Annotated in this window: 103 protein-coding genes (2 of these 103 only partly in view); 46 read left to right on the top strand and 57 right to left on the bottom strand. The window is 59.2% G+C overall.

The features are described from left to right. The 4 genes in view from JJD74_RS06970 to JJD74_RS06955 are tightly spaced (at most 43 nt apart) and all read left to right on the top strand, a layout consistent with a single transcriptional unit that may run on beyond the window. Positions 1-1075, top strand: partial view of an FAD-binding oxidoreductase gene (locus tag JJD74_RS06970; protein WP_200612470.1) — the 3' portion only. 242 nt of this gene lie to the left of the window's left edge; the window shows 1075 of its 1317 coding nt (coding positions 243-1317); the start codon falls outside the window, past its left edge; its stop codon occupies positions 1073-1075. Further along, on the top strand, positions 1072-1812 hold the full coding sequence (locus JJD74_RS06965) for an SDR family oxidoreductase (protein WP_200612467.1): 741 nt from the start codon (positions 1072-1074) through the stop codon (positions 1810-1812). Before JJD74_RS06970 ends, JJD74_RS06965 begins: the two co-directional genes overlap by 4 nt. Beyond that, positions 1809-2750 (top strand): lysylphosphatidylglycerol synthase transmembrane domain-containing protein, encoded by a 942-nt coding sequence (locus JJD74_RS06960; RefSeq protein WP_200612465.1) that lies wholly within the window; start codon positions 1809-1811, stop codon positions 2748-2750. The genes JJD74_RS06965 and JJD74_RS06960 overlap by 4 nt, the downstream gene beginning before the upstream one ends. 43 nt (positions 2751-2793) lie before the next feature. Beyond that, entirely contained in the window at positions 2794-4212 is a 1419-nt protein-coding gene (locus JJD74_RS06955; RefSeq protein ID WP_200612462.1) for a glycosyltransferase family 39 protein, read from the top strand. A gap of 62 nt (positions 4213-4274) precedes the next feature. Here the strand turns inward: JJD74_RS06955 and JJD74_RS06950 are convergent, their stop codons facing one another. Next, complete coding sequence (locus JJD74_RS06950; protein ID WP_042560769.1) at positions 4275-5894, bottom strand: FMN-binding glutamate synthase family protein; 1620 nt, start codon at positions 5892-5894, stop codon at positions 4275-4277. 284 nt (positions 5895-6178) lie between these two features. On the opposite strand from JJD74_RS06950, the gene JJD74_RS06945 reads away from it, so the two are divergent. Genes JJD74_RS06945 through JJD74_RS06935 form a run of 3 tightly spaced genes read left to right on the top strand, consistent with a single transcriptional unit; the run spans position 6179 to position 7782 of the window. Beyond that, positions 6179-6613 (top strand): NUDIX hydrolase, encoded by a 435-nt coding sequence (locus JJD74_RS06945; RefSeq protein WP_200612458.1) that lies wholly within the window; start codon positions 6179-6181, stop codon positions 6611-6613. 24 nt (positions 6614-6637) lie between these two features. Beyond that, the gene (locus tag JJD74_RS06940) at positions 6638-7276 is read left to right on the top strand and encodes a LysE family translocator (RefSeq protein ID WP_200612455.1); all 639 of its coding nucleotides are present in this window, start codon (positions 6638-6640) and stop codon (positions 7274-7276) included. Further along, complete coding sequence (locus tag JJD74_RS06935) at positions 7276-7782, top strand: GNAT family N-acetyltransferase (protein WP_047302918.1); 507 nt, start codon at positions 7276-7278, stop codon at positions 7780-7782. The genes JJD74_RS06940 and JJD74_RS06935 overlap by 1 nt, the downstream gene beginning before the upstream one ends. Before the next feature lie 107 nt (positions 7783-7889). Here JJD74_RS06935 and metR read toward each other — a convergent pair whose 3' ends face one another. After that, complete coding sequence (gene metR, locus JJD74_RS06930; RefSeq protein WP_200612452.1) at positions 7890-8807, bottom strand: transcriptional regulator MetR; 918 nt, start codon at positions 8805-8807, stop codon at positions 7890-7892. Between the two features lie 112 nt (positions 8808-8919). Between metR and metE the strand changes: the two genes are divergently transcribed. Together metE and JJD74_RS06920 are read left to right on the top strand one after the other, a co-directional pair. Continuing rightward, complete coding sequence (gene metE / locus JJD74_RS06925; protein WP_200612505.1) at positions 8920-11232, top strand: 5-methyltetrahydropteroyltriglutamate--homocysteine S-methyltransferase; 2313 nt, start codon at positions 8920-8922, stop codon at positions 11230-11232. Positions 11233-11388: 156 nt separating this feature from the next. Next, on the top strand, positions 11389-12423 hold the full coding sequence (locus JJD74_RS06920) for an alpha/beta fold hydrolase (RefSeq protein WP_047302916.1): 1035 nt from the start codon (positions 11389-11391) through the stop codon (positions 12421-12423). Positions 12424-12470: 47 nt separating this feature from the next. Here JJD74_RS06920 and JJD74_RS06915 read toward each other — a convergent pair whose 3' ends face one another. The 11 genes from JJD74_RS06915 to JJD74_RS06865 form a co-directional block, all read right to left on the bottom strand. After that, positions 12471-12800, bottom strand: a complete 330-nt coding sequence (locus tag JJD74_RS06915; protein WP_164488128.1) for a GlpM family protein — start codon at positions 12798-12800, stop codon at positions 12471-12473. 8 nt (positions 12801-12808) lie between these two features. Then, complete coding sequence (locus tag JJD74_RS06910) at positions 12809-14137, bottom strand: sigma-54-dependent transcriptional regulator (RefSeq protein WP_200612450.1); 1329 nt, start codon at positions 14135-14137, stop codon at positions 12809-12811. Further along, entirely contained in the window at positions 14134-16035 is a 1902-nt protein-coding gene (locus tag JJD74_RS06905; RefSeq protein WP_042560755.1) for a sensor histidine kinase, read from the bottom strand. The genes JJD74_RS06910 and JJD74_RS06905 overlap by 4 nt, the downstream gene beginning before the upstream one ends. A gap of 155 nt (positions 16036-16190) precedes the next feature. Beyond that, positions 16191-16925 carry an amino acid ABC transporter ATP-binding protein gene (locus tag JJD74_RS06900; RefSeq protein WP_042560754.1) on the bottom strand — a complete coding sequence of 245 codons (735 nt, stop codon included), beginning with the start codon at positions 16923-16925 and terminating at the stop codon, positions 16191-16193. After that, complete coding sequence (locus JJD74_RS06895) at positions 16922-17593, bottom strand: amino acid ABC transporter permease (RefSeq protein WP_042560753.1); 672 nt, start codon at positions 17591-17593, stop codon at positions 16922-16924. Before JJD74_RS06895 ends, JJD74_RS06900 begins: the two co-directional genes overlap by 4 nt. Beyond that, a complete protein-coding gene (locus JJD74_RS06890) occupies positions 17593-18339 on the bottom strand; it encodes an amino acid ABC transporter permease (RefSeq protein ID WP_042560752.1) in 747 nt (248 codons plus the stop codon). Before JJD74_RS06890 ends, JJD74_RS06895 begins: the two co-directional genes overlap by 1 nt. Positions 18340-18529: 190 nt before the next feature. Continuing rightward, on the bottom strand, positions 18530-19444 hold the full coding sequence (locus JJD74_RS06885) for a glutamate/aspartate ABC transporter substrate-binding protein (protein WP_042560751.1): 915 nt from the start codon (positions 19442-19444) through the stop codon (positions 18530-18532). Positions 19445-19838: 394 nt separating this feature from the next. Continuing rightward, complete coding sequence (gene glpD / locus JJD74_RS06880) at positions 19839-21374, bottom strand: glycerol-3-phosphate dehydrogenase (RefSeq protein WP_042560750.1); 1536 nt, start codon at positions 21372-21374, stop codon at positions 19839-19841. A gap of 295 nt (positions 21375-21669) precedes the next feature. Then, positions 21670-22425: a DeoR/GlpR family transcriptional regulator gene (locus JJD74_RS06875; RefSeq protein WP_007916700.1), complete on the bottom strand. Its 756-nt coding sequence runs from the start codon at positions 22423-22425 to the stop codon at positions 21670-21672. Between the two features lie 95 nt (positions 22426-22520). Beyond that, a complete protein-coding gene (gene glpK, locus JJD74_RS06870; protein WP_042560749.1) occupies positions 22521-24023 on the bottom strand; it encodes a glycerol kinase GlpK in 1503 nt (500 codons plus the stop codon). 77 nt (positions 24024-24100) lie between these two features. Further along, a complete protein-coding gene (locus JJD74_RS06865) occupies positions 24101-24952 on the bottom strand; it encodes an MIP/aquaporin family protein (protein WP_042560748.1) in 852 nt (283 codons plus the stop codon). A gap of 362 nt (positions 24953-25314) precedes the next feature. Here JJD74_RS06865 and ybaK point away from each other — a divergent pair, with 362 nt between their 5' ends. Both ybaK and JJD74_RS06855 read left to right on the top strand, forming a co-directional pair. Then, entirely contained in the window at positions 25315-25785 is a 471-nt protein-coding gene (gene ybaK, locus JJD74_RS06860) for a Cys-tRNA(Pro) deacylase (RefSeq protein WP_047302907.1), read from the top strand. 98 nt (positions 25786-25883) lie between these two features. Continuing rightward, positions 25884-26666: a PhzF family phenazine biosynthesis protein gene (locus JJD74_RS06855; protein ID WP_047302905.1), complete on the top strand. Its 783-nt coding sequence runs from the start codon at positions 25884-25886 to the stop codon at positions 26664-26666. Positions 26667-26745: 79 nt separating this feature from the next. On the opposite strand, the gene JJD74_RS06850 is transcribed toward JJD74_RS06855, so the two are convergent. Next, entirely contained in the window at positions 26746-27855 is a 1110-nt protein-coding gene (locus JJD74_RS06850) for an ABC transporter ATP-binding protein (RefSeq protein ID WP_200612448.1), read from the bottom strand. After that, the gene (gene argF / locus JJD74_RS06845; RefSeq protein WP_200612443.1) at positions 27852-28772 is read right to left on the bottom strand and encodes an ornithine carbamoyltransferase; all 921 of its coding nucleotides are present in this window, start codon (positions 28770-28772) and stop codon (positions 27852-27854) included. The genes JJD74_RS06850 and argF overlap by 4 nt, the downstream gene beginning before the upstream one ends. Before the next feature lie 404 nt (positions 28773-29176). On the opposite strand from argF, the gene JJD74_RS06840 reads away from it, so the two are divergent. The 3 genes from JJD74_RS06840 to grxD all read left to right on the top strand — a co-directional run bounded on the left by JJD74_RS06840 (position 29177) and on the right by grxD (position 32146). Continuing rightward, on the top strand, positions 29177-29467 hold the full coding sequence (locus JJD74_RS06840; protein ID WP_042560743.1) for a hypothetical protein: 291 nt from the start codon (positions 29177-29179) through the stop codon (positions 29465-29467). A gap of 134 nt (positions 29468-29601) precedes the next feature. Continuing rightward, positions 29602-31707, top strand: a complete 2106-nt coding sequence (locus JJD74_RS06835) for a molybdopterin oxidoreductase family protein (RefSeq protein WP_200612440.1) — start codon at positions 29602-29604, stop codon at positions 31705-31707. A 97-nt stretch (positions 31708-31804) separates the two neighbouring features. Beyond that, positions 31805-32146 (top strand): Grx4 family monothiol glutaredoxin, encoded by a 342-nt coding sequence (grxD, locus tag JJD74_RS06830; protein ID WP_042560740.1) that lies wholly within the window; start codon positions 31805-31807, stop codon positions 32144-32146. Between the two features lie 177 nt (positions 32147-32323). Here the strand turns inward: grxD and bfr are convergent, their stop codons facing one another. Together bfr and JJD74_RS06820 are read right to left on the bottom strand one after the other, a co-directional pair. Then, entirely contained in the window at positions 32324-32797 is a 474-nt protein-coding gene (gene bfr / locus JJD74_RS06825) for a bacterioferritin (protein WP_042560739.1), read from the bottom strand. Between the two features lie 200 nt (positions 32798-32997). Next, the gene (locus JJD74_RS06820; protein ID WP_003227725.1) at positions 32998-33216 is read right to left on the bottom strand and encodes a bacterioferritin-associated ferredoxin; all 219 of its coding nucleotides are present in this window, start codon (positions 33214-33216) and stop codon (positions 32998-33000) included. Positions 33217-33529: 313 nt separating this feature from the next. On the opposite strand from JJD74_RS06820, the gene JJD74_RS06815 reads away from it, so the two are divergent. Further along, entirely contained in the window at positions 33530-34132 is a 603-nt protein-coding gene (locus JJD74_RS06815; protein WP_003227723.1) for a peroxiredoxin, read from the top strand. Positions 34133-34205: 73 nt separating this feature from the next. Here the strand turns inward: JJD74_RS06815 and rnt are convergent, their stop codons facing one another. Together rnt and pyrC are read right to left on the bottom strand one after the other, a co-directional pair. After that, the gene (rnt, locus tag JJD74_RS06810) at positions 34206-34883 is read right to left on the bottom strand and encodes a ribonuclease T (RefSeq protein ID WP_042560738.1); all 678 of its coding nucleotides are present in this window, start codon (positions 34881-34883) and stop codon (positions 34206-34208) included. Continuing rightward, positions 34880-35926: a dihydroorotase gene (pyrC, locus tag JJD74_RS06805; protein ID WP_042560737.1), complete on the bottom strand. Its 1047-nt coding sequence runs from the start codon at positions 35924-35926 to the stop codon at positions 34880-34882. Before pyrC ends, rnt begins: the two co-directional genes overlap by 4 nt. 160 nt (positions 35927-36086) lie before the next feature. On the opposite strand from pyrC, the gene JJD74_RS06800 reads away from it, so the two are divergent. Both JJD74_RS06800 and JJD74_RS06795 read left to right on the top strand, forming a co-directional pair. Beyond that, complete coding sequence (locus JJD74_RS06800) at positions 36087-36995, top strand: flagellar protein MotY (protein WP_042560736.1); 909 nt, start codon at positions 36087-36089, stop codon at positions 36993-36995. Positions 36996-37124: 129 nt separating this feature from the next. After that, positions 37125-38342, top strand: coding sequence for an argininosuccinate synthase (locus JJD74_RS06795; RefSeq protein WP_042560735.1), 1218 nt, complete (start codon positions 37125-37127; stop codon positions 38340-38342). Between the two features lie 133 nt (positions 38343-38475). Here JJD74_RS06795 and JJD74_RS06790 read toward each other — a convergent pair whose 3' ends face one another. Continuing rightward, the gene (locus tag JJD74_RS06790) at positions 38476-39192 is read right to left on the bottom strand and encodes a hypothetical protein (RefSeq protein ID WP_200612433.1); all 717 of its coding nucleotides are present in this window, start codon (positions 39190-39192) and stop codon (positions 38476-38478) included. Between the two features lie 179 nt (positions 39193-39371). Between JJD74_RS06790 and JJD74_RS06785 the strand changes: the two genes are divergently transcribed. Beyond that, positions 39372-39530 carry a hypothetical protein gene (locus JJD74_RS06785; protein ID WP_200612431.1) on the top strand — a complete coding sequence of 53 codons (159 nt, stop codon included), beginning with the start codon at positions 39372-39374 and terminating at the stop codon, positions 39528-39530. A gap of 178 nt (positions 39531-39708) precedes the next feature. Next, complete coding sequence (locus JJD74_RS06780; protein WP_200612429.1) at positions 39709-40335, top strand: response regulator transcription factor; 627 nt, start codon at positions 39709-39711, stop codon at positions 40333-40335. A 90-nt stretch (positions 40336-40425) separates the two neighbouring features. Here the strand turns inward: JJD74_RS06780 and JJD74_RS06775 are convergent, their stop codons facing one another. From JJD74_RS06775 to metG, 8 genes are all read right to left on the bottom strand, one after another. Next, positions 40426-40593 carry a PA3496 family putative envelope integrity protein gene (locus tag JJD74_RS06775; RefSeq protein WP_200612427.1) on the bottom strand — a complete coding sequence of 56 codons (168 nt, stop codon included), beginning with the start codon at positions 40591-40593 and terminating at the stop codon, positions 40426-40428. Between the two features lie 107 nt (positions 40594-40700). Then, complete coding sequence (gene nth / locus JJD74_RS06770) at positions 40701-41339, bottom strand: endonuclease III (RefSeq protein ID WP_047302889.1); 639 nt, start codon at positions 41337-41339, stop codon at positions 40701-40703. Continuing rightward, entirely contained in the window at positions 41336-41917 is a 582-nt protein-coding gene (locus JJD74_RS06765) for an Rnf-Nqr domain containing protein (RefSeq protein WP_200612425.1), read from the bottom strand. The genes nth and JJD74_RS06765 overlap by 4 nt, the downstream gene beginning before the upstream one ends. After that, entirely contained in the window at positions 41914-42519 is a 606-nt protein-coding gene (locus tag JJD74_RS06760; RefSeq protein WP_200612422.1) for an RnfABCDGE type electron transport complex subunit G, read from the bottom strand. The genes JJD74_RS06765 and JJD74_RS06760 overlap by 4 nt, the downstream gene beginning before the upstream one ends. After that, a complete protein-coding gene (locus JJD74_RS06755) occupies positions 42516-43499 on the bottom strand; it encodes an RnfABCDGE type electron transport complex subunit D (RefSeq protein ID WP_200612420.1) in 984 nt (327 codons plus the stop codon). Before JJD74_RS06755 ends, JJD74_RS06760 begins: the two co-directional genes overlap by 4 nt. After that, positions 43486-44694, bottom strand: coding sequence for an electron transport complex subunit RsxB (gene rsxB / locus JJD74_RS06750; RefSeq protein ID WP_200612417.1), 1209 nt, complete (start codon positions 44692-44694; stop codon positions 43486-43488). Before rsxB ends, JJD74_RS06755 begins: the two co-directional genes overlap by 14 nt. Beyond that, complete coding sequence (locus JJD74_RS06745) at positions 44691-45260, bottom strand: electron transport complex protein RnfA (RefSeq protein WP_047302879.1); 570 nt, start codon at positions 45258-45260, stop codon at positions 44691-44693. Before JJD74_RS06745 ends, rsxB begins: the two co-directional genes overlap by 4 nt. A 130-nt stretch (positions 45261-45390) precedes the next feature. Next, positions 45391-47442: a methionine--tRNA ligase gene (gene metG, locus JJD74_RS06740; RefSeq protein ID WP_042560724.1), complete on the bottom strand. Its 2052-nt coding sequence runs from the start codon at positions 47440-47442 to the stop codon at positions 45391-45393. 133 nt (positions 47443-47575) lie between these two features. On the opposite strand from metG, the gene apbC reads away from it, so the two are divergent. Beyond that, the gene (gene apbC / locus JJD74_RS06735; protein ID WP_042560723.1) at positions 47576-48670 is read left to right on the top strand and encodes an iron-sulfur cluster carrier protein ApbC; all 1095 of its coding nucleotides are present in this window, start codon (positions 47576-47578) and stop codon (positions 48668-48670) included. A gap of 131 nt (positions 48671-48801) precedes the next feature. On the opposite strand, the gene JJD74_RS06730 is transcribed toward apbC, so the two are convergent. Then, positions 48802-49560, bottom strand: coding sequence for an SDR family oxidoreductase (locus JJD74_RS06730; protein ID WP_042560722.1), 759 nt, complete (start codon positions 49558-49560; stop codon positions 48802-48804). A gap of 161 nt (positions 49561-49721) precedes the next feature. Here JJD74_RS06730 and JJD74_RS06725 point away from each other — a divergent pair, with 161 nt between their 5' ends. The 4 genes from JJD74_RS06725 to groL all read left to right on the top strand — a co-directional run bounded on the left by JJD74_RS06725 (position 49722) and on the right by groL (position 53241). Further along, the gene (locus JJD74_RS06725; protein WP_042560721.1) at positions 49722-50453 is read left to right on the top strand and encodes a HugZ family pyridoxamine 5'-phosphate oxidase; all 732 of its coding nucleotides are present in this window, start codon (positions 49722-49724) and stop codon (positions 50451-50453) included. A 65-nt stretch (positions 50454-50518) separates the two neighbouring features. Next, positions 50519-50995 (top strand): FxsA family protein, encoded by a 477-nt coding sequence (locus JJD74_RS06720; protein ID WP_042560720.1) that lies wholly within the window; start codon positions 50519-50521, stop codon positions 50993-50995. 258 nt (positions 50996-51253) lie between these two features. After that, complete coding sequence (locus JJD74_RS06715) at positions 51254-51547, top strand: co-chaperone GroES (protein WP_007916610.1); 294 nt, start codon at positions 51254-51256, stop codon at positions 51545-51547. A gap of 50 nt (positions 51548-51597) precedes the next feature. Further along, positions 51598-53241 carry a chaperonin GroEL gene (gene groL / locus JJD74_RS06710; RefSeq protein ID WP_047302877.1) on the top strand — a complete coding sequence of 548 codons (1644 nt, stop codon included), beginning with the start codon at positions 51598-51600 and terminating at the stop codon, positions 53239-53241. 200 nt (positions 53242-53441) lie between these two features. Here groL and JJD74_RS06705 read toward each other — a convergent pair whose 3' ends face one another. Beyond that, positions 53442-54185: a phosphatase PAP2 family protein gene (locus tag JJD74_RS06705; RefSeq protein WP_200612414.1), complete on the bottom strand. Its 744-nt coding sequence runs from the start codon at positions 54183-54185 to the stop codon at positions 53442-53444. A 218-nt stretch (positions 54186-54403) separates the two neighbouring features. On the opposite strand from JJD74_RS06705, the gene colR reads away from it, so the two are divergent. The 5 genes from colR to JJD74_RS06680 all read left to right on the top strand — a co-directional run bounded on the left by colR (position 54404) and on the right by JJD74_RS06680 (position 58131). Continuing rightward, complete coding sequence (gene colR / locus JJD74_RS06700) at positions 54404-55087, top strand: two-component system response regulator ColR (RefSeq protein ID WP_042560717.1); 684 nt, start codon at positions 54404-54406, stop codon at positions 55085-55087. Continuing rightward, the gene (locus JJD74_RS06695) at positions 55077-56360 is read left to right on the top strand and encodes a sensor histidine kinase (RefSeq protein WP_042560716.1); all 1284 of its coding nucleotides are present in this window, start codon (positions 55077-55079) and stop codon (positions 56358-56360) included. The genes colR and JJD74_RS06695 overlap by 11 nt, the downstream gene beginning before the upstream one ends. Positions 56361-56512: 152 nt before the next feature. Further along, on the top strand, positions 56513-57181 hold the full coding sequence (locus tag JJD74_RS06690; RefSeq protein WP_047302860.1) for a class I SAM-dependent methyltransferase: 669 nt from the start codon (positions 56513-56515) through the stop codon (positions 57179-57181). A gap of 3 nt (positions 57182-57184) precedes the next feature. Beyond that, positions 57185-57901, top strand: a complete 717-nt coding sequence (locus tag JJD74_RS06685) for a lipopolysaccharide kinase InaA family protein (RefSeq protein ID WP_047302858.1) — start codon at positions 57185-57187, stop codon at positions 57899-57901. A 2-nt stretch (positions 57902-57903) separates the two neighbouring features. Beyond that, positions 57904-58131 carry a hypothetical protein gene (locus tag JJD74_RS06680; RefSeq protein ID WP_042560713.1) on the top strand — a complete coding sequence of 76 codons (228 nt, stop codon included), beginning with the start codon at positions 57904-57906 and terminating at the stop codon, positions 58129-58131. Between the two features lie 172 nt (positions 58132-58303). Here the strand turns inward: JJD74_RS06680 and JJD74_RS06675 are convergent, their stop codons facing one another. The 10 genes from JJD74_RS06675 to JJD74_RS06630 form a co-directional block, all read right to left on the bottom strand. Next, positions 58304-61339 (bottom strand): multidrug efflux RND transporter permease subunit, encoded by a 3036-nt coding sequence (locus JJD74_RS06675; protein WP_042560712.1) that lies wholly within the window; start codon positions 61337-61339, stop codon positions 58304-58306. 13 nt (positions 61340-61352) lie between these two features. Further along, a complete protein-coding gene (locus JJD74_RS06670; RefSeq protein ID WP_115147793.1) occupies positions 61353-62501 on the bottom strand; it encodes an efflux RND transporter periplasmic adaptor subunit in 1149 nt (382 codons plus the stop codon). A 179-nt stretch (positions 62502-62680) separates the two neighbouring features. After that, a complete protein-coding gene (locus tag JJD74_RS06665; RefSeq protein ID WP_200612411.1) occupies positions 62681-63781 on the bottom strand; it encodes a DUF1513 domain-containing protein in 1101 nt (366 codons plus the stop codon). Between the two features lie 14 nt (positions 63782-63795). Continuing rightward, a complete protein-coding gene (locus JJD74_RS06660; RefSeq protein WP_200612408.1) occupies positions 63796-64860 on the bottom strand; it encodes an imelysin family protein in 1065 nt (354 codons plus the stop codon). A 27-nt stretch (positions 64861-64887) separates the two neighbouring features. Continuing rightward, positions 64888-66315 carry a di-heme oxidoreductase family protein gene (locus JJD74_RS06655; protein WP_200612405.1) on the bottom strand — a complete coding sequence of 476 codons (1428 nt, stop codon included), beginning with the start codon at positions 66313-66315 and terminating at the stop codon, positions 64888-64890. 293 nt (positions 66316-66608) lie between these two features. Next, complete coding sequence (locus JJD74_RS06650; protein ID WP_047302845.1) at positions 66609-67961, bottom strand: imelysin family protein; 1353 nt, start codon at positions 67959-67961, stop codon at positions 66609-66611. Positions 67962-68195: 234 nt separating this feature from the next. Continuing rightward, the gene (locus JJD74_RS06645) at positions 68196-70247 is read right to left on the bottom strand and encodes a putative bifunctional diguanylate cyclase/phosphodiesterase (RefSeq protein ID WP_200612402.1); all 2052 of its coding nucleotides are present in this window, start codon (positions 70245-70247) and stop codon (positions 68196-68198) included. A 382-nt stretch (positions 70248-70629) separates the two neighbouring features. Then, entirely contained in the window at positions 70630-71226 is a 597-nt protein-coding gene (locus JJD74_RS06640; protein WP_042560704.1) for a superoxide dismutase, read from the bottom strand. A 175-nt stretch (positions 71227-71401) separates the two neighbouring features. Continuing rightward, positions 71402-72004, bottom strand: coding sequence for a LysE/ArgO family amino acid transporter (locus tag JJD74_RS06635; protein WP_200612399.1), 603 nt, complete (start codon positions 72002-72004; stop codon positions 71402-71404). Between the two features lie 5 nt (positions 72005-72009). Further along, complete coding sequence (locus JJD74_RS06630; protein WP_200612397.1) at positions 72010-72411, bottom strand: ACT domain-containing protein; 402 nt, start codon at positions 72409-72411, stop codon at positions 72010-72012. A 96-nt stretch (positions 72412-72507) separates the two neighbouring features. Here JJD74_RS06630 and JJD74_RS06625 point away from each other — a divergent pair, with 96 nt between their 5' ends. The 4 genes from JJD74_RS06625 to JJD74_RS06610 all read left to right on the top strand — a co-directional run bounded on the left by JJD74_RS06625 (position 72508) and on the right by JJD74_RS06610 (position 76477). Continuing rightward, complete coding sequence (locus tag JJD74_RS06625) at positions 72508-73407, top strand: LysR family transcriptional regulator ArgP (protein ID WP_047302841.1); 900 nt, start codon at positions 72508-72510, stop codon at positions 73405-73407. A 94-nt stretch (positions 73408-73501) separates the two neighbouring features. After that, positions 73502-74494, top strand: coding sequence for an NAD-dependent epimerase/dehydratase family protein (locus tag JJD74_RS06620; protein WP_042560700.1), 993 nt, complete (start codon positions 73502-73504; stop codon positions 74492-74494). Between the two features lie 125 nt (positions 74495-74619). Next, entirely contained in the window at positions 74620-75474 is an 855-nt protein-coding gene (locus JJD74_RS06615; RefSeq protein ID WP_200612394.1) for an ATPase, read from the top strand. 154 nt (positions 75475-75628) lie between these two features. Next, the gene (locus tag JJD74_RS06610) at positions 75629-76477 is read left to right on the top strand and encodes a cache domain-containing protein (RefSeq protein WP_047302835.1); all 849 of its coding nucleotides are present in this window, start codon (positions 75629-75631) and stop codon (positions 76475-76477) included. A 120-nt stretch (positions 76478-76597) separates the two neighbouring features. Here JJD74_RS06610 and JJD74_RS06605 read toward each other — a convergent pair whose 3' ends face one another. Together JJD74_RS06605 and pobA are read right to left on the bottom strand one after the other, a co-directional pair. After that, complete coding sequence (locus JJD74_RS06605) at positions 76598-78115, bottom strand: MDR family MFS transporter (RefSeq protein ID WP_042560697.1); 1518 nt, start codon at positions 78113-78115, stop codon at positions 76598-76600. 72 nt (positions 78116-78187) lie between these two features. Beyond that, a complete protein-coding gene (gene pobA, locus JJD74_RS06600) occupies positions 78188-79381 on the bottom strand; it encodes a 4-hydroxybenzoate 3-monooxygenase (RefSeq protein WP_200612391.1) in 1194 nt (397 codons plus the stop codon). 178 nt (positions 79382-79559) lie between these two features. Here pobA and JJD74_RS06595 point away from each other — a divergent pair, with 178 nt between their 5' ends. Then, positions 79560-80444 (top strand): helix-turn-helix domain-containing protein, encoded by an 885-nt coding sequence (locus JJD74_RS06595; protein ID WP_200612388.1) that lies wholly within the window; start codon positions 79560-79562, stop codon positions 80442-80444. Between the two features lie 135 nt (positions 80445-80579). Here JJD74_RS06595 and JJD74_RS06590 read toward each other — a convergent pair whose 3' ends face one another. Together JJD74_RS06590 and JJD74_RS06585 are read right to left on the bottom strand one after the other, a co-directional pair. Beyond that, complete coding sequence (locus tag JJD74_RS06590; protein WP_164488116.1) at positions 80580-80756, bottom strand: hypothetical protein; 177 nt, start codon at positions 80754-80756, stop codon at positions 80580-80582. 133 nt (positions 80757-80889) lie between these two features. Further along, positions 80890-81795, bottom strand: coding sequence for a LysR family transcriptional regulator (locus tag JJD74_RS06585; protein ID WP_220182553.1), 906 nt, complete (start codon positions 81793-81795; stop codon positions 80890-80892). Between the two features lie 115 nt (positions 81796-81910). Here JJD74_RS06585 and JJD74_RS06580 point away from each other — a divergent pair, with 115 nt between their 5' ends. Together JJD74_RS06580 and JJD74_RS06575 are read left to right on the top strand one after the other, a co-directional pair. After that, positions 81911-82789: an MBL fold metallo-hydrolase gene (locus tag JJD74_RS06580; protein WP_042560693.1), complete on the top strand. Its 879-nt coding sequence runs from the start codon at positions 81911-81913 to the stop codon at positions 82787-82789. Positions 82790-82834: 45 nt separating this feature from the next. Further along, the gene (locus tag JJD74_RS06575; protein ID WP_200612384.1) at positions 82835-83449 is read left to right on the top strand and encodes an NAD(P)-dependent oxidoreductase; all 615 of its coding nucleotides are present in this window, start codon (positions 82835-82837) and stop codon (positions 83447-83449) included. Positions 83450-83621: 172 nt separating this feature from the next. Here the strand turns inward: JJD74_RS06575 and JJD74_RS06570 are convergent, their stop codons facing one another. Beyond that, positions 83622-84503 carry a LysR substrate-binding domain-containing protein gene (locus tag JJD74_RS06570; protein ID WP_042560691.1) on the bottom strand — a complete coding sequence of 294 codons (882 nt, stop codon included), beginning with the start codon at positions 84501-84503 and terminating at the stop codon, positions 83622-83624. Between the two features lie 228 nt (positions 84504-84731). Between JJD74_RS06570 and JJD74_RS06565 the strand changes: the two genes are divergently transcribed. Together JJD74_RS06565 and JJD74_RS06560 are read left to right on the top strand one after the other, a co-directional pair. Next, the gene (locus tag JJD74_RS06565) at positions 84732-86369 is read left to right on the top strand and encodes a 5-guanidino-2-oxopentanoate decarboxylase (protein ID WP_200612381.1); all 1638 of its coding nucleotides are present in this window, start codon (positions 84732-84734) and stop codon (positions 86367-86369) included. Next, positions 86369-87817 carry an aldehyde dehydrogenase family protein gene (locus tag JJD74_RS06560; protein ID WP_200612379.1) on the top strand — a complete coding sequence of 483 codons (1449 nt, stop codon included), beginning with the start codon at positions 86369-86371 and terminating at the stop codon, positions 87815-87817. Before JJD74_RS06565 ends, JJD74_RS06560 begins: the two co-directional genes overlap by 1 nt. Before the next feature lie 150 nt (positions 87818-87967). On the opposite strand, the gene JJD74_RS06555 is transcribed toward JJD74_RS06560, so the two are convergent. Further along, positions 87968-88897, bottom strand: a complete 930-nt coding sequence (locus JJD74_RS06555) for an AraC family transcriptional regulator (protein WP_042560688.1) — start codon at positions 88895-88897, stop codon at positions 87968-87970. A 358-nt stretch (positions 88898-89255) separates the two neighbouring features. Between JJD74_RS06555 and JJD74_RS06550 the strand changes: the two genes are divergently transcribed. Then, positions 89256-89609, top strand: coding sequence for a putative quinol monooxygenase (locus JJD74_RS06550; protein ID WP_042560687.1), 354 nt, complete (start codon positions 89256-89258; stop codon positions 89607-89609). Between the two features lie 43 nt (positions 89610-89652). Next, complete coding sequence (locus tag JJD74_RS06545) at positions 89653-89895, top strand: hypothetical protein (RefSeq protein WP_042560686.1); 243 nt, start codon at positions 89653-89655, stop codon at positions 89893-89895. A 4-nt stretch (positions 89896-89899) separates the two neighbouring features. Here JJD74_RS06545 and JJD74_RS06540 read toward each other — a convergent pair whose 3' ends face one another. From JJD74_RS06540 to JJD74_RS06505, 8 genes are all read right to left on the bottom strand, one after another. After that, the gene (locus JJD74_RS06540) at positions 89900-90529 is read right to left on the bottom strand and encodes a flavin reductase family protein (protein WP_042560685.1); all 630 of its coding nucleotides are present in this window, start codon (positions 90527-90529) and stop codon (positions 89900-89902) included. A gap of 242 nt (positions 90530-90771) precedes the next feature. Continuing rightward, a complete protein-coding gene (locus JJD74_RS06535; RefSeq protein WP_200612376.1) occupies positions 90772-91182 on the bottom strand; it encodes a heme utilization protein in 411 nt (136 codons plus the stop codon). 314 nt (positions 91183-91496) lie between these two features. Next, positions 91497-92816, bottom strand: coding sequence for an MFS transporter (locus JJD74_RS06530; protein ID WP_042560683.1), 1320 nt, complete (start codon positions 92814-92816; stop codon positions 91497-91499). A gap of 272 nt (positions 92817-93088) precedes the next feature. Beyond that, the gene (locus tag JJD74_RS06525; RefSeq protein ID WP_042560682.1) at positions 93089-94417 is read right to left on the bottom strand and encodes a sigma-54-dependent transcriptional regulator; all 1329 of its coding nucleotides are present in this window, start codon (positions 94415-94417) and stop codon (positions 93089-93091) included. Further along, the gene (locus JJD74_RS06520; RefSeq protein WP_047302817.1) at positions 94417-96177 is read right to left on the bottom strand and encodes an ATP-binding protein; all 1761 of its coding nucleotides are present in this window, start codon (positions 96175-96177) and stop codon (positions 94417-94419) included. Before JJD74_RS06520 ends, JJD74_RS06525 begins: the two co-directional genes overlap by 1 nt. 86 nt (positions 96178-96263) lie before the next feature. Continuing rightward, positions 96264-98891, bottom strand: a complete 2628-nt coding sequence (locus tag JJD74_RS06515; protein WP_200612373.1) for an RHS repeat-associated core domain-containing protein — start codon at positions 98889-98891, stop codon at positions 96264-96266. Next, positions 98891-103384, bottom strand: coding sequence for a SpvB/TcaC N-terminal domain-containing protein (locus tag JJD74_RS06510; RefSeq protein ID WP_200612370.1), 4494 nt, complete (start codon positions 103382-103384; stop codon positions 98891-98893). Before JJD74_RS06510 ends, JJD74_RS06515 begins: the two co-directional genes overlap by 1 nt. A gap of 212 nt (positions 103385-103596) precedes the next feature. Then, positions 103597-105120: a fumarate hydratase gene (locus tag JJD74_RS06505; protein ID WP_042560679.1), complete on the bottom strand. Its 1524-nt coding sequence runs from the start codon at positions 105118-105120 to the stop codon at positions 103597-103599. Positions 105121-105710: 590 nt separating this feature from the next. On the opposite strand from JJD74_RS06505, the gene JJD74_RS06500 reads away from it, so the two are divergent. The 3 genes from JJD74_RS06500 to JJD74_RS06490 are packed head-to-tail and all read left to right on the top strand — an operon-like array spanning position 105711 to position 108522. Further along, positions 105711-106817 (top strand): GGDEF domain-containing protein, encoded by a 1107-nt coding sequence (locus JJD74_RS06500; protein WP_200612367.1) that lies wholly within the window; start codon positions 105711-105713, stop codon positions 106815-106817. Beyond that, positions 106810-107745 carry an iron-sulfur-binding ferredoxin reductase gene (locus tag JJD74_RS06495; protein WP_200612354.1) on the top strand — a complete coding sequence of 312 codons (936 nt, stop codon included), beginning with the start codon at positions 106810-106812 and terminating at the stop codon, positions 107743-107745. Before JJD74_RS06500 ends, JJD74_RS06495 begins: the two co-directional genes overlap by 8 nt. Before the next feature lie 27 nt (positions 107746-107772). Beyond that, complete coding sequence (locus tag JJD74_RS06490) at positions 107773-108522, top strand: enoyl-CoA hydratase-related protein (protein WP_047302809.1); 750 nt, start codon at positions 107773-107775, stop codon at positions 108520-108522. 168 nt (positions 108523-108690) lie between these two features. Here JJD74_RS06490 and JJD74_RS06485 read toward each other — a convergent pair whose 3' ends face one another. Together JJD74_RS06485 and pyk are read right to left on the bottom strand one after the other, a co-directional pair. Then, a complete protein-coding gene (locus tag JJD74_RS06485) occupies positions 108691-109989 on the bottom strand; it encodes a hypothetical protein (RefSeq protein ID WP_200612352.1) in 1299 nt (432 codons plus the stop codon). Positions 109990-110259: 270 nt separating this feature from the next. Then, positions 110260-111711 (bottom strand): pyruvate kinase, encoded by a 1452-nt coding sequence (gene pyk, locus JJD74_RS06480; protein ID WP_042560674.1) that lies wholly within the window; start codon positions 111709-111711, stop codon positions 110260-110262. A 172-nt stretch (positions 111712-111883) separates the two neighbouring features. Between pyk and JJD74_RS06475 the strand changes: the two genes are divergently transcribed. Both JJD74_RS06475 and JJD74_RS06470 read left to right on the top strand, forming a co-directional pair. Then, positions 111884-112270 (top strand): tetratricopeptide repeat protein, encoded by a 387-nt coding sequence (locus tag JJD74_RS06475; protein ID WP_042560673.1) that lies wholly within the window; start codon positions 111884-111886, stop codon positions 112268-112270. Positions 112271-112510: 240 nt separating this feature from the next. After that, positions 112511-112870 carry a PilZ domain-containing protein gene (locus tag JJD74_RS06470; protein WP_042562190.1) on the top strand — a complete coding sequence of 120 codons (360 nt, stop codon included), beginning with the start codon at positions 112511-112513 and terminating at the stop codon, positions 112868-112870. 94 nt (positions 112871-112964) lie between these two features. On the opposite strand, the gene JJD74_RS06465 is transcribed toward JJD74_RS06470, so the two are convergent. Next, the gene (locus tag JJD74_RS06465; RefSeq protein ID WP_200612350.1) at positions 112965-113342 is read right to left on the bottom strand and encodes a DUF6124 family protein; all 378 of its coding nucleotides are present in this window, start codon (positions 113340-113342) and stop codon (positions 112965-112967) included. Between the two features lie 468 nt (positions 113343-113810). Between JJD74_RS06465 and JJD74_RS06460 the strand changes: the two genes are divergently transcribed. Then, positions 113811-113984, top strand: the beginning of a protein-coding gene (locus JJD74_RS06460) for a hypothetical protein (protein WP_200612348.1). 2904 nt of this gene lie beyond the right edge of the window; 174 of the gene's 3078 nt are visible here — the first part of the coding sequence; the start codon lies at positions 113811-113813; the stop codon falls past the right edge of the window.

Raw genomic sequence — 113984 nt, 5'->3', positions numbered from 1 at the left:
CGCCGAGGCCGGAGTGACCTTGGGCGAGATTTTGCAACTGGCCATCCCGCAGGGCTGGTTTTTACAGGTCACGCCCGGGACGCGGCATGTCACGCTGGGCGGAGCCGTGGCCAATGACGTGCACGGCAAGAACCATCACCGGTGCGGTACGTTTGCCCATTCGGTGGTGAGCTTTGGGTTACACCGATCCATGCAACCGCCGATGGTCTGCTCCCCCACAGAGAATCCCCAGTGGTTTGCAGCTACCCTGGGTGGCTTGGGACTGACGGGCGTCATCACTTGGGTCGCCCTGCGCTTGCGCAAGATTCAGTCGAGTCTGATCGACACCACGCGGGTGCGCTTTGACGGACTGGATGATTTCTTTGCCCTGTCGGCCGAAATGGATGCCCGGCACGAATACAGCGTCGCGTGGATCGATTGTCTGGCCCGAGGCAGTGCGCAAGGGCGCGGAGTCTTCACCGCCGGGGATCATCGTGAAACGGGTGCGCTTCAGGCCGCAGTCCCGCGTTCGCTGCACATGCCGATTCGGCCGCCGGTATCGCTGATCAATCCGCTCACTTTGAAACTGTTCAATCGTCACTACTGGAAGCGGCAACCGGCGACCCGACAATGTCAGACGGTCGCCTACAGCCCGTTTTTCTATCCGCTGGATCGTATCGAGCACTGGAACCGGATTTACGGGCGCAAAGGCTTCCAGCAGTTTCAGTGTGTATTGCCAAGCGCGGTGGCGCAGGCGGCATTGGCCGAACTTCTCAACGCTATCGCCCGCAGCGGTACCGGCTCTTTTCTCGCGGTGCTCAAACGTTGTGGCGATATGGCTTCCCCCGGGTTGCTGTCCTTTCCAATGCCTGGCACCTCACTGGCACTGGATTTCCCGCAGAACAATGCTCTGACGGAAAAACTTCTGCCGCGTCTCGACTCCATCGTCCGCGAAGCGCATGGCCGTTTGTACCCGGCCAAGGATGCGCACATGAGCGGCAGGGATTTTCGCCAAGCCTATCCCGCTTGGGAACAAGTGGAAGCAATGCGCGACCCGGCCCTGATTTCCCGTTTCTGGCAGCGAGTTCTCCAATGAAAAAGATTCTGATTGTAGGCGCCACTTCAGCCATCGCCAGTGCATGCGCACGACTTTGGGCGGCTGAACGGAGCGAGTTTTTTCTCGTCGCCCGGGATGGTCAAAAGCTGCAGCAAACCTGCGCCGATCTGCAGGCCCGAGGTGCGAGAACGGTGACTTCGTATGAGATGGATGTCAGCCATACCGCCGGCCACGCCCTCATGTTCGAGAGCTGTATGGCGGCGTTGCAGACGGTGGACATCTGTTTGATCGCCTACGGCTCCTTGCCGAATCAAAGCGAGTGCGAACAAAGCGTTGAGATGGCCGAAAGGGAATTCGCCAACAATGGCAGTTCAACGATTGCCCTGTTGACCCTGTTGGCTAACCAGATGGCCGCCCAGCATCGCGGTACGTTAGCGGTCATTTCCTCGGTGGCCGGGGATCGCGGACGTCCTTCCAACTATCTGTACGGCGCAGCCAAAGCGGCGGTTACGGCTTTTTGCGAAGGCTTGCGCGCGCGCTTGTTCAAATCGGGTGTGCACGTAATCACCATCAAGCCCGGTTTTGTCGATACGCCGATGACTCGAGGGCTGGCGCTGCCGGCGCTGCTGGTGGCGCAACCGGATAGCGTTGCCCGACGAATCGTCTCAGGTGTCGAACGCAGGACAGCGGTACTTTATGTGCCCGGATTCTGGGCGTGGATCATGTGGTTGATTCGGGCCATACCGCAGCCGATTTTCAAAAGGCTGAATCTATGAAGCCGGCCTTGATGCTTTCCGGGTGGCGCTATCGGGTTCTGATCGGTTCAGTGGTCTGCTCCGCCCTCGCGTATCTGGCGATTTCCCTGTGGGGCGGGTGGCCGGCCGTGAGCGCGGCAGTCACTCGAGTGGGGTGGTGGACGGGTGGGCAAATCGTCGCGCTGGTGCTACTCGGCTACGGTCTGCGCTTTTTGCGTTGGCAGGTCTACCTCAATGCTCTGCGCCATCCATTGCCCTGGTGGCCGAGTCTGAAAATCTATCTGTCGGGATTTGCACTGACTACGACCCCCGGCAAGGCTGGCGAGGCGTTGCGCGGAGTTTTGCTCAAGCGCTGGGAGGTGCCTTATTCACACAGTTTTGCTGCGCTGTTCAGTGAGCGCCTGTCGGATTTTCTGGCGATGGTGGTATTGGCCTTGTTCGGCCTGAGCGCGCATCCCGAATGGCTGTCGATGATCATCTCCTGTCTGGTGCTATTGGCGTGCTGCATATTGCTGGTGTCCCGTCCAAGTCTTGTCAGTGCCCTTGATCGACGGATGGATCAACGCAGCGGCTGGCTCCCTCGCCTGTTGCGCCACGTCGTTCAAGTGTTGCACCAGTCCCACAGTTGCTACACCCCGCGCCGCCAGGTTGGCACTACGCTGTTGAGTCTTTTTGCCTGGGGGCTGGAAGCGCTGGCGTTTTACTCGATTCTCAATGCCATGGGCGCGGATATACCGCTGACATTCGCGGTATTCATTTATGCCGTTTCCATGTTGGCCGGTGCCTTGAGTTTCATGCCCGGTGGGTTGGGCAGTGCCGAGGCGGTGATGGTGGCGTTGCTGGTGTCGGGTGGTGTTGCGTTGCCGGATGCGATTGCGGCGACGGTTTTGCTGCGGTTGGTGACGTTGTGGTTGGCGGTGGGGTTGGGGAGCGTCGTTTTATTTCAAATAAAAGAATAATACCGGTCAAAGGCTACTTAATTTAGAACGTTGAGAGGGATTTATGCGTGATTTTATAAAAAGGGAATCGAGGGGTGTTTATATTTTATTAGGGGCTATCATCGTTTTGGGTGCGATGCTTAGAAGTTATCAGCTTTTCGAAAAAAGTTTGTGGATGGATGAACTGTTCAGCGCGTGGGCCAGTGATCCGGAGAATGATTTCAATACGGTTTTTCACAGAACCGTTGAGGATGTTCATCCTCCGCTATATCAAATATTGCTTTGGGGGATTTATAAGGTTTTTGGCTATGGCGAAATGGTGGGGCGAGTATTCTCAGTGGTCTTGGGGGTAGCAGTCATTCCGATGATGTATGTTTTGGGGCGTAAGTTATATTGTGTGGAAGTAGGGTTGTTGGCTGCACTTTTTTCAGCGATTAATTTCTTTCTGATAGTGTTTTCTCAAAATACTCGTTCTTACGAGCTTTTAGTGTTGTTGACGGTTGTTTCTTTTGTGCTGTTTTTTGATCTTGTAAAGAAGAGAAAGTTTTCAACTGCGCTATGGTACGCGGTGGCGTGCGCGGCGCTGGTGAATACTCATTATTTTGGTTTTTTGCCTGTTATGAGTCAGGCCATATTTTTAATCTATTTATCATGTTGGCCACGATTCGACAGGCGTCTATTCGTTCTTGGTGGAGGGGCAGGTCTTTTTATTCTGGTCTCTATCATTCCAATATTCATTTATATATTGAAAAATCTGAAGAAGACCGATACGTGGATTCCGGTGCCTGATGGCAGTTTTATATTGGATTCATTGTTGTGGCCCTTTGGCGATCCATCTGCGGCATTATTGAGTCTTGTGTTTTTATTTGTAGGGTTGGACTCGTTGATAAAAAATGACAGGGAGCGTATGTCATTATCCTTGCTGTTGAGTTGGTGGTTTGTTGGATATTCAATTGCTTATGTGAAGTCTTTGTTTTCTACTCCTGTACTGTCCATCAAGAATGTTATTGTATTTGTCCCTGCAATGCTGGTTATCGTGGCTTATGGCGTCGGACGGATAAAGGACTGTTTTGCAAAGGGGGTAGTGCTAGTTTTCATGGTAGTGGTCTCTATTGCTTGTTTTTTAACGAGATCTGACCTGGCTGAGTCTCTGAGACTTGAACATGATTTGAGGTCTCCGGCGCTTGAAATTATCAACAGTGGAAAAAATATTCCTGTGTATGCCAGGTGGGATACGTTGCATGCCACCTATTTTAAATTGTTAGGTGCCCCAATCGATGTGACAGGTCTTGATGCTATTGAGCGTGATTTGGCCACCGGTACGGCACCGACGTGCTTTTTCATGATTGCTGATCAATGGGACAGAGAACGTATCAATAACTATCCCAATGTGTTCGCAGTGGAGTTGAAAGATAAGGCCGAATTCAAGAATTCGGCCGTTCTGCAATATTGTGCAAGCGTCAATTCACCTGAGCGCCGGTAAAGTCGCTTTGCGAATTTACGCTCGAAGTACCAAACGGTTGAATATGGCACTCCGTCTGGACTCTAAGCCACTGCCACTTCCTGCGGCTCAAAACTGTCCGCCCGTGCCATCTGCCACATCCGCGAATAGAACTCGCCGTTCACTTCCCCGCTGAGCAATTCCCCGGGTTTCAGGAATACATGCAACTGCGAGAACAGCTTGATCTCGGTCGCCGACATGCGCCTTACCAGGTGCTTGGCCGACAGTTGCGAGGGGTGATCGAGGCCGGCGGCGGCGAGCATTTCTGCCAGCGCCTTGAGCGTGTTGCGATGGAAGTTGTAGACCCGCTGCGCCTTGTCGGGCACGACCAGCGCACGTTGGCGCAGAGCGTCCTGGGTGGCGACGCCAGTCGGGCATTTGTTGGTGTGGCAACTCTGCGACTGGATGCAGCCGATGGCGAACATGAAGCCGCGCGCCGAGTTGGCCCAATCGGCGCCGATGGCCAGCACGCTGGCGATGTCGAAGGCGCTGACGATTTTGCCGCTGGCGCCGAGTTTGATCTTGTCGCGCAGATTCAAACCGACCAGCGTGTTGTGCACGAACAGCAGCCCTTCGCGCATCGGCACGCCAATGTGGTCGGTGAATTCCACGGGAGCGGCGCCGGTGCCGCCTTCCTTGCCGTCGACGACGATGAAGTCGGGAAGGATGCCGGTTTCCAGCATGGCTTTGGCGATGCCCATGAACTCCCACGGATGGCCGAGGCAGAATTTGAAACCCACCGGTTTGCCGCCGGACAGTTCACGCAGTTGCTGGATGAAATGCATCATCTCCAGCGGCGTGGAAAACGCGCTGTGGCGTGACGGCGACACACAGTCTTCGCCCATCATGATGCCGCGGGTTTCAGCGATTTCCTTGGTCACTTTGTGCTTGGGCAGAATGCCGCCGTGGCCCGGTTTGGCGCCCTGGCTCATCTTGATTTCGATCATGCGTACTTGTGGGTTCTGCGCCTGTGTGGCGAAGCGTTCCGGGTCGAATCGACCGTCGCTGGTGCGGCAACCGAAATAGCCGCTGCCCAGCTCCCAAGTCAGGTCGCCGCCGTGTTCACGATGATACGGGCTGATGCTGCCTTCGCCGGTGTCGTGGGCAAAGTTGCCAAGCTTCGCTCCCTGGTTCAACGCGCGGATGGCGTTGGCGCTGAGTGAGCCGAAGCTCATCGCCGAGATGTTGAACACCGACGCCGAATAAGGCTGCGTGCACTGCGGACCACCGACGGTGACGCGGAAACTGCTCGGGTCGCTCAACGGCGCCGGACGCATCGAATGGCCGATGAATTCGAAACCGGATTGGTACACATCGATCAGCGTGCCGAATGGTTTGTCGGCGCTTTCATTTTTTGCCCGCGAGTAGACCAGTGAACGCTGGGCGCGCGAGAAGGGCAGGGCGTCGCTGTCGGACTCCAGCAAATACTGACGAATCTCCGGGCGGATGCCTTCGACCAGATAACGGATGTTGCCCAAAATCGGGTAGTTGCGGCGTACCGCGTGTGGGCTTTGCAATAGATCGAACAGACCGAGCAGGCTTAGCACGCCAGTGACGGCGGTGATCGGCCACAGCCAGTCATGTTCGAGAAAAGGCAGGCTGGCGAGGGTGAAAATCACGCAGACGGCAAAGAAGGCGTAGCGGCTCAGAAGGGACAGGCTCATACGGTTTCCTTGGTTCGGACTTTGTAGGGCAGGCAGGGATTCTGCGCCAACGTAGAAACCGTGAACAGGGAGACTTACTGACTATTTCGGCGTCAGGCAACAGACTGACGCAGCGGCAACAGCACACGGAACGTGGTGCCAGTCCCGAGTTCGCTGCGTACCGAAATATCCCCGTGGAGGAAGTAGAAGGGGCGCTACAGGAACAAGGGTGATGGCATGTGAGGTGACGTTGGCGGGGCAGGCATGGGATCCTTGCGGTTTTTCTCCAGGACCGTGGCTGACCCATGACGTGTGCATCCGCCGTTTCACCTCGCATCATCCACATTGCCGCCGCGCTGTTACTCAACGCCGACGGCCAGACCTTGCTGGTACGCAAACGCGCCACCAGGGCGTTCATGCAACCGGGCGGCAAGATCGAAGCCGATGAGTTGCCGGTGCAGGCACTGGCCCGTGAGCTGGAAGAAGAGTTGGGATTGGTCATCGATCCCACACAGGCAACGTTCCTTGGCCAGTTTTCAGCTCCTGCCGCCAATGAACCGGGATTTGTCGTACAGGCAGAAATCTTTCAACTGACCATCGATGCCGAAGTCTCCCCGGCGGCTGAAATCGAAGAGGTCGTCTGGGTCGATCCGGCCACTGATCCGGCGCTCGAACTGGCGCCATTGACACGCGACCTGATCCTGCCGTTTTATCGAGCCTCGCTGACCAGAATCGCCTGATCATTAACGCAAGGGACGCCCGCCATGATCCCGCTTCAAGACTTGCTGATTTTCGCTGCCGCCGCGTTGCTGATGGTCCTCACTCCGGGGCCGAACATGATCTATCTGATCTCGCGTTCGATCTGTCAGGGGCGCAAGGCGGGCGTCACGTCGTTGCTGGGTGTGGTCGCGGGTTTCTTTGTGCATATGTTTGCCGCTGCTGCCGGTCTTAGCGCTGTGTTTCTCGCGGTGCCAATGGCTTATGAAGTGTTGAAGTGGGCCGGTGCGCTGTACCTGCTGTGGCTGGCCTGGCAGGCGCTGAAACCCGGCGCGCGTTCGCCGTTCGAAGCCCGGCAGTTGCCGCCGGATTCGTCGCGCAAACTGATCACCATGGGCTTTCTCACCAGTGCCCTGAACCCGAAAATTGCGGTGTTCTATCTCTCGGTGTTTCCGCAATTCATCAGCCCTGAACACGGCTCGGTGTTCATCCAAAGCCTCATCCTCGGCCTGACCCAGATCAGCGTCAGTTTCACCGTCAATCTGCTGATTGCGCTGTTTGCGGCGGGCATTGCTTCGTGGTTCGTGCGCAACTCGACTTGGCTCGCGGTGCAGCGTTATTTCATGGGCCTGGTGCTGGGCGGTCTGGCCATTCGCTTGATGCTTGAGCAGCGGCGAGCCGAGTGATGTGGATCGAAAAGCTGGACGCCAGCCATGCCCTGGCCTATCGGGAACTGATGCTCGAAGCCTACGACCGTCATCCGCAGGCATTCACCTCAAGCGTGCGTGAACGCGCGGTGATGCCGTTGAGCTGGTGGGAGGCGCGCCTGACCAGCAAGCTCGATGTGGTGCTCGGCGCATTCGAGGGTGGCACGCTGGCTGGCATTGTCGGTTTGGCATTCGAGCCACGCGAGAAGGCCCGACACAAGGCCACACTGTTCGGCATGTATGTGTCGGCGGATTTTCGTCAGCACGGTTTGGGATTTGAACTGGTGCAAGCGGCACTGGCCGAGGCGCACAATCATCCCGAGCTGAAGCTTGTCCAGCTCACGGTGACCGCTGGCAACGACGCAGCGTTCACGTTGTATCAGCGCTGCGGCTTTATCCAGTTTGGACTTGAGCCGCTGGCGGTGCGGGTAGGCGAAGACTACTTCGACAAGATCCACATGTGGTGTGAGCTCTCCAGAAAATAAGATCAAAAGCTCGTCCGATCGCAGCCTTCGCAGCTCCTACACAGGACATGTATGCAACACAAATCCTGTAGGAGCTGCCGAAGGCTGCGATCTTTTGATTCAGCGTTTCAGCGCACGGCGCTCACCCCGTCCAGTGTCGAGAACGACGTGTCCTTGGCCGTCAGCAAAAAGTCGCGCATGTACGGCGCATCGAGCATGTCGGCGCGTATCCCTGCGTACAGCGTGGCAAACAAGCCTTTCTCGCCCAGCCGCTTGCCTTTCACGTAACCGCGCGAGCTGTACTCATGCAGCGCCCAGTGCGGCATGCCGCAGACGCCACGGCCGCTGGCGACCAGTTGCATCATCATCACCGTCAGTTCCGAGGTGCGCACTTGCGCCGGTTCGATGTCGGCCGGTTCGAGGAAGCGGGTGAAGATATCCAGTCGGTCGCGCTCTACCGGGTAGGTGATCAGCGTTTCAGTCAGCAAGTCTTCGGGCACGATGTACGGTTTGCTCGCCAGCGAATGCTGATTGGCCACCGCGAGCATGGCTTCGTAGGTGAACAGCGGCACATAGGTGATGCCGGCGATTTCCTGCGGGTCGGAGGTCACCACCAGATCCAGATCACCACGCGCCAGGGCCGGCAGCGGCGCGAAGGAGAAGCCTGATGCGAGGTCGAGTTCTACTTCCGGCCAGGCATCGCGGAACTGGTCGATGGTCGGCATCAGCCACTGGAAGCAACTGTGGCATTCGATCGCCATGTGCAAACGCCCGGCCGTGCCACCGGCCAAGCGGCTGATGTCACGCTCGGCGGCGCGCAGCAGAGGCAGAGTTGCGTCGGCCAGTTGCAGCAGGCGCAGGCCGGCGCTAGTAAAGCGCACCGGTTTGGTCTTGCGCACGAACAACTGCATGCCCAGCCGTTCTTCAAGCTCCTTGAACTGGTGCGAGAGTGCCGATTGGGTCAGGTGCAGACGGTCGGCGGCATCGACCAGGCTGTCGGCTTCGCGCAGGGCGTGCAGGGTTTTCAGGTGACGGATTTCAAGCACCGGCTGGCTCCATGAGGAAAACTTGTGATCAACACGAAAAGGTTGAGTTTGTCTCATGTTGGTTTGACTGTCGACAATGGCGCCATCTTTTATGCAATGGAGCACACTCGACATGGCCGTGGCCCACACCCTTGGTTTCCCGCGCATCGGCGCCGACCGTGAACTGAAAAAAGCCCTCGAAGCCTATTGGCAGGGTGATCTCGATCAGACCGAACTGAATCATGTCGGTCGTGAACTGCGCGCCCGCCACTGGCAATTGCAGAAAGACGCCGGCATCGATCTGCTGCCGGTCGGCGACTTCGCCTGGTACGACCAGGTGCTGACTCATTCGCTGATGTTTGGCGTGATCCCCGAACGTTTCGACAACGCGCGCGACGAGCGCGGCCTGCCAACCCTCGACACTTTGTTCGCCATGGCCCGTGGTGCGACCAGTCATTGCTGCGGCGGTGAGCACAGCAAGACTCAATACGCGCAAGAACTGACCAAGTGGTTCGACACCAACTACCACTACCTCGTCCCGGAATTCGGCGCTGATCAAGCCTTCAAGCTGAGCTGGAACCAGTTGTTCGATGAAGTCGAAGAAGCCAAAGCGCTGGGCCACAACGTCAAACCGGTGATCATCGGCCCGCTGACCTACCTGTGGCTGGGCAAGGCGAAAGGTGACGAGTTCGACAAACTCGAGCTGCTCGAGCGCCTGCTGCCGGTGTACAACCAAATCCTCGTGCGCCTCGCCGAGCAAGGTGTGGAATGGGTGCAGATCGACGAACCGATCCTCACCCTCGACCTGCCGCAAGCCTGGAAAAGCGCCTTCGAACGCGCTTATCACATCCTCCAGTATTCACCGCTGAAGAAACTGGTGGCGACGTATTTCAGTGGCCTTGAAGACAACCTGGGTCTGGCCGTGGGTCTGCCGGTGCAGGGGCTGCACATCGACGCGGTGCGCGCGCCGGAGCAACTTGGCCAGGTGCTCGATCGCCTGCCGACCTACAAGATTCTCTCGGTGGGGCTGGTCAACGGTCGCAACGTCTGGCGCTGCGAACTGGAGCAGGCGCTGGCGCAATTGCAACCGGCGCAGGAGCGTTTCGGCGACAACCTGTGGGTCAGCAGTTCCTGCTCGTTGCTGCACAGTCCGGTGGACGTCGAGCGTGAAGACAAACTCGATCCGGAACTCAAAAGCTGGCTGGCGTTTGCCGTGCAGAAGTGCAGCGAAATCTCCGTGTTGCGTGATGCGCTGAACGATCCGCAGGCGCCCAAGGTGCAAACTGCGCTGGCCGAGAGCCGGGCTGTTCACGCCAGCCGTGCGCAGTCGCCACGCATTCATAAGGCAGATGTGCAGGCGCGGATCAAGGCGATCAATGCCGGCGACAGTCAGCGTCATTCGCCGTTTGCCAAACGCATCGCCAAGCAACAGGCGCGTCTGCAGCTGCCGACGTTCCCGACGACCACCATCGGCTCGTTCCCGCAGACCGGTGCGATCCGTCTGGCGCGTCAGGCGTTCAAGCAGGGCAAGCTGTCGCCCAACGATTACCACGACGCCATGCGCAGTGAAATCCGCCACGCCGTGTTGATTCAGGAGCGCCTGGGACTGGACGTGTTGGTACACGGTGAAGCCGAGCGCAACGACATGGTCGAGTACTTCGCCGAGCAACTCGACGGTTACCTGTTTACGCGGTTCGGCTGGGTCCAGAGCTACGGTTCGCGCTGTGTGAAACCGGCAGTGATTTACGGTGACCTGAGCCGACCGCACGCCATGACAGTCGACTGGATTACTTACGCTCAAGGCCTGACCGACAAGGTCATGAAAGGCATGTTGACCGGCCCCGTGACGATGCTGATGTGGTCGTTCCCGCGTGAGGACGTGTCGCGCAAAATTCAGGCGCAGCAACTGGCGCTGGCCCTGCGCGATGAAGTGGTCGATCTGGAAAACGCCGGCATCAAGATCGTGCAGATCGACGAAGCGGCGTTTCGCGAAGGCCTGCCGCTGCGGCGTGCGCAATGGCAGGAATATCTGGACTGGGCGGTCGAGGCGTTCCGTCTGACGGCGTCTGGTGTGAAGGATGAAACGCAGATTCACACGCACATGTGCTACAGCGAATTCAACGACGTGATCAAGGCCATCGCCGACATGGACGCCGACGTCATCACCATCGAAACCTCGCGTTCGGACATGGAGTTGCTCGAGGCCTTTGAAGCGTTCGACTACCCCAATGACATTGGTCCCGGCGTCTATGACATCCACTCGCCACGGGTGCCGGACACTGCCGAGATGGTCAAGTTGATGAGCAAAGCGGTGCAGCGCATTCCCGCCGAACGTCTGTGGGTCAACCCTGATTGCGGTCTGAAAACCCGCGCCTGGCCGGAGACGGAAGCGGCACTGGTGAACATGGTGGCGGCGGCGCGGCAGTTGCGCAGTCAACTGGCCTGACACTCGCCCACAGGATCGATTAGAGGTCGGAGGCTGCGCCCGACCCGGATGACCGCTCGGCGCTCTTCATCAAACTGTCACGTAACTGTGGCAGCGCGCTTGTACAAACTTCATCAGACTCGCGCTCTACTGGGGTTCTGTGTTTCGGTGTTTTTGATGATGAAGGGATGGTTTTCGATCGCGGCTGTTCTGGCCGCGATTTTTTTCGGCGTGCCGGCCTCTGCGGCGTCGCGATGCGATGTGAATGTGCCCACCGAGCGTGTCGATCTGGCGCAGGTCAGCCTGGCGTACCAGAGCATTGGCCGTGCTTCGGATCCGGCATTGTTGTTGGTGATGGGGCTGGGCGGGCAATTGATCCACTGGCCGGACGAAGTGGTCGAGGCGCTGTGTCAGCAGGGTTTTCGAGTGATTCGCTATGACAACCGTGATGTGGGTCTGTCGACCTGGCGTCAGGCACCGGCGGAGGCCAACCTGACCTTTGAAGTGCTGCGATACAAGCTCGGTCTGCCGGTGGCGGCGCCGTACAGCCTGACCGACATGGCCGACGATGCGCTGGGGCTGATGACGGCCCTGCATGTCGAGCAATTCCATGTGCTGGGCGCCAGCATGGGCGGGATGATTGCTCAGCACATGGCGGCCATGGCGCCGCAGCGGGTTGAGAGTCTGACGCTGATCATGACCAGTTCCGGCGCTGAAGGTTTGCCGGCGCCCAGCGCGGCGCTGGTGCAGTTGCTGGCGCGACGCGGTGCGCCGAACCGAGAAATGGCGCTGGAGCAGCAGGCAGATTTACTCGCGGCACTCGGCAGCCCGGCGGTCAGCGATGATCGCCAGGCATTGCTGCAGCAAGCGGCGGCTTCTTACGACCGCGCGTTCAATCCGGAAGGCGTCAAGCGCCAGATCATGGCGATACTGGCCGAGCCGAGTCGGGTGGCGCTGCTCAATCAGTTGCGCGTGCCGACGCTGGTGGTGCACGGCACGGCCGATCCGCTGCTGCCGGTCATGCATGGCGTGCATTTGGCCGCGCACATTCGCGGCAGTCAGTTGAGGTTGATTCCGGGGCTGGCCCACCGGTTTCAGGAAGCGTTCAAGGAACCGTTGCTGGCGGCGGTATTGCCGTATTTGCAGGCGCATCGTGAAGACAATTCGCATTGGGCGCAGATTGAGCCGGTGGTGGGGCGGAATCTGCTGTAGCCGCTTTACCTTCGTGAGCAGGCTCTCTCCCACACAGGGGGTAGACGTTAGCCGTGTACGCGCACCCAAACCGAAACCAACACCGTAGCCGTCATCAACCAGGCCACCGCCGCCACGGCCAGCGAAGCCTCCAGCCGCATCCGGTCGACCATCACATACAACGTCGCCAGATACACAAAGTACGGAATGATCGACCACATCCCGAACACGATGGTGGTCTTCAGATCATCAACCGAGCGGCCCTTGCCGACGATGTAATGAGCAATCAGCGCAAACGTCGGGAACAGCGGCACCAACCCTGCGATGTAATAGTTTTTCGTCTTGGCCAGCGCCGCGAGAATCAACACAACCGCGGCACCGAGTGCCGCTTTCAGCAACAGATCCATCAGTGGCTCAACCCGTATTTTTTCACTTTGTCGAACAGTGTGGTCTTGGCCATGCCCAGTTCCAGGCTGGCCTGGGTCAGGTTGCCGCCGCTGCGCTGCAGCGCGTCGCTGAGCAGGTTGCGTTCGAAGGCTTCCACCGCTTCGGCAAATGCCAAACCCTGGCCCGCGCTGCCGGCGCCGGTTTTCTTGAAGGCCGGCAAACCGAGGGCAAAACGCTCGGCGACGTTGCGCAGTTCACGCACGTTGCCCGGCCAGTCGTGGCTCATCAGGTGCGACAGGGTCTGGTTATCCATTTCCGGTAGTGCGCGGTCGAAGCGCAGGGCCGATTGCTGGGTGAAGTGTTCGAACAGTTGCAGGATGTCTTCGCGGCGTTCGCGCAAAGGCGGCAATTCCAGCGTCACCACGTTGAGGCGGTAGTACAAGTCACTGCGGAATTCGCCGGCCTTGCTCGATTCGTCGAGGTCGGATTTGGTCGCTGCAATCACCCGGCAGTCCACCGCCACGCTCTGGTTGGAACCGAGGCGTTCGAGGGTGCGTTCCTGCAACACGCGCAGCAATTTGATTTGCAGCGGCAGCGGCATGCTTTCCACTTCATCGAGGAACAGCGTACCGCCGTCGGCGTGTTCGATCTTGCCGATGCGGCGCTTGCCGGCGCCGGTGAACGCGTTGGCCTCGTGACCGAAGATCTCGCTTTCGAAAAGGTTCTCCGGCAAACCGCCGCAGTTCAGTGCAACGAACTGCTTGCTGTGTCGCCGACTGAAGTCGTGCAGGCAGCGGGCAACCAGTTCTTTACCGGTGCCGGTTTCGCCTTCGATCAGGACGTTGGCCGAGGTGTCGGCGACGTTGGCGATCAATTCGCGCAGGTTCTGCATGGCCGGCGAGCGCCCGATGATCCGGCCTTCAAGCGAATCCCGCTCGGCCAGTTGCCTGCGCAGCGACGAGACCTCGCGGGCGAGGCTGCGTTGCTCCAGCGCACGGCGTGCAACATCGACCAGGCGCTCCGGCGAGAAGGGTTTCTCCATGAAGTCGTAGGCGCCTTTCTGCATTGCGCCAACGGCCATGGAGATGTCGCCGTGCCCGGTGATCAACACCACCGGCAAGCTGCGGTCGCGTTGCTTGAGCCGGGTCAGCAGTTCGAGGCCATCGATGCCGGGCAGGCGAATGTCGCTGATGACGATACCGGCAAAGTTGTCGCCGACGTGCTCCAGCGCTTCTTCGGCACTGCCGACGCCGATGCTGGGAATGTCTTCCAGCGTCAGCGCTTGCTGGCAGCCGAGCAACACATGGGGGTCGTCTTCGACGATCAATACGCTGAGGTCTTGGTTCATATTGGCTCGGCAGGAGTAGGGCTTACCAACGGTAAACTGAGAACGAAAGTGGTACCGCCGCCACCAGGGTGTTCGACACCCAAATGTCCGCCGGTGGCGGCGGCGAGGCTGGCGGAAAGCGTCAGGCCCAGGCCCAGGCCTTGTTCACCGGGCTTGGTGGTAAAGAACGGTTCGAACAGATGCTTGCGCGCTTCGACGTCGACACCGTGGCCATTGTCGCGCACCCGCAGGCGATATTTGCCATTGAACTCTTCACCTTCCAGCCACAGTTGCGGCAGCGGTTGCGCCTGCATGGCGTCGAGGGCGTTGCCGATCAGGTTGACCAGAATCTGTTCGAGGCGGGTCTGGTCGATGTGCAACTGCACATCAATGAATTGCCGGTGCAGTTGCAGCGCCGGATTTTCCAGGCGCGCTCCGAGCAATTGCAGCGCCGCGTCCACGGCTTTGCCGAGGCTGGCCTGGCCCTGATTGTCACCACGTCGGGCAAACGATCGCAGGCTGGCGGTGATCCGGCCCATGCGGTCGATCAGGTCGTTGATGGTTTTCAGATTGGTGCTGGCGACATCGAGCTGGCCGCGCTCGAGAAAACGCACGGTATTGCCTGAGAGAGTGCGCATGGCCGCCAGCGGCTGGTTCAATTCGTGGGCGATGCTCGTGGACATCTGGCCGATGGCGGCGAGTTTGCCGGCCTGCACCAGTTCATCCTGGGCCCGGCGCAGCGTCTCTTCAGCCTGCCGGCGTTCGCGGATCTGACTCTTGAGTCGATCGTTGCTGGCACGCAGGTCGGCGGTGCGTTCGGTAATCCGACGCTCCAGTTGATTGTTGGCTTCCTGCAAGGCTTCGCGGGCGGCGAGGCGGGTGGCGATGACCTTGCGCCGCTCATTCCAGGCAATCAGCAGGAACGCCACCAGGGCAAATGCGACGGCGACCAGAATTCCTTGGTTGATCGCTTCGCGGCGCAAATCCTGAAGCGGCGTCAGCAGGGTGAAATTCCACGGTGTATCGCTAAGGGGCCGGGTCTGCGCCAGATAGCGGATGTCGTCTTCGTCGGAGTCGATTTCACTGTTGGACGGGAAGGTGAGTTTTTCCACGCCTTCGGACAAGGTTTCCCGGGCCAGCGGTTGCAGTTCGGTGAGCGGGAACCAGTAGTACTGCAAGCTGCGGGCGAGTTTCTCTTTGACTTCGTCGCTCAGCGGGATGACCGATTTGAGGCGTCTGGCCGGATCGCTGGACAGAATGATGATGCCGTTTTCATCGCTGACAAACGCTTCGAGGCGCGCCCGTTGCCAGCGTTCTTCCATGGCTTCGAGGCGCACTTTGACCACGGCGACGCCGATGATCTTGCCGTGTTCTTCCAGGCCATGGGCCAGGTAGTAGCCGGGTTCGCCGTTGGTGCTGCCGATCCCGTAGAAACGGCCGGGTTCACCGCGTATGGCTTTTTGAAAATAGGCACGGAAGGACAGGTCTTCGCCCAGATAACTGTCGACATCGCGCCAGTTGCTGGTGGCCATCACGCGGCCGGTGGTGTCCATCACGTAGATGGCCCGACTGCGGCTGCGCCGGTTCAGGCCTTCAAGGTAATCGTTGACCGTTTTCCGGTGCTCCGGAGTCGGGTCGGCCAGCAATTGCGGGACACTGGTTTCCAGTTCCAGCAGGCTGGGGAGGTAGGTGTATTTGCTGATTTCGCTCTCGACGGCGCGGGCGTGCAGTTCCAGCTGACGCTGGCCGTTCTCGCCAAGGCTACGGATACCGAAATGTTCACTGGTCCAGAAGCCGATAAAACCCAGTCCGACCATCAGGGCGATGATCAGCGGCGGCAAGAACAGGTGACGAATCAGACGGGGCTTCACGGCAAGTGATGGCTTTGCTGCGCGATAAAGATTGGGGTCGCATTTCATCACAGATGCCTTGGGTCAACCAGCACACTTGCAGCAAGTACGCTGTCCCTGTGGGAGCTGGCTTGCCAGCGATAGCGCTCTATCAGTCGACATCATCTTCAACTGACAAGGCCCCATCGCGGGCAAGCCCGCTCCCACAGGTACTGCAGTGTTTTTTAGTGCTGCAAGATTTTCTCGAGGAAGTGCTGCGCGCGTTCGGAGCGGGCGCTGATATCGCCGAAGAACTCTTCTTTCGGGCAGTCTTCGATGATTTTGCCGGCGTCCATGAAGATCACGCGGTCAGCCACTTTGCGCGCGAAGCCCATTTCGTGGGTCACGCACATCATGGTCATGCCTTCCTGGGCCAGTTGCACCATCACATCGAGCACTTCGTTGACCATTTCCGGGTCGAGCGCCGAGGTCGGTTCGTCGAACAGCATGACGATCGGGTCCATCGCCAGCGCACGGGCAATCGCCACGCGCTGTTGCTGACCGCCGGACAATTGGCCCGGATGCTTGTGGGCGTGAGCCGACAGGCCGACGCGCTCCAGCAGTTGCAGACCTTTTTTGGTCGCCTCTTCCTTGCTGCGGCCCAACACCTTGATCTGCGCGATGGTCAGGTTTTCGGTGATGGTCAGGTGCGGGAACAGTTCGAAATGCTGGAACACCATGCCCACGCGCGAGCGCAGTTTCGGCAGGTTGGTCTTCGGGTCGGCAATCGAAGTGCCGTCGACCACGATGTCGCCTTTCTGGAACGGTTCCAGCGCGTTGACGCATTTGATCAGGGTCGACTTGCCGGAACCCGACGGGCCGCAAACCACGATCACTTCGCCTTTTTTGACCTCGGTGCTGCAATCAGTCAGCACCTGGAAGTCCCCATACCACTTGTTGATGTTCTTGATAGAGATCATACGGCGAACCTTTTTTGCAGACGCTTGACCAGCAGCGAGGCGGCAAAGCTGATTGTGAAGTACACGAGACCTGCGAAGATCAGGAACTCATTGGAGCGGCCAATGATGTCGCCACTGGCGCGCGAGGCATTGAGGAAGTCCACCAGGCCCACGGTGTAAACCAGTGAGGTGTCCTGGAACAGAATGATGCTCTGTTGCAGCAACAGCGGGGTCATCTTGCGAAAGGCTTGCGGCAGGATGATCAGACGCATCATCTGTCCGTAGCTCATGCCCAGCGCTTGCGCCGCGCCCATCTGACCTTTGGGAATCGACTGCACACCGGCGCGGACGATTTCGCAGAAGTAAGCCGCTTCAAACATCATGAACGCGACGATGCATGAGGTGAACGCACCGATCGGGGTGTCTTCGCCGGTGATCCAGCGCAGCACGAACGGCACCGCCAGATAGAACCAGGTGATCACCAGCAGCAGCGGGATCGAACGGAAATAGTTGACGTAGGCGCCGGCAACCCGCGACAGCAGTTTGCTCGAGGACAAACGCATCAGCGCCAGGATGGTGCCGAGAATGATCCCGCCCACCACGCCCATCGCCATCAGCTTGAGGGTCATCACCATGCCGTTCCACAAACCGGGAATGGCCGGGACGATGCCACTGAAATCAAATTCCATTATTTACCCCCCACGGAGATCAGGCCGGGCACGGCAACTTTCTTCTCGACCACGCGCATCAGCAGCATGAGGCTCATGTTCAGGGTGAAATAAATCAGGGTAGCGAGGGTGAACGCTTCAAACAGGTTGGCCGAGAACTCGGCGGTCTGTTTGGTCTGCGCGAGCAGCTCCATCAGCCCGATCAGCGAGGCCACGGAGGAGTTCTTGAAGACGTTCAAAAATTCCGAGGTAAGCGGCGGAATGATGATCCGGTAGGCCTGGGGCAGCAGCACGTTCCAGTAGATTTGCGGCAGCTTGAAGCCCATGGCGCGAGCGGCCGATTCCTGGCCACGCGGCAGCGCCTGGATGCCGGTACGCACTTGTTCGCAAACACGCGCGGCGGTGAACAGACCCAGGCACACGACCACGCTCAGGTAAGCCGAGGTGGTTGGGTTAAGGTCCTGTTTGTACCACTCTTGCAGATCGGCGGGCAGCAGGTCGGGCACCAGGAAGTACCAGATGAACAGCTGCACCAGCAGCGGCACGTTACGGAACAGCTCGACATAGCAGGTCGCAATGCCCGACACGATGCGGTTCGGCACGGTGCGCATGACGCCCAGTATCGAGCCCAGCAGCAGAGCGATGATCCAGGCCACGATGGCGATGGCGATGGTCCAGCCCAGACCGGAAATGAACCAGTCGAGATAGGTCTCGCTGCCCACGCCGGTGGACTTGAAGAACACGCTCCAGTCCCAGTTGTAATTCATTAGGGTCTCCCCTCGATTCGATCGATATACAAGTGCCCGCCTGGGAAACTCCGTTCCCTCTGATCGTGAAGATCAGGCACACGCGATCGGCTCGACAGCCACCGGTTCGAGTGTTTCCAGAATGTGCCAGCAGGGAGTGACAAACTCCTGAAAGGGCCGAGCCCCTTCAGGAGATAAGGTTAGTCAGAAATCAGGATTTCTTGTCGTCAGCCGCTTTATCGGTCGGATTGGCGATCAGAGCCTTGAGCTCGTCGCTCATCGGGAAGTTCAGGTTCAGGCCTTTTGGTGGAATCGGCGCCATGAACCACTTGTCGTAGATCTTGGTGATCGCGCCCGATGCGTAGGTAGCCTTGATGGCGTCATCCACAGCCTTTTTGAACGGCTCGTCGCCTTTGCGCATCATGCAGCCGTAGATTTCGTAGGACTGTGGAGTGCCGGTCACGGCCCAGTCGGTGGCTTTCTTGGCCTTGGCCGCTTCGCCGGCCAGCAGTGCGTCGTCCATCATGAACGCAACGGCACGACCCGATTCCAGCATCTGGAAGGATTCACCGTGGTCTTTGGCGGAGATGACGTTCATGCCCATCTGCTTGTCGGCATTCATCGCCTTGAGGATGCGCTCGGACGTGGTGCCGGCGGTGGTCACGACGTTCTTGCCTTTGAGGTCGTCGAAATCCTTGTACTTGGAGTCAACCTTGGACAGCAGACGGGTACCGATTTCGAAGATGCCGACGGAGAAGTCAACCTGCTGCTGACGCTCGACGTTGTTGGTGGTGGAGCCGCACTCGACGTCCACGGTGCCGTTCTGAACCAGCGGGATACGGGTTTGCGAGGTCACCAGGTTGTATTTGACCTGCAGGTTTGGAAGGTCGAGGTCTTTCTTGATCGCTTCGACGATAGCCAGCTGGATATCGTGGGAGTAGCCGACCGGTTTGCCGGAGGCATCAGCGATGTAGGAAAACGGGATGGAGGCATCGCGGTGGCCCAGGGTGATGACACCGGACTCTTTGATCTTCTTCAGGGTGCCGGTGAGTTCGGCAGCGAAAACTGGCGTGCTGATCAGAGCGGCAGCAATGGCTGCGCCCAGGATATGGGGAACGATGCGCATCAAATTTTCCTCGACATTGTTTTTTTTATGGAGCCAGTTTGTCGGCCCTTTTGTGCTTCGAATGCCTGACGGCTCCTGCAGTGTTGGCACAGCAGGCATTCGTCGAGAGAGTGTAGAGCATGAGTCGTGCCATACCAGTCGGTAACACCTAAGGCTCTGATTTATAACGCTATTAAACTTTTATGGCAGTTTTTTGTGGCGTATCTGATCCGGTTAACCGAATCGACCGCAAGGTCGCGTTCGGAAAACCGAATGGTTGGAGGCCTCTTACCCTGGCCCTTCCGAAACGTTGGACCGCGCAGAGGGGAGAGGGTCGGGGTGAGGCAACTGAACCCACATAAAAAAAGCCCCTGAATCTCACAATTCAGGGGCTTTCATTTAAGCGATGGTTATATCAAGCCGCTTCAATCTTGCGATTCTGCTCGACCTTGCCCAGATACGCCGCCAGTTTCTCCTGCTCGGCAGGTGTGGTGAACAGCCCCAGCTTGCTGCGACGCCACAGAATATCGTGCGCGGTCGTTGCCCACTCTTCGCTGCACAGGTAGTCGACCTCACGGGTGTAGAGCCCGCCACCAATGTGTTCACCCATGTCCGCGAGGGTTTCCACGCCTTCGAGCATGCGCCAGGTGCGGCTGCCGTAGGTGGTGGACCAGCGGCGGGCGATCTCGGTTGGCACGAAGTCGAACTTGTCGCGGATCAACGCGCTCAAGGCCTGCGGGGTGGTCATGTCTTCGCCGCCTGGCAGGGTCGCCGAAGCCGTCCAGCTCGGGCGCATCTGGGTGAAGTGCGGCATCAACTGCGCCATCGCCGACTCGGCGAGTTTGCGGTAGGTGGTCAGCTTGCCGCCGAATACCGACAGCAGCGGTGCTTCTTCACCGCCACCCGACAATGCCAAGGTGTAATCGCGAGTCACGGCCGACGGGTTATCGGACTCGTCGTTGCACAGTGGACGCACACCCGAGTAGCTGTGCTGGATGTCGTCGCGGCTGACTTGTTTCTTGAAGTGTGCGTTGACCACTTTCAGCAGGTAATCGGTTTCGCCGTCGGTGATCGCCACTTTGGCTGGATCGCCGGTGTACTCGCGGTCGGTGGTGCCGATCAAGGTGAAGTGGTTCAGGTACGGAATAGTGAAAACGATCCGCTGATCTTCGTTTTGCAGAATGTGCGCATGTTCACCTTCGTACAGCTTCGGCACGATGACGTGGCTGCCCTGAATCAGACGGATGCCGTATGGCGATTCCATCTTCAGGTCGTCGCGAATGAACTTGGCAACCCATGGACCCGCGGCGTTGACCAGTGCTTTGGCGGTGATCGAGAACAGGCTGCCGTCGGCACGTTCAAGATTCAGATGCCACAAACCTTTGGCGCGGCGGGCGCTGACGCAACGGGTCTGGGTGTGCACATGGGCGCCTTTTTCCCGCGCAGCCATGGCGTTCAGCACCACGAGGCGGGCGTCGTCGACCCAGCAATCGGAGTATTCGAAGCCTTTGGTAATTTCGCTTTTCAGTGCGCTGTCGGCGCCGAACTTAAGACTGCGCGAGCCTGCAAGTTTTTCGCGCTTGCCGAGGTTGTCGTAAAGGAACAGACCGGCACGAATCATCCACGCTGGACGCAGGTGCGGGCGGTGCGGCAGCACGAAGCGCATCGGCTTGACGATGTGCGGCGCCTTGGCCAGCAACACTTCGCGTTCAGCCAGTGCTTCACGCACCAAGCGGAACTCGTAATGTTCGAGATAGCGCAGACCACCGTGGATCAGCTTGCTGCTGGCCGACGAGGTGTGGCTGGCCAAATCATCTTTTTCGCAAAGGAACACCGAGAGACCGCGACCGGCGGCATCCGCTGCGATCCCCACCCCATTGATCCCGCCACCGATGACGGCGATATCGTAGATCTCGGAGATAGGGGGCGTACGCAAGGTAGATGTAGACATCGGCTGGCCTCGGGCTCTTGTGATTTTCTATATTTGAATTCGAACATTAATGTTCATTTGCGAAAATGGTAGCCCATAAACACGCGCACAGCCAGTCGCATTCGATTGAAAAAACTCATCGAAGGCCCGTTAAAGGAAAATTTCCGAACATTAAATGCGCGTAGGGGCGCTAGAGGTGTGCTGTTTACTCGATTGCATTCGCGAGCAGGCTCGCCCCCACAGTTTGAAATGCATTCCAATGTGGGAGCGAGCCTGCTCGCGAAGGCGTCGGCGCAGCGAATGAAGATTAGGGGGGCTAAACGACTTCCAGGCGAATCTTGTGCTGGCTCAACAACTGCGCCAATGCCGGCACCGGTTGCTGGTCGGTCACCAGGCAATCAATCAGGCTGATCGGCCCGAGCCGGATCATCGCGTTACGCCCGAACTTGCTCGAGTCCGCCGCCAGAATCACCTGGCGTGCATTGGCGATGATCGCCTGCGAAACCCGGACTTCCTGATAATCGAAGTCGAGCAGACTGCCGTCCTCGTCGATACCACTGATACCGACCAGGGCAAAATCAACCTTGAACTGATTGATGAAATCCACACTCGCCTGACCCACCACACCGCCATCGCGACGGACATTGCCACCGGTCAGCAGCACATCGAAATCATCCTTGGCACTGAGCATCGACGCCACGTGCAGGTTATTGGTGATGATTTTCAGGTGGTTGTGGTTGAGCAGGGCGCGGGCAATCGACTCGGTGGTGGTGCCGATGTTGATAAACAGCGAGGCATGATCGGGAATCTGTGCGGCGATGGCTTCACCAATGCGTTGTTTTTCATCGCGCATCTGATCGGCGCGCATCGCATAGGCAGTGTTTTCGACGCTGGAATCATAGGCAGCGCCGCCGTGGTAACGACGCAGCAGATTGGCTTCCGCGAGCTGATTGATGTCGCGGCGGATGGTTTGCGGGGTAACAACGAACAGCGTAGCCATTTCCTCGATGCTCACATAGCCGCGTTCGCGGACCAGCTCGAGGATTTGCTGCTGACGGGGAGGCAGATTCATGGGGCTTCCTTTGGGCTGCCGTGCAAAATTTGCCCATGATGCCGCAGGAATCTCCTCCCGACCAGTTTCCAGCTTTAGTCAGTCCTCAGACTGGCTTATTCGGCGTCCTCACGCGCCCAGTCACGGGTGCGGCTGACGGCTTTTTTCCAGCCTTTGTACAGCTTCTCTTTCTCGACTTCGTCCAGGCTCGGTTCGAACTCACGCTCGATTACCGCTTTGCCACGCAGTTCATCCAGGCTGCCCCAGAAGCCGCATGCCAGACCGGCCAGATACGCCGCGCCCAGTGCCGTGGTTTCGCGCATTTGTGGGCGCTCGACCTGGGTGCCGAGGATGTCGGCCTGGAACTGCATGAGGAAGTTATTCGCCACCGCGCCGCCGTCTACGCGCAGGGCCTTGAGGCGTTCGCCGGAGTCCTGTTGCATGGCGTCGAGGACGTCGCGGGTCTGGTAGGCGATCGATTCCAGCGCGGCGCGGATGATGTGATCCACGCGTACGCCGCGAGTCAGGCCGAACAGCGCGCCACGGGCATACGGATCCCAGTAGGGAGCGCCGAGACCGGTAAAGGCCGGTACCAGGTACACGCCGTTGCTGTCCTTGACCTTGTTGGCGAAGTATTCGGTGTCGTGGGCGTCGTTGATGATTTTCAGCTCATCGCGCAGCCACTGCACAGTCGAACCGCCGTTGAATACCGCACCTTCCAGCGCATAAGCGACTTCGCCGCGCGGGCCGCAAGCGATGGTGGTGAGCATGCCGTGCTTGGATTTCACTGCCTTGTCGCCGGTGTTCATCAGCAGGAAGCAGCCGGTGCCATAGGTGTTTTTCGCTTGGCCCGGCTCAACGCACATCTGGCCGAACAACGCCGCTTGCTGGTCACCGGCGATACCGCCGATGGCAATGCCGCTTTTGGTGCGGCCATAGATCTCGGACGAGGCTTTCACTTCCGGGAGCATTTCGCGCGGGATGTCGAGGATCTCCAGCATCTTCGCGTCCCACTCAAGCGAGTGAATGTTGAAGAGCATGGTACGCGAGGCGTTGGTGTAGTCGGTGACGTGCACCTTGCCGCCAGTGAATTTCCAGATCAGCCAGCTATCGATGGTACCGAACAGCAATTCGCCGTTGCGCGCACGCTCGCGGCTGCCTTCGACGTTGTCGAGGATCCACTTCAATTTGGTGCCGGAGAAGTACGGGTCGGTGACCAGGCCCGTGGTGTCACGGATGTACTCTTCGTGGCCATCGCGCTTGAGCTGCTGGCAGATCTCGGTGCTGCGGCGGCACTGCCAGACGATGGCGTTGTAGACCGGACGGCCGGTGGTCTTGTCCCAGACTACGGTGGTTTCACGCTGGTTGGTGATGCCGATGGCGGCGACCTGATCGTGATGCAGACCGGCCTGGGCCAGCGCTTCGACCATCACTGCGCTCTGGGTGGCGAAGATTTCCATCGGGTCGTGTTCGACCCAACCGGCTTGCGGGTAATGCTGGGCGAATTCGCGTTGCGCGGTGCAAACCACGTTCGCATCGCGGTCGAAAATGATCGCGCGGGAGCTGGTTGTACCCTGATCGAGGGCAATGATGTAGTTCTTATTCTGAATGTCGGTCATGTCGATTGCCTTGGACGAAATAAGGGAGAGTGGGCCGTGGCGCAGGTTCTATAGGGCAGGAACCCACGCCGACTGTTTCAAGAAGTTCTTGGTTTGCCGTCAATGGCCGGTTCTGCATCCTTTGTAGCAGGTGTGGCGCCGGTCAGGTGACGGGCGATGAGCCCGCGATACCCGGCAGCGCCGAGGCAGGCACCGACAATCGGTGCAAAAATCGGAATCAGGAAATACGGAATATCACGGCCGCCAGTGAAGGAAATTTCACCCCAGCCCGCAAAGAAAGTCATCAGTTTCGGACCAAAATCACGCGCAGGGTTCATCGCAAAACCGGTCAGCGGGCCCATAGAACTGCCGATCACCGCGATCAGCAAACCGATCAGAAGCGGTGCCATCGGGCCTTTCGGCAAGCCATTGTTGTCATCGGTCAGGGCCATGATCACGCCCATCAGGATCGCGGTAATGATCATCTCGACCAGGAACGCCTGGGCGGTCGACAGCACCGGGTTCGGGAATGTCGAGAACACCGACGCCAACTCAAGGCTGGCGGCCGAGCCACGAACCATTTGATGGGTTTGTTCGAAATCGAAGAAAAGGTTGCTGTACAGCGTGTAAACCAACAGTGCACCGCAGAAGGCGCCGGCAATTTGCGAGAGGATGTAGAACGGCAGTTTGCGCTTTTCGAAGTCGGCGAAGATTGTCAGGGCGATGCTCACGGCAGGGTTCAGGTGCGCGCCGGAAACACCGGCGGTGAGGTAGATCGCCATGCTCACGCCGACGCCCCATATGATGCTGATTTCCCACAGGCCGAAGCTGGCGCCCGCGACTTTGAGCGCGGCGACACAACCGGTGCCGAAGAAGATCAGGAGTGCAGTACCCAGGAACTCGGCCATGCATTGGCCCGAGAGCGATGGTTGCTGTAAAGCAGTTGTCATTGAAAACCTCGATTTTTGTTGTTGTCTGGCGCGTTGCCAACAGGGCAAGGCGCGATCTTCTCCGAGGCAGGATCCCCATCCTGTTCCCGGTTTACTGCTGGGTGCTGTAATAACCGTAATTCTTACATTATTCAGATTCGAAAAAATATAGACAAGAAACAAAGCTGTCAAAGGTCGAAAGTGAACTGTCGGTCACAATGTAACTATTCGTGGTGTGAATGATTGCGTGCCGTCGGCGCAGTGATGCGTGCTCGGAATGCTGGCAGGCCGCGGGAAACGTGGCCTGGAATAGAGCCTTTTGTGATGTGATGGCCTAGAATCCGGCGCAGGAATTTCCTGCCACTGCCGAGCCTGGAGTTGCCATGACCCCTGCGTTGGACCTGTTGAAAAAAGTTCGTGCCGAACATCGCGTGCACAGTTACGAACATGATCCTAAGGCCGCGTCTTATGGGCTGGAGGCCGCAGAGAAGCTTGGCCTCGAGCCTGCGCAGGTGTTCAAGACGCTGCTGGCGGCCAGTGAAAAAGGCGAACTGCTGGTGGCGGTGGTGCCTGTCGTCGGAAGCCTCGACCTCAAGGGTTTGGCCCATGCCGCTGGCGTGAAAAAAGCCGAGATGGCAGACCCGGCGGCGGCTCAGCGCTCCACTGGGTATTTGTTGGGGGGTATCAGCCCTTTGGGGCAGAAAAAGCGCCTGCGCACCTTTATTGATAATTCAGCCCACGGTTTTGCTTCTATTTATGTCAGCGCCGGTCGGCGAGGGCTGGAGGTCGAGTTGGCGCCGACAATACTCGCCGAACATACCCAGGCGAAATTTGCCGATATTGGTCGAGCGTGACAGTCACCTGCGCTGTATGAAGAAATTTCGCCGGATCTGTCACTGGCGCTGATTTCATCGTGGTTGCATGCTCTGCCGACTGACTCAGGGAGAAGGTTATGCAGCTCGAATTTCATCAGGTCGACGCGTTCAGTGATCGGCCGTTCAGTGGCAATCCGGCGATGGTCTATCGGCTCGATGCGTGGCTCGCCGATGAGTTGATGCAGAAAATCGCCGCCGAACACAATCTGGCGGAAACCGCGTTTATGGTGCGTGAAGGCCAGGCTTGGCATATTCGCTGGTTTACCCCGACCACCGAAGTGCCGTTGTGCGGTCACGCGACGCTGGCCAGCGCTTATGTTCTGTTCGAAATCTACAAGGAAAGTGCTGAACGTATCGACTTCACCTGCAAGTCCGGGCCGCTGAGCGTAAGCCGTGAGGAAGGCCGCCTGTGGCTGGATTTTCCCTCGATTGTGCCGTCGGAGATTGGTGTGACGCTGGATGTCGAGCGTGCGCTGGGTGTCGAGGCGGTGGATGTGCTGGGCTCCAACGAACTGTTCGTGGTGCTTGAATCGGAGCAGGCGGTGCTCGAGTGCACGCCGGACATGGTCGCGTTGGCCAAACTGCCGTGGCTGGGCGCTATCGTCACTGCGCGCGGCAATCAGCACGATTTCGTCTCGCGTTATTTCGCTCCGGCGATTGGCATCAATGAAGACCCGGTGACCGGTTCGACTCATTGCAGCCTGATCCCTTACTGGTCGAAGCGTCTGGGCAAATCGAGCCTGACCGCGTGTCAGCGTTCGGCACGAGGCGGGGAGTTGTTCTGTCGGTTCGAGGGGGAGCGGGTGAAGATTGGCGGGAATGCGACGCTGGTTGCGAGCGGCACATTAGTGTTGGGTTGAGAAACGAAAAGATCGCAGCCTGCGGCAGTTCCTACAGGGATCAGTGTAGGCGCTGCCCAAAGCTGCGATCTTTTGATCGTCAGAGAGCGGTGCTGTAGCGCCTAACACCGTTTTCCACCGCGGGAATCTGCGCCGCCGTGCTACCCGAGGCCTGGAACAACACCAGATGTTCGGCCGCAACGCGAATACCGACCTCAGCACCGACCTGATGATCGGCGTGGCTCGGAAAAATCGATTCAAGTTGTGCACCGGTCGGCAGTTGCAGGCGATACAGCGTCGATGCGCCCTGGAACGTCTTGCCCACAATGTGCGCCTTCAGTGCGCTATCCGGCGCATACACGATGTCATCCGGACGCAGCAACACATCCACCGCGCCGCCAATTGGCCAGGTATAAGCCCGATTTCCGCGCATTTCGCCGAGTTCGGTCTGCACCGATTCCGGGCTGGCGAGCTGGCCGCGAATGAAGTAGCCCTGACCGATAAAACTGGCCACGAACTGGGTTGCCGGTTCGTGATACAGGTTGTAGGGCGTGTCCCATTGCTCCAGTCGACCTTCCTTGAAAACGCCGACGTGATCGCTCACGGCGAAGGCTTCTTCCTGGTCGTGGGTTACCAGAATCGCGCTGGTGCCACGAGCCTTGAGAATGTCGCGCACTTCGTGGCTGAGCTTGCGTCGCAGTTCGCCATCGAGGTTGGAGAATGGTTCATCAAGCAGCAGTAATTGCGGCTCTGGCGCCAAGGCGCGGGCGAGGGCTACGCGCTGTTGCTGGCCACCGGAGAGCTCGTGCGGGAAGCGCTTGCCGAGGTTTTTCAGGTTGACCAGTTCCAGCAGCTCTTCGGTGACGCGCGTTTTGTTCGGGTGCTTGCGAATGCCAAAGGCAATGTTGTCCGCAACACACAGGTGCGGAAACAGCGCGTAGTCCTGAAACACCATGCCAATCCGGCGTTTCTCGGGCGCCAGGGTGAAACCGGCGCTGGAAATGGTCTCGCCGCCCAGGGTGATTTCGCCCTCGTGCACCGGTTCGAAACCGGCAATCGCGCGCAGGGTGGTGGTCTTGCCGCAGCCGGACGAGCCGAGCAGGCAACCGATGTCACCGGCGTTGAGGTGCAGATTAAGGTTCTGCACCACGCGTTGGTCCTGATAGCCGCAAGCGAGGTTGCGCAGGTTCAGCAGTAATTCATGGCTCATGCGTGGTGATATGCCGGTTCGACGAGGAACTCGAGCAAGGCCTTCTGTGCGTGGAGACGGTTTTCTGCCTGATCCCAAGCGACGGAGCGCGGGTCATCCAGCAGGTCGAGACTGATTTCTTCGCCACGGTGCGCGGGCAGGCAATGCAGGAACAGCACGTCCTCGGCCGCGAGGTCGAGCAGGGCACGATTGACCTGGAACGGTGCGAACAACTTGAGGCGCTTGGCGGTTTCCTCTTCCTGGCCCATGGAGGTCCAGACGTCGGTGCTCACCAGGTGTGCACCGCGCACGGCATGCTTTGGATCGCGGACGATGGTCACACGATCGCCGGCATTGGCGACAAACTCCGGGTTGGGCTCGTAGCCTTCCGGGCAGGCGATGCGCAACTGGAAGTCGAACTGGATCGCCGCTTCTATATAGCTGTTGCACATGTTGTTGCCGTCGCCGATCCAGGCAACGGTCTTGCCCTGGATCGAGCCACGATGCTCAAGAAAAGTCTGCATGTCGGCCAGCAACTGGCACGGGTGCAGGTCATCGGACAGGCCGTTGATCACCGGCACGCGCGAGTTGGCGGCAAATTCGGTGAGCGTGCTGTGCGCGAACGTACGGATCATCACCGCATCAAGCATGCTCGACATGACGATGGCGCAGTCGCCGATCGGCTCGCCACGGCCAAGTTGCGTGTCGCGCGGCGAAAGAAAGATCGCCTGACCGCCGAGCTGGATCATGCCGGCCTCGAACGAGATCCGGGTGCGGGTCGAGGATTTCTCGAAGATCATCCCCAGCACGCGGTTTTTCAGAGGCTCGAACAGTACGCCGCGGTTACGCAGGTCCTTGAGCTCAACGCCTCGACGGATCACGCTGACCAGCTCTTCGGGCGTGCAATCCATCAGGGAGAGAAAGTGCCTTGCGCTCATCATTGACTACCTTTTGCTACAAACCGCAGATGCTCAAAGCCTTGTTTAACGGAACAACGGGCGAGACCTGCGGCGTAAGCCGCACAGGGGCGACGAAATAGGGGGAGGCGCGATATTGACACTAAATGTCGCGTTTTTCCAATAGGCTACGGTTTTTGCGGGATTCGGAGGGCGGACGGCAAGTAGCAGTCGCGCATTTGAAGCCGGGTTCAGGACAGCAGCGAGCCTCTTTGTACACTGGCCTTACCGGGCTTGGCAATCAGGCGTGGCGGGTATGGCGCCACGCAGGTCGGTTTGATACCGGGTGATCGCGTAATCGCTTGGTCGGATGTTCGCGTTGAAACATTTGCTAAAGCAAAGTGCTGAGTTATAAATAGCCTTCGAGCGACGCAGGAAGCCTCCGCATGGAATCGAAAGAACAACTGTTAATGGATTTGCTGGGCCATACGGCTCGCTCCTTGACCCATCTCACCGCTTCAATGACCTCGATGTCCTTCGAACTGCTGCGCAGCGAGGACGAAGTGGTCAAGGCTGCCAGCCGTCAAATGATCGATCGCATGGCGACCATCAGTACCGGGCTCGACGAGCATTGGCGCCTGATCGGCGAACTCACCGGTGTGCACATCGCCCACGAGCAGATCGAAACCATTCAGGAAATCCAGTTGGCGCCGCCACCCACTCTGCCGATCAATTGATCGCGTCGGGCTATCGGCTCGCCTGATGGCCGCCGATTCACAAGACGAACGTCGCTGGCGCCGTTTCGGCACACGGGCCATAGTTTTGTTCCCGCAGGCGTTGTTGCCTGCCCAGAACAAAACAGAGACTGGCCATGACCAAGACTCTTCATCACCGTGCCTGCCACCTGTGTGAAGCCATTTGCGGCTTGATCATCGAGACCACCGAAACCGATGGCGCTGTTGCGATCACATCGATCAAGGGTGATGCCCTCGACACCTTCAGTCGTGGGCACATCTGCCCCAAGGCTGTGGCCCTGCAAGACATTCAGAACGATCCGGATCGCCTGCGCCAGCCGATGCGGCGGGTTGGCAGCGAATGGCTGCCGATCGAGTGGGACGAGGCGTTTGCGCTGGTGGCCGAGCGTCTGGCGGCGATCCAGGAGCGGCATGGGCAGAATTCGGTGGCCGTGTATCAGGGCAACCCGAGCGTGCACAACTATGGGCTGATGACCCACAGCAATTACTTCCTCGGTCTGTTGAAAACCCGTAACCGGTATTCCGCGACATCGGTCGATCAACTGCCCCATCACCTCAGCAGTTACCTGATGTACGGCCACGGCTTGCTGCTGCCGATCCCCGATATCGATCACACCGATTTCATGCTGATCCTGGGCGGCAATCCTCTCGCCTCGAACGGCAGCATCATGACGGTGCCCGACGTCGAAAAACGCCTTAAGGCGATTCAGGCACGCGGCGGCAAAGTGGTGGTGGTCGATCCGCGACGCAGTGAAACGGCGGCCATCGCCGATCAGCATTTGTTCGTGCGTCCCGGGGGCGATGCGGCGTTGTTGTTTGGGTTACTCAACACGTTGTTTAGCGAGGGATTGACCCGCGACAGCCATTTGCCGGTGGATGGCCTGGACGAAGTGCGCGCGGCCGTTTCGACGTTTACCGCCGAAGCCATGAGCCCGCTGTGCGCGGTGCCCGCCGAGCAAATCCGCCAATTGGCTCGCGACTTCGCCGCCGCGCCGAGTGCGGTGTGTTATGGGCGGATGGGCGTTTCCACCCAGGCGTTCGGCACGTTGTGCCACTGGGTGGTGCAGTTGATCAATCTGGTCACCGGCAATCTGGATCGCGTTGGCGGGGCCCTGTGCACAGAGCCCGCAGTGGATCTGGTGGCGTCGACCTCGGGCGGGCATTTCAACAAATGGCAAAGCCGTGTTTCCGGGCGTCCTGAGTATGGCGGCGAATTGCCGGTGTCGGCGCTGGCTGAAGAAATGCTCACCGCAGGCGAAGGGCAGATTCGTGCGCTGATCACCGTGGCCGGCAATCCGGTGCTGTCGACGCCCAATGGACGGCAGCTCGAACAAGCGCTGGACGGTCTGGAGTTCATGGTCAGCATTGACCTGTACATCAACGAAACCACGCGCTATGCCGACCTGATTCTGCCGTCGACTTCGGCGCTGGAGAACGATCACTACGACACCACGTTCAACCTGTTTGCGGTGCGCAACGTCACCCGTTTCAATCGGGCGATCCTCGGCAAACCCGAGGGCGCATTGCATGACTGGGAAATCTTTGTCGGTCTGGCCAAGGCCTTCGCCGAGAAAACCGGCAAGGAACTGAAGCCGACCATGCCGCCGGCGAAGATGATCGACATGGGTCTGCGCATGGGAATGTACGGTGACGCCTCAGAGCAAAAGCTGTCCCTGGCCACTCTTTTCGATCATCCCCACGGAATAGATCTGGGCGCGTTGAAGCCTAATCTGGCCGCGCGCCTGAAAACGCCGAGTCAACGCGTACAGGCTGCGCCACCAGAGATCCTCGCTGACCTGGCGCGGTTCGCCGCCTTGCAGGCACCGGCCGCCGATGAACTGTTGATGATCGGTCGCCGGCATGTGCGCAGCAACAATTCGTGGATGCACAACTATCACCGTCTGGTGAAGGGCAAGCCGCGTCACCAGTTACTGATGCACCCGGATGACCTGGCCAGCCGCGGGCTCAATGATGGGCAGCTTGTGCGGGTGAGTTCGCGGGTCGGGCAGATTGAAGTGGAAGTGCTCGGCAGTCTCGACATGATGAAAGGCGTGGTCAGCCTGCCGCACGGTTGGGGGCATGCGCGTCCGGGTGTGCAGATGGCGATCGCCAGCAGTCAACCGGGATCGAGCGCCAATGACCTGACCGATGAATGTCAGCTCGACGAGTTATCCGGGAACGCGGCGCTCAATGGTGTGCCGGTGACCGTGGCGGCGGCTTGAGCATGTCTGTCGGGGAGACCGAGCATGGCGCTCGGGATTCCGTTACAATGCGCCACCGTGCCGACCCGTGAGTCGGAAAGTTCAGCCGAGGTGCTCCATGGATATCATCGAAACGATTAAAGAGCAGATTGCCAACAACACCATTCTGCTTTACATGAAAGGCTCGCCGAATGCCCCACAATGTGGCTTTTCCGCGAAAGCTGCACAGGCTGTGATGGCGTGTGGTGAAAAGTTTGCGTACGTGGACATCCTGCAGAACCCGGAAATCCGCGCCAACCTGCCAAAGTACGCCAACTGGCCGACTTTCCCGCAACTGTGGGTCGGCGGTGAACTGGTCGGCGGTAGCGATATCATGACCGAGATGTCGGCAGACGGTTCGCTGCAAAGCACCATCAAGGCTGCTGTCGAAGCCGCTGCTGCGAACAAGTCCGAAGCCTGATGGCTTGTAGGGAAGCAAGCTTCTTTGCTTCCCCGTCGGTTCATTCGACACACGCTCCCCCTGTAGGGGCTGTCGAGTGAAACGAGGCTGCGATCTTTTGATCTTCAGCCAATAAAAAGCCCCGCACCTCGAAAGAGGGCGGGGCTTTTTAATGTCTTGAATTTGGCGAGTGTTAAATCACTCTTCGCCCATCTGCGATTGCAGATAGTTCTCAAGACCGACTTTGCCGATCAGGCCCAGTTGGGTTTCCAGCCAGTCGATATGTTCTTCTTCGGATTCGAGGATATCTTCGAGCAGCTCACGGCTGCCAAAGTCGCCAACGGTTTCACAATGGGCAATTGCGGCTTTCAGGTCTGCGTGGCCGGTCTTCTCGATACGCAGGTCGCACTCCAGCATTTCCTGGGTGTGCTCGCCGATGTGCAGCTTGCCCAGGTCCTGCACGTTTGGAAGACCTTCGAGGAACAGGATGCGCTTGATCAGCTTGTCCGCGTGCTTCATCTCGTCGATGGATTCTTTGTACTCGTGCTTGCCCAGCTTGTTCAGGCCCCAATCTTCATACATGCGCGCATGCAGGAAGTACTGATTGATCGCGACCAGCTCATTGGCAAGGATCTTGTTGAGATGCTGGATGACTGTAATGTCGCCTTTCATGATCGGAGTCCTGCCCTGTAATAGCTGTATATAAGGCGGAGTTTGAGCTTCGTACTTATAAGTGTCAAACCTAAGTTATTGAATAATATATGAAAATTAATCGAAATAAGAATGTTTGTGTTCCGCGTCTGGAGCCTAAGCGCTTGATTTACAGGCATAAAAAAACCGGACATAAGTCCGGTTCTTTGAAATAGGGGTAGTTACGCAGCAGTAAATTCTACTGGATAAGGAATCGCGGCCTGGGCGGTTTGCAGCTTGGTCAGGGTTTCGCGAACCACTTCCTTGGCAAGGCAGGCACATTTGCCGCACTGGCTGGCGACGCCGGTGGCCTGGCGGACTTCTTTATAGCTGCAGCAACCTTCATAGATCGCTTCGCGGATCTGTCCGTCGGTGACGCCAGTGCAGAGACAAACATACATAAGTGAGAACCGTCGCTGGTTGTGACTCAATTGCGATGGATCTTAATAATAACGAGAATGATTGTCAAAGTGCTTTGCGAGGCCTTTTCACCGAATTGGCCCATGACTGACGAACGGTGATTACTGGCGATCTGTATGGCCCCGTAAATGCAGCCCTGTAATCGGCAACTGCGAAAAACCGTTAAGGACAGGCGAAAAACGCAGTGTATGATGGTCGGCCCTTGCGAAGGGGGTTCGTGTCACAGGGCTGTCGCCTGAGGGTGGCAGGCTGGCCCGGACCCTGAACTTCAAGTTTCTACACCAGGAGATATCAATGAGCGTACTCGTAGGCAAACAAGCCCCAGACTTCACCGTCCCGGCCGTACTCGGCAATGGCGAGATCGTTGACAGCTTCACCCTGTCCTCGGCCATCAAAGGCAAATACGGCCTGGTGTTCTTCTACCCACTGGACTTCACCTTCGTCTGCCCGTCCGAGCTGATCGCTCTGGACAACCGCATGGCTGACTTCAAGGCACGCAACGTTGAAGTGATCGCTGTGTCGATCGACTCGCACTTCACCCACAACGCATGGCGCAACACCCCAGTGAACAATGGCGGCATCGGCCAGGTGAAATACACCATGGCTGCCGACATGAAGCACGACATCGCCAAGGCTTACGACGTTGAATCCGAAGGCGGCGTGGCTTTCCGTGGCGCCTTCCTGATCGACGACAAAGGCGTTGTCCGCTCGCAGATCATCAACGACCTGCCACTGGGCCGTAACATGGAAGAGCTGATCCGTCTGGTCGACGCTCTGCAATTCCACGAAGAGCACGGCGAAGTCTGCCCTGCCAACTGGAAAAAAGGCGACAAAGGCATGAACGCTTCGCCAGAAGGCGTTGCGGCTTACCTGACCGAGAACGCTGCTGCCCTGTAAGGCGCAACGTTGCGGTACAAAAAAACCGGCCCATGTGGCCGGTTTTTTTTGCGCGGGAGAAATCCGACCAGGATCAGTCGTTGAAGTCTTCCCAGCCGCCCATCTGTTTCCAGCGATTGACGATGCCACAGAACAGCTCGGCGGTTTTCTCGGTGTCGTAACGCGCGGAGTGCGCCTCACGACCGTCGAAATCGATGTCGGCGGCCTGACAGGCTTTCGCCAGTACGGTTTGGCCGTAAGCCAGACCGGCCAGCGTCGCAGTGTCAAAACTGGAGAACGGGTGGAACGGATTGCGCTTCATGTCCAGTCGCGCAACGGCGGCATTGAGGAAGCCAAGGTCGAAGCTGCTGTTGTGGCCGACCAGAATCGCGCGCTTGCAGCCGTTGGCCTTCAGCGCCTTGCGGATGCCACGGAAGATGTCGGTCAGTGCCGTCTCTTCGCTGACAGCCATGCGCAGGGGGTGGTCCAGCTTGATGCCGGTGAACTCCAGTGCTGCCGCTTCAATGTTGGCGCCTTCGAACGGCTCGACACGGAAGAAGTAGGTGTGATCCGGATAAACGAAACCCTTTTCATCCATGGCGATAGTGGTCGCGGCAATCTCCAGCAACGCATCGGTGGCCGAATTGAAGCCGCCCGTTTCTACGTCGACAACAACCGGCAGGTAGCCGCGAAAGCGTGCTGCCATTGGGTGACGGGAACCGCCGCCGCCACTTTGACCGTCCAGTTCGTCGTCGAAATGGTCTTCACTCACGCGTGTTCCTCCAGCAGGCGCCAGCGCAGTTTTTCACCGGCGCGCAGCGGGATAACGGTCAGCTCGCCAAAGGGCAGGCTGGTTGGGGCGGTCCATTCGTCACGAACCAGGGTGATGCGATCGGTGTTCACCGGCAGGCCATAGAAGCGCGGGCCGTTGAGGCTGGCGAACGCTTCGAGCTTGTCCAGCGCATTGCGTTGCTCAAACGCTTCGGCATACATCTCGATGGCGGCGTACGCGGTGTAGCAGCCAGCACAGCCGCAAGCGGCTTCCTTGGCGTGCTGGGCGTGCGGCGCCGAGTCGGTGCCGAGGAAGAACTTCGCGCTGCCGCTGGTGGCGGCATCGAGGAGGGCTTCCTGGTGGGTGTTGCGCTTGAGGATCGGCAGGCAGTAGAAGTGCGGCCGAATCCCGCCCACCAGCATGTGGTTGCGGTTGTACAGCAGGTGATGCGCGGTGATGGTCGCGCCAACGTTGGCCGGGGCCTCGTTGACGAACTGCACGGCATCGGCGGTGGTGATGTGTTCGAAAACAACCTTGAGCGTCGGGAAACGCTCGACCACGCGACGCATGTGCTCATCGATGAAGATCTTTTCGCGGTCGAACACGTCGACATCGCCACGGGTGACTTCGCCGTGAATCAACAACGGCATCCCGACTTCGGCCATGGCCTCGATTGCCGGGAAGATCTTGTCGATGCTGGTGACGCCAGAATCCGAATTGGTGGTGGCGCCGGCCGGGTACAGCTTGGCGGCGTGCACGAAACCGCTGGCCTTGGCCTCGCGAATTTCTTCGGGCTGGGTGCGGTCGGTAAGGTACAGCACCATCAACGGCTCAAAGCGACTGCCGGCCGGGCGGGCAGCGAGAATCCGCTGGCGATAGCCGTCGGCTTCAGCGGCGTTGCGCACCGGTGGTACCAGGTTGGGCATGATGATGGCGCGACCAAACGTGCGCGCAACATCGGCAACGGTATTGGTCAACACGGCACCATCGCGAAGATGAATATGCCAGTCGTCGGGACGCAGCAGGGTCAGGCGGTCGGACATGAGGGGATTCCAGGCGGGTCAAACTGAGGCGAATGCTACCGGAAAAGACTCTTGCAGGCACTCGCTATCAAGTTTTGCGGGAACCTTCCGATATCCCGTAGGTATGCCGTAAACGTAGTGTGAATCGGTCTTTGTGTTTCAGAAGCCAATGGAGCCTCCCGTGCGCCAGCGATATTTAGCCTTGCTCAGTGTGTTTGCCAGTTTTCCTGCGATGGCGCTTACGTACCAGACTCGCCTGGAGAACATTGAGTGGACGGTCGCCGGCGACAAGTTCGAGTGCCGTCTGACACAACCGATCACGGATTTCGGCTCGGGTGAGTTCGTGCGCAAGGCCGGCGAACAGGCGATCTTCCGTCTGAATGCCTACAACGCCATGCTCGGCGGCGGTTCGGCGACGCTGCTCGCCGCCGCAGCACCGTGGCAGCCGGGGCGCGGCGACATCAACCTGGGCACCGTAAGACTGGGCAGCGGCAACGTCCTGTTCAACAGCTCGCAGTCTCAGGCCGGCGGCTTGATCAGTGGTCTGATGGATGGGCGCAGCCCTGTTGTTCGTCGCGCCTCGGGCGATGGTCGGGTCTCGGAAGTGCGTTTGTTGCCGGTCAGGTTCAACAAGGCCTTCAACGATTACCAGGGCTGTGTGGCGAAATTGCTGCCGCAGAATTTCGAACAGGTTAAACAATCGCAGATCGGCTTCCCCGGCGAAGGTATCGAGCTCGATGCCGCTGCCAAGGCCAAGCTGCAAGTGATGCTCGAGTACATGAAGGCTGATCCGACGGTTAATCACATCGAACTCGATGGCCACTCGGACAACAGCGGCAATCGTCTGACCAACCGCGAACTGTCCCGTCGTCGGGCCTTGGCCGTGGTTGATTTCTTCAAGGCCAACGGCATTCAGGAATCGCAGATCACCGTGCGTTTCCATGGTGAGCGCTACCCATTGGTTCCTAACACCAATGCGAGCAACCGCGCGAAGAACCGTCGGGTCAACGTGCACCTTGCGCGAGTAGCCCCGACGACCGCACCTGCACCCACTGCCAGCACGCCAGCGAACGCTGCGGCAACTTCCTGACCCGCCGGTCATCGTCGCGCCCTCGACAGATTCTGTCGCTTTGTCGTCTTAAGCTGTCGCGCCTCTGTAAATTATCGCGTTTGGGCGGTAGACTCTTCGGCTTTCCGTAGAACCCCGTGGAGTGATGGCATGGCGGACGTAAACAAGGTCGTTCTGGCGTATTCCGGCGGCCTGGACACTTCGGTGATCCTCAAGTGGCTGCAGGATACTTATAACTGTGAAGTGGTGACCTTCACCGCTGATCTCGGTCAAGGCGAAGAGGTCGAGCCGGCCCGCGCCAAGGCTCAGGCCATGGGCGTCAAAGAAATCTACATCGACGATCTGCGCGAAGAATTCGTGCGTGACTTCGTGTTCCCGATGTTCCGCGCCAACACCGTTTACGAGGGCGAGTACCTGCTGGGTACTTCCATCGCACGTCCACTGATCGCCAAGCGCCTGATCGAAATCGCCAACGAAACCGGCGCTGACGCCATTTCCCATGGCGCCACCGGCAAGGGCAACGATCAGGTGCGTTTCGAACTGGGTGCGTACGCGCTCAAGCCAGGCGTGAAAGTGATCGCGCCGTGGCGTGAGTGGGACCTGCTGTCCCGCGAGAAACTGATGGACTACGCCGAGAAGCACGCGATCCCGATCGAGCGCCACGGCAAAAAGAAATCCCCGTACTCGATGGACGCCAACCTGCTGCACATCTCCTATGAAGGCGGCGTGCTGGAAGACACCTGGACCGAGCACGAAGAGGACATGTGGCGTTGGACCGTCTCCCCGGAGAAGGCTCCCGACACCCCGCAGTACCTGGAACTGACCTACCGTAACGGCGACATCGTTGCGCTGGACGGCGTCGAAATGACCCCGGCCACCGTGCTGGCGACGCTGAACAAGATCGGTGGTGCTCACGGTATCGGCCGTCTCGACATCGTCGAAAACCGTTATGTCGGCATGAAGTCCCGCGGTTGCTACGAGACTCCGGGCGGTACGATCATGCTGCGTGCTCACCGCGCCATTGAATCGATCACCCTGGACCGCGAAGTCGCTCACCTGAAAGACGAGCTGATGCCAAAGTACGCCAGCCTGATCTACACCGGTTACTGGTGGAGCCCTGAGCGTCTGATGCTGCAACAGATGATCGACGCTTCCCAGACCAGCGTGAATGGTGTGGTTCGCCTGAAGTTGTACAAAGGCAACGTGATCGTGACGGGCCGCAAGTCCGACGATTCGCTGTTCGATGCCAACATCGCGACCTTCGAAGAGGATGGCGGTGCTTACAACCAGGCCGACGCGGCGGGCTTCATCAAGCTCAACGCGCTGCGCATGCGCATTGCTGCCAACAAGGGCCGCAAGTTGTTCTGATTTTTCAGACTGACGCGCAATAAAAGGGCGGCCCCGTCTTCCAGACGGGCCGCCCTTTTTTTACAGAATTCTTTTGTCCAACACTTCGTGCAATGTTCCTTGTCCATTTGCATGCGGTGCAATGCCGCAATCTTCAAGCTCTTCCCAACAGTGTGACCGTCTGTGAACACAGATTGTAAATAATACAGAGTGTTGTGCCTGAGCCTTTCTTCGCATGCCTGATCCGCAGTAGCGCTCTTTTCGTCAGTGAAACGTCCGACACATGGTTGGAAAGAAATATGATGATCCGCACCGTTTTCCTGTCGGCTCGTCGGATTCTTTCCAGAATTGTGGCGAGTTCTCTCGACGCATCAATATCTCGTGCATCAATGATGTGCAGGTTGCTGAAAGGTGCGGACAGCTGAAGGCTGTATTGAACCTTCAGGGTCGGCTTCGCGCTGATGCCAGACGGCGGGTCGGATGCATTATGGACTTTGCACGAGTCCCTGCGCCCTGCAGTAGAGGCTTCGCTGGGGACGATATGACTTGATATCCCGAAAGTCGCCTGTGTATCGGGCTCATGCGGCGGCGGGTTCCGTTTGCTGTCGCGGTCATCATTGTCGATGACTTTTAAAAAGCTTTTGTCCTTGCCGAAATCTGAGGGTGAATAAAGCGTGCGGTGATTGAAGTTCAAAGTGATGAAGAAAAGAAATAACAAGTAAAATGGGAAGCTAATAAGAAACCAGACGTAAATCTCTCGATCTTCGTTGTCAAGAAATGGCAAAGATACCGCGGCGGAGCCTTCCGAAATTGCGGCAAATATGGCGATAACCGTCATCGGATTAGTAATTCTCTTTCTGATTTTTAACATGCTCTTGCTCTCCTGTTGAGGTGGTGCGTCATGAATGGGTTGTATGTTTTAGTTTGTGGGTAAGTTGGGGTTTGGTGTTTTCTATGTATAGCAAAAGTATTTGTTTGAATATAAATATCTTGTTTCAAGTGTTTATGGTTTTCTGACTTGTACAAGAGGTTTGTAGGAGATTGCCGTCATTGCTTGATGTTTCTGAATTGCGCAATATTTCAGATGTTATGCAGGCATTTCGCACCGTGCTACCGATTGGCTGTCATGAAAACGGCTTTCGAGGCGGCTCTTCGGCAAATATTGGTCGCGCACTGTTACAAGTGAAAATCGAAAGTTTTGCAGACTGATGAAAGAGTTTTTTTGTCGGATGTTTATAGTGATACGGGTTTTTTGTAGGAATATTCCTCGATGGCTGTAGGGGACGTCTCTCGATGCAAGTGCATGAGAGACCTGACATGCCATAGAGCAAATGGCTGGGCTATTGTGCGTGTTCTAAAAATTCGAACAGCGAAACTGGACTTGCCCATGAATAAAGTGCTGATCGTGGATGACCACCCCGTCATTCGTCTTGCGGTACGTATGCTGATGGAACGTCATGGCTACGAAGTCATTGCAGAAACGGATAACGGCGTGGATGCATTACAACTGGCTCGCGAACAAATGCCGGATATTGTCATTCTGGATATTGGAATACCGAAACTTGATGGTCTGGAAGTAATTGCACGACTGACGTCGGTCGCAATGCCTATTAAAGTCCTGGTATTGACTTCCCAGGCGCCGGGTCATTTTTCAATGCGGTGCATGCAGTCGGGGGCGGCGGGTTATGTATGCAAACAGCAGGATTTGACCGAATTGCTAAGTGCGATAAAAGCTGTTTTATCTGGCTACAGTTATTTTCCCAATCAGGCGTTGCACACGGTACGTACCAGCCTGGGCAATGCCAGTGAAGCAGACATGGTGGATCGCCTTTCCGGGCGCGAGATGATGGTTCTGCAACAGTTGGCGCGGGGTAAGACCAACAAGGAAATCGCCGATGGAATGTTTTTGAGTAACAGGACAGTGAGTACCTACAAGACTCGCTTGTTGCTGAAACTCAATGCGCGTTCACTGGTTGATCTGATCGAGCTGGCCCAGCGAAACGGGCTTGTCTGAATATTTCAGTCGCTGACGGGGTCATGGGCCGATCGAATTCAGCTAGCCATCAAAAGCGAAAAAGCCTCCGTTTCGGGAGGCTTTCAAATATCAGAAATCAAAGTCGTAATCGGCCAACTTCTTTTGTAGTCGGCGCTCCTCCAGCAGGTTGTCGATCGTGCGGCGTTTGCTCAGGTTGGTCTTGGCGACTTCAACCACGGGTTCGGCGTCGTCCGTGGGGTCATCATCCACTTCCAGTTCCTCTTTATCAGTACTCATCAGATTAACTCCCACCCTAAGACTGCCGTTGGCGCCCCTTATATCGACATTCCGGCGGCGGGTAAAAAAGATTTTTTCAATCGATCACTCATTTATTTCTATAACGATCAATCGTCCGATGTTTTTTGTTTGTATTCGCACAAGTCTTCGATTCGGCAACTGCCGCACCGCGGCTTGCGGGCCAGACACACGTAGCGTCCGTGAAGAATCAGCCAGTGGTGGGAATCGAGCAGGAATTGCTTTGGTACAAACTTCATAAGCTTGTTTTCTACCTCGACCACATTTTTGCCGGGAGCGATGCCCGTGCGGTTGCTGACTCGGAAGATGTGCGTGTCGACGGCCATGGTCAACTGACGGAAAGCCGTGTTGAGCACCACGTTGGCGGTCTTTCGGCCGACACCGGGCAAAGCTTCGAGCTCCTCACGTGTTTGCGGCACTTCACCGTTGTGGCGTTCGACCAGCAAGCGGCACGTCTCGATGACATTTTTGGCCTTGCTGTTGTAGAGGCCGATGGTCTTGATGTATTCGGACAGCCCCTCGACGCCCAGCGCGTAGATCGCTGCCGGGGTGTTGGCGACCGGGTACAGCTTGGCCGTCGCCTTGTTTACGCCAACGTCGGTCGACTGCGCCGAAAGAATCACCGCAATCAGCAATTCGAAGGGCGAGGAGTAGGCCAGTTCGGTTTTCGGCTCGGGATTGTCTTCGTGCAGTCGGCGGAAAATCTCAAGACGTTTTGCGGCATTCATGGGCGATGCGTTTCCTTGGGGATAGAGTTCGAGCGAGTCCAGGCCTGACGGGCCGCTAGCAGCAGCCCCAACATAATCAGCGCGCCGGGAACCAGGGTTGCCAGAGGCAGGCCCTCGCTGAATAAAACCAGACCTTGCCAGTGTTCTAACAGTCCTCGGCCCAAGTGACCCTGGCCTGCGAGTTCACGCACAACGGCAAGTATCACCATCAAGGCGCTGAACATACCGCTTAGCTTGAGGCGCTCGCTCGGTGTCTGGCGGAAAAATCCGTTGTGTTCGAGTACCAGGCACTGCAAGGCAATCAATCCCGCATACAGACCAAAAGCCTGATGCCACGGAAGAAACCAGCGCTGCGCGAAAACCTCGGCACAACTGGTCAGCGTCGCGGCGAGCAGCAGGGCTGCTGACCAGGTGGCCGCAGGCGTCAGGCGCGAGCGTAAAAAAGACATGCACAAGCCATAGGCGCCCACTACCACCGCGAACATCAAGATCGCGCCCAGCGCGCCAGCCAACGAACTCGTCGTCCCGAGCAAAAGCATGAGCATCAATGAATTCGCTACGTGCGCCGTGCGGTTCATGGTGGGCTCCCCAGCAATGCCACACGATGTTGGTCAAAGTAATGCAGAGCGTCATGGACAGCGTTGATCACCGCGCGGGAGGTGATGGTCGCACCGGCCATTTGATCGAATTGCCCCTGATCCTTTTTCAGCGCCCAACCGGCATCTGTCGGCTCATCACTCGATTTCCCGACAAATAACGAAAGCCATGCATTCGGCCATTCGCCCAGATGTCCGCCGAGCGCGGGCGTTTCATTTTGCTTGAGGGTTTTTACCCCCAGCAATTTTCCATGGTCATCAATGGCAATCAGCAGTTCGATGCTGCCTGCATAACCCTTGCTGCGGCTGCGCAGCAACACCGCGACCGGTCGCCCGGCTTTGCTCGCGCGATAGCCACCGGTGAGTGTGCTGTGGCTTAAGGCAACATCCGCCAGGGCCAGCGGTTGTTCGAGTGGTTGATTGTCGTAGCTGTCGGGTGCGAGCACGTCGAGCAGTTTGCGACTGTCGAGCAGACGCTGTTCGGCGGCAATCTGCGGCGCATTGCTGCGTTGCACAAGATACGTCGCCGTGATGCCGACGAAAGCCAACAGCAGCAGCGTAAGTGCGCTCTTTGTGCGGTTCATGGGCGCACCGGTTTCTGTCGGCTCAGGGCAAAACGCTCGAGTGCCGGCACGCAGAGATTCATTAACAGCACCGCGAACGCGACGCCGTCCGGGTAACCGCCCCAGGTGCGGATCAGGTAAGTCAGCAGCCCGACGCCGGCGCCGAACAGCACGCGCGCCAGCGCATTTTTTGCCCCGGATACCGGTTCGGTGATGATGAAAAATGCGCCGAGCATGGTGGCACCGCTCAGCAGATGAAACAGCGGCGAACCGTGGGAGTCCGAGCCCGAGCCGTTCCAGCACAGCAGGCTGACTAAAAACAGGCTGGCGAGCATACCGACGGGCGCGTGCCAGCCGAATACTCGCCGTTGCAGCAGAAACAGCCCGCCGGCGAGAAACGCCAGATTGACCCATTCCATGCCTCGCCCGCCGAAGCGCCCGAAGGCCGGGTTGGCGGCGAACAATTCATCGATGGTCAGGCTTTTATTGATGCGCAGGCTGTCCAGGGCCGTGGCCTGAACCCAGGCGTCCGGGGCCTGCCCCGGATTGAATACCTGTTGCAAGGCGTCGAGCAGCGCCATGCCATGGGCCGGCCATTGGGTCATTGGCTGCGGGAACATCACGATGATCAAGGCAAAACCGAGCATGGCCGGATTGAACGGGTTTCTGCCCACGCCGCCGTACAGATGTTTGCCAAACAGCAGACCTGCGGCAGTCGCCGTGATCGTCAGCCACCAAGGGCAATAGGGCGGCAGCGCGACGGCCAGCAAAGTCGCGCTGACCAGTGCGCTGCCGTCACCGAGCAGCGGCTGCAACGCTTGCCCGCGCAGGCGTGCCACGCCTGCCTCAACCGCCAGTGCGCAGGTGACGCAAAGGATCAGATTGATCAATACGCCCCATCCGTAAAACCACAACAAGCTCAGCAGTCCCGGCAGCATGGCAAGCAGCACCAGTCTCATCGCCTGTTGCAGGCGATCGTCGGGTGTCTCAAGGGGCGACATGGTCTTGCACCTGGCGCTCGGCGTCCTGCAGGCGGGCGCGGGCCTTGTCGAGGGTTTCGGCCGGGGTGTCAGCGCGTCGTTCGAGTTTGTTCAGGTCCGCGCGGGCGTAGGCCAATTCGGTTTTCAACTGACGAAGTTGGCTGTCGATCGGGCGTTTTTCCACGCGCACCAGGTCAGGCACAGGCTGATCGCTGGCCGCTTCGGCGGCGTGAAGGGCTTGCTCGGCGTCACGTAACGCCTGTTCCAGCGTGGCAATCTGCTCGGTCGGCGCTTCGGCGGTCTGGGCCTTTTTCAGTTCGGCGCGGCGCATGGCCAATTGAATTTTTGCCCGTTTCAGGTCTGCGTCTTTCGCCGGCGCTGGAGCTGCCGGAGCGGCGGGTCCGCTGCTTTCGAGTTTGGCCAAAGCCTGTTCAGCCACTTCGAATTGCTGCTGCAATACGATCAATTGCGACTGCTGTTCAAAGGTCGGCGGATGGCCGAAGGCTTTCAGCGATTTATGCAGTTGCGCACGGCTCATCGCGACATCGATCTTGGCTTTTTTCAGTTCGGCGTCGGCGCCTGCGGATTTTTGTGCGCGCACGCGTTCCAGTGCAGCTTGCACCGGGTCGAGCGTTGTCACTTCAGATTGAGCGGCGCGTTTGGCTCGCGCCTCGCGCTCAGCCTGTTTGTGTTGTTCTTCGCGTTGCAGACGGGCATTGCGTCGTTCAAAGCGCTGGCGGGCGTGATCACGTTTGGCGGCGCGCGCGCGCTGTTCTTCAAGACTGAACGCGAGGCCACCGACCACCGGCAGTGTGCTCGGTGGCAGGGGATGCATTTCGATGCAGTCCACCGGGCAGGGCGCCACGCACAGATCGCAACCGGTGCATTCGTCGATCAGAACGGTGTGCATCAATTTCGCCGCGCCGACGATGGCATCAATCGGGCAGGCCTGAATGCACTTGGTGCAGCCGATGCATTCTGCTTCGCGGATGTAAGCCACTTGCGCTGGCGCCGAACCGCGACTGACGTCCAGTTCCAGCACCGGCACTTTCAACAACTCGGCCAGCGCCGCGATGGTTTCATCACCACCCGGCGGGCATTTGTTGATCGGCTCGCCGTCGACGATGCCCTGTGCGTAAGGTTTGCATCCTGGATGCCCGCACTTGCCGCACTGAGTCTGTGGCAGAAGGGCGTCGATGCGTTGAATCAGACTCATGTTTTGATCAGTCCACTGAATCCGAGAAAAATCACTGCGATCAGTCCGGCGCCGATCAGGTCGATCGGCAGGCCGCGAAAGGGCAGGGGAATATCGTTGTCGGTTGTACGCTCACGCAAATCGCTGAACAGACTCAGCACCAGCCAGAAACCCAGCCCGGCACCGAGGCTCATTGCTGTCGCGTGCAGCAGGCCTTGATCGCTCTGCGCATTGATCAGCGCCAGCCCAAGCACGCCGGCGTTGCCCAGCAACAGCGGCCACAAACCCTCGAACGGCAGGTTCGGCAACCCGCGCGCCAAGAGTTTCAGCAACGGCGCGATCAGCAACACGCTCAATGGCAAAAACACGAACAGGCGTAGCGCTTGCAGTTGCAGGGGTACCAGCAGCCAGTGCCAGACTGTGTAGCCAACCACGCCGACGATGACCATCAGGCACAACGTCGCCAGCCCCAGCGCATGCACCTGCCGACGACTGCCCGCCAACAGCGGATCGACGCCCAGCGGCCAGTGCAACACGAAGTTGTTGAGCAGCGCGGCACTGATAAGCGTAAGCACGAGTTCGGTCATGGGGCTGCCGGCAAAACGGGCGGATGTCTCATAAGGTTAGGCATTATCCGGCAGCGACGGTGAGTGGGCCAGATATGAAAAATCCCACAGGCATGCGCGCACGCCTGTGGGATCGATTTGCCGCAGAGTCTTACTTGATGCGCTGACCTGGCTTGGCGCCGCTGTCCGGGCTCAGCAGGTAGATTTCCTCACCGCCAGGGCCTGCTGCCATCACCATGCCTTCGGAAATACCGAACTTCATTTTCCGCGGCTTGAGGTTGGCGATCATCATGGTCAGGCGACCGTCGAGTTTGGATGGGTCCGGATAAGCGCTCTTGATCCCGGAGAACACGTTGCGTTGCTCGTCACCGATATCCAGGGTCAGGCGCAGCAGCTTATCGGCGCCTTCCACGGCTTCTGCCTTGATGATCAGCGCAACGCGCAGGTCGACCGCAGCGAATGCGTCGAAGTCGATTTCCGGCGACAGCGGATCCTTGGCCAGCTCGCCGTTGCCCGCAGGGGCGGCTACGCCGGTATCGGTCTGGCTGGCGGTCAGGTCTTCTTTGGAGGCGTCGCTCATGGCTTGTACTTTTACCGGGTCGATGCGGGTCATCAACGGCTTGAATTCGTTGAGCTGATGATTGGCCAGCAGGGTGGTGTGGTCGTTCCAGGTCAACGGGGCGACGTTGAGGAACGCCTCGGCATCGGCGGCCAGCAGCGGCAGCACCGGCTTGAGGAAGATCACCAGTTGGCGGAACAGGTTGATGCCAGTGGCGCAGATCGCCTGGACTTCATCCTGTTTGCCTTCCTGCTTGTTCAGCGACCACGGTGCCTTGTCGGCGATCCAGGCGTTGGCGCGGTCGGCCAGGGCCATGGTTTCGCGCATGGCACGGGCGAAGTCGCGGGCTTCATAAGCGTCGGCGATGCTTGGCGCGGCGGCGAGGAAAGCCTCGGTCAGCTCCGGCGCGGCATTGTTGTCGACCAGCAGGCCGGCATTGCCCTTTTGAATGAAGCCGGCGCAACGGCTGGCGATGTTGACGACTTTACCGACCAGGTCGGAGTTGACCTTCTGCACGAAGTCTTCGAGGTTCAGGTCGAGGTCGTCGACGCCACGGCCCAGTTTGGCCGCGTAGTAGTAGCGCAGGTATTCCGGCGACAGGTGATCCAGGTACGTGCGGGCCTTGATAAAGGTGCCGCGCGACTTGGACATCTTCTGGCCGTTGACGGTCAGGTAGCCGTGTACGTTGATTGCGGTCGGTTTGCGGTAACCGGCGCCTTCGAGCATGGCTGGCCAGAACAGGGCGTGGAAGTTGACGATGTCCTTGCCGATGAAGTGGTACAGCTCGGCAGTGGAGTCCTTGGCCCAGAACGCGTCGAAGTCTAGATCCGGCGTGCGGTCGCACAGATTCTTGAAGCTGGCCATGTAGCCGATTGGCGCATCCAGCCATACGTAGAAATACTTGCCCGGCTCGCCCGGGATCTCGAACCCGAAGTACGGCGCATCGCGGGAGATGTCCCACTGTTGCAGGCCGGCGTCCAGCCATTCGGCGATCTTGTTGGCCACGGCGTCCTGCAAGGTGCCGCTGCGGGTCCAGCCTTGCAGCATTTCCTGGAAGTCCGGCAGTTTGAAGAAGAAGTGCTGGGAATCCTTGAGCACCGGGGTGGCGCCAGAGATTGCCGACTTCGGATCCTTCAGATCAGTCGGTGCGTAGGTCGCACCGCATTTTTCGCAGTTGTCGCCGTACTGGTCTTCAGTGCCGCATTTCGGGCAGGTGCCCTTGATGAAGCGGTCGGCCAGGAACATTTTCTTTTCCGGGTCGAAATATTGCGTGATCGAACGTTGGGCGATGTGCCCTGCGTCACGCAGCTTGAGGTAGATCTGGCTCGACAGCTCACGGTTTTCTTCGGCGTGAGTGGAGTGGAAGTTGTCGAAATCAACCAGGAATTCGGCAAAGTCGGCGCTGTGTTCAGCCTGCACGTTGGCGATCAGTTGTTCCGGGGTGATGCCTTCCTTTTCTGCGCGCAGCATGATCGCCGAACCGTGGGCGTCGTCGGCGCAGACGTAGATGCATTGATTGCCGCGATGCTTCTGGAAGCGCACCCACATATCGGTCTGGATGTATTCCAGCATGTGGCCAAGGTGGATCGAACCGTTGGCGTAGGGCAGGGCGCTGGTGACGAGGATCTTGCGTGGCTCGGACATGTGGGGCTTCGCTACTTGATGAAACGGAGGTCGGCCACTATAAAGCGCTGGCGCATATTTTTCACCCTGTGCACCTGTTTCATTCAGGTACGATACTCGCCATCTTTTCCCAGTCTTGTTATCGGAGTTGCCCATGAGTGCCGTCACTCGCGCAGCGGTGGAAGCCGTCCTCAGCCAATACACCGACCCTTACCTGAACCAGGACCCGGTCAGCGCCGGTTGCGTGAAAAACATCGAGATCGTCGGTGACCGCGTCAATGTGCAGCTGGAAATCGGTTACGCCGCCGGCCTGTTCAAAAGCGGCTGGGCGCAATTGCTGCAACTGGCCATCGAAAACCTCGACGGCGTAGTGATTGCCAGAGTCGAGGTCAACACGGTGATCGCTGCGCACAAGGCTCAAGCGCAGATCCCGGGGCTGGCCAACGTCAAGAACGTGGTGGCCGTGGCGTCGGGCAAGGGCGGTGTCGGCAAGTCGACCACCGCTGCCAACCTCGCGTTGGCGCTGGCCCGTGAAGGCGCCAAGGTCGGGATTCTCGATGCCGATATCTATGGCCCGAGTCAGGGCATCATGTTCGGCATTCCCGAGCGCACTCGCCCTGAAATCAAGGATCAGAAGTGGTTCGTGCCGCTCAAGGCCCACGGCGTCGAAGTCATGTCGATGGCGTTCCTGACGGACGACAACACGCCAATGGTCTGGCGTGGGCCGATGGTCTCCGGCGCATTGCTGCAACTGGTTACGCAAACCGCGTGGGGCGATCTCGATTATCTGGTGATCGACATGCCGCCAGGCACCGGCGACATTCAGTTGACCCTGGCGCAGAAAGTCCCGGTGGCAGGCGCTGTGATCGTCACCACACCGCAGGATCTGGCCTTGCTCGACGCGCGCAAAGGCGTGGAAATGTTCCGCAAGGTCAACATTCCGGTGTTGGGCGTGGTGGAAAACATGGCCGTGCACATCTGCTCCAATTGCGGCCATGCCGAGCATCTGTTCGGTGAAGGTGGTGGTGAGAAGCTTGCGACGCAGTATGGCGTCGAGCTATTGGCCTCGCTGCCGTTGTCGATGCTGATCCGTGAACAGGCCGATGGCGGCAAGCCAACGGTGATCGCCGAGCCGGACAGCCAGATTGCCATGGTCTATCAGGAACTGGCCCGTCACGTTGGCGCGCGGATTGTGTTGCAGGAAGCGGCAACACCCGCGATGCCGAACATCACCATCAGCGACGATTGATAATTCAGCAACGCTGAGAAACCTGTGGGAGTGAGCCTGCTCGCGAAGAGGAAGTGTCAGTCAACGAAGAGGTTGTCTGACACTGCGCTTTCGCGAGCAGGCTCGCTCCCACACTGGTTTTGTAGTGTCAGTCAGATACGCAACCCGCCATCCATCTCCAGAATCCGACCGGTGTAATAGTCGTTCTCGAAGATGTACGCCGCCGAATGGGCGATCTCTTCCGGTTTGCCCATGCGCTTGAGCGGAATTCCCGCGGTCATCTTCTCCAGCGCTTCCGGCTTCATGCCCAGGGTCATCTCGGTTTCGATGAAGCCCGGCGCAATGCCCGCTACGCGAATGCCATAACGCGCCAGTTCCTTGGCCCACGTCACGGTCGCCGCTGCCACACCGGCCTTGGCCGCGGAATAGTTGGTCTGGCCAACGTTGCCTGCGCGGGATATCGACGAGATGTTGATGATTGCGCCGCCGGTCTTCAGCTCGACCATTTTTGCTGCGACTTCGCGCGTGCAGAGGAATACGCCGGTCAGGTTGACGTCGATCACCGCCTGCCATTGGGCCAGGCTCATCTTGGTCATTTCGCCATCCTTGACCTTCAGTAGCAGGCCGTCGCGCAGAATCCCGGCGTTGTTGATCAAACCATGGATCGCGCCGAAATCGGCGGCGACCTGCGCGACCATGTGCTCTACCTGTTCTTCATTGGCGACGTTGCACAGGTAGCTGCGGGCCTCGACCCCTTTGGCTTTGCAGGCGGCGACTGCGTCGTCGAGCTTTTCCTGGTTCAGATCGACCAGCGCCAGCTTCGCGCCTTTGCCGGCGAAATACTCGGCCATCGAACGGCCCAAACCCTGGCAACCGCCAGTGATAATGATTACTTTGTCGTTGAGTTGCATTCGCATGCCCCGATAGCAGGTCAGAGTGGATTTCCTTTAGAGAGCCTCTCGATCTGCGCCCGATGTGGCCTGGCTGCACATGAGAATTGCCCGATGGTGAGCGGAACATATCCCGCGCACCTGTCCGTTTTTTCGACGGATTCTATTTAAGGAGTCATAAATTGAGCGTTGAAGTGGCGAAGAATGCCCGAGAATTGCTTCTCAAGGAATACCGTGGAGTGCTCTCGACCCACTCTAAATCCATGCCCGGTTTTCCCTTTGGCTCCGTCGTGCCGTATTGCCTGGACGAGCAGGGCCGGCCGTTGATCCTGATCAGCCGCATCGCCCAGCACACGCACAATCTGCAAAAAGACCCGAAATGCTCGATGCTGGTGGGGGAGCGCGAGGCAGATGACGTGCAGGCCGTTGGTCGCCTGACCTATCTGGCCGAAGCGCAAAAGCTTGAAGACACCGCCAGCATTGAAGCGGCGGCCGAGCGTTATTACCGCTACTTCCCCGACTCGCAGAACTACCACAAGGCTCACGATTTCGATTTCTGGGTGCTGAATCCGGTGCGCCATCGCTACATCGGTGGTTTCGGCGCCATTCACTGGGTCGATCAACTGACCTTGGCCAACCCGTTCGCGGGCAAAGCCGAGATCAGCATGGTCGAACACATGAACAGCGACCACGCCAAAGCCATCGCGCACTACGTCGATCTGGCCGGACTGCCGAAAACCGTGCCGGCGCAACTGGCCGGGATCGACACCGAAGGCATGCACCTGCGCATCGGTCAGGCGCTGTACTGGTTGCCGTTTCAAGCACCATGTCATACGCCGATACAAGTGCGCGAAGCCTTGGTTTCTCTGGCTCACGCCGAGCATTGGCCAAAAAATGCAGTGGCCGACGCTTGAATTCACGAAAGGGCGACGTCATCTAAGGCTTACTGCAAGGCATTTCTTGCGTAGAGGAAAGTTAGATGCGCCCTTTTTTGTTGCTCTTTCTGCTGTTTCCGGTGCTGGAGCTGTTCGTATTCGTCAAAGTGGCAGGGGCTATCGGGTTTTTCCCGGCCCTGCTGCTGATCATTCTCGGCTCGATGTTCGGGGTATTCGTGCTGCGCGTCGCCGGTCTGGCCACTGCACTGCGTGCCCGTGAAAGCCTGAACCGCGGCGAACTGCCTGCGCAAACCATGCTTGAAGGTCTGATGCTGGCACTGGCCGGTGGTTTGTTGATTCTGCCGGGCTTCATCAGCGACGTGGTCGGTCTGGTGATGCTGCTGCCGTTCACGCGTCGACTGCTGGCCAATAAAATGCGCCAGCGCGCCGAAGATCAGGCGATGCGCCAACGTGCGTTCGCTGACGATCTGCAACCACGCGGCGGGCCTGCCCCACGCGATACGGTGGGCCGTGAGCCCAACGTGATCGAAGGCGAGTTCGAACACCGCGACACCAAGTGACACCTGGATCGACACGGCACCCTCGGGTGCCGGGTTTTTATGTGGGCTGCATCCGGGCGCTGCGATGAAAAATTTTCTGCGTTCGCCCTTGTAATAAGCTTATGCGCCCTTATGTAACGGTCACCGAAAGGTTTCTGGCATTTGCGCCAGTCAGACTTCCGCGTCTCGCTCGACGAGGCGCACCCGGCGAAGGCCGGATTTGTTAAACCCGCCGGGAATACACCGGCCGATGAAAACCACAATTAGGAGAGATCGACAATGAAGCTTCGTCCTCTGCATGACCGCGTCGTAATCCGTCGCAGCGAAGAAGAAAAGAAAACCGCTGGCGGTATCGTCCTGCCAGGTTCGGCTGCTGAAAAAGCCAACCACGGTGTGATTCTCGCTGTAGGCCCGGGCAAAGCTCTGGAAAACGGCGAAGTGCGCGCACTGTCCGTTAAGGAAGGCGACAAGGTTGTGTTCGGTCCTTACTCCGGCAGCAACACTGTGAAAGTCGACGGCGAAGACCTGTTGGTAATGAGCGAGAACGAAATTCTCGCCGTTATCGAAGGCTGATTACCCCGTCCATTTTCCCGCTACTACAAAGTATTTAAGGAATATCGATCATGGCTGCTAAAGAAGTTCTGTTTGGCGATTCCGCCCGTAAGAAAATGCTCAAGGGCGTCAACGTCCTGGCTGACGCGGTAAAAGCGACCCTGGGCCCGAAAGGCCGTAACGTGATCATCGAGAAGAGCTTCGGCGCTCCGACCATCACCAAGGACGGCGTTTCCGTCGCCAAAGAAATCGAACTCGAAGACCGTTTCGAAAACATGGGCGCGCAGCTGGTCAAAGACGTTGCCTCCCGTGCCAACGATGACGCAGGCGACGGCACCACCACCGCTACCGTGCTGGCTCAGGCCATCGTCAACGAAGGCTACAAAGCCGTCGCTGCCGGCATGAACCCGATGGACCTCAAGCGCGGCATCGACAAGGCGACCATCGCCGTTGTTGCTGAGCTGAAAAACCTGTCCAAGCCATGCGCTGACACCAAGGCCATCGCTCAGGTCGGCACCATCTCGGCCAACTCCGACAGCTCCATCGGCGAAATCATTGCCGAAGCCATGGAAAAAGTCGGTAAAGAAGGCGTGATCACCGTTGAAGAAGGCACTGGCCTGGAAAACGAACTGTCGGTTGTAGAAGGCATGCAGTTCGACCGTGGCTACCTGTCCCCGTACTTCGTCAACAAGCCTGAGACCATGGTTGCCGAACTGGAGAGCCCGCTGGTTCTGCTGGTCGACAAAAAAATCTCGAACATCCGCGAAATGCTGCCAGTGCTGGAAGCCGTTGCCAAAGCCGGCCGTCCACTGCTGATCGTTTCCGAAGACGTTGAAGGCGAAGCCTTGGCGACTCTGGTTGTGAACAACATGCGTGGCATCGTCAAGGTTGCAGCCGTCAAGGCTCCAGGCTTCGGCGACCGTCGCAAGGCCATGCTGCAGGACATCGCTGTTCTGACCGGCGGTACCGTTATCTCCGAAGAGATCGGCCTGAGCCTGGAAAGCGCCACCCTGGAAAACCTCGGTAGCGCCAAGCGTGTGACCATTTCCAAGGAAAACACCATCATCGTTGACGGTGCTGGCGTAGCAGGCGACATCGAAGCCCGCATTGCTCAGATCCGTGCTCAGGTTGCCGAAACTTCCTCGGACTACGACCGTGAAAAACTGCAAGAGCGTCTGGCCAAGCTGTCCGGCGGCGTTGCAGTAATCAAGGTTGGCGCTGGTTCCGAAGTTGAAATGAAAGAGAAGAAAGCCCGCGTTGAAGACGCCCTGCACGCAACCCGCGCAGCCGTTGAAGAAGGCGTGGTACCTGGCGGTGGCGTTGCGCTGATCCGCGCTCTGGAAGCCCTGAGCAACCTGACCGGCGACAACGCTGACCAGAACGTTGGTATCGCTGTACTGCGTCGCGCTGTTGAAGCGCCGCTGCGCCAGATCGCTGCCAACTCCGGCGACGAGCCAAGCGTCGTGGTCAACGAGGTCAAGAACGGCAAAGGTAACTACGGTTACAACGCTGCAACTGGCGTGTACGGCGACATGATCGAAATGGGCATCCTGGACCCTACCAAGGTGACTCGTTCGGCATTGCAGGCAGCAGCTTCCATCGGTGGCCTGATCCTGACCACCGAAGCTGCAATCGCTGACAAAAAAGTAGACGCTCCGGCTGGCGGCGGTATGCCAGACATGGGCGCCATGGGTGGCATGGGCGGCATGATGTAACCCAGCCTTACCCCGTAACGCAAAAACCCCGCCTGCGATAAGCAGGCGGGGTTTTTTATTGCCGCTGATTTGAGGTTCACCTGAAACCTGGGCGCGGCCATCGCTGGCAAGCCAGACTCCCACAGTGATCACTGCTGCTCATGGCATCTCTGAACACTGGAGATCCCTGTGGGAGCTGGCTTGCCAGCGATGACGTCAGTTCAGACGCTGACCGGTTGTGTGTTGACCACCGATTCAGCCTTCACCGCCGGGCGATACAGCACCCAGTAATACGATCCCAGACAAATCAGCCAGCAGAAAATCGCCGTCCACACGTTGTGCGAAAAGAAGTGCGCGCCCTGCATCATCCGGCTGATCGAGAACACCGAGCCCAGGGCAAAGGCAAAGATAAATGCCTGTCGCGCCAGACGCGGACGCCGGTCACGCAACACGAAGAACAGCGCAAACAACGTGAACCCCGTGGCCGCATGACCGCCGGGCCAGCAACGGCCGGGCTTGTCGGTCGGCGGGCGATGATCCATCAGTTTGCTGTAGGTTTCATGGCCGCCGAATTGCTCCAGGCTCCAGGGGCATTGCACGGCCGTCACCGCTTTGACCGGCGTCACGAACGAAGTCGCCAGCCCAAGAGACAGCACCAGACAGCCCAACTCGCGCTTGAACGGCTTGAGCCTGTTGATGAAGAACGCGCCGATGAAACCGAAAATGGCGAACACCGAAAATGCGATCACTACCTGCTTGGCGCGGTCGTGCAGGATGTCTTCGAGGAAGAAGCTGTGCCGGCCGATGAAGTCCCCCGCAACCGGATCGTAGAACAGCCTGGCCAGATCCATGTCCAGATCGGTCAGTTCGAGCAGCATCAGCACCAGTGCAGCCAAGGCAGGAATGCCCAGGCACAACCAGAAATTCAGAGGCCTTGAAACGGGACGGGCAGAGGTCGACACCATGGCAATTCCTTGGTCGGCAAGTGTTTTGAGGGGCGTAATCGCGCGCAGTCTGCGCCCGCGTGCGTGGGTGATTTGTTAACCGAAAGTGAAAAAATCGTTGGCCGGTACAAACAACCGGTTTATCGATAAACATCCCGCTACATGCCTAGCCCTGAGCCACCGTTGGCCGTAAGCTGCGCGAGCCATGACGGCGGTAACCGTGTACGCAAGAGGTGCCCATGCGAATTCTATTGGTCGAAGACAACCGCGACATCCTGGCCAATCTGGCCGATTACCTGGGGCTCAAGGGCTATACCGTCGATTGCGCCCAGGACGGTCTGTCGGGTCTGCATCTGGCGGCCACCGAGCACTACGACCTGATCGTGCTCGACATCATGCTGCCCGGTATCGACGGCTACACCTTGTGCAAACGCCTGCGCGAGGACGCCCGCCGTGACACCCCGGTGATCATGCTCACCGCTCGCGATCAACTGGACGACCGTTTGCAGGGCTTCAAGTCCGGCGCCGACGATTACCTGATCAAGCCCTTCGCCTTGTCAGAACTGGCTGCGCGGATCGAAGCGGTCATGCGCCGTGCGCAGGGCGGCGGCCGGCGTGCCTTGCAGGTCGCCGATCTGAGCTACGACCTCGACACCCTGGAAGTGACCCGTGAAGGCAAGCTGCTCAAGCTCAACCCGGTCGGCCTCAAACTGCTGGCGGTATTGATGCAGAAGAGCCCGCACGTGCTGCGTCGGGAAATTCTCGAGGAGGCGCTGTGGGGTGATGACTGCCCGGACAGCGACAGCCTGCGCAGCCACGTCCACCAATTGCGTCAGGTGATCGATAAACCGTTTGCCAAACCCTTGCTGCACACCGTGCACGGCGTCGGTTATCGCTTGGCCGAGGGGCGTGATGGAGTTTAAGCAAAGCCTTTCCCAACGGATCATCATCGCCTTTGCGCTGATGAGCGCACTGGTTGCCGGCGCTTTCGCCATGGGCATTGTCGCGACGGTGCATCTGGTCGAGGAAAAACTGATTTCGGCAGGGCTGGGCGGCGATCTGCAACGTCTGTTGCTGATGGACAATGTCTCCGACTGGAGCCATCGCCCGGAGCCGGATCAACTGTTCTACTTCAGTGGTGGCCCCGGCGACTTCGACTTGCCCAAGGATCTGCGTCATCTGGATGCGGGTTTTCACGAAGTCTTCCGCGAGCAGCTGTCATATCACGCCATGGTCGAAGTCGTTGATGGCCGGCGGTATGTGCTGCTGCAGGATCAAAGCGATTTCGAAGAACGTGAGCGCGTGCTGTTTGCCGTGGTGCTGGTGGGCTTTGTGCTCAGCCTCGCATTAGCGGTATTCCTCGGCTGGGTCCTTGCGCGCAAGGTCATGGCGCCCGTGGTGCGCCTTGCACGCCAGGTTCGCCATCGGGATCAATTGCTGGGTCTGGCGCCGCCGCTGGCGCCGGACTACGCGGCCGATGAAGTCGGTGAACTGGCGGTGGCGTTCGATGCCACGCTGGGGCGTTTGCGCCAGGCTCTGACCCGCGAACGTCTGTTCACCAGTGACGTCAGTCACGAGTTGCGCACGCCGTTGATGGTGCTGGCGAGCTCCTGTGAACTGCTGTTGGAAAACCCGGGAATTGACCAGCGCGGCCGTTCTCAGGTCGAGCGTATTGCCCGTGCCAGCGAGGAAATGCGCGAGTTGGTGCAGACCTTCCTGATGCTCGCCCGCGCACAGAATGAAGAGGCCGGGGCGGCACCACAGCAAAACCTGACGCAAGTGGCAGAAAGTCTGGTGTGCCTGTGGCGCGAGCCGATCGAGCGCAAGGGACTGACCCTCACCCTTGATCCCGGTAACCCAGCGGATACCCGCTATAACGCAACCCTGCTGAATGCCGTGATGGGTAATTTGCTGCGCAATGCATTGCATTACACCGAGCACGGTTTCATTCGCCTGACGCTCACCGCCAACGGATTTGTCGTCGAAGACTCCGGCGTCGGCATTCCTGAAGAGAAACGTGAGGCCATGTTCGAGCCTTTCGTGCGTGGCAGCGAGAAGCGCGGGGAAGGTCTGGGGCTGGGCTTGTCACTGGTACAACGCATCTGCGAAAACCAGGGCTGGACTGTCAGCCTGAGCACGATGGAACCTAATGGTTGCCGCTTCGAGGTAGATCTTGGCCATTTCGGACGCAAATAGTGGCTCCAGGCTACTCCCGTCAACCTGTCTAAATCCTGTATAACGTTGTAATAATTTGTCGGTTTACCTGACATTTTTTTCACATTTGGACGACCTGCTGCTGACACGCCGCTCACTAAGGTGGTGCCATCAGTAATTCAGGAGTCCTGGTGATGACCGGCCCGATCAAGCTCGATTTTTCCGAAAAGTACGACGATCAACACGCTAAGAAATATCTGCGCAAACATAAAGAAAGCCTCGGACGTCGTCTTTCCCATCTGCGTGACGAGCAACTGGCGCGCAAGGCTCTGACACTGGCTGGCGAACCCGGTCTGGTGCTTGATTTGCCTTGCGGTGCCGGACGCTTCTGGCCGTTGCTGGCGGAAAAGCCCAATCGGGTGATTATCGGTGCGGACAACTCCGAGTCGATGATCAAGACCGCATTGGAAGGACAACCGGCGGATGTGGTGAAGCGGGTTAAACCCTTGCACACCTCCGCTTTCGATATTGCTCTGCCAGATAACGCCGTCGACAGCATTTTCTGCATGCGCTTGCTCCACCACATCGGAGAAGCCGAGCACCGGATGGCGATTCTGCGTGAGTTCGAGCGCGTGACCCGTGACAGCGTGATCGTCTCGTTGTGGGTCGACGGCAATTTCAAGGCCTGGAAACGCAAGCGCGCGGAGAAGGATCGTCCCAACCGTGATTACCAGAATCGCTTTTTGATTCCGGCGGCTACGATCGAAAAAGAATTTGAAGCAGCGGGCTTCCGCATTCAGGAACAACTCGACTTTATTCCGCTCTATGCGATGTGGCGAGTTTACGTATTACGCAAGAGGTAAAGGATGGCAGTGCAAATGGCAGCAGAAGCGCAAGTGACTCCTCAGGATAGTTTCGACTACTACTGGAGTCAGCGCGGTGAGTGGGTCGAAGAACCCAATGTGCGCCGCGGCGGCGAAAGTGGCGTGCAACGGATTGTCGGTCGCGATGGCCAGTTGCTGTATGCCAAACGCCAGACCGGTCACATTTATCGCAGTTGGCTGCATCCGTTCGGACGCCCGACTGTACTGCGCGAGCTGGATGCCCTGACCGGTGTCAGCAAGCTCGGCGTGCGCGTGCCGCAAATCGTTTTCTGCGGTGCCCAGCCTGATCCGCAGCACAAGTGGCGCGCTCTGCTGGTGACCAAGTCTCTGGACGGTTTCCAGGAACTGGAACACTGGCTGGCGTCTGCCGGTGGTCGTGATCAGTGCGGCGACGCGATCTATGAGCGTGTGCTCAAGGATCTGGCCGAAAACCTGGCGCGTATGCACAAGGGCCGCTGGCAGCACAGCTGCATCTACATCAAACACGTTTTTGTACGGGTGACGGGCGAAGGCGAGTCGGCCACCGCTGAAGTGGCGTTGATCGATCTTGAGAAATGCCGCCAGCGTCTGACCGCTCATCGCGCCGCCTCCCATGACATGAAGCAATTGCGTCGCCACTCGTCGTTCCGCGACGCGGACTGGAAAAAACTCGTCTACTTTTACGAGACGGCATTTGGCAGCGCTATCAAAGGTTTATAGCGATGAAACTCGAAATTGCACGAGGTTTGTTTTTGGTAGGAGCCTTGGCAGTTGCTTCACTGGCGGTGGCTGCCTGGGAGCAGCCGCGCATGCAGGTTCTCGGCGCGTCCACGACGGATGCGCACTGTGCAGTACCACGGGTGGCGAAAGCCTCCGTGGCAACTCAACCCGATCATGATTTGTTGTTGTTCATGTTCGGACTGACGCAAGGCATGAGGCCACAGAGTTGAACCGATTGAAGCCCAAATAAAAGGCCTCGCAGATGCGAGGCCTTTTTTATTGTGCTTTATCAGGGTTCACCCCAGCCCCTGTGGGAGCGAGCCTGCTCGCGAAGAGGGCGTGTCAGTCAACATCTATGTAATTTGACACACCCTATTCGCGAGCAGGCTCGCTCCCACATGGTTATTGGGTTTGTTTGGGATCGGGTTTCGCCAGCAGGGTGTAGATGCAGGGCAAAACGAACAGCGTAAACAGCGTCCCGATCGACATCCCCGTCGCAATCACCATCCCGATATCAAACCGGCTGACGGCCCCCGCGCCGGTCGCCAGAATCAGCGGCACCATGCCGAATACCATCGCTGCCGTGGTCATCAACACCGGGCGTAGCCGAATCGCTGCGGCCTCTTCGACCGCTTCACGCGCCGACAGGCCCTTGTCCTTGCGTAACTGGTTGGCGAACTCGACGATCAGGATCCCGTGCTTGCTGATCAGCCCGATCAACGTCACCAAGCCGACCTGGGTATAGATGTTCATGCTCGACCAGCCGAGGAACAGCGGGATCAGCGCTCCGCAGATCGACAGCGGCACCGTCACCAGAATCACCAAGGGATCACGGAAACTTTCGAACTGCGCCGCCAGCACCAGGAAAATGATCGCCAGCGCTAGCGCGAACGTCACCCACAAGGCACTGCCTTCCTGCACGAATTGTCGCGATGCGCCGCCATAGTCGAACGCGAACCCGGCCGGCGCCTCTTCCCGGGCGATCTGCAATACGGTGTCGATCGCCTCGCCCATGCTCACCAACGGGAAACCAGAGATCTTCGCCGCGTTGAGCTGTTGGAACTGGTTGAGTTGACGCGGTCGTGCGCGGTCGCTGACCTTGATCAGCGTCGACAGCGGCAGCAACTCGCCCTGGGTGTTTTTCACGTAGTAGTTGTTCAGCCAGTCCGGGTTGTCACGGAAGGGGCGTTCGACCTGGGCGATGACCTTGTAGCTGCGCCCTTCGATGGTGAAACGGTTGATTTCCGCCTCACCGAGCAATGTCGCCAGCGTGCCGCCCAGATCCTGCATCGACACGCCCATCTGCGCCGCTTTGGCGCGGTCGATGTCGACCACCACTTCCGGTTTGTCGAACGCCAGATCGAGGTCGACGAAGGCAAACTTGCCTGACTCCATGGCGCGTTTCTTGATCCGGTCGGCCACTTGCAGCAGCAGTTCGTAGTCGTTGGCAGTGTTGATCACGAACTCGAATGGCAAGCCTTCACCCGTGCCGGGCAGGGAGGGCAGGTTGAAGCCGAAAATCTGCAAGCCCGGAATGCTCTGCAGTTTGCCTTGCACCTCGGGCAGGATTTCCATCTGGGTACGGCTGCGCTCGTTCCAGGGCTTGAGCAGGAACCCGCCAATGCCCGCCTGTACGCCGTTGTAGCCGTTGATCTGGAACGAGGAGTAGTACTCCGGAAACTCCTTGAAGATCTTGATGAATTCGTCGGTGTAGGTGCTCAGGTAATCGAGGTTGGTCGGCTGCGGGGCGGTGGCAATCATGAAAATGATGCCCTGGTCTTCGTCCGGCGCCAGTTCCGATTTGGTGAACTTGAGGAACACCGGGATCAGGCACAGCACGATCAAGGCGAACACCAGCACCACCGGGCGGGTGTTCAACGTGCCATGCAGGGTGCTCTGGTAGCGGCGCTTGAGGCTGTCGAAGATGCGGTCGAGTCGATGCGCCAGGCCTGTGGGGTTTTCCTCGTGGCGCAGCAAAAACGCACACATCATCGGTGACAGGGTCAGGGCGACGACGCCGGAAATCACCACGGCACCGGCCAGGGTCAGCGCGAACTCTTTGAACAGCGCTCCGGTCAGCCCGGTGAGAAAACCGATTGGCGCGTAAACCGCCGCCAGAGTGATGGTCATCGACACCACCGGCATGGCGATTTCACGCGCGCCCTCAAGCGCTGCGTCAAACGGGGTTTTTCCTTCCTCGATATGTCGGTGGATGTTCTCCACCACGACAATCGCATCGTCGACCACCAGGCCGATGGCCAGCACCATCGCCAACAGGGTCAGCAGGTTGATCGAGTAGCCCATCATCTGCATGAAGAACATCACGCCGATCATCGACAGTGGAATGGTCACCACCGGAATCACCACCGAACGCAGCGCGCCGAGGAACAGGAACACCACGACGATGACGATCAGCACCGCCTCGAACAGGGTTTTCACCACTTCGTCGATGGAGGCCTGAATGAACAGCGTGGCGTCGTAGGCGATCTCGCTTTTGAGGTTCGGCGGCAGCTGCGCCTCCAGCTCCGGCATGATCTTGCGCACTTCCTTGATCACATCCAGCGGGTTGGCCCCCGGCGTGGCCTTGATGCCGATATACACCGAAGGCGTGCCGCCGAACGAGCTGATCGAGTCGTAGTTTTCCGCGCCCATTTCGACCCGCGCGACATCGCTGAGCAACACGCGGCTGTCGCCACTGACCTTCAGCGGAATCGCCGCGAAGGCTTCGGCGGACTTTAATTCAGTGTTGGCGTTGATGCTGGTGACCACGTACTCGCCTTTCACTTCGCCGGCGGCGGAGAGGAAGTTGTACTGGCGCACGGCGTTGGTGACGTCGCTGGCGCTGAGGCCGAAACCGGCGAGCTTCACCGGATCAAGCCACAGGCGCATGGCGAATACCTGATTGCCGAGGATCTCCGCTTCGGCCATGCCCGGCAGGGTTGCCAGTTTTGGCTGGATCACCCGTGACAGGTAGTCGGTGATCTGCGGGTTGCTCAGGTCTTTGCTGAAGAAACTGATGTACATCAGCGCCGAGGCGTCGGCGGACTCTTTGCTCAGCACCGGGTCTTCGGCGTCTTGCGGCAGTTTGTTTTTGACTTCGTTGGCCTTGGACAGCAACTCGGTAAACAGGCGGTCGGTATTGGAGCCGATGCGCGCGTAAATCGAAATCACCGAGAAGTTCTGGCGACTGACCGAGGTCATGTAGTCGATGCCCTCGGCGCTGGCCAGACTCTGCTGCATCGGCTGGGTGATATAGCCCTGAATGGTTTCGGCGTTGGCCCCGGGGTAGGCGGTGGTCACCGTGATCAGGGCGTTTTCCATTTGCGGGTATTGGCGCAGCGGCAGCTTGCTCCAGGCCTGGAAGCCCAGCAGCACAATCAGCAGGCTGACCACGGTGGCGAGCACCGGGCGGCGGATGAACGGGTCGGTAAAAGCCATGGGGATTCCTGGATCAGTCGGCGCGGGGCGGACTGTTCTGCTCGCCGAGGGTCTTGTCGTCGCTGATGGCAATGTGCGCGCCGTTGTCCAGTTTGATCTGGCCGGCCGTCACCACGTGTTCGCCGCTCTGCACGCCCTTGTTGATCATCACCAGCCCATCGCGGCGCTCACCGGTTTCGATGAAGCGCCGCTCGGCAATCAGCACTGGTTGGCCCTTGTCGTCTTTTTCGAGGCTGCCGTCCTCGGCTTTCTTCTGCCCGACCACGTAGATCGAGTTGCCGTAGAGGGTGTAGGTGATCGCGCTTTCCGGCACCACGATGTGTTTCTGCGGATCGGGCAGCAGCACTTCGAGGCTGGCGAACATGCCCGGCAACAGTTTGCCGTCGGGGTTGGCCAGGGTGGCGCGGACCAGCACGTTACGCGTGGAGCTTTCTACGAGCGGGTTGATCGCGCTGATCTTCCCTGAAAAAACCTGCCCGGGGTAAGCGGCGGCCGAGATATTCACCGGTTGGCCGATGGCCAGTTTCGGCACCGATTGTTCGGGCACATAGAAGTCGGCATAGAGGCTGCTCAGATCCTGCAAAGTGGCAATTTTGGTGCCGCTGGCGAGGTAGTCGCCGATGTCGACCTGACGGATGCCGATGGTGCCGCTGAACGGTGCGAGGATGCGTTTTTTCGCCAGCGCTGCGTTGAGCTGATTGACCGTGGCCCGCTCTTTTTGCAGAACCGCCGAGAGTCGGTCGTATTCACCTTTGGAAATGGCGCGACTGTCGATCAGTTGGCTGCCACGCCCGAAGTCCAGTTGCGCCAGGCCCAGGTCGGCTTTGGCGGTCTCCAGCAGAGCGGCTTCAACGGCGCTGTCGAGTTGCAGCAGCGGTTGCCCGGCCTTGACCTTCTGTCCTGATTCGAACTTGAGCTCGGTGACGGTGCCGGAGGATTCCAGGCTCAGGTCGACGCCTTGCAGGGCCTTGAGGCTGCCGACGGTGGGCAAACGCATCTGCCACGGGCGCTCGCTGGCAGTGGCCACGGCAACGCTGATCGGCGGTTTCGGCTTGGAGAAGCCTTGAACCATGGTGTAAATCGAAAAGGCTTTGTAACCGCCCAGCACCAGGACAATCAGCAAAACAACACCCAACATGATCAGCATGCGGCGACGCAGCATATTTCCAGTTCCTTGGATAAATCAGGTGAGACAGGCGGGCAACATTACTCCGAGTTCAGGGGGGATTCCAACTGGCAGTTTTTACGGGGAATGGAAAAAGATCGCCGCCGTCTGCCGCGCTCCAGGAGACCGTGATCCCCTGTAGGCGCTGCCGAAGGCGGCGATCTTTTAAAGGCGCGTCACGCCATCAGATGAAGATGGTTGTCCCAGAGCCCTGCCGGTAATTCCAGCGGCTTGGCCAGCAGTTCATTCTGACGGCAATCGTAGTAGCGGCAACGCCCCTGACCCGAGGTCACGACAAAGCCGTCCTGCACCGCACCGACGCCGGCGCAATCGGGCAGCGGTGCGTCGAGGCGGACTTCGCCGCTGTCCAGATCCCAGATGAAAAAGCGGTTACCACGCGGGGCGGTCAGCGCCACCAGTCGCAGGTCGCTGTGCACCGCGACGCTGGCGGTGTAGTGACCCATCGACTGCAACTGATGCTCCGGCACCGGGAACGCCACGAACGGTTGCCCCGGACGTTTGATCGCCAGCAGCTCCGAGCGCTCGTGTGACGCACCCATGAATTGCTGACCGGCGACAATGGTACCGTCGCTGGCAATCCCCAGGTGGCGCACGCTGTTCATCTGCTGGGCGAGGGTTTCCTTGCTCAGCAGGGTGCCGTCGCGTTGCATCAGGACCAGGCTCGGCTCCATGGCGCTTAGGTTCATGTCGACGCGGCTTTCCGCCTCGGTCCGAATCCCGCCGTTGGCCACCACCAGCGTCTCGCCGTCGGGCATCCACGACACCTGGTGCGGGCCGAGACCGTGTGTGGAAATCTCGCCGCTGTGCACCAGCCGCTCGCCTTCGAACTTGTACACCCCGAGCAGGCCACGACCCGGATCGGTGGTGTCGTTCTCGGTGGCGTACAGGTATTCGCCGTCCTTGTGCACCACGGCGTGGCCGTAGAAATGCCGGTTCGGCTGCGACGTCACGGTTTGCAGCAACGTGCCGTCACGCAGGTCGATCAGGTAGCTTTCGGTACCCGGCCGGCGGGCGACGAACAGCGCAATCGCCAGCGTCGGATGATTGATGATGTCGTGGCAGCGCTGACCCACCTCGGTGGCGAACACGCGCGTGCCATCCAGCCGATAGCCGACGGCGTAGTGTTTGCCGTCGGTATCGTCGCGAGCCGACAGCAGCAGCGGGCTCTGATCCTTGCGTTTGAACAGCGTCCAGCCGCCCAGCGTCACTGCTCCCAGCAGCAAACTACCTAAAGTCAGAGCCTGGCGTCGCAGCATGGCACTTGCCCTCATCAGTCACCGTCGTTGGCGTTGAAGCCCAGTTGAATGCCCAGCGCCTTGGCCAGTTCGCCTTCGTGCAGGCGATGGACGACGTTGAGGCTGTCGTAGATATCGTTGAGTTGCTGACGACCCGCGTCGTCTTCAAGCATTTCGCCGAGCGAACGCTGGGTGCTGTCGAACAGTTTCAGCGACGCGGCGTAGGCAGCATCGATCTTGTCCGCCAGTGGCTTTTGCTCAGCCGGCAACAGACCGCGCAGGCCTTTGTTGTCGACGCCTTCCCAAACGGTCTTGGCGGCGGCGAGGCTGGCTTCCAGCGCGGTCATTGACGACTGGCTGCGCCACGCATCAGCCTGGAATGGCTGCGGCACACCTTTGCTCTGACGGCCCATCGGCGTGCCGAGTTTTTTCTTCAGGGTGTCGAGTGCGGTGACCTGCACACGCAGCAGATCGGCGATCGCTTCGTGGGAGTCGGCGTAGCGCTGGTTGGGGAACTTGCTCATCTGCGCGAGCATGCCGTCGGTGTTGTTCCAGCCTTGCAGAATCTCTTCGGCCAATTGCTTCTGGCGTTCGCCGATGGCGATCAGCAGTGGGCAGTACTTGGCTTTCTGCTCGGCGTTGGCGACGTCTGGCTTGGCGTCGAACAGGATGTATTCGTACGCCGACAGGCCTTGCACCACTACGCTCGATTTGGCCAGTGCGGCGGCGTCGATCTGCGGTTGCGCGAGGACCAGTTGCTCGACCTGACGGCCGACCAGGTTCTTCTTGTCGGGCCAGAACTGCACCTGCCAGGAACGGTTGCCCTCGGCCAGTGGCCCGATCAGCAACGGTTGCAGCTCGGCCCAGGCTTTCTGCGCGTGGAGGAAGTCGGCGCGGGCGGTTTCCAGCGTCTCTTTGCCCTGGCAGTAGGCGAGGGCGCTGACGGCCAGTTGCTTGTCGGCCTCTGCCCAGCGCGTGTAGGTCGGCAGGATCACCGATTTGGCGATGGCAGCCGAGGTAACCGCTTGCGGATCCTGCGGCGAGCAGGCGCCGAGGGCGATGGCGGCAAGGCTGGTGAACAACAGCTTGGGACGGAACATGTCGGGCTCCCGGATCTTTATCTGTATTTAAAGTGAGTTCAAAAACGCCAGCAGCGCGGCACGCTGCTCGGCATTGAAAGCTAAAACCTGTTGCTGCGCAGCTTGTGCTTCGCCGCCGTGCCAGAGCACCGCTTCGAGCAAATTACGTGCGCGACCATCATGCAAAAACTGGGTGTGGCCACTGACCGCTTGCGTCAGGCCGATCCCCCACAACGGCGGCGTGCGCCAGTCGCGGCCGGAGGCCTGGAATTCCGTGCGGTTGTCGGCCAGACCGTCGCCCATGTCATGCAGCAGCAGATCGCTGTACGGGCGAATCACTTGACTGGCCAGTTCAGGTTCGGCCGCGTTGGCGGCGGTGGTGTATTTCGGTGTGTGACACGACTGGCAACCGGCCTGGAAAAACAGGTTTTTGCCGGCCAGCACTTGCTCGTCGTTAATGCCTCGGCGCGCGGGCACGGCCAGGTTGCGGCTATAAAACAGCACCAGTCGCAGGATGTTATCGCTGACCTCCGGCTCGCCATTCGGGCCATTGCCGTTCGGTGCCTGTTTGCAGGCGGTTTGCGCGTCGGTGCAGTCATCGAACGGTCTCAGGCTGGTGGTGAGGCCCATATCACCTGAAAACGCGTGAACATTCTGTTGATTGAGGTTGGGTTGCCCGGCTTTCCAGCCAAATCGACCGATGACGGTTTTTTGCAGTTCGTCGTCCCAAACGCGGTTCGGCCGGCCATTGATGCCGTTTTTGTCTTTGGCCTGCGCGGCGGCGTTGGCGAGGATCGCGTCTTCGGGGATCGCTTCGAGCAGGCCGAGGCCGATCATCGGCGGGGCGACACGCGCCGAGAAACGCGTGTCGGGGTGCATGGGGCCGTAGCCGAGCTGAGTGATCTGCAACACCGGTTTGCGCAGTTCGACTTCGGTGCCGTCCTTGAAACGCACCGGAACCGGCGTGTACTCGACCCGCACCTTGCCTTCCGGCACAACGCCCGGCACGGCCATGTCCTGGAACTGCCCGCCGTACACCGGCTCCGGCACCACGCCGAGCTGCTCGATGACTTTGGCGTATTGCGGCGCATCGGGGATCGACAGGCGCACCAGCATCGACACCGAGTTGGCCGCGTTCGGCAGTGGCGGATGACCGCGACCGTCCTTGATGTGGCAGTTCTGGCAGGCGTTGGTGTTGAACAGCGGGCCGAGGCCGTCGCGGGCGGTGGTGGTCGACGGCGCGGTCACCCATGGGCTGCGAAAGAAACTGTTGCCGACGCTGAAATCCACCCGCCGCGACGGCGGCAGGTTGGCCGAGGGCAGGGAGAATGCGTTCTGATCGGTCTTGCGCACGGTCGCCGCACCGCCCGAGCGTGCTTCACCGGGCTCAGCCTTGGTGAAACGCGGGGCGTCATCGCAGGCACTCAGGCCCAGGGCCAGAAACAGTGCGGACAAGCGAAGAGGCAGCGAGGGCATCAGACATCCTGCGAACGGGCGAAAACAAAGGCGCAAAGTCTAACAGGGCGAGGGAGTTTGAATAAGAGGAATTATCGTTTACTTGATGTGGCGCAGCTATTCGCTGGGTACCGAGGTGCAGCCATCGCTGGCAAGCCAGCTCCCACAGGTACAGCGGCGTTCGCAATATCTGTGTACACCAGCAATCCCTGTGGGAGCTGGCTTGCCAGCGATGGGGCCATCAGCATCACCACAGAAAGCAGGTATGAAAAAGGCGACCCGAAGGTCGCCTTTTTTAACTCAAACGCGCTTGATCAGAACTCGTGATCAGCGTTGTCCGGGTTCAGGTCGCTGATGCCCAGTTTGCCGGCAGCGGCTTCGATCGAACCGGTCTGCTTGACCAGGGAGGCGATGGCGTCACGCACGACCTGATTGCCCGCAGTGTTGCCCGCCGCGATCAGTTGGTCGTAGTGCTCACCCTTGTTGGCGTGATCAACCATGACCTGGATCTTGGCTTCGGTAGCGGCCAGATCGGCTTTCAGCGCAGTGTCGGCAGCCGGATCGGCCTTGGCCACCAGCGACGACAGGCTGGCGCCGGTCATCTTGGTGCCGTCAACACGGGTGTACTCGCCCAGGTAAACGTTACGAATGCCTTTGGCATCGTAGAAGTGCGAGTAGTGAGTGTTGTCGCTGAAGCAGTCCTGTTCGTCTTCCGGAGAGTTGGCTTCCAGAGAAACCTTCATGCGCTCGCCCGCCAGTTCGCCCAGGGACAGACTGCCCATGCCGAAGAGCATTTTGCGCAGACCGGTTTCGCCCGACTCTGCTTCCAGCGTGGCGCGGTAGTTGTCAGCCACGTTCGGCTTCCAGTTACCCACCATTTCTTGCAGGTCGTTGACCAGCAATTGGGTCACGGACTTCAGGTAGGCGCGGCGACGATCATTGTGACCGCCAGTGGCACCGGCGCCTTCCAGGTAGTCGGAAGCAGGACGGTTGCCAGCGCCAGGGCCGGTACCGTTGAGGTCCTGGCCCCAAAGCAGGAATTCAATGGCGTGGTAGCCAGTGGCGACGTTGGCCTCGGAACCGCCCAGTTCATTCAGGCTGGCGAGTTTTTCAGGGGTGATGTCTTTGACGTCGACCTTGTCTTCGCCGACCTGGACTTCGGTGTTGGCGATGATGTTGGCAGCGGCACCCGGGTTACCCAGTGCGTGCTCGTAGGATTTGTCGACGTAGTCGATCAGACCCTCGTCCAGTGGCCAGGCGTTAACCTGACCTTCCCAATCGTCGATGATGGTGTTGCCGAAGCGGAACACTTCACTCTGCAGGTATGGAACGCGAGCGGCGACCCAGGCAGCCTTGGCGGCTTTCAGGGTGTCGGCATTCGGTTTGGCAAGGAAGGCGTCGATCGCAGTTTGCAGGGTTTTCGCGGTGGATTCGGCATCGCTGTAAACGGCAAAGACCATGTCGGCGTAGTGCGCGACCACAGCTTTGGCGGCGGCATCGTCAACTTTACCGGCAGCAGGAGCAGGCGCAGCGGCAGGGGCTGGAGCAGCGCTGCTGGAAGCCGGCGTCATTTCGGAGGCTTTTTCTTTGTCTTTGCCTTCGCCGCAACCGGCGAGAGAAATAGCGATGGCCAGCAAACTGGCGGTAGCCAGAGGCATACGAATCATGGCGAACATCCTGCTTCGGTAGTTGAGTGGACTCGCGCTGGAAGCGCAAAACTGCGACATAATGCAAATCTTTCGCATTATGTGTAAAGGGTAGTGCTTGGAAATATTTCTTATTCGCGCTTCAAGATCAAAAGATCGTCCGATCGCGGCCCGAGCCTGTGGCAGCTCCTGCAGGAGAACGCATTTCAAATGTAGGAGCTGTCGAGTGGAACGAGGCTGCGATCTTTTGATCTTCTAGAGGATTGCCGCGTTGCTGCGCTGAGCCTGCTTGAGATAAGCGCTCAGCTCCCGCGCCGGCAGGGGTTTGCTGTAGTGATAGCCCTGACCTTCGTGGCAGCCTTCGGAGATGATGTAGCTCTCCTGCTCGGCGGTCTCCACGCCCTCGGCGATCACCTGCATGCCGAGGCTTTTGCCCAGCTGGATGATCGCGCGAACGATGGTCGCATCGTCGTCGTCGTCCAGCAGATCCTGCACGAAGCTCTTGTCGATCTTGATCTTGTCCAGCGGCAGGCTTTTCAGATAACTCAGCGACGAATAGCCGGTGCCGAAGTCGTCGATGGCGATCAACGCCCCCGAGCGACGCAGGCTCAGCAAGTGCTGGGCAGCGGTGCTGATATCTTCCATCAGGCCGGTTTCGGTGACTTCCAGTTCCAGACTGCGCGGCGGCAGGCGGTACATCTGCATCAGGTTGTTGACCACCCGTGGCAGTTCGGCGTGGTGCAATTGCACGGTGGACAGATTGACCGCCATGCGCAGATCGGCGAAGCCCTGATCGTGCCATTCGCGCAATTGCTTGCAGGCCTGATCGAGTACCCATTCACCGATGGCGATGATCGTGCCGTTCTGTTCGGCCAGCGGGATGAACAGGTCTGGCGGCACCAGGCCGTGTTCCGGGTGCTGCCAGCGAATCAGCGCCTCGACACCGACCACGCGGTGATCGCGATAGCTGATCTGCGGCTGATAGACGAGGTAGAACTGATCACGCAGCAACGCATCGCGCAGGTCTTTTTCCAGTTCACGCCGGCGGCGCATCTCGCTGTCGACACTGGCGATGTAGAACTGATAACGGTTGCGCGAGCGGGTCTTGGCCAGCGTCATGGTCTGTTCGGCCTTCTGCAACAGCTTCTCGGTGCTGTCGCCGTCCTCCGGGAACAGGGTGATGCCGATGGTCGCGCGCAGGCGGATTTCCTGATGATCAAGGGCGAACGCCGCTTCCAGGTCATCGAGAATGCTTTGCGCCAGTTCCGCCGCTTCGTAGGGTTGTTCAATATCGGCTTGCACCAGGGCGAACTGATCGCCGCCCAAACGGGCGAGGGCGCCGAGGCGACCGCTGTGGGCGCGCAGTCGATCGGCCAACGCCAACAGCAATTGGTCACCGGTCTGATAGCTGAACTGCTCGTTGATGCCCTTGAAGTCGTCCAGCCCCACGCATAACACCGCGACCCGGCGTTGCAGTTTGCCGGCGTCGACCAGAATCTTGTCCAGTTGCTGCTGCAATTGCTGACGGTTAGGCAGACCGGTGAGGAAGTCGTACTGGGCCATGCGCAGCAGGCTGTTTTCTGCCTCGTGACGCAGATGCGTATTGCGCTCGATCGATTCGAGCAACTGGTTGGCGGTGTTGATCCAGATACCCAGCTCGTTTTTCTCGTGGCCCTTGAGCTGCGGGATCTTGTGCTCGCTGGGACGGTCCGGATTGATCTCGGTAAGGTGCTCGATGATCCGCGACAGCGGTTTGGTCAGCAGCCAGTGATAAACCAGATACAGCACCAGGCCCATGGCCAATGCACGCAGAACGCCAGAGATGAAGATGATCACGGAGCTGACGATAAAACCTTCGCCATAGGTGGCGGTGTCGAGGGTGATGCTCAGGTCGCCGTAATATTCGCTGTAGGGGCCGCGTCCCACCAGTTGCGTGGTGAACGTGCGCTCCTGACCCAGGATCAGGTCGGTCAACCAGCGGCTGCTGGAATGCTGCAATTCGCGGGACTTTTGCGCGAGCATGGCTTCGTTGGGATGGCCGATGGACGCCTGGCGCACGGCCTCATCCTGGAACAGGCCTTCGATTACCTGCATGCCCATTTCCCGATCAAGGCTGTAAACGGCCTGAGTCGACGGATCGCGGAACATGTCGAGGATCCGTTCGGCGTCACCAGCCACCGCCTGACGGGTCTTGTAGGCGTCGAAAACAATCTGCGCGCAGCTCAAGACAACGCCGACGATCAATGCTGACAGGAGCACGACCCGGAGCAACTTCACCGACAAGCTGTTCTTGAGTTCCAGCTTCAAAGGGTTATTCCTTGTTCCGTGCGGGTAGCGTCAATTTGCCATGAGTATTGGCAATCCCGTGTTGGCAGTCAAAGGGACAATCGGGCACAGGATAATTTGCCTGAAGGCTTGGCCTGCACCCTGCCATCTGGAGTATTAGCCCTATTTGCACTATGTCGGTAGTTTTAGCCCTCAACTTGAGCGATGCGGGGCAAATTTTCTTCTGTTGGATGTTAGTCCTCTGTGACACGGCGGCAAGCGGCCGGTGGCGGCATTGCTCGTGAGAACAACGCTATTCTCCTGCAGGTGCTGCTGAAGGCCGCCCGAACCTGCGGTAGCTCCTATATAAATCGCAGGCATAAAAAAACCCGGCCATGGCCGGGTTTTTTATCTGGCGCGCAGCTTAAGCAGTGAAGGTTTTGCCTTCGAACTGCTCAGCAACAAACTTCCAGTTGACCAGGTTCCAGAACGCTTCGACATACTTCGGACGAACGTTGCGGTAGTCGATGTAGTAAGCGTGTTCCCAGACATCGCAGGTCAGCAGCGGGGTGTCGCCGCTGGTCAGCGGGTTGCCGGCGCCGATGGTGCTGGCCAGAGCCAGGGAACCGTCAGCCTTTTTCACCAGCCAGCCCCAGCCGGAACCGAAGGTGCCGATCGAGGTTTTGCTGAACTCTTCCTTGAACTTGTCGAACGAACCGAAGGCTGCGTTGATGGCTTCAGCCAGTGCGCCGGTTGGTTGACCGCCAGCGTTTGGCGCCAGGCAGTTCCAGTAGAAAGTGTGGTTCCAGACCTGAGCGGCGTTGTTGAAGATGCCGCCCGAGGAAGTCTTGACGATTTCTTCCAGGGTCTTGCCTTCGAACTCGGTGCCTGGCACCAGGTTGTTCAGGTTCACGACGTAGGTGTTGTGGTGCTTGTCGTGGTGAAATTCCAGGGTTTCCTTGGAAATGTGCGGCTGCAAGGCATCGTGTGCGTAAGGCAGCGGCGGCAATTCGAAAGCCATGATGATTCTCCTAATCAGGTCTGTTGCGGTGAGCGCAAGGCCGATCACGGGCGGCCAGAAATGCACCGTCGAGTTTTTACTCTTTGCGGCGCAGGGTTCGGATCATAGCACCGGGGTTGCGGCTTAACCACGCAACAACTGTGTGGGATAGAGGTTCCAGAGCGGTTTGGAATAATCAGGAGGCAAGTATCAACTGTCCCGCCACCGTGAACATCATCACCGCCACCAACAGATCGAGAATCCGCCACGTGCCTGGTCGAGCCAGCCAGGGCGCCAACCACGCAGCCCCTAGCGCCAAAGTGAAAAACCACAGCAGTGACGCACTCGCCGCGCCCACCACGTAAGCGCCAGGCACCGACTGCTGAGCACCGAGCGAGCCGATCAGCAACACCGTATCCAGATAAACATGCGGGTTGAGCAACGTCACCGCCAGCGCACTGAGCATCACCGCCCGCAGCGAACGCACGGTCTGGTTCCCGCCCTGATCCAGGCTTTGCTTCGAAAACGCCCGGCGTAGCGCCTGGCTGCCGTACCAGATCAGGAAGGTCGCGCCGCCCCAGCGGGCGATCGCCAGCAGCGTCGGACTTTGCGCCAGAATCGTCGCCAGACCGAAAACCCCGGCCGCCACCAGCAGCGCATCGCACACCACGCACAGCGCCGCCACCGGGAGGTGGTGTTCACGTCGCAGGCTTTGCGCCAGGACAAAAGCGTTTTGCGTGCCGATCGCCATGATCAGCCCCAACGCCACCAGCAAACCGTTCACATAGCTTTGCCACATAAGATTTACTCCGCGTTGGCTGCGAGATCGCGCAGCACTTGCATGGCGCGTTCGGCGTCGGCCTGGCCGACAAACAAATGATCGTGGTAGTAACCGGCGATCACGTTGCAACTGATGCCTGCCTTGCCCAGTGCGGTGGCGAACGCGGCGGTGAGACCGACGGCTTCCAGCGCCGAATGCACGTTGAGGGTGATCCATGCGGCCACGTAGTCGAAGCTCAAACCGGCATGCTCGGCGTGAGAACGTTCGAGAATCACGGTCAGCCCTTCCTGTTCACGAAAGCTGCCGACAATCTCCAGACCGCTCGGCAACTGGCTGTCGCGCAGGGTGCAGAACACGTATTCGCCGGCATTGAGTTGCGGACTCATGCTGCGCAGCAAGGTCGTGAGTGAAGTTTCGCCAGCCATTGGGGTAGTCCTTGATAAAGAGTGCTTGCTGGCTATTGTCCGGTCGAAAGCTGTATAAGAAAAACCAATAATGCTGATCGCTCATTAGGAAAACTGATGTTCGACTATAAATTGCTTTCCGCTCTGGCCGCCGTGGTCGAGCAGGCTGGATTCGAACGCGCAGCGCAGGTGCTGGGTTTGTCGCAATCGGCGATCTCGCAGCGCATCAAACTGCTGGAAGCGCGGGTCGGCCAACCGGTGCTGGTGCGCGGCACACCGCCGGCGCCCACCGAGATAGGCCGGCGTCTGCTCAACCATGTGCAGCAGGTGCGCTTGCTTGAGCGCGACTTGCAGACCCTCGTGCCTGCATTGGATGAAGAAGGGCTGCCGGAACGCCTGCGTATTGCCCTCAACGCCGACAGCCTCGCCACGTGGTGGGCGTCAGCGGTGGGGGATTTCTGCGCCGAACAACATCTGTTGCTCGACCTGATCGTCGAAGACCAGACCGTCGGCCTCAAACGCATGCGCGCCGGTGAAGTGGCCGCTTGCCTATGCGCCAGCGAACGTCCGGTAGCAGGCGCGCGCAGTGTCTTGCTCGGCGCCATGCGCTATCGCGCACTGGCCAGCCCGGCGTTCATCGAGCGGCATTTCCCCGATGGCGTGCGTGCTGAACAACTGCCGCGTACCCCGGCGCTGGTGTTTGGCCCGGACGATTTCCTTCAACATCGCTATCTGGCATCGCTGGGTGTGGATGGCGGCTTCGAGCACCATTTGTGCCCGTCCTCCGAAGGTTTTATCCGGCTGACGGAGGCCGGTCTGGGCTGGGGCTTGGTGCCGGAACTGCAAGTGCGCGAGCAATTGCAACGCGGCGTATTGCGCGAACTGTTGCCAGATAAACCGATCGATGTGCCGTTGTACTGGCATCATTGGCGCAATGGCGGTCAACTGCTGGGCTTGCTGACCGAGCAATTGGTACGTTCTTCAGCGCAATGGCTGGTGCCCTTGAAGCAGCTGTAAGCGTCAAGCTGCAAGCGACAAGTGAAGCTTGCGCACTGTTTTTATCTTGCAGCTCGAAGCTTGAAGCTCGCAGCTGGTTTTGTTGGAGCTCTACATGAAAATTCTGGTCACCGGCGCAAGCGGCTTCATTGGCGGACGCTTTGCGCGTTTCGCCCTGGAGCAGGGCCTGGATGTGCGGGTCAACGGGCGCCGGGCCGAAAGCGTCGAGCATCTGGTGCGTCGTGGCGCCGAGTTCGTCCCGGGTGATTTGACGGATCCGCAACTGGTGCGCGACCTCTGCGCCGACGTCGAGGCCGTGGTGCATTGTGCTGGCGCCGTCGGATTGTGGGGCCGTTATCAAGACTTCCATCAGGGCAATGTGCAGGTCACCGAGAACGTCGTCGAAGCGTGCTTGAAACAACGGGTGCGCCGTCTCGTGCACTTGTCCTCGCCATCGATTTATTTCGATGGTCGCGATCACCTGGGGCTGACTGAAGAACAGGTGCCCAAACGCTTCAAGCATCCCTATGCCGCGACCAAGTACCTGGCCGAGCAAAAGGTCTTCGGCGCACAGGAATTCGGCCTGGAAACCATCGCCCTGCGCCCGCGCTTCGTGACTGGCGCCGGCGACATGAGCATTTTTCCGCGCCTGCTGAACATGCAGCGCAAGGGCCGTCTGGCGATCATCGGCAACGGCCTGAACAAGGTCGATTTCACCAGCGTGCACAACCTCAACGAAGCGCTGCTCAGCAGTCTGCTGGCGGCCGGCTCCGCGCTGGGCAAGGCCTACAACATCAGCAACGGCGCGCCAGTGCCGTTGTGGGATGTGGTCAATTACGTGATGCGCAAAATGGACGTTCCACAGGTCACCAGATACCGGTCCTACGCTCTGGCCTACAGCGCTGCAGCGCTGAATGAAGGTGCCTGCAAACTCTGGCCGGGGCGTCCCGAGCCGACGCTGTCGCGCTTGGGTATGCAGGTCATGAAGAAAAACTTCACCCTCGACATCAGCCGCGCACGGCATTATCTGGACTACGATCCGAAAGTCAGCCTGTGGACGGCCCTCGACGAGTTCTGCGGTTGGTGGAAAGCCCAGGACATTCGCTGAAACGCGTTGATACCAATCGGCCGGCCGGCAATGAACCGCATCGCCGCTTGAGGGTCAATCCCAGCGGCTGCGCGGTTATACTTCGCAGCATTTAGCCATCACCGCGATTCACAAAGGTTGCCTCAATGTCCATGCGTAATGATGCCCACGACGATTTCGATGATGTACCGAGCCTGCGTGCCGACACCTTCGACGACGATGACATTCCGACCACTTCCCGCACCACCGTGCACTCGCGTACACCGCCGGTGGTCAAGGTCAAGGCCGCCAGCACCGGGCCGCTTTGGGCGTTGGTTGGCGCACTGTTCTTCGCGTTCATCGGCTTGGCATGGTGGAGTTTTCAGCAGATCTCGCTGATGGAACAGCAACTGGTGGCCACCCAGGAGAGTTTCGCGCGGATCAGCGAGGAAGCGGCGGGGCGCTTGCAGGATATTTCCGGCAAGGTCGTCGCCAGCCAGACCAACGTCAGCACCGACAGCGAAGCCTTGAAGCTGCAGATCAAACAGCTGGAAGGCAAGCTGCTCGATCAAAGCAAACAGCAGCAGGGTGTGGCGGGGCAGGCCAGTGATCTGGACAAGCGTCTGGCGCAGATGACTGCCCAGACCACCGAGCAGCAGGCTGCCAATACTCAACTGCAAGCGCAGATAAAAGCCCTGGGCGCAGAGCTGGCAACCATTAAAAGCACGCCGGCCGACACCAGTAAGGTCGACGCTCAGCTAAAGGCTTTCGATGCGCAGTTCAAGAGCCTTGGCGCGGATATCGCGGCGTTGAAGAAGCAGGGTAACCCGAGCGCCGAGATTGATCGTCTGGCGCAGGAAATCGTCGTCCTCAAAAGCATGCAGGACAACCGTCCGGCCACGCCACAGGGTGGCGGCAACACGGCCGAGTTCGATGCGTTTCGTGGCCAGATGACCCGCAACCTCAACACGCTGTCGGCGCAGATCCAGAACCTGCAGCAGCAGATCAATGCGCGGCCGTAACACTTGATCAAATGCCGCGAAGAGCCCTTGCGGTGATGGAGTTGATTCCCCTCACCGCACTGGGCTCTGCAATCCCCTGCATCATTCTGAATATCCATACATAACCCCAACCCGTCTACGCTCTTGGAACACCAACAAGAACGAGGGATGCGTCATGGGGTTTTTGCATAAAGTGGCCTGGCTCGGCGTGATGCTGTTAGTGGGGTTGGGACAAGCCAGCGCCGCAACGACGGAGAAGGAGGACAGCAAGGCCGCTATCGCCCTGCTGGAGAAAGCACTGGCCTATTACCACGACAACGGTGACAAGGCGTTCGCCGCGTTCAGTCGCCAGGGCGAGTTTGTCGACAGGGACCGCTACGTGTTTGTGCTCGACACCCAAGGCGTGATGCTTGCCAGTGGCGGCCCGTCATCGGCGTTGATCGGCCGCAATGTCAGTGAAGTGCTCGGTCCTGATCTGCAAAAAGCCTTCAAGGAAGCGTTGCGGGTACCGGAAGGCAACGGCATTCAGCAGGCCGAATACCGTTGGCAGAACTGGTCCGACGGCAAGGTCGAACGCAAGCACGTGTTTTATCAGCGCATCGGCCAGCGCATCCTCGCGGTCGGTTACTACCTGCCCCGTGCGTCGGCAGAACAAGCCAAGGCGTTGCTCGACAAAGCCGCCACCGATCTTGGCAAAGACGAAAAAGGCACGCTGACGGCGATCAATTCGCTCAAGGGCGGCTATCTGCAGGATGACCTGTATGTGTTCGTGGTCGATCTGAATACCCAGCGCTATGTCGCCCACGGCACCAATCTGCGCCTGATCAATACCGACTTCGGCAAGATCAAGGACCCGGAGGGCAAGCCGGTGGGCGAGCCGATTCTGGCGCTGATTGGCAAGCAGGATGACGGCGAATACGAATACCGCTGGAAGAACCCGGTGACCGGCAAGATCGAAGACAAGCATGCGTACCTGAAGAAGGTCGGGCATTTTCTGGTGGCTGTTGGGTATTACAGTCCCTGACCACCCAGATCCTGTGGGAGCGGGCTTGCCCGCGATAGCGTCAGATCAGACAAAGCCACGTTGACTGACACGACGCCATCGCGGGCAAGCCCGCTCCCACAGGTTTTTGTCATGCGCGTGCTATTTCGCGCCGTGCTCACGCCCGCGCAGCAGGTTGTTCGGCATCGCAATCGCCGCCGCCAGCCCCAGTAGCGACACCGCCGCGCTGACCCACAGCAAATGCCGGAAGGTCACCGCAAGCTCCGCGCGCAGGGCATTCTGTGCATCACCCGGCGCCGCGTTCAAACCGTCCAGCAGCACGTTGCCGGAATGTCCCTCGTTGATCAGCGAACTGCTCGCCAAATGGGCGAAATTCGAATCCTGCAGCAACGCCAGCAACAGCGCCGACATCAACGCCACGCCCACCGCGCCGCCCAGCGAACGGAACAGGTTGGTGGTGCTGGTGGCGACGCCAATGTCGCGTTGCTCCACCGAGTTCTGCGTGCCGACCAATGAGGTCGGGAACTGCATGCCGCCGGCAATACCGCTGAGTACCATGAACAACCCGCTCATCAGCGTCGCCTCGGGCGGGCTGAACGCCATGCCGACAATCGAGATCGGCATCAGGATCGCACCCGTCAGAATTTGCGGTTTGTAGCGCCCGGTGATGGACGTGCGACGGCCGGCAAAAAATGCCCCGATCGGCAGCCCCATGGCCAGCGGCAGCAGGTGCAGCGCGGCGCTGTCGGCGCCGGCACCGGTGACGGTTTGAAAGCGCAGCGGCATCAACACGATCAGCGAAATCGCCTGGAAACTGGTGAAGAAAATCGTGCACCAGCACAGCAACGCATTACGGTTGGCGAACAGATGCATCGGCAACAGCGGCTCCCGAGCGCGACGCTCGTGCCAGACGAAAATCGCCAACACCACGACCGCACAAGCGAACAACCCCAGCACTTCGCTGCTGCGCCACGAATGGCCCTGACCGACCTGCGTGATGCCGAGCAACAACGCTGTCAGGCCAATGATCATCAGTACTGTGCCGAGGTAATCGATGATCGGTTTGCGCTGCGGAATCGGCAGCCCGCGCAGATTGCGATTGGCCACCCACCAGGCCCCGAGGCCCAGCGGCAGGTTGATCAGAAAGACCCAGCGCCACGACAGGTACTCGGTCATGTAGCCGCCCAGCACCGGACCGGCGACGCTTGCGACGGCGTACATACTGCTGAAGTAACCCTGATAGCGGCCGCGTTCGCGCGGCGGCACGATGTCGCCGATGATCGCCTGGCTGACCGAGATCATCCCGCCCGCACCGATCCCCTGAAGAATTCGCGCCAGCACCAGTTGCTCCATGCTTTGCGCCATGCCGCAGAACAGCGAGGCCAACGTAAACAGGCCCATGCCGAACAACATCAGTTTGCGTCGCCCGTACAAATCACCGAGTTTGCCGTAGATCGGCACCGCCACGGTCATCGCCACCATGTACCCGGAAATCACCCAGGCCAGCAGGCTGACATCCTTGAACTGTGCGGAGATGGCCGGCATCGACACGGCAACGATGGTCTGATCCAGCGCACCCAGAAAAATCGCCATCATCAGCGCGACCAGCACGCTGCGAATGGCCGGTTTGGGCGTTTCAGGCTGGTTGAGATTGGACACGGACAGAACCTGCGGGCAGAGATGAACCCGCTGGCGAGCGGGGGACGCTCGCCAGTGTAAGTCGATAGCAGGCTATTCGATAGCCTCGTACGGAAGTCCGACGTAATTTTCTGCAATGGTTTTTCGGCCGGCTTCTGAACTGACGAAGTAGTCCAGTTCCGAGGCGCTGATGCGTTGGCTGAAAGCATCGTGATCGTCGAAGCGATGCAGCATCGAGGTCATCCACCATGAAAAACGCTCGGCCTTCCACACCCGGCGCAGGCAGATCTCGGAATATTTCTCCAGTAGCTCCGTGCGTCCGTCGCGATAGACCTTCAGCAGAATGTTGAACAGTGTGCTGACATCGCTGGCCGCCAGATTCAAACCCTTGGCACCCGTGGGCGGGACGATGTGCGCGGCATCACCCACCAGAAACATCCTCCCGTACTGCATCGGCTCGACGACAAAACTGCGCAGCGGCGCGATGCTTTTTTCAATCGACGGACCGGTGACCAGTTTCTCTGCAAGCTCTGCGGGCAAGCGACGTTTCAGTTCATCCCAGAAGCGCTGATCGGACCAGTCGTCGACGTTTTCGTCTGCGGGCACTTGCAGGTAATACCGGGTGCGAGTCGCCGAGCGCATGCTGCACAGGGCAAAACCCCGCTCGTGGCGGGCGTAGACCAGCTCGTCATGCACGGGCGGGGTGTCGGCAAGAATCCCCAGCCAGCCGAATGGATACACCCGCTCGAACACCTTCAGGCAATCAGCCGGAATCGACTGGCGGGCGACACCGTGGAAACCGTCGCAACCGGCGATGTAATCGCAATCGACACGCCAGGTTTCGCCATCCTTTTCGAAGGTGACAAAAGCTTCGTCGCTTTTCATGCCGTGAGGAACGACATCGCTGGCTGCGTAAATCGTCGTCGCCCCCGCCTCCCGACGAGCGGCCATCAGGTCGCGGGTGACTTCGGTCTGGCCGTAGATCATCACGCTCTGGCCACCGGTCAAAGCATGCAGATCGATGTGCACCTGGCGCCCGTTCAAAGCCAGATCGAACCCTCCGTGCACCAACCCTTCGGCATCCATTCGCTGACCGACGCCCGCCTCACGCAACAGCTCTACCATGCCTTGTTCAAGCACACCGGCGCGGATCCGCCCGAGCACATAGTCAGGTGTCTGACGCTCGATGATGAGGGTATCGATGCCGGCGTTATGCAGCAGCTGGCCGAGGAGCAATCCGGACGGACCGGCGCCGATGATGGCGACTTGGGTTTTTAGCGTTTTCATTGTTTTTATGACTCGCAAGCTTCACGGGACATTCGCCGGTGAATGATTTTTATGGATCGAGTGCTTGCATTTTTCCCTTGCGGGTCTGTCAATTGAAGGTGAAAACTGAGCCGATACCTGTACATTCTGCCAATCGGGGCGATTATCGCCCGCAACACAAGAGGCCTGGATTGAAGTGATGAACAAGCCCGAGCTGCCTTCGATTCCCGTGTTCAAGCTCTACGGTGAAAGCCTGGACTGGCCGACCCCTGACTTGCTGCACTGTGAAACCATTTCCTCACGCAGTCGCGAACATCAATGGGAAATCAAACCCCACCGCCACGCCGATTTGTGTCAGTTGCTCTTCGTATTCAAAGGTCAGGCAGAGCTTGAAATCGAAGGTCAGCGCACCCAGCTCGAAACACCCGCGATTCAAGTCCTGCCGCCGCTGTCGGTGCATGGATTTCGCTTTTCCGAGGACGTTGAAGGGTTCATCGTTACTCTCGCAACGCCGCTGATCCATCACTTGCAGGCGCAACTGGGCGACGCGGTGCACGCGTTGGCGCAGGCGCATGCCTATTCGGCGGGCAACGATGGCGATTATCTGAACAGCCTGTTTTCAGCGTTGCAGGCTGAGTACAACGGTCATCAACCGGCGCGGGAAATGCTCATGCATGCGCTGGTCAGCGTGATCATGGTTTGGGTCAGTCGTCAGGCAATTGTTCGCCACAAGGCCAGCCAGCGGCCACAGCGCCAGCGTGAATACCTCAATGGCTTTATCCAACTGGTGGAAGAGACTTATCGCCAGCATGTGAAGGTTGAGGATCTGGCGCATCGGCTAGGCATTTCGGTGTCGCACCTCAACGGCACATGCCGTGAGCTGGCGGGGCAACCGGCGTTGCAGATCATGCACGAGCGTCAGTTACTGGAAGCCAAGCGCTTGCTGACTTATACCAGCATGACAATTTATGAGATGTCGGAATTGTTGGGGTTTTCCGATCCGACCAACTTCACGCGTTTGTTCAGGCGTCGGGTGGGGATATCGCCAAAGGCGTTTCGCGACCGGTTAAAAACCGAGCAGTAGCCTCATAAACGCTGCAAAAACCTGTGGGAGCTGGCTTGCCAGCGATGGCGGTGCCTCAGTCGACATCAATGTTGAATGTGAGTCCGCAATCGCTGGCAAGCCAGCTCCCACAGGATCGCATTCCAGTCAGCTGAATCAGCGCAGCGCGTTCAGCGTGGCATTGTGCGGAATGCAGCGCTCGAAGTTGCAACTCGCGTATTCACGGGGCAGTTGTCGCTGCTGCTCGACCCGCCAGGCCGCAGTGCCATACAGCGCGAGCGTGGCGGCGCAGGTGATGAAAATCGCGCAGTACCTTCTTGTTTTGATGTTCATGGTGTTCGACCTCTGAACGAATACTCTGCGGTATTACATTCAGCATAGGTCAGTGCCAAGGACTTGCCAGCCAGCGCGATGGCACATGTAACGCGACATTCAGAACAGTGATGGATCCCTGTGGGAAAAGGGTTTAGAGACCCACATCCCATTCAGGATTCTCGGGAAACCTCACCACCAGAAAATCCAGCAGACTGCGCAACGCCGTCGGCATGTGCTTGCGTGACGCGTACACCGCGTAGATGTTCATCTGTCGCGGCTCGGCATGAGGCAGCAGCCGAATCAATTCACCCGCATGAATATGCCCCCCAGCCTGATACGTCGGCAGCATCGCCACCCCGGCGCCGGCCAGGGTCGCACGTAACAGCGTGCTGGCCTCGTTGGCGCTGATGTTGCCCTGCACCGGCACGGACACCTGCTCGCCGTCCTCTTCGAAGTGCCACAGACTCTTGCCGAAATACGAGTGGGTCAGGCAGTTGTGCCGGCTGAGGTCTTCGACGCGCTGTGGCGGCGGATTTTCGCGCAGATACGCCGGGGTCGCGCAGACCACCGAGCGGCACACCGTCAGGCGCCGGGCAATCAGGTTGGGGTCCAGATCATTGCTGGTGCGAATCGCCAGGTCGATCCGCTCATCCACCAGATTCACCGTGCGATCGAGCATCTGCAGGTCAATGCTCACGCCCGGATAGCGCTTGACGTAAGCCGCCATCGCATCGGCCAGTTGCGCCTGGCCGAACGAGGTGCTGACGCTGATCCGCAGCAACCCGCGCGGCGCATCGTCGGGTTCGCTGACGGCGGCTTGCATGTCGCTGGACAGTTCGATCATCTGCCGGCAACGCGGCAGGATTTCACTGCCGGCAGCGGTCAGGCTCAATTTGCGCGTGGTGCGGTGCATCAGGCGTGCACCGACCCAGTCTTCCAGTTCTGCCAGATAACGCGAGACCACCGGGCGTGACAGGTCCAGATGATCGGCGGCGGCCGACTGGCTGCCCAGGTCCACCACCGTGACGAATACACGCATTGCTTGGAGACGATCCATGATTTGCCCGCTTTCAGAAACAAACTATGTTCAAGCATCGCATTTTTTGCACTGACTCAGGCAACTAAGCTCTGTCCCATCGCCAGACACGGCATTTCGGACACTGGAGCAACAGATGATCGGCTTCACCACAATCAAACGTGTTTTACTCGCAACGGCCTCCCTCGGCTTCGCCGCCCATGCGGCCGCTGCCAACCTGACCCTTGATGTCTATAACCCGGGCACCCAGGCAATCTTCCCGGTGACCTCGGTGCTGGTCAGCGGTGAAAAAGACGCCATTCTGGTCGACGCGCAGTTCGGCAAATCCCAGGCTGAACAGGTGGTGGAAAAGATCCGCGCCAGCGGCAAGCACCTGACCACCATTTACATCAGCCACGGTGATCCGGATTACTACTTCGGCCTCGATACCCTGACTAAAGCTTTCCCTGACGCCAAAGTGCTGGCCTCGCAGCCGACCGTGGATCACATCAACAAAACCGTCGAAGGAAAACTCGCGTTCTGGGGCCCGAAAATGGGCGCCGACGTTCCTGCAAAAACCATTGTGCCGGGCGTCCTCAAAGGCGACAGCCTGATGCTCGAAGGGCAGAAGTTGCAGGTGATCGGGCTGGACGGCAAACAACCGGATCGCAGCTTCGTGTGGATTCCGTCGCTCAAGGCCGTGGTCGGTGGCGTGGTCGTCGCCGAGAACATCCACGTCTGGATGGCCGACACCCAGACCGCGCAATCCCACGCCGATTGGCTGGCAACGTTGCAGTCGATCGAAACCCTGAAACCGAAAACCGTGGTGCCGGGACATTACCTGGGTGATGGCAGCCGTTCGCTGGCGAGCGTTAAATTCACCGCCGACTACATTAAAGCGTTCGACGCAGAAACCGCCAAAGCCAAGGACTCCGCTGCACTGATCGCCGCGATGAAAAAGCGCTACCCGACGCTGGGCGAGGAAAGCTCGCTGGAACTGAGCGCGAAAGTCGCCAAGGGTGAGATGCAGTGGTAACCCGATTCTGAACAAGCAGCACTCTCAAGCCAACTGGAGAATGTCATGAGCAAAATCGCAATCATTGGTGCCACCGGTCGTGCCGGTAGCCAACTGCTGGAAGAAGCCCTGCGTCGCGGTCATAGCGTCGCTGCCATTGCCCGCGATACATCGAAGATCGGTTCGCGTGCCGGTGTGGTCAGCAAGAGTGTCGATGTGCTGGATTCAGCAGCGCTGCAAGACGCCGTGGCGGGACACGATGTGGTGATCACAGCCGCGCATTTCGCCACGGTGCCGGCCAGCGCCATTGTCGGGCCGGTGAAGCAGGCGGGTGTGAAACGCTTGTTGGTGGTCGGCGGTGCCGGCTCGCTGTTGCTGCCGGACAACACTCGGGTGATCGACAGTGCAGGTTTCCCGGCGGAGTACAAAACCGAAGCCAGTGCCGGTGCTGCGTTTCTTGAGGCGTTGCGCCAGGAGCAGGATCTGGACTGGGCCTTCCTGTCACCGTCGGCGGAGTTTGTCGAAGGTGAGCGCAGCGGCAAGTTCCGCGTCGGCCAGGATCACCTGATGGTGAGTGAAGAAGGGCGGAGCTGGATCACTTTTGCCGATTACGCGATTGCGCTGATCGACGAGGTGGAAACACCGAAGCATTCGCGTCAGCGGTTTACTGTCGGCTACTAAACCGACGCACAGTCCCGCGCTGTCGGCTTCTGAACCCACCCACACACACATCCCGTGTAGGAGCTGCCGAAGGCTGCGATCTTTTGATCTTGTCTTTTAGAAACAAAAGTCAAAAGACCGCAGCCTGCGGCAGCTCCTACAGGGGATTAGGGTTCCTGGTTTGACGAGGTGTTCAGCGGGTGTGCGCCTGCTCAACCAGCCACAGCATCAGCTCTTCAAGTGGCGGCGAAGTTTCCCCGCCCTGCGGCACCACCAGGTAGTAAGCCAGCCCGGTCTTCACCTTTAGCTCAAACGGCATCACCAGTCTTCCCGCGTGCAGGTCATCACCGATGAGTGACCAATCACCGATTGCCACCCCCGTGCCGTGGGACGCCATCGACATCGCCTGATCCAGCGTTTCGAAATGCTGACCGCTGCTGACATTGTTCAATTGAAGTGCGGCGGCGCTCAGCCACACCGACCAGTCCTGCACATCGTGCGTTGGATGCAGCAGCAGATGTTGTTGCAGGTCGGCGGGTGTCTTCAGCGCCGGCGAGCCTTTGAGCAGCAGTGGCGAACAGACCGGCGTCAGTTGTTCATCGAACAGATGCAACGCCCCCGGCGAGTTGTCTGGCGGTGTTCCATAAATCACCGCCGCGTCGAACTGCTCACGTTGAAAGTCGACGCCATGTTGCAAAGACGCGGTCAGTTTCACCGGCACGTCCGGGCGCTCCTTCTGCCATTGCAGCAACCGTGGCAAAAGCCAGCGCATCACACAACTCGGCGCCTTGAGTTGCAGGGTCTGACGGCGCACGCCGATCTGCTCCACGGCCTCGCCAAGCAGGCCGAACATCTGTTGCACGCGCAACATCCATTCCCGACCTTCGGCTGTCAGCTTCAACCCTCGAGCCAGGCGAATGAACAGCGGATAACCCAAGTGCTCTTCCAGCCCGGCGATCTGTCGGCTGACTGCACCCTGCGTGATGTGCAACTGCTCGGCAGCCCGGGTGAAGTTGCAGCACTGGGCGGTGATCCAGAACGTGTGCAGGGCGGGCAGGGGCGGCAGTCGTTTCATGTGGATCCAAGCTATGACCTGAGGACATGGCTAGTATGACTTTTAATCGATTGTTGCCGCTACCTGCCGACCGTTCAATGAGCCCATTCCCCCGAATCAATGTGGGAGCGAGTCTGCTCGCGAATACGGTTTCACATTCAGCAACCCTGTGACTGAAACACCGCTTTCGCGAGCAGGCTCGCTCCCACATTCAGTTCGGCGTATCGATCAAACAAGAAGGGCAATGACATGGCGACGTGTGGCGAAGTACTGGTCAAGTTACTCGAAGGTTATGGGGTCGAGCAGGTGTTCGGCATTCCCGGGGTGCACACCGTGGAACTGTATCGCGGGCTGGCCCGTTCGAGCATCAACCACGTCACCCCTCGGCATGAACAGGGCGCCGGATTCATGGCTGACGGCTATGCGCGCACCAGCGGCAAACCGGGTGTGTGCTTCATCATTACCGGCCCGGGCATGACCAACATCACCACGGCGATGGGCCAGGCTTACGCCGACTCGATCCCGATGCTGGTGATCTCCAGCGTGCAGTCGCGCAGTCAGTTGGGCGGCGGTCGCGGCAAACTCCACGAACTGCCGAACCAGAGCGCACTGGTCGGCGGTGTTGCCGCGTTCTCCCATACGCTGATGTCGGCGTCGGAACTGCCCGGCATTCTGGCTCGCGCCTTCGCCCTGTTCCAGGCCGGGCGTCCGCGTCCGGTGCACATCGAAATTCCATTGGATGTGCTGGTAGAAGAGGCCGATGAACTGCTTGCCAGCGTCCCGGTCAGCATCGAGCGCGCGGGTGCTGCCCCAACGGCCGTGAGCCGCATGACCGAGCTGCTGGCCGGCGCCAAACGTCCGCTGATTCTTGCCGGCGGTGGCGCCATTGATGCCGCCGCCGAACTCACCGAATTGGCCGAGTTGCTCGACGCTCCGGTGGCGCTGACCATCAACGCCAAAGGCATGCTGGCGTCCCGTCACCCGTTGCTGATCGGCTCGACGCAAAGCCTGGTCGCCACCCGCGCATTGGTCGCCGATGCCGATGTGGTTCTGGCGATCGGCACCGAACTGGCCGAGACCGATTACGACGTCACTTTCGCCGGTGGTTTCGAGATTCCCGGCAAGTTGCTGCGCATCGATATCGACGCCGATCAGACCGTGCGCAACTATCCGCCGCATGTCGCCCTGGTCGCCGACTCGCGCAATGCCGCGCAAGCATTGCTGAGTGCGCTGTCGCACAAACCACTGGCCGAGCGCAGCAGCGATTGGGGTCAGGTTCGTGCTGCGCGTCTGCGCGATGATCTGGCCGCCACCTGGGACGCACCGACGCGGGCCCAGACGTGTTTCCTCGAAACCGTGCTGCACGAATTACCGGACGCAGTATTTGTCGGCGACTCCACGCAACCGGTGTACACCGGCAACCTCACGTTCAACCCGGAGCGCCCGCGTCGCTGGTTCAACTCGTCGACCGGTTACGGCACCCTCGGCTACGCCTTGCCGGCGGCCATCGGTGCATGGCTCGGTGGCCATTGCGATCAAGGTGCGCGCCCGCCAGTGGTGTGCCTGATTGGCGACGGTGGCCTGCAATTCACCCTGCCGGAACTGGCCAGCGCTGTCGAAGCGCGCACCCCGGTGATCGTGCTCCTGTGGAATAACCAAGGCTACGAGGAGATCAAGAAGTACATGGTCAATCGCGCCATCGAACCGGTTGGCGTAGACATCTACACCCCGGACTTCATCGGTGTGGCCAAGGCTCTGGGTTGCGCGGCTGAAGCGATCAGCTCGGTTGAACAACTGCGTGTTGCGCTGCGTGCCGCGACCGATCGCCAAGGCCCGACAGTGATTGAAATCGACCAGAGCCAATGGATGCAGGCGGTGGCCCAATGATGAATTTCCCCACCACACTCGACGGCCTCTACATCAACGGCCACTGGTCCGCCGGTCGCGAACATCTGCGGGTGATCAACCCGGCCACTGAGGCACTGCTGACCACAGTCAATGGCGGTGATGAACTGGCTGTCGATCACGCGGTGAGCGTGGCCGTCGAAGCCTTCAAGGACTGGTCAAAAACCACGGGAGCCGAGCGTGGCGCGATCCTGCGCAACATCGCCAACGGCGTGCGCAACGGTCGCGAGCACTTGATGAAATTGCAATCGAGCAACAACGGCAAACCGCTATTCGAAGCGGCCATCGACGTCGATGACGTGATCGCCACGTTCGAGTACTACGCCGAACTCGCCGAAGGCCTCGATGCGCAACAGGACAGCAACGTGCCGCTGCCCAGCGATGATTTCAGCGCACGTCTGCGCCGCGAGCCATGCGGTGTGGTCGGGTTGATCGTGCCGTGGAATTTCCCGATGGTCACCACCGCGTGGAAGCTCGCGCCAGCCCTGGCTGCCGGTTGCTGCGTGGTGCTCAAACCATCGGAAGTCACGCCGTTGCCGGAGCTGGAACTGGCGGCGATCATTGCCGAGTCCGGGTTGCCGAACGGTGTGTTCAATTTGGTCTGCGGCACCGGTCTGGCGGTGGGGGCGCCGCTGTCGGCAGACCCGCGAATCGCCAAAATATCCTTTACCGGCAGCAATGCGGTTGGCGTGCAGGTGATGCAGAGGGCCGCCGAAACCGTGAAGGGCGTGAGCCTCGAATTGGGCGGTAAATCCTCGCTGCTGGTGTTGGCGGATGCTGACATTGATCTCGCAGTTGAACTGGCCTGTGGCGGCGCGTTCTTCAACGCCGGGCAAATGTGCTCGGCCACCAGTCGCGTGCTGGTCGCCGAAGAGTTGGAGGAACAATTCCTCAATCGCCTGCAAAAACGTGCACAAGCGATTCGCGTGGCCGATCCGTTCGACCCGGAAGTAGAAATGGGCGCACTGGTCAATCAGGCGCAATACCAGCGAGTGCTTGGGCATATTGATCGTGGGCTGAGTGCTGGCGCGAAGTTGCTCTGCGGCGGCAATCGTCCTGAACATTTGCCGCGTGGATATTTCTTGCAGCCGACCGTGTTCACTGACGTGCCGCTGGACAGTGCGCTGTGGTGCGAAGAGATTTTCGGGCCGGTGGTGTGTGTGCGCAGTTTCAGCAGCGAAACCGAGGCGATTGCATTGGCCAACGACAGTCAGTTCGGTCTGGTCGCCAGTGTGGTGACGCGTGATGTCGAGACCGCCGATCGTGTCGCCAACGCCCTGCAGGCGGGTCTCGTGTGGCTCAACGCACCGCAGGTGATTTTCCCGCAAGCTGCGTGGGGCGGTTACAAACAGAGCAGCATCGGTCGTGAATTGGGGCCTTGGGGGTTGGCTGCGTTTCAGGAGATCAAGCATGTGATTCGGGCGGTTTGATCACAGAGATGTGTTGACTGGACTGGCCTCTTCGCGGGCAAGCCCGCTCCCACAGGAATCGCTGTCGTGCATAAAATGTGTGCACACCAATAAACCTGTGGGAGCGGGCTTGCCCGCGAAAAGGTCCGTCGCCGCATCAAATAATCTGGATCAGACCGACAAGCGCAACCGCGCCAGATCCCGCAACGGTGGCGCCCCAAACAATCGGCTGTACTCACGGCTGAATTGCGACGGGCTTTCATACCCCACCCGATACCCCGCCGCGGAAGCCTCCAGCCCCTCGGCCAGCATCAAGCGCCGCGCCTCTTGCAGGCGCAACTGCTTCTGATATTGCAGCGGACTCATCGCTGTCATCGCTTTAAAACGGTGATGCAAGGTCGAGACGCTGAGGTTCACTTCTTTGGCCAGATCATCAATACGCAGCGGCTGTTCGAAGTTGCCGTTGAGCCACTTGATCGCCTGACTGATGCGATGGCTCTGGCTGTTGGCAATCGCGATCTCATACAAACGATGACCCTGCGGACTGCGCAACAGGCGATAGAGAATCTCCCGGCGAATCAGCGGCGCGAGCATGGCGATGTCTTTCGGTGCATCGAGCAAACGCGCCAGACGCAGCACCGCGTCGAGCATCGCGCTGTCGATTTTCTCGACATACAAGCCGCGTCCGGTCGGCCGGGTCGGCACGGCCATGGGGCCGGCGTCGGCGATCAGTGCGGTGATTTCTGCCGGGTCGATATCCAGGCGTACGGCCAGGATCGGCTCTTCAGGCGACACGTTAACCACTCGCCCGCTCAACGGCATCGAAACCGAGACCACCAGGTAATTCAGCGGGTCGTAATTGAAGAACTCATCGGCGAGCCGCACCTCTTTACGCCCTTGCGCCATGATGCACAGCGCCGGTTGCGCGAGCACTGGGGCGAAGTCGTGGGATCGGGTGTGGCGCGACATGAACAGCGAACCGACAGCGGTCTGATAGCTGCCATCGTCGGTGGTGTTGCGGCGGATGATCGCCGCCAGTTCCGCACGCTGCTTTTCCATGTCAGCACTGGGTTCGGCTTGAAAACGATCGAATGACGTCATGCACGGCATCCTCGGCAAGGGAGGGGGAATGGAGCAGAGCATATGTTTGTGCAAGCGCCAGCGGTAGACACATCCTGCCAAATGCTTGCCTGATTCTGCACGTGGGCGCGGCGTTGATTTGTCGTCGAACCCTGTAGGAACTGCCGAAGGCTGCGATCTGTTGATTTTTAAAGGTCAAAGGATCGCAGCCTTCGGCAGCTCCAATACAAAGCCTGTGTGACGGTGTTGCAACTACTTTCGCAGGATTGTGCAACAGGGCGGCAGGAATCGACTAACGGCGTCTGGCACGCGGCCCTTAACCTTGGATCCTGTCGCAGCCTCCCCCCGGCTGCCACGCAACTCCCTGGGAGGGTTGAACATGTCCAAGCAGATTCCCGTCAGTCATATGGCCTTCGTACGAGCGCGCACCGGACGCTCGGCCGAACTCGGTGTACGCCTGAGCGCGTTGATCGATCCTTCTCGTGCCGCCCCCGGTTGCCTGAGCTTTGCCTTGCAGCATTCGCAGTGTGATCCCGAGTTGTGGCTGGTCTCCGGCTTCTGGAGCAATCAGCAGATGATGACCGCTTACTTCAACAGTCCGGCGATGGAAATCTTCGCCGAGCTGGTGCAGGAACTGGTGGTCAACAGTCTGGATTTCCACACCTTCAAGGATGTCTCGGCGGCGCAGGCGCTCGGCCAGTGTTCAGCACCGATACACAAACTCGTCGGTTGAGGGTTTAATGTCCGGCTTAATTGACTGAGCCAGGACTTGCGACATGGCACGTAAAGAGTTCGAACACTTCGAAGCAGTATCCGCAGTTGTCCCCGTCGAGCTGGGTGGCAACAAGGGCTATTACGCGGCAATCGCGGTCAAGGCCTTGGTCGACGGCGGTGCGCCACGCTTTCACAAACTGCTGGAAGATCAGGTGTTTCCCGGCGCCATCGCGGCCGATGAGGCCGCCATCAATGAGCTGGACCGCCTCAAGGGCGTCACCGAAGACGCCGAGTTGATCTGGTAATTCGTTACTTCGCCGCGCCCGGACGCCACATCTTGAACAGGGCTTCAGGCCCCAACTGGAAATAATCCGCCGGCCCGCCGCCGCGCAGAATCGGTTCTGCCGCGGCGGTGTCGTAGACCCCGTCTTTCAACAGCCACTTGGCGATATGCACGGCGACCACTTCGCCGAGGATCAGCCAGCTCGGTACTGTCTCGCCATCAGCGCGCTGCAATTGAATGATCTGCGTGACCTTGCACTCGAAGGACACCGGGCTTTCGGCGACGCGTGGCACTGAAATCACTTTCGACGCCACAGTCGTCAGGCCTGCCAGTTCAAATTCGTTGACCTCTGGCGCGACCATCGCGCAGCTCTGGTTCATCTGTTCGGCCAGCGGACGAGTGGCGAGGTTCCAGACGAATTCGCCGGTCTGCTCGATGTTGTTGAGGCTGTCTTTGCGCCCGACGCTTGAGAAGCCAATGATCGGCGGAATGTAGTTGAACGCGTTGAAGAAGCTGTACGGCGCCAGGTTCAACTGGCCGTTGGCATCCTGCGAGGAAATCCAGCCGATGGGACGTGGGCCGACGATGGCGTTGAACGGATCGTGCGGCAGGCCGTGGCCGTTGGCGGGTTCGTAGAAGTGGATGTCATCGGGCATGGCTTGGAATCCAGAGAGGGCATTTGTCAGAGAGCAATAGTGCAAGTCCGGCGGTTGAAGATCAAATGTGGGAGCGAGCCTGCTCGCGAAGACGGCTCTTCAGTCAACATCAATGTTGAATGGTCTACCGCCTTCGCGAGCAGGCTCGCTCCCACAGGGGATTGGGTGCATTCCAGACATTTTCCATCCCCCAGAAATGACTAAGCCCGGCCGAAGCCGGGCTGTGCGCTGTACAGCGGCGCTTAACTGATGGAAGCGGATTGAGTCCGGTCATAGCCATCTTCAGCAACAGTGGCGGAACCAGTACGGTCGTAACCGTCAGCAGCAACAGTGGCAGAACCGGTGCGATCGTAACCGTCGGCAGCAACAGTGGCAGAACCGGTGCGGTCATAACCGTCAGCAGCAACAGTGGCAGAACCGGTACGGTCGTAACCGTCAGCAGCAACAGTGTTGGAACCAGTACGATCGTAACCGTCAGCAGCAACAGTGTTGGAACCAGTGCGGTCATAACCGTCAGCAGCAACAGTGGCGGAGCCTGTGCGGTCGTAACCATCGGCGGCAACGGCCGAGCCAGTGCGATCAAAACCGTCGGCAGCAAAGGTGTTGGCGGCCAGTACGGACAGGGTCAGGGCGAGGATCAGTTTGGTTTTCATGTTCGTTACTCCAGATTCGTTGGCGGGTGTGTCTTGCATGGGTTTCATGCTACGCCAACTAAATTGATTAAAAAGCGCAAAATAATGCTAAAAACTATCGATTAACTTGATGTTAAGGGCGACGCATTTAATGGCTTCCATCATCAGGAGCGAACGTCGCGCAGGTAATCGATCAGGTAGGCACAGGATGCCGAGGCAGAATTAACCGGTGATTAATCGCCGGAAACAAAAAATCGCAGCCTCCGACAACCCCTGTAGGAGCTGCCGAAGGCTGCGATCTTTTGATCTTGCGTGACGTTCAGTCAGTCAATCAGTCAGTCAGTGACGATCCGCGAATGCTTCTGGGTGTCCTTCATGGTGATGTACACCAGCAACGACACAGCGATGCACGCCGTCACATACCAGTAGTAACCGGTTTCCATGCCGATGCTCTTGAACCACAGCGCGATGTATTCGGCGGTGCCGCCGAAGATCGACACGGTCAGTGCGTATGGCAGGCCGACGCCCAGGGCGCGGATTTCAGTCGGGAACAACTCGGCTTTGACCACCGCGTTGATCGAGGTGTAACCGCTGACGATGATCAGCGCTGCCATGATCAGGAAGAACGCGCCCCACCAGCTCTGGATGGTGTGCAGAGTCATCAGGATCGGCACGGTGAAAATCGTGCCGAGCACACCGAAGGCGATCAGGATCGGACGACGACCGATCTTGTCCGACAGGCCACCGATGATCGGTTGCAGGCACATGAACAAAAACAGCGTGGCGGCAGAAATGGTTGTCGAGTCGGAGATGCTCATGCCGACGGTGTTCACCAGGTACTTCTGCATGTAAGTGGTGTAGGTGTAGAACGCCAGCGTACCGCCCATGGTCAGGCCAACCACGGTGGCCAGCTCCTTGGGGTGACGCATCAAGGTGCGCATTGCGCTTTCCTTGGACTTCTCTTTCTTGGTGAACGACTCGGTTTCTTCCATGCCGCGACGCAGGTACAGCGCGACCACTGCACACAGCGCGCCGATGGCAAACGGAATGCGCCAGCCCCACGCGTACAACTGCTCGGTGGTGAGTGTCTGTTGCAGCACGATCAATACGCCGAGGGCGATGAGCTGGCCGGAAATCAGGGTCACGTACTGGAAGCTGGAGAAGAAGCCGCGACGGTCCTTGGTCGCCATTTCCGACAGGTACGTTGCGGAGGTGCCGTACTCGCCGCCGACCGACAGGCCTTGCAACAGACGGGCGAAGATCAGCAGGATCGGCGCGCCGATGCCGATGGTGGCGTAGTTGGGGCTCAACGCGATGATCAGCGAGCCGAAGCACATCAGGTACACCGAGGCCATCAACGCTTTCTTGCGTCCGACTTTGTCAGCGTACAGGCCCATCAGCCAGCCACCGATCGGGCGCATCAGGAAGCCCACGGCGAAGATCGCAGCGGTGTTCATCAATTGTGCGGTGGAGGAACCAGCAGGGAAAAAGCTCTTGGCGAAGTACAGCGAGAAGGCGGCGTAGACGTACCAGTCGTACCACTCGACCATGTTGCCAACGGAACCGCTGAAGATCGATTTGATCCGGCTGGCGGTGGTTCTTTCTTTGGCCGGCGCGGCAGCCGACCCAAGTGGCAGGGCGTTGGAGTTATCCATTGAAGGATCCTTCGTTTAATTGTTTTTGTGGAGCGCGTTAAAACGCAGCCTGCGGGGGCTATAGCAGGAGCTGTGCCAACGGGGAGAGGGGCGGTTTAGAAGGGGTAGCGGGTTTTGATGAGCGAAAATCCGCTTATGTTGGGTGGGTGTTGAGCGGATTTTCGCTTAAAAGATCGCAGCCTGCGGCAGCTCCTACACGTTCAGAGTCATGCGCAAATGATGCGGACACCGGAGCTCTGTAGGAGCTGCCGCAGGCTGCGATCTTTTGCTCTTCAAGGGCCGACAAACATCTCCCGGCTCAACCCATGTCGCTGCATCTTTTCATTGAACGTACGCCGCGGCAGTTGCAGCTCTTCAAGCACCGCTTTCACATCACCCTTGTGCCGCGTCAGTGCCGCGCGCAAACACTGCGCCTCGAACGCTTCCTGTTGCGCCGCCAGCGACTGCCCCGGATCAATTCCCGGTGCCGGTTCATCCAGGCCCAGCACCTGTCGTTCGGCGACGTTCGCCAGTTCGCGCACATTGCCCGGCCAGTCATGGCAGAGCAGATGACTCAGCTGTGCAGCCGTCAACGGTGGGAAGCTGCGGCCCAGGCGCTGCGCCGCACTTTGGGCGAATGATTCGAACAGCAACGGAATGTCTTCGCGGCGTTCGCGCAGCGGCGGCAAACGCAGCTCGGCAACGTTGAGGCGATACGCGAGGTCTTCGCGGAAACGCCCGGCACGCGCCTCGTCGAGCAAGTCGGGTTTGGTCGCCGCAACAATCCGCAAATCCACGCGAATGCTCTGGTTCGACCCCAGTCGCTCAAGCTTCTGCTCTTGCAATACCCGCAACAATTTCACTTGCTGGGCCAGCGGCATGCTTTCGATTTCATCGAGAAACAGCGTGCCGCCATCGGCGTATTCCAGCTTGCCGATGCGCTTGCCGGAGGCGCCGGTAAACGCGCCGCTCTCATGGCCGAACAGCTCGGCTTCGAACAGTTGTTCAGGGATCGCCGCGCAGTTGAGCGCCACGAACGGTTTGTCCGCCCGGGGGCCGAAGTCATGCAGGCAACGCGCAACCAGTTCCTTGCCGCTGCCAGTCTCGCCACGAATCAACACATTGACCGGCAACGCTGCCAGATCCAATACCTGCCGACGCAACGTCTGCAAGCCACGGGACACACCGAGCAAAGTCGAATCGAGTTTGGCGCGGTTGTCGGCCTGCTCGTGCAGGGCGCGGTTTTCCAGGACCAGTCGGCGTTTCTCCAGCGCCCGGCGCAGGCTGCCGAGCAAGGTCTCCGGGCTGAACGGTTTTTCCAGAAAATCATAGGCACCGTCGCGCATCGCTTCGACCGCCATCGGCACATCGCCATGACCGGTGAGCAGAATCACCGGCAGGTCGGCGTCGCGGCGCTGCACCTCGGCCAGCAGTTCCAGGCCACTAAGGCCGGGCATGCGCACGTCGCTGAGGATCACCCCGGGAAAGTGCGCGGGCAGGGCGGCGAGGCATTCTTCGGCGCGGCTGAACAGTTGCACCTCGAATCCCGACAGGCTCAGCCACTGCTCGACGGCACTGCGAATACTGCTTTCGTCATCGACCACCATCACCGAGTTGAGCATCAGTTGTGTGCCTCCAGATCAATCGGCAAAGTCAGGATGAACGTCGCACCGCTGTCGCCATTCTCGACGCTCAGACGACCGCCGGATTCGTGCACGATGGCAAAGGATACCGCCAGCCCCAGGCCGAGGCCGTCCCCTACAGGTTTAGTGGTGAAGAACGGGTCGAATACCTGGCCCAGATGCTCTTCGGCAATGCCGCCGCCATTATCGATGACGCTCAGACGCCACAATTGCTCGTCGGCTTGCAGACGAATTTCCAGGCGCTTGCACGGTTTGCCCTGCATGGCATCGAGGGCGTTGCGCAGCAGGTTGATCAACACCTGTTCGAGACGGATCGCATCACCGCGCACCCACGCCGGGCGGGTCAGGTGCAGCACCAGGCTGACCTGTTCGTCACGCAGGCGCGCGTCGAGCAATTGCAGGGATTGATCGACCACCGTCGCCAGATCCAGACGCTCGCGCAAACCACCGGGGCTTTTGCGTGCGAAGGTTTTCAGGTGACCGGTGAGGGCGGCCATGCGCGTGAGCATCTCGTCCACCGGCTTGAGGGCCTTGTAGGCGTCATCGACGCGGCCATGGTCGAGCAGCAGGCGCAAAGTCGCCAGTTGCATGCGCTGAGCGGTCAGCGGCTGGTTGATTTCATGGGCCAGGGCGGCGGACATCTGGCCGAGGGCGGCAAGTTTTGCTGACTGCACCAGGCCTTCTTGCGCAGTGCGCAGTTCGCGGGTGCGTTCTTCGACAAGTTGCTCGAGTTCTTCGCGGTTGCGTTGACGGACCTTCGACAGGCGCCAGCGCTGATTGAGGAACAGCAACAAAAACACCAGCGCCAGCCATACGCCAGCGGCAGCGAGCCCGGCGTTGCGCAGGTCTTCGAAAGCCACTTGCGGGCGGCGCAGCAGATGCAGGGTCCAGCCTTCGGTGGTCAGTGGCAGCGACTCCCACAGATAGTCCGCCGTCCCTTGCGGGCCTTCGACGCGGCGCAGGTCGCTGTTGTCATCGAAGCGGCGCAGCGACAGATGAGTCAGTGGCGTCAGCGACTGTTTGTCGTACTGGCGCGTCGTCTTGATTTCGGCCTGATCGCTGGCACTCAAGGGGCGCAACGAGCGATAGCGCCAGCCGGGCTGGTTGGCGATAAAAATGATTCCGCGCGCATCGCTGACCAGCAAGGTGTCGTTGCCCTGGCTCCATTCCCGCTCAAGTTCGGGAAACTCCAGTTTGACCACCATCGCCCCGAGGAACTGGTCGTTGTCGCCCAGCACCGCACTGGAGAGAAAGTAGCCGGGAATTCCGCTGGTCACGCCCACCGCGTAAAAACGCCCGGTGCCCTGGGTGCGGGTCTGGCTGAAGTACGGTCGAAAGCCATAATTGTGGCCGACATAGCTGCTGGGCAGACGCCAGTTGCTGGCGGCGACGGCGAGGCCGGTGTGATCGAGCAGTTCAAGGGTCGAGGACTGCGCCGCGCCGTTGATCTTTTCCAGTTTCAGATTCAGTGCCGTTTGTAACTCGGCATCGACGGGGCCGGCCAGTGCCGAGCGCAATTGCGGGTCCAGGGCCAGGACGGCGGGGAGGGCGCGATAGCGGTCGATCAGGGTGTGCAGCGAATTGGCATAGAGCGCCAGTTGCTGGTTGGCCCGGGCCGCGTCTTCTTCCAGCGCCTGACGTTCGGCGTGGCGGATGGCAAGCGTTGCGGCAAGCGCCGCACCGGCGATGATCAGCAGGGTATACAACGACAGACGCAGGGTACGGGAAGTCGGCGGCATACGGGGGCGAGCAAGGTAGGAGTCGGGCGGGCACCATAGCATGGCGCCCGTCGCAAGAAACAAGAACACTGAAACTTCTGTAGCCCTCAGCGCTTGGCTAATTTGCGCGCTTTCATCGGGACGCGCAAACGTACTTGTCGATCAACAGCTACAGTTTGCGTGGACACGTCGACAGCGCTCTCCAGAGGTCGTAATCGGCCTATTTTTTCCAGCTGATTCATGGAGTCCCAGGTAATCCCCGTCAGCTCTTCAACTTCCAGAACCTGATCACGCAGTGCGTTTTGCGCCTTCCTGGATACCTGGTCCATCACGCGGTGTTCGGCAATCAGGCCGTCGATCCTGTCGATCATTTTTTCTGCCTTGGCGTTCTTTGCTCTTATATTTTGGGTGTCTCTCAAATCGTCGACATAACCTCCCACTATCGGTCCCAGCACCGCTCCTGCCAACGTGGCGGCAAGGGTGGCAGCGACGTTGATTTGATTGAACATTCGGTTGGCATCCTGAGTGACTTCTGCAGGCGGCAAGCCGCCACCGGTTGCCGGATCCCAGCTTCCGGGAGGGGACCAACCTGGATTAAAGAGTGTGGAATGCACGACGACCTGCCCAACACTGGCAACCATTGCTGCAACCATGGCTCCAGTGGCCGGCGATGATCCACCGGTTGGAAGCAGTGCCAGACCGACTCTCGAATTGGCGGCGTTGCGGGCGGTATCCCTGGCCCTCAGTTTCCAGGGTTTACTGGGTTCAGGTGGCGGCAGTGGAGGCGGATTGTCGCGTGGATTACTCACTGATTCCGGGGGCGTCGAGGGACCAGGACTTATTGTAAGGGTCACTGTTTGCGCCGCTGTCCTCGTCGTCCCTTGCCTATCGATAAAGTTGATCGGGTCGTTCCCCGTCATGCAGTAAAGGTTCAGGCCGTCTATCGAGCCTGACGGATCGGGATTTATCCAGCGCTGTAACCAGGGCGCGTAATACCGTTCACCGTAGTAATACAAACCGCTGATATCCATTTCCTTACCGCTATAACGCGCGAACTTGTAGCTGACCTCAATCGCCGATTTCGCGGCCAGCCACGCCGTGGCGCCAAACGGGTAGTAGCCTTCGTGGCTGATGGTTTTTGCGTGCTCGTCGAGTTCCATCACGCAGGAGCCCAAATGGTCGACAAGGCTATAGCGCAGTTGAATGCGCTGCACACCTGAAGGTGGATTTTTTACCCAGTGCAGGCAGCGCGCACTGCCTGCACTGATGACGTGCAACTCTTCGCCATTGTCTTTCGTACGGATTTCCAGCCCCGGCAGGTAACGCACCTGATGAAAGTGTCCGGTGGTACCGGCAAAGGTTTCATGGCGCTTGAATACCCGGGCACCTGCGCTGTAGTGGTAATGCTCGGCATCGGCGCGACCGTCTTCGCGGTGAATCCGGGTGACGCTTTGCAGTTCGTCACGAGCGTTCCATTTCAGTGGTTGGCCGGGTTGTACGGCCAGAAGGTTACCGTGGCGGTCGAACAGTTGATCGAAGTCCGGTTCAGGATCGGTCGGTTGCCAGCGCACGCCACGGTTGCTGTTCGCATCCATGCGCATCTGTCGCGTGTAGCTGGCGTCAGCGCGCACATGGCGCAGTTCGAGCAGATTGCCGCCGTTGTCGTATTGATACGTCTGGGTGTAATTGAGGCGTTTTTTCGGATCGGTTGGCTGTGGCAGGCCAGGGATATCTGATAGCGGGCTGTCGTCGTAGCCGGTGGCGCGAGTCAGTCGGTAGAGGGAGTCATAGGTGAAGTCGCGGTGGCCGTCGATAACCTGGTTGGCGTAATGGACCGTCTGGAAGGTGTGGTCCTCGATACGGGTGATGTTGCCGACGCGATCATGGCTGTACTCGAAACTTTGCAGCACCGGATCGCTGCCTTTGCGGCTGGACTGGCTCCGCAAGCGACCATTGGCCGGATCGTAAGTCCACTGGCTGATCACCTCGTTGCCAGCGTGTTGCTCGGTGATCTGCCCGGCAGCGTTCAAGCGGATATCGAATATCACCGGTTGCCAATCAGTGTTACCGCTCAGTCGCAATCGCACCTGCTTCATGTGCCCGGTCAGGCCATAGCGCGATTGCTGTTGATGCCCGCCGGCGTCGGTCTGTTCCAGCACCGCGCCCAGTGGACTGAAAATGCGCTGGCTGGTGAACGCCTCGCCATCAACAAAAGTGCGGGTTTCTCTCTGCGGTTGGCCGAGCAGACCATAGCTGTCCATGTGCAACGTACCAGACGCGTCCTTTTGTGCCAGTAACTGCCCGCGCCGGTTTTGCCCGGGATCCGCCGAGGCATCGGCGTAGGTAAAAATATCGACATCGGCCTGGCCGTTTTCCTCCACTGTCACCACACGCAACCGAGTGTCGAAGGTCGTACGCCAATGGCTGCAGCGCTCGTCCCAGCGCTCCAGTGGCTCACCGGCCAACCCCGGCAAATTGAGGCGCCAGCCCGCATCGACGCTGTCGACTTTGAGCACCTGGCCGCCCAACCCGTGAACCATCACAAGGTTCGGCACGGTCAAGCGCGGGTCCTGTTGCGTCACGTTGCGCCCGGTCACGTCGTAACCCTGGCGGGTGATCAGCGCGATTGCAGGCTCCCCGGCGACGCTGCGCAGGTAGCCGATCTGCCGAATCGGCAGGCCACGACCATCATTCACCGTGAGTGATGGCGTGCGCCAGTGCACGCTGGCGTGCATCAGCGTAAACGCCCATTGTCCGGTGCTGCTTCAGCGGTGTCGTTGAAGTCCAGGCTGGTTTGGTACCACGGATGATAGATCTTGCAAGAGAAGTCGCCCTTGGCGTTGATCAGTTTGATCATGCGTCCCAATGGGTCGTAGCACAGCTGATCGAAATAGCCCAGTTCGTGCAGTGACTCGTCGTTGACGTAGCCATGGGTATCGACAAAAAGCGGTCGATACTCGCGGACCGCCAAGCCCTTGTTGTTGTATTCGACCCGAGCGCTGATGCGCCACCTCGGGTCGGCGTATACCTCGACATACTTGCCATCCTCAATGACGAGCGCGCCATCCACCACTTTGTACGCCATGCCCGGGTCAACCAGTTGCTGGGTTTGCAGGGCTCGGCCGAAGCCGTCGACACAGGCCTTGATGATCTGGATTTGCGCCTTCACCTCGTCGTAGGGGTAGCGGTCGGCGCTGAGCACGACGCTGTGCACAGACTCGCGCCAGGCCGATGTGATCGCATCGAGCAACGCCTGTTCTGCCGCGGTCAGCGTGCTGCGACGTGCGAGCCGCTGGCGTGCGCTGGCCCGAATATGGCCGCTGGGCAGTAGATAGCCGCTGGCGATCCATTCGCTGCTGGAGCTGTCGCTGAGGGGAATCTGCCCCATCCAGCTGAACAAGTCTTTGCGCAGGGTGCTGGCGGCTTTTTGCACCGCGCCCTCCGGATCGGCTATGGCCAGGTCCGGCCGCAGATCCTCGGGACGTTTGTATTCACTCAGCGGGCAGAACCCTGCCCATTCACCGTTTTCAGTGCCGCAGAAACTGGTCGCCAGCGGCTGGCCAGAAGGTTCGTAAATGGCCTCTTGAGTGTTCTCGTTGGCGTCGATGATTTTCTGCGGTTGCAGGGCGTGGTAGTCGTAGACGATGCGAGTGGTACAGCCATCGGGCAACACGACGCTGGTGATAGCGAGGTTGTAGTCATCGTATTGGGCCTTGGTGTGGCCGTGGCTGGGGGTTTCCCGGTAGCTGCGCACTTTGTAGAACTTATCAAGGCCGGCGTATTCGGCAAACCCGAAGTGCGCCGAGTTCAGGGCGGGTTCTGCATCGAACGGGGATGGTGCTTCAAACAGAAACGGCATCGGCGTGTAGCCGATTTTCATCAACTCCGTATGAATGTTGAAGGGGGGCGGCAGGACGCTGTAGGCATCCAGCGCGGTCTTGTCCAGTTGCGCCAATTCCAGCGGACCTGTCAGCGCTTCGAACTCGGCGACGCCGTCCGCCAGCGCAGCGCCATCGGTGCTCATGTAGCGTTGCACGGACTGATTGGTCAATAGCCGCGCTGTATTCCAGTGGGACGAATCCTGATGCAACGCCAACTGTTCAAACGATACTTGCGCCGGCGTGAGCCCGGTCGGCAGTGTGCCTTTGGGCAGCACCAGCGCATTGCCGCGCTGCAAGTAGGGCAAGCCTAGCCGCCACTTCTGAAAATCCGTTGTCAGGTTAATGGTTTGCGCACGAGTTTCACTCAGATAAAACGACTGCTGCGCCTCATCATGCGCGTCGCGCCACCACTGCTGTTCATCGGGATCGGTAAAGGGCGGTGTGTCCGTTGCAGCCAGTCGCCGCGCATAGCTCACTTGCAGGGCCTGCGTTGGCGAACCAAATTCGTTGCAACGCAGATTGACCTCATGGCTGCACAACGGATCGTTCATGAATCGGTCGTACTGGTAGTTGATCGTTTCCAGGGTCATTGGCAGCAAAACAGCGGATGCGTACTGGTCCTTTCGACGGATTTCTCGCACCAGATAGCGCAGCTCCTGCACCGCGTACGGGATAGCGCCCGGCTTATCCACATCGGCTAAGGCGTACGTTTCAACGCGCGCGACAGAGCCGGCCAGCGCCCGGGCAATCTGGTATCGGGTATCGTCATTGTGCGGCTCAATCGGTTGATCGAATTCCCCGTCGGCCGGACTGAGACTGAACAAGGTTTTACCGAGGGCGACAGCCTCCTTGTCCCCGTCGAAATAAAAATCACGCGACCGATCCATGGATAACGCGCTAAGAAAATAAGTGCGGACCTGCACCGGCTGGCTGAAGCCGACGGCGTCATCGCCGGTGGCGCTCTCGCTGTCGGTTTGCTTCAGACAGCCGAAACCGCCGAACTTGCGTGCGTTGCTGTCGTACACGCCTTCACACCAGGTGAACGACTGCGTCAGACAATTGCCCGTGATCTCATCCCGTTGCTGCTGTTTTTTCACCACGGTAACCGGAAACGGCAAATGCGAAACCGCTGGGCGTTTGAGAGCAATCAACTGTTGTTTCTCGTCCAGCCATTCCTGTGCCGAACTGCGATAGACCACGCTTGTGCTGCAGCCCATGTTGTTGTTACTGGCCGTCAGCAGATACGGTTTGGCCGCGACGAAATCGTAGCGCCAGTGCTGCGGCTTCATGTGCGTTACGGTGAGTATCAGGCTGGCGCAACCGAGGCCTTGCAGATCGGCAAAGTTCACCTGGCACAAACGGTCGTAACGCACGCCTTCGGGCCATGGCACGCTGATCGGCGTTTGCTCCAGGCCGTTGCCGCCACGGTTCAGATAGATCTCGAAAACATCGCTTTTGAGGTAGATCAGCGCCGATGCGCCGGAGCCGTCGAGGTCGGCGAGGCGCACTCGCGACGAATCGAATTGCTCGTAGGCGAAGGGCAGGTCACTGATCTTGCGGCCCTCGCCAAAGCGGCCGTGACCGAGGTTGGGCCAGCAGCGGATTTCGTTGTGTCGAATGCGGCACAGTTCGGGCATGTCGCTGCCCAGCAGATTGCCGAGCAGCACCAGTTCAGTGGCGGTATTGCTGAACAACGGCAAGCGGTCATTGGCCGGTTCGTGCGCCACCTCTTCGGCCGGGGCGAAACCCTGTTCGCGTCGGTTGGCGTAAAGCCGCACCGATTTCGGCCCGATCATGGCAATCGAATTCAGACCATCACCACTCAGGTCGCCCAAGGTCGACAGCGTGTGGAAAAACTCCAGCGGGAAGGCATTGAAGGTGAGGTAGTTGGCGAATTTACCCGTCGCTTCAAGCGTGCGGAAACCGGCGCGTCCGGGCTCTGCTGTGACCCAGTCGAGGCGCCCGTCACCCGTCAGGTCGGTGAGCAGTTGTTGTACCGGACGATTGCGATCGGCAACCGGGATAAGGTCCAGCGCCGTCCACGGGCCATAGCCGATGGCATCGCCTCCGGCCTCTGCTCGCAGCGGCTCGCGGTAGTACCAGCATTTGTCGTAGCGGAACAAGAAGCCTGGCACGCCTTCGCCGTACAGGTCGACGCACTGATAAAACCGGCCATCCTCGATGCCCGGTTGATGGTCCGTCTCGAACAGGCGAGTGGGGATCTGATTGATTTCGAAAACGGAATACTCGAACTCGACCGGTGGTGTGTTTTCCACCATGCCGCTGGTATCGAAGGCCTGATAGTGCGCGGCGCTGATCTGGCTGAGCGGCCAGTGCGGCGTGGCATCGCTGTGTTCCAGCAACAGACGCCGCACCAGCACCGGTTGATCCCCTTGGCTCGGCGGGAAGTGATGAAACATCAGCATTTGCCGACAGAGGCGGCGGGTCCTGACTTCAAAGCCTTGGCCGTAGGTCGAGAAGGGATCTGCCCGCACGGGCCAGGGCTGCAGCGTTGCGCCGTCGTAGGCCGGAACCTCGGTCAGCGAAGTGGTTCGCTCACCGTAGTCGAACAGCAATTGGAAATGCCAATCCAGATCGGCCAGGTTTTCCACCGTCCAGGCGTATAAGTCTTTGCTGGCGGTGAAATTGCCGTAGCACACCCGTTCGAGATAGCGCTGGATGCCGTAATCGATGACCGAGTCGGGGCTCTGGTCGTCAGCCTTGTACACATAGGCGATGTGCTCGCCGTGTGGGTTCATACTCTCGCAGAGCAACCAGGCGCTAATGCGCAGCGGGTTATCCGGATCGGCACTGGCACGGCGTGATGCCGGGGTTTTGCCGTAGATGAGCAGCGAACCGTCGCTGCCATGCACCAGCCAGAACGGCGCTTGGCCGGTCGTCGGCTGCCACAGCTCATGCAGAGCAAAGTCGCTTTCTACTTTCGGCCAGTAGCGCACCACGTTGTGCGGGCCAATGACGACGCCGTCATACGTGGACTCAGGGCGTGACTTGATGCTGCGGTCGGCCTCAAGCTCCGGCATCCACACCTCGCCATCGGCCCCGACGATTTCGTCGTGCTCGGTATAACGCGGCACACCCTTGTCGGTGCGCCGGCTTATCTGACTCACGCCCAGGCTCCATCCGAACCCGAAGGGTCCATTCCCGTCCTGGCTGCTGTAACCGAGGGACATCTGAGGGGCATAGCCACGCCCGGCGGAAAGCGGAATTGGCAGCTCGAACGATGCGGCTCCGGTCTGGCCGACGCTGCCCCAACTCTTGCCAATGGTGGCGATTGTCGAGCTTTTGGCGATGGAGGGCGTAACGATGCTGAGCTCTTGGTCGGCCATGATTGCGTCCGGTGCAGTTGCTGTGGCGTAGTTGAATCGACGCTACCAACAATGGCACGTGGCGTAACCTGTCAGATGTGACAGGTGCACAAGATCGTTTTGTGTGCTTTTCATCGGTTTTTATCGCTAAACAGCACGAGCGGTGAACGGCGGACACAAAAAGGCCGGCCCGTCGTATGACGGGCCGGCCTCTCTTTACAGCGGTAAAGCGCTTACTGCACTTCTACTGCCAGGCTCTCGCTGATCTTCTTTTGCCAGATCGCAGGACCGGTGATGTGTACCGATTCACCTTGGCTGTCCACCGCAACGGTGACAGGCATGTCCTTGACCTCGAACTCGTAGATCGCTTCCATCCCCAGCTCGGCGAACGCCAGTACCTTGGATTTCTTGATCGCCTGAGCGACCAGGTAAGCGGCGCCGCCGACAGCCATCAGGTACACGGCTTTGTTGTCCTTGATCGCTTCGATCGCGGTCGGACCACGTTCGGACTTGCCGATCATGCCCAACAGGCCGGTCTGCTCAAGGATCTGACGGGTGAACTTGTCCATCCGCGTTGCAGTGGTCGGGCCAGCCGGACCAACCACTTCGTCACCGACCGGATCGACCGGGCCGACGTAGTAGATGAAACGACCTTTGAGGTCTACCGGCAGGGTTTCGCCCTTGTTCAGCATCTCGACCATGCGCTTGTGCGCAGCATCGCGACCGGTGAGCATCTTGCCGTTGAGCAGGACGGTTTCGCCCGGCTTCCAGCTCTGCACATCTTCCGGGGTCAGCGTGTCGAGGTTGACGCGGCGAGCCGAAGGACCGGCTTCCCAGACGATTTCCGGGTAGGCGTCCAGCGGTGGCGCTTCCAGCGAGGCCGGGCCGGAACCGTCGAGCACGAAATGCGCGTGACGGGTGGCGGCGCAGTTCGGGATCATGCACACCGGCAGCGAGGCGGCGTGGGTCGGGTAGTCCATGATCTTCACGTCGAGCACGGTGGTCAGGCCACCAAGGCCCTGGGCGCCGATGCCCAACTGGTTGACCTTCTCGAACAGCTCCAGACGCATTTCTTCAATGCGGTTGGACGGGCCACGCTTGATCAGCTCGTGAATGTCGATGGACTCCATCAACACTTCCTTGGCCATCACGGCCGCTTTCTCGGCGGTGCCGCCGATACCGATGCCCAGCATGCCCGGTGGGCACCAGCCGGCGCCCATGGTCGGAACGGTCTTCAGTACCCAGTCAACGATCGAATCGGACGGGTTGAGCATGGCCATTTTCGACTTGTTCTCGGAACCGCCGCCCTTGGCCGCCACGTCCACTTCCACGGTGTTACCCGGGACGATGGAGTAGTGAATGACGGCCGGGGTGTTGTCCTTGGTGTTTCTGCGAGCGCCCGCCGGGTCGGCGAGGATCGAGGCACGCAGGACGTTTTCCGGCAGATTGTAAGCCTGGCGCACGCCTTGGTTGATCATGTCGTCCAGGCTCATGGTGGCGCCATCCCAGCGCACGTCCATGCCTACACGCACAAACACGGTGACGATACCGGTGTCCTGGCAGATCGGGCGGTGGCCAGTGGCGCACATGCGCGAGTTGATCAGGATCTGCGCCATCGAATCACGGGCCGCTGGCGATTCTTCGCGCAGGTAGGCTTCGTGCATCGCCTGGATGAAATCCACCGGGTGGTAATAGGAAATGAACTGCAGGGCGTCGGCAACGCTCTGAATCAGGTCGTCTTGCTTGATCACGGTCATGAGTCGCGCTCCTCTAAAAGACGGGAACATTCTATGGGGCAGCTACAAGCCTCAAGTTTCAAGCTGCAAGTTCAAAGCAGTACGCGGACTGCTTCAGCTTGCGGCTTGGAGCTTGTAACTTGAAGCTGGCCCTTCGGGCCGGGCACGCCGGGGCTGCTGGCGCGACGCTAAAAAGGCGCGGCAGTATACCGCGCCTACGTGGGGCATACACGCGCCGGCAGTCATTCGTTGGTCGCATGTGTTGGCGAGTTGATGTGGATTGCATTTGCAACTTGAAATCCCTTCCCCCTCACCCCAACCCTCTCCCCCAAGAGGGCAATGGGGAAGGGCGTTGATCCTGGTGTTGTTTGAAGCTGGTTCGGCTCGGTATCTCAGGTCGGTGCAGCTTGTGAAAACAACGCGGTCAGTTCCCTCTCCCTTTGGGAGAGGGCTAGGGTGAGGGGCTTGTGGCGATACATGCGGGCCACACTTTTGACGTCAAATTTCGGGCCCGAAAATCGGTGGTCATTTATCGACTACGCCTCTAAAGTGGCAGCCGGTCTGTAGGGTAGGACACTCGGTCAGCCTCCAATCGCACGGTGAGTCAACGATTGACCCATAACGCCATTCAACGTCTTTTGCTCAAACGCTTCGCCCTCGCTGCAGCCACCTATGGATTGGCTTTACTGCTGCTGTGGCTGGCGTTTTTCACCGGGCATTACGACCAGTCCTTGGGCACCATTGCCGTCGGCAGCGCGCTCGTAGTCATCAGTCAAGCCATCCTGTTTGGCCTGTTCTGGTCGGGTTGCAACCAGCGTTTTGACGATCCGAGCATGACCGAAACGCAAGTGTTGCTCGGACTCGGCTGGCAGACCTGGCTGATCGCTCATCTGGATGAAGCGCGTGGTGCCTTTCTGGTGTTCTACGTGCTGATCCTGCTGTTTGGACTGTTTCACCTGAGCCGGCGGGCGTTCATCCGCTGTGCGTTGCTGGTGTTCTTCAGTTTCTGTGCAATTACTTTGTGGGACGCTTACCACTTGCGCTTGCCGGAGCCTGCGCTCGCGGCATTGCAGGTGTGCATCCTGGCGATGGTGCTGGCGTGGCTGGTGCTTTACGCGCGATTTGTTCAGGTGTCGCGTCAACGCATGCGCCAGCGCCGGTTTGCCTTGCAAGCGCATCAGGACACCCTGCGCGGCATGATGCGTCAGCTCGAAGACCTTGTGGCCACCGACGAACTGACTGGCCTGTTCAACCGTCGGCACTTCCTGCGTCTGGCCTCGCGTGAACTGAATGCGATGGACAATGATGCCGTGCACGGTCTGGCGCTGATCGACCTCGACCACTTCAAACGCATCAACGACTTCTACGGTCACGCCGCTGGCGATCAGGTATTGCAGGCGTTTGCCGGTGTCGCCCAGGCGTGCCTGCGCGACGGCGACGTACTGGCGCGCTATGGGGGCGAGGAATTCGTCGTCTTGCTGCCCGATTGCGATGCCGAGCGTCTGACTGCCTGCTGCGAACGTCTGCGCATTGCTTTCACCAATGTTGAACTGGTCGGCCTGAACGTGCGTAATCTCAGTCTGTCGGCTGGCATGACGCTGCTGGCCTTGGGTGATGACCTCGATGACGCCCTGCAACGCGCCGATCAGGCGCTTTATCGGGCCAAGCGTGACGGGCGCAATCGCTGTGCGGCCGCGTGGGAGAACGTTGATGCCTGAACTTCGCGTCGGTGACCGGCAATGGTCGGTGGCGGCGGGCGGCAATTTGCTCGACGCCCTTAATCAGAACGGTGTGGCCGTGCCCTACAGTTGTCGCGCCGGCAGTTGCCATGCGTGCCTGGTGCAGTGCGTGCAAGGCTTGCCGGCGGATAATCGGCCGGACGCCCTGAGCGCCGAGCAGCGCCAGCAGGGTTGGCGTCTGGCGTGCCAGTGTCAGGTAATCGAAGATTTGCAGGTACACACGTTCGACCCGATCGAGGATGGCCACCCGGCCATCGTCGAAGCGCTGGACTGGCTCAGCGACAGCGTCCTGCGCTTGCGCCTGAGTGTGCAACGGCCGCTGCGCTACAGCGCCGGACAGCATCTGGTGCTGTGGATCAACCACATCGCGCGGCCCTATTCGCTGGCCAGCCTGCCGCAAGAAGATCGTTTTCTGGAATTCCACCTCGATTGTCGCCAACCCGGCGAATTCTGCGATGCGGCGCGACGCCTGCAAATCGGCGACCCGATCCGCCTCGGTGAGTTGCGCGGCGGTGCGTTGCATTACGATCCCGACTGGCACACCCGACCGTTGTGGCTGCTGGCTGCCGGTACGGGGCTCGGTCCGTTGTTTGGTGTGTTGCGCGAAGCCTTGCGCCAGGATCACCAGGGCGCCATCCGTGTCATTCACCTGGCCCATGACGCCAGCGAACACTATCTGGCCAAACCCCTTGTTGCACTGGCTGCCCAGCGTGAAAACCTCACGATCGACCTGTGGACGGCGGCCGAGTCAGCCGCCGCTTTGGCGCAACTGCGCCTTGTTTCCCGGCAAACCCTGGCCTTAGTCTGCGGCTCAACTGCCAGCGTCGACGCCTTTGCCAAGCGTTTGTACCTGGCCGGACTGCCGCGTAATCAACTGCTGGCCGATGTATTTCTCAGCCGTGGTTGAGCGCTTGTTTTCGTAGCGAGACATGCCATGACCGAAACCATCCTGCTGGAACGCGAACGCGGTCTGCTGACCCTGCGCCTGAACCGTCCCGACAAGAAAAACGCCCTCACCCGTGCGATGTACAGTCGTCTCGCCGAGGCGTTGAAGCAGGCCGACAGCGACCCCGAAATCAACGCCGTGCTGATCACCGGCAGCGCCGAGTGCTTCACTGCCGGCAACGACATCGCTGACTTCATCCAGCAGCCGCCTGGCGACCTCGACAGCCCGGTCTTTCACTTCATGCTCAACCTGCTCGAATGCCGCAAACCGGTGATCGCTGCTGTGGCGGGGGCAGCGGTGGGGATTGGCACGACACTGTTGCTGCATTGCGATCTGGTTTACGTCAGCCGCGATGCGCGACTGCGCATGCCGTTCGTCAACCTTGGTTTATGCCCCGAGTTCGGTTCCAGCCTGATTTTGCCGCGCATGCTTGGGCACGCCAAAGCGTGCGAACTGCTGTTGCTCGGCGAAGGGTTTAGCGGTGAACAGGCCGCCGACTGGGGCATCGCGACAGAGGCGCTGGGCAGTGGCGAGGCTGCACTGACCAAGGCTCGGGAGATGGCGTTGCGCTTCGATGAACTACCGTCGCAAGCCGTGCGCATCAGCAAGCAATTGATGAAAGCACCGGATCGCGAGTTGATCCGCAAAGTGATCGAGGAGGAGGGCGCCTTGTTCACCCAGCGGCTGCGTTCGCCGGAAGCGTTGGCGGCGTTGACCGGGTTTATCAAACGACACTGAAATTTCGTTGCTCTGGCCGCCCCCATTGCTGGCCAGCCAGCTCCCAGAGGTTGGCACCAGCTTGCTCGCGAAAGAGGCGGTTCAGTCGATCATCAGGTCCGTCCATGTATTGAAAAACCCCGCCGTCAAACAGCGAGGCTTTTGCAATGACGCAAGTCCCCGGGATGATCAGCCGTGGTAGCGCAACAGCGCCCCTTTCCTGTTGGGCATGTCTGCGCAGATCAGGATCTTGCCGTCGTCCTGTAAAGCCATGCCAGTTGCCACCTCCACGCCACTCTCCAGGTGAGTGGTTACCCAACCCTGACCGTCATTGAAAGTCGGATCCAGCGTGCCATCAATCGTTCGCATCAAGGCGATGTCAACTTCTCCATTCGGCTCGCCGAGCCCCCCGACTGTGACTGCCTTCCCGTCTTTCTGGATACCCGCCGCCAACCAGGCTGTAGCGGCTCCTTCGCCCAGCTCGGTAAACAGTGGCTTGCCACCGTTGAACTGAATGTTCGGGCTGCCATCGCGTTCGAGGCTGAACATCACGGCGGCGCTATCACCGGTAGCTCTCACAGGTGTTTCGCCTACACCGAGAATTCGCTGATTGGACTGCTGGACCATGGCGTTGAACCTGGGTGACTGAGCGTCCTCCACCATGACAAACCCGCCGTTGCCGAATGTCGGGTCAAGTTTCCCCGTGGTGTCGTAACGCACGAACATGCCAGCTCTTTTCGCATCGCTAAACACATTCCCGCAGCCGAGGTAATTGCCATCGGCCTGGACCATGATGCTTCGCAAAGTCGTGTTGTATGTAAGGGAGTCGGGATGAGCGAAGGTGACGTAGCCAACCTGATTGAAACTCAGGTCTAGAGCGCCGTTTTTGTCGAGCCTGGCTATCAGCCCGACCGTTTTTCGACCGTTGAACCCGGTGGATTTGAAGACCAGAATTTTTCCGTCAGCCAGCGCCTGGATGCCACTGGCACTGGCCCCGCTGCTGCCAATTGCGCTCTTCTCTTCTGGTGGTGCTTCTGCGGCCAGCGGCGACAGTTGAATATCGATCAGCGTACGACCGTTGGTACCGAACTCCAGATCGAGTTGGCCTGACATGTCGTACCTGGCAACGCCCATCCCGTCTGCGACCCGATCGCCTCTTAAACGGTAAGCGATCAGTATTTTTCCATCCGCTTGAAAAGTGAAACCCTGGCAATAAGTAACGTCAAAACCGTCAATCACACCCGTGACAAAGCCCTCATTACCAAACTCGTTGTCCATGCTGCCGTCTGAATTGCACCGGCCGAGGAGGTATAGGCGATCCCCTTGGAAGGGGGTGGTGGTGCCGGCGAAATAGATTTTCCCGTCCGGTCCGATTCCTACGCTTGAAATGTAGATATCTGGATGACCCGGTACGTCGATTCGCATAACGCCGTTATTACCAAAGTCCAGATCGAGCTTCCCTGCATTATTCAAATGTTGCATGTTCATGAGCGATTCCTTCTGCATAAAGAGGATCCTGTGGCCTCGACGAAAATCGCCGCAGGAACATGCAGTGGATACCTAAAAACAGGTTGCTTCTACTGTCAGATATGACAGTTGACAGGGGCGAATTGCAAAGAGTGAAGCCAGTTTGAATGCAACAGAAAACCGAGCCTCACCCACATCGTGCCGTCGCGCCCGCAACACCTTGACTGCCATGCAAGGCCCAAAAAAAACCCGTCATTCTCATGACGGGTTTTTTGTTCGGCAGTTGAACAATCAGACCTGCGGGTCGCCCACATGCAGGATCTTCATGCCGTTGGTGCCGCCGGTGGTGTGGTAGCTGTCGCCCTTGGTCAGGATGACCCAGTCGCCTTTTTCCACAACGCCGCGCTTGACCAGCTCGTCGATCGCCTTCTGGCTCACTTCGTGCGGCTCAAGCGAAGCAGGGTCGAACGGCACGGTGTACACGCCACGGAACATCGCTGCGCGCGCCTGAGTCTCGCGGTGCGGCGAGAACGCGTAGATCGGCACCGAAGAACGGATGCGCGACATGATCAGCGGGGTGTAGCCACTTTCGGTCAGCGCGATGATCGCTTTGACGCCCGGGAAGTGGTTGGCGGTGTACATGGTCGCCAGCGCAATGCTCTCGTCGCAGCGGGTGAATTCCTTGCCGATGCGGTGGCTGGAGGTCTTGCCGGTCGGGTGCTTTTCAGCGCCGACGCAGATACGTGCCATTGCTTGCACAGCTTCCAGCGGATACAGACCGGCAGCCGATTCTGCGGACAACATCACGGCGTCGGTGTAGTCGAGCACGGCGTTGGCCACGTCGGACACTTCGGCACGGGTCGGCATCGGGTTCTGGATCATCGACTCCATCATCTGGGTCGCAACGATCACAGCCTTGTTGTGGCGGCGTGCGTGCAGAATGATTTTCTTCTGAATGCCTACCAGCTCGGCGTCGCCGATTTCCACACCCAGGTCACCACGGGCAACCATCACCGCGTCGGATGCCTGGATCAGACCGTCGAGGGTTTCGTCGTCGGCCACGGCTTCGGCGCGTTCGATCTTCGCTACCAGCCAGGCAGTGCCGCCGGCCTCGTCGCGCAGTTGACGGGCGTAGTTCATGTCGGCGGCGTCACGCGGGAAGGACACCGCGAGGTAGTCGACTTCCATTTCAGCGGCGAGCTTGATGTCGGCCTTGTCTTTTTCAGTCAGGGCCGGTGCGGTCAGGCCGCCACCGCGACGGTTGATGCCTTTGTGATCGGACAGCGGGCCGCCGATGGTCACGGTGCAGTGCAGTTCGGTGGCCGTGGCGGTATCAACGCGCATCACCACGCGGCCGTCGTCGAGCAGCAGCTCGTCGCCCACGCCGCAGTCCTTGACCAGATCCGGGTAGTCAATACCGACCACTTGCTGGTTGCCTTCGGTCAACGGATGGCTGGTGGAGAAGGTGAACGGGTCACCGATCTTCAGCTCGATCTTCTTGTTGGCGAATTTGGCGATACGGATTTTCGGGCCTTGCAGGTCACCCAGCAGGGCAACGAAGCGGCCGTGCTTGGCAGCGAGGTCACGCACCAGCTTCGCGCGAGCCTTGTGCTCGTCGGGGGTGCCGTGGGAGAAGTTCAGACGGGCGACGTCCAGACCAGCCAGAATCAGCTGTTCGAGAACTTCCGGCGAGTTACTGGCCGGGCCAAGGGTAGCGACGATTTTGGTACGACGGACGGACATGCAAAGACTCCTGAGTTCAAGCGCAGGCAGAGGCTACTATGCTCCGAGGGTGTAGTCATTGTTCGTTTGCACTACTTATTGTTTTCTTTATTGAACCCGGCAACTTTGGGACAAACGCACCTGAAGATTTCCGACCATGGGTCGATACAGAGCTCAAGACAGGAGAACCCCCATGCGATTGTTGCCCATTGCCGCCCTTGCCCTCAGCGTCCTCGCCGTGACGGGCTGCACCCGTTGGTCGATGAACCATCATTTGAACAACGCCTACAGCGCCTATGACCGGGGCAATTGCGAGCAGGTGATGCTCGAGCTGTCCAAGGTCGAACGCGCCAGCCGTGCCCGCCCGTACGTGTGGCCGGAAGTGTCGATGATGCGCGGCCAGTGCCTGGAGCGACAAAAGATGTTTGTCGACGCGGCGCAGACCTATCAATTCATCATCGCTTCGTATCCAAACAGCGAATACGCCTACCGCGCCCGTGCGCGTCTGGAAACCCTGCAGAGCCTGGGCCACTACCCGACGCGCAGTGCGGCAGCCGTGGTGCGTCCAACGCGCTTTTGATGGCAGTTGTCATACAAAATCTGGCCGGTTGTACAGCCTGAGCTATAGTCGAATGATCTGGTTTTAGAGCCGAGTCTCTAATCCGGGGCAACACCTGCGACTGGTCAGTTGTAATGTGGCGGCGAGGTAGCGACCGTCACACCGGAAGCGGGGAGAGCGTGCCTGTGTCGTATCTGTCGTACAGCACGTTCCGAAGCAAAAGCGCGGCTCTGTGATGGAGCCTTGCATGGCGAACTGCGCATGTTTACCGACCGCCGCATCGAACGGCATCAGCTGCCGTATTTCCTGAAAGTATTCAACAGCGTCACCGACAAACCCATCGGCTTTCTCGGCAATGTGTCCGCAGACGGGCTGATGTTGATCAGCCAGTTGCCGATGATGATCGGTGTGGATTTCAATCTGCGCCTGAAAATCCCCGGCGACGATGGCTGTCATCAGGTGATCGACTTCACCGCGTGTTGCCTGTGGTGCCACGAAGACGCGACGCCACTGCATTACGACGCCGGCTTCATCCTGCAACGACCGCCCCCGGAATACGGGCAACTGGTCGAGGCGTTGCGCCAGTACTTCAGTTTTCAGCCGTTGCCGGCCTCTGCCTGAACCTCAACAGCAAAAGATCGCAGCCTGCGGCAGCTCCTACAGAGGATTGATGTTCATCCAGCAGGAACTGCCGCAGGCTGCGATCTTTTGATCTTTAGCCAGAAATACTGATAGCCCGCTCGTTATCCAGCGTCTTCTCCGCCAGCAAAAAACCCATCTCGCTCAACTGATAAATCGCCATCGCCAGATGCCGCGGTTTGTCTTCAAGGCTGTCTGCCAGATCGAGCAACAGAATGCTCACCGACGAAAACGTCTCGTACGTCTGAATGGCCACGGCTTCGGGATTGAGATCGGGGGCGATCATGAACATCTGCATGCCGCGATCCACGGAATTGCGCGAGGGCGGCGCTGCGGGTTTGAGGTAATGGTCGAGGGCTTTTTCGGCGGCTTCGTGAAGTTTTTTCGAATCGGCTGATTCGTAGGGGGAGACCGAGTCGCCGGTTTCGGGGGGATTTGGAGTTTCTTTGCACATGGTTTCGCACACTCGTAGTTGGGGCTCCACTTTTCGCGACTAAACGAAAGGGTGGCGGCTGTAAGCAGGTTAGTCGACCGGGAGTGCACAAACCGGCGCGCCCTAGGGCGCCCTGCGAACAGCCACCATCGAGTGCGGGGATAGGGAATACCCGACTGGATGACGCTTATACGCAATGCACACAACCCGGGCGACTAAACCCGACCACTGATTGGCAGCGGCACGGACCAAGTTACGGGGCGTCAGCAAAGCGCACAAGCCGGCGGATTCTGAGGGATGTGTAGGCAAAGGCGCAAGGCAACGTAGCCGCGTGTTGGCAGCTGAAGGACGCGACCGGATTGCCTTGTGGGAATAATTACCGTTGGTCGGGACTGTCAGATTTTACAGGTGTGGGTCGCAGGTTTTTTGGCGTATTTAAAAGCTAACTGAAAGTCATCCCGCCCAAAAGTACAAAGAGAGAACTGCGACATGTCGGATATCAAAGTAACAATAGATAATGATCCAGAGGATTCGCCCGTGGTCGGGGATAACGATCATGTCGGAAATGCTGATACTGTCGCGTCAACTGTTAAAGATAATCCGGCCCCTCCGTTAAAGTTTTATCATGAAAACTTTCAAATGCTGGTCAGTAATAATATGCAG

Origin of the sequence: Pseudomonas sp. MF6776 (assembly GCF_016613125.1) — a bacterium.
GTDB lineage: Bacteria > Pseudomonadota > Gammaproteobacteria > Pseudomonadales > Pseudomonadaceae > Aquipseudomonas > Aquipseudomonas iridis.
This window is presented reverse-complemented; position numbering and strand designations above follow the sequence as displayed.

Bases quoted from the DNA above. Each gene is read 5' to 3' on its own strand.
- JJD74_RS06565 (WP_200612381.1), top strand. From the start codon at position 84,732: ATGGCGACGTGTGGCGAAGTACTGGTCAAGTTACTCGAAGGTTATGGG.
- JJD74_RS06465 (WP_200612350.1), bottom strand. From the start codon at position 113,342: ATGTGCAAAGAAACTCCAAATCCCCCCGAAACCGGCGACTCGGTCTCC.
- JJD74_RS06820 (WP_003227725.1), bottom strand. From the start codon at position 33,216: ATGTATGTTTGTCTCTGCACTGGCGTCACCGACGGACAGATCCGCGAA.
- JJD74_RS06560 (WP_200612379.1), top strand. From the start codon at position 86,369: ATGAATTTCCCCACCACACTCGACGGCCTCTACATCAACGGCCACTGG.
- pyk (WP_042560674.1), bottom strand. From the start codon at position 111,711: ATGTCCGTCCGTCGTACCAAAATCGTCGCTACCCTTGGCCCGGCCAGT.
- JJD74_RS06660 (WP_200612408.1), bottom strand. From the start codon at position 64,860: ATGTTCCGTCCCAAGCTGTTGTTCACCAGCCTTGCCGCCATCGCCCTC.
- JJD74_RS06525 (WP_042560682.1), bottom strand. From the start codon at position 94,417: ATGCTCAACTCGGTGATGGTGGTCGATGACGAAAGCAGTATTCGCAGT.
- JJD74_RS06635 (WP_200612399.1), bottom strand. From the start codon at position 72,004: ATGTGGCAAAGCTATGTGAACGGTTTGCTGGTGGCGTTGGGGCTGATC.
- grxD (WP_042560740.1), top strand. From the start codon at position 31,805: ATGGATATCATCGAAACGATTAAAGAGCAGATTGCCAACAACACCATT.
- JJD74_RS06745 (WP_047302879.1), bottom strand. From the start codon at position 45,260: ATGACCGAACTCGTGCTTACGCTTATCAGTGCCGCGCTGCTCAACAAC.
- JJD74_RS06690 (WP_047302860.1), top strand. From the start codon at position 56,513: ATGACCGGCCCGATCAAGCTCGATTTTTCCGAAAAGTACGACGATCAA.
- JJD74_RS06780 (WP_200612429.1), top strand. From the start codon at position 39,709: ATGAATAAAGTGCTGATCGTGGATGACCACCCCGTCATTCGTCTTGCG.
- JJD74_RS06775 (WP_200612427.1), bottom strand. From the start codon at position 40,593: ATGAGTACTGATAAAGAGGAACTGGAAGTGGATGATGACCCCACGGAC.
- JJD74_RS06945 (WP_200612458.1), top strand. From the start codon at position 6,179: ATGACGTGTGCATCCGCCGTTTCACCTCGCATCATCCACATTGCCGCC.
- JJD74_RS06920 (WP_047302916.1), top strand. From the start codon at position 11,389: ATGATGAAGGGATGGTTTTCGATCGCGGCTGTTCTGGCCGCGATTTTT.
- JJD74_RS06720 (WP_042560720.1), top strand. From the start codon at position 50,519: ATGCGCCCTTTTTTGTTGCTCTTTCTGCTGTTTCCGGTGCTGGAGCTG.
- JJD74_RS06575 (WP_200612384.1), top strand. From the start codon at position 82,835: ATGAGCAAAATCGCAATCATTGGTGCCACCGGTCGTGCCGGTAGCCAA.
- JJD74_RS06685 (WP_047302858.1), top strand. From the start codon at position 57,185: ATGGCAGTGCAAATGGCAGCAGAAGCGCAAGTGACTCCTCAGGATAGT.
- JJD74_RS06940 (WP_200612455.1), top strand. From the start codon at position 6,638: ATGATCCCGCTTCAAGACTTGCTGATTTTCGCTGCCGCCGCGTTGCTG.
- rsxB (WP_200612417.1), bottom strand. From the start codon at position 44,694: ATGAGTCTGATTCAACGCATCGACGCCCTTCTGCCACAGACTCAGTGC.
- JJD74_RS06795 (WP_042560735.1), top strand. From the start codon at position 37,125: ATGGCGGACGTAAACAAGGTCGTTCTGGCGTATTCCGGCGGCCTGGAC.
- JJD74_RS06655 (WP_200612405.1), bottom strand. From the start codon at position 66,315: ATGCCCTCGCTGCCTCTTCGCTTGTCCGCACTGTTTCTGGCCCTGGGC.
- JJD74_RS06895 (WP_042560753.1), bottom strand. From the start codon at position 17,593: ATGGAATTTGATTTCAGTGGCATCGTCCCGGCCATTCCCGGTTTGTGG.
- metG (WP_042560724.1), bottom strand. From the start codon at position 47,442: ATGTCCGAGCCACGCAAGATCCTCGTCACCAGCGCCCTGCCCTACGCC.
- JJD74_RS06590 (WP_164488116.1), bottom strand. From the start codon at position 80,756: ATGAACATCAAAACAAGAAGGTACTGCGCGATTTTCATCACCTGCGCC.
- JJD74_RS06570 (WP_042560691.1), bottom strand. From the start codon at position 84,503: ATGAAACGACTGCCGCCCCTGCCCGCCCTGCACACGTTCTGGATCACC.
- colR (WP_042560717.1), top strand. From the start codon at position 54,404: ATGCGAATTCTATTGGTCGAAGACAACCGCGACATCCTGGCCAATCTG.
- JJD74_RS06950 (WP_042560769.1), bottom strand. From the start codon at position 5,894: ATGAGCCTGTCCCTTCTGAGCCGCTACGCCTTCTTTGCCGTCTGCGTG.
- JJD74_RS06760 (WP_200612422.1), bottom strand. From the start codon at position 42,519: ATGAACCGCACAAAGAGCGCACTTACGCTGCTGCTGTTGGCTTTCGTC.
- metE (WP_200612505.1), top strand. From the start codon at position 8,920: ATGGCCGTGGCCCACACCCTTGGTTTCCCGCGCATCGGCGCCGACCGT.
- JJD74_RS06855 (WP_047302905.1), top strand. From the start codon at position 25,884: ATGCAGCTCGAATTTCATCAGGTCGACGCGTTCAGTGATCGGCCGTTC.
- JJD74_RS06890 (WP_042560752.1), bottom strand. From the start codon at position 18,339: ATGAATTACAACTGGGACTGGAGCGTGTTCTTCAAGTCCACCGGCGTG.
- JJD74_RS06910 (WP_200612450.1), bottom strand. From the start codon at position 14,137: ATGAACCAAGACCTCAGCGTATTGATCGTCGAAGACGACCCCCATGTG.
- JJD74_RS06520 (WP_047302817.1), bottom strand. From the start codon at position 96,177: ATGCCGCCGACTTCCCGTACCCTGCGTCTGTCGTTGTATACCCTGCTG.
- JJD74_RS06790 (WP_200612433.1), bottom strand. From the start codon at position 39,192: ATGTTAAAAATCAGAAAGAGAATTACTAATCCGATGACGGTTATCGCC.
- JJD74_RS06485 (WP_200612352.1), bottom strand. From the start codon at position 109,989: ATGAACATGCAACATTTGAATAATGCAGGGAAGCTCGATCTGGACTTT.
- nth (WP_047302889.1), bottom strand. From the start codon at position 41,339: ATGAATGCCGCAAAACGTCTTGAGATTTTCCGCCGACTGCACGAAGAC.
- JJD74_RS06695 (WP_042560716.1), top strand. From the start codon at position 55,077: ATGGAGTTTAAGCAAAGCCTTTCCCAACGGATCATCATCGCCTTTGCG.
- JJD74_RS06540 (WP_042560685.1), bottom strand. From the start codon at position 90,529: ATGCCCGATGACATCCACTTCTACGAACCCGCCAACGGCCACGGCCTG.
- JJD74_RS06730 (WP_042560722.1), bottom strand. From the start codon at position 49,560: ATGCAACTCAACGACAAAGTAATCATTATCACTGGCGGTTGCCAGGGT.
- JJD74_RS06715 (WP_007916610.1), top strand. From the start codon at position 51,254: ATGAAGCTTCGTCCTCTGCATGACCGCGTCGTAATCCGTCGCAGCGAA.
- JJD74_RS06545 (WP_042560686.1), top strand. From the start codon at position 89,653: ATGGCACGTAAAGAGTTCGAACACTTCGAAGCAGTATCCGCAGTTGTC.
- JJD74_RS06680 (WP_042560713.1), top strand. From the start codon at position 57,904: ATGAAACTCGAAATTGCACGAGGTTTGTTTTTGGTAGGAGCCTTGGCA.
- JJD74_RS06665 (WP_200612411.1), bottom strand. From the start codon at position 63,781: ATGCTGCGACGCCAGGCTCTGACTTTAGGTAGTTTGCTGCTGGGAGCA.
- JJD74_RS06475 (WP_042560673.1), top strand. From the start codon at position 111,884: ATGCGATTGTTGCCCATTGCCGCCCTTGCCCTCAGCGTCCTCGCCGTG.
- argF (WP_200612443.1), bottom strand. From the start codon at position 28,772: ATGAGCGCAAGGCACTTTCTCTCCCTGATGGATTGCACGCCCGAAGAG.
- JJD74_RS06615 (WP_200612394.1), top strand. From the start codon at position 74,620: ATGTCCATGCGTAATGATGCCCACGACGATTTCGATGATGTACCGAGC.
- JJD74_RS06705 (WP_200612414.1), bottom strand. From the start codon at position 54,185: ATGGTGTCGACCTCTGCCCGTCCCGTTTCAAGGCCTCTGAATTTCTGG.
- JJD74_RS06965 (WP_200612467.1), top strand. From the start codon at position 1,072: ATGAAAAAGATTCTGATTGTAGGCGCCACTTCAGCCATCGCCAGTGCA.
- JJD74_RS06490 (WP_047302809.1), top strand. From the start codon at position 107,773: ATGACCGAAACCATCCTGCTGGAACGCGAACGCGGTCTGCTGACCCTG.
- pobA (WP_200612391.1), bottom strand. From the start codon at position 79,381: ATGAAAACGCTAAAAACCCAAGTCGCCATCATCGGCGCCGGTCCGTCC.
- pyrC (WP_042560737.1), bottom strand. From the start codon at position 35,926: ATGTCCGACCGCCTGACCCTGCTGCGTCCCGACGACTGGCATATTCAT.
- JJD74_RS06555 (WP_042560688.1), bottom strand. From the start codon at position 88,897: ATGACGTCATTCGATCGTTTTCAAGCCGAACCCAGTGCTGACATGGAA.
- JJD74_RS06630 (WP_200612397.1), bottom strand. From the start codon at position 72,411: ATGGCTGGCGAAACTTCACTCACGACCTTGCTGCGCAGCATGAGTCCG.
- JJD74_RS06610 (WP_047302835.1), top strand. From the start codon at position 75,629: ATGGGGTTTTTGCATAAAGTGGCCTGGCTCGGCGTGATGCTGTTAGTG.
- JJD74_RS06755 (WP_200612420.1), bottom strand. From the start codon at position 43,499: ATGTCGCCCCTTGAGACACCCGACGATCGCCTGCAACAGGCGATGAGA.
- JJD74_RS06650 (WP_047302845.1), bottom strand. From the start codon at position 67,961: ATGATTCGTATGCCTCTGGCTACCGCCAGTTTGCTGGCCATCGCTATT.
- JJD74_RS06765 (WP_200612425.1), bottom strand. From the start codon at position 41,917: ATGAACCGCACGGCGCACGTAGCGAATTCATTGATGCTCATGCTTTTG.
- JJD74_RS06625 (WP_047302841.1), top strand. From the start codon at position 72,508: ATGTTCGACTATAAATTGCTTTCCGCTCTGGCCGCCGTGGTCGAGCAG.
- glpD (WP_042560750.1), bottom strand. From the start codon at position 21,374: ATGTCTACATCTACCTTGCGTACGCCCCCTATCTCCGAGATCTACGAT.
- JJD74_RS06840 (WP_042560743.1), top strand. From the start codon at position 29,177: ATGGAATCGAAAGAACAACTGTTAATGGATTTGCTGGGCCATACGGCT.
- JJD74_RS06495 (WP_200612354.1), top strand. From the start codon at position 106,810: ATGCCTGAACTTCGCGTCGGTGACCGGCAATGGTCGGTGGCGGCGGGC.
- JJD74_RS06670 (WP_115147793.1), bottom strand. From the start codon at position 62,501: ATGCTGCGTCGCCGCATGCTGATCATGTTGGGTGTTGTTTTGCTGATT.
- JJD74_RS06960 (WP_200612465.1), top strand. From the start codon at position 1,809: ATGAAGCCGGCCTTGATGCTTTCCGGGTGGCGCTATCGGGTTCTGATC.
- JJD74_RS06905 (WP_042560755.1), bottom strand. From the start codon at position 16,035: ATGAAATGCGACCCCAATCTTTATCGCGCAGCAAAGCCATCACTTGCC.
- JJD74_RS06530 (WP_042560683.1), bottom strand. From the start codon at position 92,816: ATGGATAACTCCAACGCCCTGCCACTTGGGTCGGCTGCCGCGCCGGCC.
- JJD74_RS06505 (WP_042560679.1), bottom strand. From the start codon at position 105,120: ATGACCGTGATCAAGCAAGACGACCTGATTCAGAGCGTTGCCGACGCC.
- JJD74_RS06595 (WP_200612388.1), top strand. From the start codon at position 79,560: ATGAACAAGCCCGAGCTGCCTTCGATTCCCGTGTTCAAGCTCTACGGT.
- JJD74_RS06850 (WP_200612448.1), bottom strand. From the start codon at position 27,855: ATGAGCCATGAATTACTGCTGAACCTGCGCAACCTCGCTTGCGGCTAT.
- JJD74_RS06580 (WP_042560693.1), top strand. From the start codon at position 81,911: ATGATCGGCTTCACCACAATCAAACGTGTTTTACTCGCAACGGCCTCC.
- JJD74_RS06865 (WP_042560748.1), bottom strand. From the start codon at position 24,952: ATGACAACTGCTTTACAGCAACCATCGCTCTCGGGCCAATGCATGGCC.
- JJD74_RS06935 (WP_047302918.1), top strand. From the start codon at position 7,276: ATGTGGATCGAAAAGCTGGACGCCAGCCATGCCCTGGCCTATCGGGAA.
- JJD74_RS06835 (WP_200612440.1), top strand. From the start codon at position 29,602: ATGACCAAGACTCTTCATCACCGTGCCTGCCACCTGTGTGAAGCCATT.
- JJD74_RS06515 (WP_200612373.1), bottom strand. From the start codon at position 98,891: ATGCACGCCAGCGTGCACTGGCGCACGCCATCACTCACGGTGAATGAT.
- JJD74_RS06510 (WP_200612370.1), bottom strand. From the start codon at position 103,384: ATGGCCGACCAAGAGCTCAGCATCGTTACGCCCTCCATCGCCAAAAGC.
- JJD74_RS06620 (WP_042560700.1), top strand. From the start codon at position 73,502: ATGAAAATTCTGGTCACCGGCGCAAGCGGCTTCATTGGCGGACGCTTT.
- bfr (WP_042560739.1), bottom strand. From the start codon at position 32,797: ATGAAAGGCGACATTACAGTCATCCAGCATCTCAACAAGATCCTTGCC.
- JJD74_RS06640 (WP_042560704.1), bottom strand. From the start codon at position 71,226: ATGGCTTTCGAATTGCCGCCGCTGCCTTACGCACACGATGCCTTGCAG.
- JJD74_RS06550 (WP_042560687.1), top strand. From the start codon at position 89,256: ATGTCCAAGCAGATTCCCGTCAGTCATATGGCCTTCGTACGAGCGCGC.
- ybaK (WP_047302907.1), top strand. From the start codon at position 25,315: ATGACCCCTGCGTTGGACCTGTTGAAAAAAGTTCGTGCCGAACATCGC.
- JJD74_RS06470 (WP_042562190.1), top strand. From the start codon at position 112,511: ATGTTTACCGACCGCCGCATCGAACGGCATCAGCTGCCGTATTTCCTG.
- JJD74_RS06955 (WP_200612462.1), top strand. From the start codon at position 2,794: ATGCGTGATTTTATAAAAAGGGAATCGAGGGGTGTTTATATTTTATTA.
- JJD74_RS06815 (WP_003227723.1), top strand. From the start codon at position 33,530: ATGAGCGTACTCGTAGGCAAACAAGCCCCAGACTTCACCGTCCCGGCC.
- glpK (WP_042560749.1), bottom strand. From the start codon at position 24,023: ATGACCGACATTCAGAATAAGAACTACATCATTGCCCTCGATCAGGGT.
- JJD74_RS06675 (WP_042560712.1), bottom strand. From the start codon at position 61,339: ATGGCTTTTACCGACCCGTTCATCCGCCGCCCGGTGCTCGCCACCGTG.
- JJD74_RS06885 (WP_042560751.1), bottom strand. From the start codon at position 19,444: ATGCGCATCGTTCCCCATATCCTGGGCGCAGCCATTGCTGCCGCTCTG.
- JJD74_RS06875 (WP_007916700.1), bottom strand. From the start codon at position 22,425: ATGAATCTGCCTCCCCGTCAGCAGCAAATCCTCGAGCTGGTCCGCGAA.
- apbC (WP_042560723.1), top strand. From the start codon at position 47,576: ATGAGTGCCGTCACTCGCGCAGCGGTGGAAGCCGTCCTCAGCCAATAC.
- groL (WP_047302877.1), top strand. From the start codon at position 51,598: ATGGCTGCTAAAGAAGTTCTGTTTGGCGATTCCGCCCGTAAGAAAATG.
- JJD74_RS06900 (WP_042560754.1), bottom strand. From the start codon at position 16,925: ATGATCTCTATCAAGAACATCAACAAGTGGTATGGGGACTTCCAGGTG.
- JJD74_RS06535 (WP_200612376.1), bottom strand. From the start codon at position 91,182: ATGAAAACCAAACTGATCCTCGCCCTGACCCTGTCCGTACTGGCCGCC.
- JJD74_RS06585 (WP_220182553.1), bottom strand. From the start codon at position 81,795: ATGGATCGTCTCCAAGCAATGCGTGTATTCGTCACGGTGGTGGACCTG.